The 115,343-nt window shown below is 65.7% G+C and carries 101 protein-coding genes and 1 tRNA gene (2 of these 102 cut by a window edge); 29 read left to right on the forward strand and 73 right to left on the reverse strand.

Annotated features, from left to right (window positions below):
* A protein-coding gene (locus tag ACOGJC_RS01295; protein WP_419846703.1) for an ABC transporter substrate-binding protein crosses the window boundary here: on the reverse strand, positions 1 to 854 show its 5' portion. The gene continues 613 nt to the left of window position 1, outside the view; the window shows 854 of its 1,467 coding nt (coding positions 1–854); its start codon is at positions 852 to 854; its stop codon lies beyond the left edge, outside the window.
* 59 nt (positions 855 to 913) lie between these two features.
* On the reverse strand, positions 914 to 3,910 hold the full coding sequence (locus tag ACOGJC_RS01300; RefSeq protein WP_419846704.1) for an ABC transporter permease subunit: 2,997 nt from the start codon (positions 3,908 to 3,910) through the stop codon (positions 914 to 916).
* Between the two features lie 95 nt (positions 3,911 to 4,005).
* On the opposite strand from ACOGJC_RS01300, the gene ACOGJC_RS01305 reads away from it, so the two are divergent.
* Both ACOGJC_RS01305 and ACOGJC_RS01310 read left to right on the forward strand, forming a co-directional pair.
* Positions 4,006 to 4,743, forward strand: a complete 738-nt coding sequence (locus tag ACOGJC_RS01305) for a maleylpyruvate isomerase family mycothiol-dependent enzyme (protein WP_419846705.1) — start codon at positions 4,006 to 4,008, stop codon at positions 4,741 to 4,743.
* A 43-nt stretch (positions 4,744 to 4,786) separates the two neighbouring features.
* The gene (locus tag ACOGJC_RS01310; protein ID WP_419846706.1) at positions 4,787 to 5,953 is read left to right on the forward strand and encodes an amidohydrolase family protein; all 1,167 of its coding nucleotides are present in this window, start codon (positions 4,787 to 4,789) and stop codon (positions 5,951 to 5,953) included.
* A 15-nt stretch (positions 5,954 to 5,968) separates the two neighbouring features.
* Here ACOGJC_RS01310 and ACOGJC_RS01315 read toward each other — a convergent pair whose 3' ends face one another.
* Positions 5,969 to 6,709, reverse strand: a complete 741-nt coding sequence (locus ACOGJC_RS01315; RefSeq protein WP_419846707.1) for an NIPSNAP family containing protein — start codon at positions 6,707 to 6,709, stop codon at positions 5,969 to 5,971.
* A 2-nt stretch (positions 6,710 to 6,711) separates the two neighbouring features.
* The gene (locus ACOGJC_RS01320; RefSeq protein ID WP_419846708.1) at positions 6,712 to 7,527 is read right to left on the reverse strand and encodes an enoyl-CoA hydratase/isomerase family protein; all 816 of its coding nucleotides are present in this window, start codon (positions 7,525 to 7,527) and stop codon (positions 6,712 to 6,714) included.
* Here ACOGJC_RS01320 and ACOGJC_RS01325 point away from each other — a divergent pair.
* From ACOGJC_RS01325 to ACOGJC_RS01335, 3 genes are read left to right on the forward strand one after another with little or no spacing between them, the layout of a single operon-like run.
* On the forward strand, positions 7,526 to 8,563 hold the full coding sequence (locus tag ACOGJC_RS01325; protein WP_419846709.1) for an NADPH:quinone oxidoreductase family protein: 1,038 nt from the start codon (positions 7,526 to 7,528) through the stop codon (positions 8,561 to 8,563). The genes ACOGJC_RS01320 and ACOGJC_RS01325 overlap by 2 nt on opposite strands.
* A gap of 56 nt (positions 8,564 to 8,619) precedes the next feature.
* A complete protein-coding gene (locus ACOGJC_RS01330; protein WP_419846710.1) occupies positions 8,620 to 9,813 on the forward strand; it encodes an LLM class flavin-dependent oxidoreductase in 1,194 nt (397 codons plus the stop codon).
* 7 nt (positions 9,814 to 9,820) lie between these two features.
* Positions 9,821 to 10,924, forward strand: a complete 1,104-nt coding sequence (locus ACOGJC_RS01335; RefSeq protein WP_419846711.1) for a phosphotransferase family protein — start codon at positions 9,821 to 9,823, stop codon at positions 10,922 to 10,924.
* A 17-nt stretch (positions 10,925 to 10,941) separates the two neighbouring features.
* Here ACOGJC_RS01335 and ACOGJC_RS01340 read toward each other — a convergent pair whose 3' ends face one another.
* From ACOGJC_RS01340 to ACOGJC_RS01390, 11 genes are all read right to left on the reverse strand, one after another.
* Positions 10,942 to 11,322 (reverse strand): hypothetical protein, encoded by a 381-nt coding sequence (locus tag ACOGJC_RS01340; RefSeq protein ID WP_419846712.1) that lies wholly within the window; start codon positions 11,320 to 11,322, stop codon positions 10,942 to 10,944.
* A 9-nt stretch (positions 11,323 to 11,331) separates the two neighbouring features.
* Positions 11,332 to 12,048, reverse strand: coding sequence for an ABC transporter ATP-binding protein (locus tag ACOGJC_RS01345; RefSeq protein ID WP_419846713.1), 717 nt, complete (start codon positions 12,046 to 12,048; stop codon positions 11,332 to 11,334).
* The gene (locus ACOGJC_RS01350) at positions 12,045 to 12,809 is read right to left on the reverse strand and encodes an ABC transporter ATP-binding protein (RefSeq protein WP_419846714.1); all 765 of its coding nucleotides are present in this window, start codon (positions 12,807 to 12,809) and stop codon (positions 12,045 to 12,047) included. The genes ACOGJC_RS01345 and ACOGJC_RS01350 overlap by 4 nt, the downstream gene beginning before the upstream one ends.
* Positions 12,790 to 14,988: an ABC transporter permease gene (locus ACOGJC_RS01355; protein ID WP_419846715.1), complete on the reverse strand. Its 2,199-nt coding sequence runs from the start codon at positions 14,986 to 14,988 to the stop codon at positions 12,790 to 12,792. The genes ACOGJC_RS01350 and ACOGJC_RS01355 overlap by 20 nt, the downstream gene beginning before the upstream one ends.
* Positions 14,989 to 15,088: 100 nt before the next feature.
* Positions 15,089 to 16,714, reverse strand: a complete 1,626-nt coding sequence (locus ACOGJC_RS01360; RefSeq protein WP_419846716.1) for an ABC transporter substrate-binding protein — start codon at positions 16,712 to 16,714, stop codon at positions 15,089 to 15,091.
* Positions 16,715 to 16,825: 111 nt separating this feature from the next.
* Positions 16,826 to 16,897, reverse strand: a tRNA-Gln gene (locus tag ACOGJC_RS01365).
* Between the two features lie 58 nt (positions 16,898 to 16,955).
* The gene (locus ACOGJC_RS01370; RefSeq protein ID WP_419846717.1) at positions 16,956 to 18,308 is read right to left on the reverse strand and encodes a glutamate--tRNA ligase; all 1,353 of its coding nucleotides are present in this window, start codon (positions 18,306 to 18,308) and stop codon (positions 16,956 to 16,958) included.
* Complete coding sequence (locus ACOGJC_RS01375) at positions 18,295 to 18,828, reverse strand: hypothetical protein (RefSeq protein ID WP_419846718.1); 534 nt, start codon at positions 18,826 to 18,828, stop codon at positions 18,295 to 18,297. The genes ACOGJC_RS01370 and ACOGJC_RS01375 overlap by 14 nt, the downstream gene beginning before the upstream one ends.
* A gap of 8 nt (positions 18,829 to 18,836) precedes the next feature.
* Positions 18,837 to 20,483 (reverse strand): citramalate synthase, encoded by a 1,647-nt coding sequence (cimA, locus tag ACOGJC_RS01380; RefSeq protein WP_419846719.1) that lies wholly within the window; start codon positions 20,481 to 20,483, stop codon positions 18,837 to 18,839.
* A complete protein-coding gene (locus ACOGJC_RS01385) occupies positions 20,470 to 21,390 on the reverse strand; it encodes a branched-chain amino acid transaminase (RefSeq protein ID WP_419846720.1) in 921 nt (306 codons plus the stop codon). Before ACOGJC_RS01385 ends, cimA begins: the two co-directional genes overlap by 14 nt.
* Before the next feature lie 46 nt (positions 21,391 to 21,436).
* Complete coding sequence (locus ACOGJC_RS01390) at positions 21,437 to 22,417, reverse strand: 3-isopropylmalate dehydrogenase (RefSeq protein WP_419846721.1); 981 nt, start codon at positions 22,415 to 22,417, stop codon at positions 21,437 to 21,439.
* A 56-nt stretch (positions 22,418 to 22,473) separates the two neighbouring features.
* Here ACOGJC_RS01390 and ACOGJC_RS01395 point away from each other — a divergent pair, with 56 nt between their 5' ends.
* From ACOGJC_RS01395 to leuD, 4 genes are read left to right on the forward strand one after another with little or no spacing between them, the layout of a single operon-like run.
* Positions 22,474 to 22,947, forward strand: a complete 474-nt coding sequence (locus ACOGJC_RS01395) for a GreA/GreB family elongation factor (protein ID WP_419846722.1) — start codon at positions 22,474 to 22,476, stop codon at positions 22,945 to 22,947.
* 56 nt (positions 22,948 to 23,003) lie between these two features.
* On the forward strand, positions 23,004 to 23,912 hold the full coding sequence (locus tag ACOGJC_RS01400) for an alpha/beta fold hydrolase (RefSeq protein ID WP_419846723.1): 909 nt from the start codon (positions 23,004 to 23,006) through the stop codon (positions 23,910 to 23,912).
* Between the two features lie 32 nt (positions 23,913 to 23,944).
* The gene (gene leuC, locus ACOGJC_RS01405) at positions 23,945 to 25,345 is read left to right on the forward strand and encodes a 3-isopropylmalate dehydratase large subunit (protein ID WP_419846724.1); all 1,401 of its coding nucleotides are present in this window, start codon (positions 23,945 to 23,947) and stop codon (positions 25,343 to 25,345) included.
* Positions 25,342 to 25,935 carry a 3-isopropylmalate dehydratase small subunit gene (gene leuD, locus ACOGJC_RS01410; protein WP_419846725.1) on the forward strand — a complete coding sequence of 198 codons (594 nt, stop codon included), beginning with the start codon at positions 25,342 to 25,344 and terminating at the stop codon, positions 25,933 to 25,935. The genes leuC and leuD overlap by 4 nt, the downstream gene beginning before the upstream one ends.
* Before the next feature lie 16 nt (positions 25,936 to 25,951).
* On the opposite strand, the gene ACOGJC_RS01415 is transcribed toward leuD, so the two are convergent.
* Positions 25,952 to 26,326 (reverse strand): hypothetical protein, encoded by a 375-nt coding sequence (locus tag ACOGJC_RS01415; protein ID WP_419846726.1) that lies wholly within the window; start codon positions 26,324 to 26,326, stop codon positions 25,952 to 25,954.
* 207 nt (positions 26,327 to 26,533) lie between these two features.
* Between ACOGJC_RS01415 and ACOGJC_RS01420 the strand changes: the two genes are divergently transcribed.
* Positions 26,534 to 28,837, forward strand: coding sequence for a beta-propeller domain-containing protein (locus ACOGJC_RS01420; RefSeq protein WP_419846727.1), 2,304 nt, complete (start codon positions 26,534 to 26,536; stop codon positions 28,835 to 28,837).
* 163 nt (positions 28,838 to 29,000) lie between these two features.
* Here ACOGJC_RS01420 and leuA read toward each other — a convergent pair whose 3' ends face one another.
* From leuA to ACOGJC_RS01440, 4 genes are all read right to left on the reverse strand, one after another.
* On the reverse strand, positions 29,001 to 30,704 hold the full coding sequence (gene leuA, locus ACOGJC_RS01425; RefSeq protein ID WP_419846728.1) for a 2-isopropylmalate synthase: 1,704 nt from the start codon (positions 30,702 to 30,704) through the stop codon (positions 29,001 to 29,003).
* 176 nt (positions 30,705 to 30,880) lie between these two features.
* Positions 30,881 to 32,458, reverse strand: coding sequence for a phosphoglycerate dehydrogenase (gene serA / locus ACOGJC_RS01430; protein WP_419846729.1), 1,578 nt, complete (start codon positions 32,456 to 32,458; stop codon positions 30,881 to 30,883).
* 71 nt (positions 32,459 to 32,529) lie between these two features.
* The gene (locus ACOGJC_RS01435) at positions 32,530 to 34,383 is read right to left on the reverse strand and encodes a S9 family peptidase (RefSeq protein ID WP_419846730.1); all 1,854 of its coding nucleotides are present in this window, start codon (positions 34,381 to 34,383) and stop codon (positions 32,530 to 32,532) included.
* A gap of 56 nt (positions 34,384 to 34,439) precedes the next feature.
* A complete protein-coding gene (locus tag ACOGJC_RS01440; protein ID WP_419846731.1) occupies positions 34,440 to 35,621 on the reverse strand; it encodes a pyridoxal phosphate-dependent aminotransferase in 1,182 nt (393 codons plus the stop codon).
* A 98-nt stretch (positions 35,622 to 35,719) separates the two neighbouring features.
* On the opposite strand from ACOGJC_RS01440, the gene serC reads away from it, so the two are divergent.
* Positions 35,720 to 36,844, forward strand: coding sequence for a phosphoserine transaminase (gene serC / locus ACOGJC_RS01445; protein ID WP_419846732.1), 1,125 nt, complete (start codon positions 35,720 to 35,722; stop codon positions 36,842 to 36,844).
* Between the two features lie 2 nt (positions 36,845 to 36,846).
* The gene (locus tag ACOGJC_RS01450; protein WP_419846733.1) at positions 36,847 to 37,407 is read left to right on the forward strand and encodes a YqgE/AlgH family protein; all 561 of its coding nucleotides are present in this window, start codon (positions 36,847 to 36,849) and stop codon (positions 37,405 to 37,407) included.
* Positions 37,408 to 37,413: 6 nt separating this feature from the next.
* Here the strand turns inward: ACOGJC_RS01450 and ACOGJC_RS01455 are convergent, their stop codons facing one another.
* From ACOGJC_RS01455 to ccmA, 9 genes are read right to left on the reverse strand one after another with little or no spacing between them, the layout of a single operon-like run.
* Positions 37,414 to 38,508, reverse strand: coding sequence for a tetratricopeptide repeat protein (locus ACOGJC_RS01455; RefSeq protein ID WP_419846734.1), 1,095 nt, complete (start codon positions 38,506 to 38,508; stop codon positions 37,414 to 37,416).
* Positions 38,501 to 38,992 carry a cytochrome c-type biogenesis protein gene (locus ACOGJC_RS01460; RefSeq protein ID WP_419846735.1) on the reverse strand — a complete coding sequence of 164 codons (492 nt, stop codon included), beginning with the start codon at positions 38,990 to 38,992 and terminating at the stop codon, positions 38,501 to 38,503. The genes ACOGJC_RS01455 and ACOGJC_RS01460 overlap by 8 nt, the downstream gene beginning before the upstream one ends.
* Positions 38,989 to 39,576, reverse strand: a complete 588-nt coding sequence (locus ACOGJC_RS01465; protein ID WP_419846736.1) for a TlpA family protein disulfide reductase — start codon at positions 39,574 to 39,576, stop codon at positions 38,989 to 38,991. Before ACOGJC_RS01465 ends, ACOGJC_RS01460 begins: the two co-directional genes overlap by 4 nt.
* Complete coding sequence (locus ACOGJC_RS01470) at positions 39,569 to 41,530, reverse strand: heme lyase CcmF/NrfE family subunit (RefSeq protein ID WP_419846737.1); 1,962 nt, start codon at positions 41,528 to 41,530, stop codon at positions 39,569 to 39,571. The genes ACOGJC_RS01465 and ACOGJC_RS01470 overlap by 8 nt, the downstream gene beginning before the upstream one ends.
* A 9-nt stretch (positions 41,531 to 41,539) precedes the next feature.
* The gene (locus tag ACOGJC_RS01475; protein ID WP_419846738.1) at positions 41,540 to 42,094 is read right to left on the reverse strand and encodes a cytochrome c maturation protein CcmE; all 555 of its coding nucleotides are present in this window, start codon (positions 42,092 to 42,094) and stop codon (positions 41,540 to 41,542) included.
* Positions 42,087 to 42,233 (reverse strand): hypothetical protein, encoded by a 147-nt coding sequence (locus ACOGJC_RS01480; protein WP_419846739.1) that lies wholly within the window; start codon positions 42,231 to 42,233, stop codon positions 42,087 to 42,089. The genes ACOGJC_RS01475 and ACOGJC_RS01480 overlap by 8 nt, the downstream gene beginning before the upstream one ends.
* Positions 42,230 to 43,042, reverse strand: coding sequence for a cytochrome c biogenesis protein CcsA (gene ccsA / locus ACOGJC_RS01485; protein ID WP_419846740.1), 813 nt, complete (start codon positions 43,040 to 43,042; stop codon positions 42,230 to 42,232). The genes ACOGJC_RS01480 and ccsA overlap by 4 nt, the downstream gene beginning before the upstream one ends.
* Positions 43,039 to 43,707, reverse strand: a complete 669-nt coding sequence (locus ACOGJC_RS01490; protein WP_419846741.1) for a heme exporter protein CcmB — start codon at positions 43,705 to 43,707, stop codon at positions 43,039 to 43,041. The genes ccsA and ACOGJC_RS01490 overlap by 4 nt, the downstream gene beginning before the upstream one ends.
* Complete coding sequence (ccmA, locus tag ACOGJC_RS01495) at positions 43,697 to 44,401, reverse strand: heme ABC exporter ATP-binding protein CcmA (protein WP_419846742.1); 705 nt, start codon at positions 44,399 to 44,401, stop codon at positions 43,697 to 43,699. Before ccmA ends, ACOGJC_RS01490 begins: the two co-directional genes overlap by 11 nt.
* A gap of 100 nt (positions 44,402 to 44,501) precedes the next feature.
* Here ccmA and ACOGJC_RS01500 point away from each other — a divergent pair, with 100 nt between their 5' ends.
* The 3 genes from ACOGJC_RS01500 to ACOGJC_RS01510 are packed head-to-tail and all read left to right on the forward strand — an operon-like array spanning position 44,502 to position 47,490.
* Entirely contained in the window at positions 44,502 to 45,497 is a 996-nt protein-coding gene (locus ACOGJC_RS01500; RefSeq protein ID WP_419846743.1) for a D-2-hydroxyacid dehydrogenase, read from the forward strand.
* Positions 45,494 to 46,699, forward strand: coding sequence for a CaiB/BaiF CoA transferase family protein (locus ACOGJC_RS01505; RefSeq protein ID WP_419846744.1), 1,206 nt, complete (start codon positions 45,494 to 45,496; stop codon positions 46,697 to 46,699). The genes ACOGJC_RS01500 and ACOGJC_RS01505 overlap by 4 nt, the downstream gene beginning before the upstream one ends.
* Positions 46,700 to 46,758: 59 nt before the next feature.
* Complete coding sequence (locus ACOGJC_RS01510; protein WP_419846745.1) at positions 46,759 to 47,490, forward strand: SCO6745 family protein; 732 nt, start codon at positions 46,759 to 46,761, stop codon at positions 47,488 to 47,490.
* A 29-nt stretch (positions 47,491 to 47,519) separates the two neighbouring features.
* Here ACOGJC_RS01510 and ACOGJC_RS01515 read toward each other — a convergent pair whose 3' ends face one another.
* Genes ACOGJC_RS01515 through ACOGJC_RS01530 form a run of 4 tightly spaced genes read right to left on the reverse strand, consistent with a single transcriptional unit; the run spans position 47,520 to position 54,030 of the window.
* Entirely contained in the window at positions 47,520 to 49,181 is a 1,662-nt protein-coding gene (locus ACOGJC_RS01515) for an AMP-binding protein (protein ID WP_419846746.1), read from the reverse strand.
* Positions 49,182 to 49,211: 30 nt separating this feature from the next.
* Positions 49,212 to 50,765 carry a DUF5719 family protein gene (locus tag ACOGJC_RS01520; RefSeq protein WP_419846747.1) on the reverse strand — a complete coding sequence of 518 codons (1,554 nt, stop codon included), beginning with the start codon at positions 50,763 to 50,765 and terminating at the stop codon, positions 49,212 to 49,214.
* Positions 50,762 to 53,695, reverse strand: coding sequence for a glycosyltransferase (locus ACOGJC_RS01525; RefSeq protein ID WP_419846748.1), 2,934 nt, complete (start codon positions 53,693 to 53,695; stop codon positions 50,762 to 50,764). Before ACOGJC_RS01525 ends, ACOGJC_RS01520 begins: the two co-directional genes overlap by 4 nt.
* A complete protein-coding gene (locus tag ACOGJC_RS01530; RefSeq protein ID WP_419846749.1) occupies positions 53,695 to 54,030 on the reverse strand; it encodes a hypothetical protein in 336 nt (111 codons plus the stop codon). Before ACOGJC_RS01530 ends, ACOGJC_RS01525 begins: the two co-directional genes overlap by 1 nt.
* Before the next feature lie 109 nt (positions 54,031 to 54,139).
* On the opposite strand from ACOGJC_RS01530, the gene ACOGJC_RS01535 reads away from it, so the two are divergent.
* Genes ACOGJC_RS01535 through cofE form a run of 4 tightly spaced genes read left to right on the forward strand, consistent with a single transcriptional unit; the run spans position 54,140 to position 57,736 of the window.
* Positions 54,140 to 55,066, forward strand: a complete 927-nt coding sequence (locus ACOGJC_RS01535) for a GDP-mannose 4,6-dehydratase (RefSeq protein WP_419848179.1) — start codon at positions 54,140 to 54,142, stop codon at positions 55,064 to 55,066.
* A 38-nt stretch (positions 55,067 to 55,104) separates the two neighbouring features.
* A complete protein-coding gene (gene gmd / locus ACOGJC_RS01540; protein ID WP_419846750.1) occupies positions 55,105 to 56,097 on the forward strand; it encodes a GDP-mannose 4,6-dehydratase in 993 nt (330 codons plus the stop codon).
* Positions 56,094 to 57,044: a 2-phospho-L-lactate transferase gene (gene cofD, locus ACOGJC_RS01545; protein ID WP_419846751.1), complete on the forward strand. Its 951-nt coding sequence runs from the start codon at positions 56,094 to 56,096 to the stop codon at positions 57,042 to 57,044. The genes gmd and cofD overlap by 4 nt, the downstream gene beginning before the upstream one ends.
* Positions 57,041 to 57,736: a coenzyme F420-0:L-glutamate ligase gene (gene cofE / locus ACOGJC_RS01550; RefSeq protein ID WP_419846752.1), complete on the forward strand. Its 696-nt coding sequence runs from the start codon at positions 57,041 to 57,043 to the stop codon at positions 57,734 to 57,736. The genes cofD and cofE overlap by 4 nt, the downstream gene beginning before the upstream one ends.
* A 33-nt stretch (positions 57,737 to 57,769) precedes the next feature.
* On the opposite strand, the gene ACOGJC_RS01555 is transcribed toward cofE, so the two are convergent.
* The 5 genes from ACOGJC_RS01555 to ACOGJC_RS01575 form a co-directional block, all read right to left on the reverse strand.
* On the reverse strand, positions 57,770 to 58,663 hold the full coding sequence (locus ACOGJC_RS01555) for a sugar phosphate nucleotidyltransferase (protein WP_419846753.1): 894 nt from the start codon (positions 58,661 to 58,663) through the stop codon (positions 57,770 to 57,772).
* Between the two features lie 6 nt (positions 58,664 to 58,669).
* Positions 58,670 to 59,410, reverse strand: a complete 741-nt coding sequence (locus ACOGJC_RS01560) for a hypothetical protein (protein WP_419846754.1) — start codon at positions 59,408 to 59,410, stop codon at positions 58,670 to 58,672.
* A gap of 109 nt (positions 59,411 to 59,519) precedes the next feature.
* Positions 59,520 to 60,776, reverse strand: coding sequence for a glycosyltransferase family 4 protein (locus ACOGJC_RS01565; protein WP_419846755.1), 1,257 nt, complete (start codon positions 60,774 to 60,776; stop codon positions 59,520 to 59,522).
* Complete coding sequence (locus ACOGJC_RS01570) at positions 60,773 to 61,957, reverse strand: glycosyltransferase family 4 protein (RefSeq protein ID WP_419846756.1); 1,185 nt, start codon at positions 61,955 to 61,957, stop codon at positions 60,773 to 60,775. Before ACOGJC_RS01570 ends, ACOGJC_RS01565 begins: the two co-directional genes overlap by 4 nt.
* Positions 61,957 to 63,054 carry a glycosyltransferase family 4 protein gene (locus ACOGJC_RS01575; RefSeq protein WP_419846757.1) on the reverse strand — a complete coding sequence of 366 codons (1,098 nt, stop codon included), beginning with the start codon at positions 63,052 to 63,054 and terminating at the stop codon, positions 61,957 to 61,959. The genes ACOGJC_RS01570 and ACOGJC_RS01575 overlap by 1 nt, the downstream gene beginning before the upstream one ends.
* Before the next feature lie 61 nt (positions 63,055 to 63,115).
* Here ACOGJC_RS01575 and ACOGJC_RS01580 point away from each other — a divergent pair, with 61 nt between their 5' ends.
* Entirely contained in the window at positions 63,116 to 64,093 is a 978-nt protein-coding gene (locus ACOGJC_RS01580; RefSeq protein ID WP_419846758.1) for a GDP-L-fucose synthase family protein, read from the forward strand.
* Here ACOGJC_RS01580 and ACOGJC_RS01585 read toward each other — a convergent pair.
* A complete protein-coding gene (locus tag ACOGJC_RS01585; RefSeq protein WP_419846759.1) occupies positions 64,051 to 65,373 on the reverse strand; it encodes an LCP family protein in 1,323 nt (440 codons plus the stop codon). The genes ACOGJC_RS01580 and ACOGJC_RS01585 overlap by 43 nt on opposite strands.
* A 143-nt stretch (positions 65,374 to 65,516) precedes the next feature.
* On the opposite strand from ACOGJC_RS01585, the gene ACOGJC_RS01590 reads away from it, so the two are divergent.
* Positions 65,517 to 66,533, forward strand: a complete 1,017-nt coding sequence (locus tag ACOGJC_RS01590) for a chorismate-binding protein (RefSeq protein WP_419846760.1) — start codon at positions 65,517 to 65,519, stop codon at positions 66,531 to 66,533.
* Positions 66,530 to 67,369: an aminotransferase class IV gene (locus ACOGJC_RS01595; RefSeq protein ID WP_419846761.1), complete on the forward strand. Its 840-nt coding sequence runs from the start codon at positions 66,530 to 66,532 to the stop codon at positions 67,367 to 67,369. The genes ACOGJC_RS01590 and ACOGJC_RS01595 overlap by 4 nt, the downstream gene beginning before the upstream one ends.
* Here the strand turns inward: ACOGJC_RS01595 and ACOGJC_RS01600 are convergent.
* Positions 67,344 to 68,093, reverse strand: a complete 750-nt coding sequence (locus ACOGJC_RS01600; protein WP_419846762.1) for a biotin--[acetyl-CoA-carboxylase] ligase — start codon at positions 68,091 to 68,093, stop codon at positions 67,344 to 67,346. The genes ACOGJC_RS01595 and ACOGJC_RS01600 overlap by 26 nt on opposite strands.
* Positions 68,094 to 68,160: 67 nt before the next feature.
* Here ACOGJC_RS01600 and ACOGJC_RS01605 point away from each other — a divergent pair, with 67 nt between their 5' ends.
* From ACOGJC_RS01605 to ACOGJC_RS01620, 4 genes are all read left to right on the forward strand, one after another.
* Positions 68,161 to 69,921, forward strand: a complete 1,761-nt coding sequence (locus ACOGJC_RS01605; protein ID WP_419846763.1) for an acetyl-CoA carboxylase biotin carboxylase subunit — start codon at positions 68,161 to 68,163, stop codon at positions 69,919 to 69,921.
* A 192-nt stretch (positions 69,922 to 70,113) separates the two neighbouring features.
* Entirely contained in the window at positions 70,114 to 71,229 is a 1,116-nt protein-coding gene (locus tag ACOGJC_RS01610) for a glycosyltransferase (RefSeq protein WP_419846764.1), read from the forward strand.
* Entirely contained in the window at positions 71,222 to 72,205 is a 984-nt protein-coding gene (locus ACOGJC_RS01615; protein ID WP_419846765.1) for a class I SAM-dependent methyltransferase, read from the forward strand. The genes ACOGJC_RS01610 and ACOGJC_RS01615 overlap by 8 nt, the downstream gene beginning before the upstream one ends.
* Positions 72,202 to 73,263, forward strand: coding sequence for a glycosyltransferase (locus ACOGJC_RS01620; protein ID WP_419846766.1), 1,062 nt, complete (start codon positions 72,202 to 72,204; stop codon positions 73,261 to 73,263). The genes ACOGJC_RS01615 and ACOGJC_RS01620 overlap by 4 nt, the downstream gene beginning before the upstream one ends.
* Before the next feature lie 14 nt (positions 73,264 to 73,277).
* Here ACOGJC_RS01620 and ACOGJC_RS01625 read toward each other — a convergent pair whose 3' ends face one another.
* The 4 genes from ACOGJC_RS01625 to ACOGJC_RS01640 are packed head-to-tail and all read right to left on the reverse strand — an operon-like array spanning position 73,278 to position 80,241.
* Complete coding sequence (locus tag ACOGJC_RS01625; RefSeq protein ID WP_419846767.1) at positions 73,278 to 75,200, reverse strand: methyltransferase domain-containing protein; 1,923 nt, start codon at positions 75,198 to 75,200, stop codon at positions 73,278 to 73,280.
* 15 nt (positions 75,201 to 75,215) lie between these two features.
* On the reverse strand, positions 75,216 to 76,442 hold the full coding sequence (locus tag ACOGJC_RS01630) for an ABC transporter ATP-binding protein (RefSeq protein ID WP_419846768.1): 1,227 nt from the start codon (positions 76,440 to 76,442) through the stop codon (positions 75,216 to 75,218).
* A gap of 3 nt (positions 76,443 to 76,445) precedes the next feature.
* Entirely contained in the window at positions 76,446 to 77,273 is an 828-nt protein-coding gene (locus ACOGJC_RS01635) for an ABC transporter permease (RefSeq protein ID WP_419846769.1), read from the reverse strand.
* Entirely contained in the window at positions 77,266 to 80,241 is a 2,976-nt protein-coding gene (locus ACOGJC_RS01640) for a glycosyltransferase (RefSeq protein WP_419846770.1), read from the reverse strand. Before ACOGJC_RS01640 ends, ACOGJC_RS01635 begins: the two co-directional genes overlap by 8 nt.
* 298 nt (positions 80,242 to 80,539) lie before the next feature.
* On the opposite strand from ACOGJC_RS01640, the gene ACOGJC_RS01645 reads away from it, so the two are divergent.
* Positions 80,540 to 83,500: a SpoIID/LytB domain-containing protein gene (locus ACOGJC_RS01645; protein WP_419846771.1), complete on the forward strand. Its 2,961-nt coding sequence runs from the start codon at positions 80,540 to 80,542 to the stop codon at positions 83,498 to 83,500.
* Between the two features lie 9 nt (positions 83,501 to 83,509).
* Here the strand turns inward: ACOGJC_RS01645 and rfbD are convergent, their stop codons facing one another.
* From rfbD to ACOGJC_RS01720, 15 genes are all read right to left on the reverse strand, one after another.
* A complete protein-coding gene (rfbD, locus tag ACOGJC_RS01650) occupies positions 83,510 to 84,355 on the reverse strand; it encodes a dTDP-4-dehydrorhamnose reductase (RefSeq protein ID WP_419846772.1) in 846 nt (281 codons plus the stop codon).
* Between the two features lie 13 nt (positions 84,356 to 84,368).
* Positions 84,369 to 85,331 (reverse strand): dTDP-glucose 4,6-dehydratase, encoded by a 963-nt coding sequence (gene rfbB, locus ACOGJC_RS01655; protein WP_419846773.1) that lies wholly within the window; start codon positions 85,329 to 85,331, stop codon positions 84,369 to 84,371.
* 1 nt (position 85,332) lies between these two features.
* Positions 85,333 to 85,899: a dTDP-4-dehydrorhamnose 3,5-epimerase family protein gene (locus ACOGJC_RS01660; protein ID WP_419846774.1), complete on the reverse strand. Its 567-nt coding sequence runs from the start codon at positions 85,897 to 85,899 to the stop codon at positions 85,333 to 85,335.
* Between the two features lie 40 nt (positions 85,900 to 85,939).
* Positions 85,940 to 87,022, reverse strand: coding sequence for a glucose-1-phosphate thymidylyltransferase (locus ACOGJC_RS01665; protein ID WP_419846775.1), 1,083 nt, complete (start codon positions 87,020 to 87,022; stop codon positions 85,940 to 85,942).
* A gap of 54 nt (positions 87,023 to 87,076) precedes the next feature.
* A complete protein-coding gene (locus tag ACOGJC_RS01670) occupies positions 87,077 to 87,334 on the reverse strand; it encodes a NifU family protein (RefSeq protein ID WP_419846776.1) in 258 nt (85 codons plus the stop codon).
* A complete protein-coding gene (locus tag ACOGJC_RS01675; RefSeq protein ID WP_419846777.1) occupies positions 87,334 to 88,149 on the reverse strand; it encodes an SDR family NAD(P)-dependent oxidoreductase in 816 nt (271 codons plus the stop codon). Before ACOGJC_RS01675 ends, ACOGJC_RS01670 begins: the two co-directional genes overlap by 1 nt.
* A 13-nt stretch (positions 88,150 to 88,162) precedes the next feature.
* Positions 88,163 to 89,230 carry a zinc-dependent alcohol dehydrogenase gene (locus ACOGJC_RS01680; protein WP_419846778.1) on the reverse strand — a complete coding sequence of 356 codons (1,068 nt, stop codon included), beginning with the start codon at positions 89,228 to 89,230 and terminating at the stop codon, positions 88,163 to 88,165.
* A 32-nt stretch (positions 89,231 to 89,262) separates the two neighbouring features.
* The gene (locus ACOGJC_RS01685) at positions 89,263 to 90,462 is read right to left on the reverse strand and encodes a thiolase C-terminal domain-containing protein (RefSeq protein WP_419846779.1); all 1,200 of its coding nucleotides are present in this window, start codon (positions 90,460 to 90,462) and stop codon (positions 89,263 to 89,265) included.
* 24 nt (positions 90,463 to 90,486) lie between these two features.
* Positions 90,487 to 90,876 carry a Zn-ribbon domain-containing OB-fold protein gene (locus ACOGJC_RS01690; protein ID WP_419846780.1) on the reverse strand — a complete coding sequence of 130 codons (390 nt, stop codon included), beginning with the start codon at positions 90,874 to 90,876 and terminating at the stop codon, positions 90,487 to 90,489.
* A 68-nt stretch (positions 90,877 to 90,944) separates the two neighbouring features.
* Positions 90,945 to 91,433, reverse strand: coding sequence for a nuclear transport factor 2 family protein (locus ACOGJC_RS01695; RefSeq protein WP_419846781.1), 489 nt, complete (start codon positions 91,431 to 91,433; stop codon positions 90,945 to 90,947).
* Positions 91,430 to 91,990, reverse strand: coding sequence for a nitroreductase family protein (locus ACOGJC_RS01700; protein ID WP_419846782.1), 561 nt, complete (start codon positions 91,988 to 91,990; stop codon positions 91,430 to 91,432). Before ACOGJC_RS01700 ends, ACOGJC_RS01695 begins: the two co-directional genes overlap by 4 nt.
* Positions 91,991 to 92,016: 26 nt before the next feature.
* Positions 92,017 to 92,685: a hypothetical protein gene (locus ACOGJC_RS01705; protein WP_419846783.1), complete on the reverse strand. Its 669-nt coding sequence runs from the start codon at positions 92,683 to 92,685 to the stop codon at positions 92,017 to 92,019.
* Positions 92,686 to 92,838: 153 nt separating this feature from the next.
* Positions 92,839 to 96,366, reverse strand: a complete 3,528-nt coding sequence (gene dnaE / locus ACOGJC_RS01710) for a DNA polymerase III subunit alpha (RefSeq protein ID WP_419846784.1) — start codon at positions 96,364 to 96,366, stop codon at positions 92,839 to 92,841.
* Positions 96,367 to 96,516: 150 nt separating this feature from the next.
* Complete coding sequence (locus tag ACOGJC_RS01715) at positions 96,517 to 97,020, reverse strand: proteasome activator (protein ID WP_419846785.1); 504 nt, start codon at positions 97,018 to 97,020, stop codon at positions 96,517 to 96,519.
* Positions 97,021 to 97,064: 44 nt separating this feature from the next.
* A complete protein-coding gene (locus ACOGJC_RS01720) occupies positions 97,065 to 98,252 on the reverse strand; it encodes an alkaline phosphatase family protein (RefSeq protein ID WP_419846786.1) in 1,188 nt (395 codons plus the stop codon).
* Positions 98,253 to 98,292: 40 nt separating this feature from the next.
* Here ACOGJC_RS01720 and ACOGJC_RS01725 point away from each other — a divergent pair, with 40 nt between their 5' ends.
* Entirely contained in the window at positions 98,293 to 98,748 is a 456-nt protein-coding gene (locus tag ACOGJC_RS01725) for an RrF2 family transcriptional regulator (protein ID WP_419846787.1), read from the forward strand.
* Here ACOGJC_RS01725 and ACOGJC_RS01730 read toward each other — a convergent pair.
* Genes ACOGJC_RS01730 through ACOGJC_RS01740 form a run of 3 tightly spaced genes read right to left on the reverse strand, consistent with a single transcriptional unit; the run spans position 98,745 to position 100,699 of the window.
* A complete protein-coding gene (locus tag ACOGJC_RS01730) occupies positions 98,745 to 99,689 on the reverse strand; it encodes an RluA family pseudouridine synthase (protein WP_419846788.1) in 945 nt (314 codons plus the stop codon). The genes ACOGJC_RS01725 and ACOGJC_RS01730 overlap by 4 nt on opposite strands.
* Entirely contained in the window at positions 99,679 to 100,221 is a 543-nt protein-coding gene (lspA, locus tag ACOGJC_RS01735; RefSeq protein ID WP_419846789.1) for a signal peptidase II, read from the reverse strand. Before lspA ends, ACOGJC_RS01730 begins: the two co-directional genes overlap by 11 nt.
* Positions 100,211 to 100,699 carry a TraR/DksA family transcriptional regulator gene (locus ACOGJC_RS01740; protein ID WP_419846790.1) on the reverse strand — a complete coding sequence of 163 codons (489 nt, stop codon included), beginning with the start codon at positions 100,697 to 100,699 and terminating at the stop codon, positions 100,211 to 100,213. The genes lspA and ACOGJC_RS01740 overlap by 11 nt, the downstream gene beginning before the upstream one ends.
* A gap of 109 nt (positions 100,700 to 100,808) precedes the next feature.
* Here ACOGJC_RS01740 and ileS point away from each other — a divergent pair, with 109 nt between their 5' ends.
* The gene (gene ileS / locus ACOGJC_RS01745) at positions 100,809 to 103,994 is read left to right on the forward strand and encodes an isoleucine--tRNA ligase (protein ID WP_419846791.1); all 3,186 of its coding nucleotides are present in this window, start codon (positions 100,809 to 100,811) and stop codon (positions 103,992 to 103,994) included.
* A gap of 12 nt (positions 103,995 to 104,006) precedes the next feature.
* Here the strand turns inward: ileS and ACOGJC_RS01750 are convergent, their stop codons facing one another.
* The 11 genes from ACOGJC_RS01750 to ACOGJC_RS01800 form a co-directional block, all read right to left on the reverse strand.
* Positions 104,007 to 104,525: a cell division protein SepF gene (locus tag ACOGJC_RS01750; RefSeq protein ID WP_419846792.1), complete on the reverse strand. Its 519-nt coding sequence runs from the start codon at positions 104,523 to 104,525 to the stop codon at positions 104,007 to 104,009.
* A gap of 115 nt (positions 104,526 to 104,640) precedes the next feature.
* Complete coding sequence (locus tag ACOGJC_RS01755; protein WP_419846793.1) at positions 104,641 to 105,312, reverse strand: YggS family pyridoxal phosphate enzyme; 672 nt, start codon at positions 105,310 to 105,312, stop codon at positions 104,641 to 104,643.
* Positions 105,313 to 105,330: 18 nt separating this feature from the next.
* A complete protein-coding gene (gene ftsZ, locus ACOGJC_RS01760; RefSeq protein ID WP_419846794.1) occupies positions 105,331 to 106,416 on the reverse strand; it encodes a cell division protein FtsZ in 1,086 nt (361 codons plus the stop codon).
* Positions 106,417 to 106,522: 106 nt separating this feature from the next.
* The gene (locus tag ACOGJC_RS01765) at positions 106,523 to 107,326 is read right to left on the reverse strand and encodes a cell division protein FtsQ/DivIB (RefSeq protein ID WP_419846795.1); all 804 of its coding nucleotides are present in this window, start codon (positions 107,324 to 107,326) and stop codon (positions 106,523 to 106,525) included.
* Between the two features lies 1 nt (position 107,327).
* Positions 107,328 to 108,275 carry a UDP-N-acetylmuramate dehydrogenase gene (murB, locus tag ACOGJC_RS01770; RefSeq protein WP_419846796.1) on the reverse strand — a complete coding sequence of 316 codons (948 nt, stop codon included), beginning with the start codon at positions 108,273 to 108,275 and terminating at the stop codon, positions 107,328 to 107,330.
* Complete coding sequence (gene murC, locus ACOGJC_RS01775; protein WP_419846797.1) at positions 108,272 to 109,645, reverse strand: UDP-N-acetylmuramate--L-alanine ligase; 1,374 nt, start codon at positions 109,643 to 109,645, stop codon at positions 108,272 to 108,274. Before murC ends, murB begins: the two co-directional genes overlap by 4 nt.
* 4 nt (positions 109,646 to 109,649) lie before the next feature.
* Positions 109,650 to 110,846 carry an undecaprenyldiphospho-muramoylpentapeptide beta-N-acetylglucosaminyltransferase gene (murG, locus tag ACOGJC_RS01780; protein ID WP_419846798.1) on the reverse strand — a complete coding sequence of 399 codons (1,197 nt, stop codon included), beginning with the start codon at positions 110,844 to 110,846 and terminating at the stop codon, positions 109,650 to 109,652.
* Positions 110,843 to 112,009 (reverse strand): putative lipid II flippase FtsW, encoded by a 1,167-nt coding sequence (ftsW, locus tag ACOGJC_RS01785; RefSeq protein ID WP_419846799.1) that lies wholly within the window; start codon positions 112,007 to 112,009, stop codon positions 110,843 to 110,845. The genes murG and ftsW overlap by 4 nt, the downstream gene beginning before the upstream one ends.
* Positions 112,006 to 113,328, reverse strand: a complete 1,323-nt coding sequence (gene murD, locus ACOGJC_RS01790; protein ID WP_419846800.1) for a UDP-N-acetylmuramoyl-L-alanine--D-glutamate ligase — start codon at positions 113,326 to 113,328, stop codon at positions 112,006 to 112,008. The genes ftsW and murD overlap by 4 nt, the downstream gene beginning before the upstream one ends.
* Positions 113,325 to 114,356 carry a phospho-N-acetylmuramoyl-pentapeptide-transferase gene (mraY, locus tag ACOGJC_RS01795; RefSeq protein ID WP_419846801.1) on the reverse strand — a complete coding sequence of 344 codons (1,032 nt, stop codon included), beginning with the start codon at positions 114,354 to 114,356 and terminating at the stop codon, positions 113,325 to 113,327. Before mraY ends, murD begins: the two co-directional genes overlap by 4 nt.
* A protein-coding gene (locus tag ACOGJC_RS01800; RefSeq protein WP_419846802.1) for a UDP-N-acetylmuramoyl-L-alanyl-D-glutamate--2,6-diaminopimelate ligase crosses the window boundary here: on the reverse strand, positions 114,353 to 115,343 show its 3' portion. It continues 428 nt past the right edge of the window; only the last 991 of its 1,419 coding nucleotides appear in the window; its start codon lies beyond the right edge, outside the window — the gene reads right to left on this strand; its stop codon occupies positions 114,353 to 114,355. The genes mraY and ACOGJC_RS01800 overlap by 4 nt, the downstream gene beginning before the upstream one ends.

The following is a 115,343-nucleotide window of genomic DNA, read 5'->3' on the forward strand; positions in this document are numbered from 1 at the left end:
CACAGATTCTCGTACAGCGCATGGCCGGCGCGACCGGCGTCGTCATCGCTGTTGAAGATGCCGACCACGATGTCCTCGGTGCCGAAGAAGTCGTACCAGATGTTCTGGACCGACACGAGGGGATCAGCGCCCTCCACTCCGAAGGCAAAGCCGCTGAGGCAGCCGTTGAAGCCGAAGCCCCAGTCGTTGGGAGCGCAGAAGCCGGGCATGAACCCCCAGCCGGTGAACGGCACCTGGTTCTCGTCCAGGTAGTCGGTGGTCTGGGGAAGCGAAACCGCAGAGGTGACCATGATGCCGAAGACCTCGTCGTTCTCCACCATGCTCCGGGCACCCTCAAAGTTGGCCTGCGGATCACTGCCGTCGTCCACGTACTGGACCAGCTCGACCGACCGCCCGCCGGGCAGTTCGCCGTCGCGGTTGGCCCGCCCGAGGCGGGCGTTGATGCCGTCGGTAAATCCGCCGTACAGCGCATCCTGGGTCATTGCACCAAGGCGCACGGTGTCGTCGCTCACACCCCGGGTGGAGGGCTCGAAGTCAATCTCGTAGGTGTAGGCGCCCCATGTGCGGGAGGTTGCCATCTCCTCGTCGTCCATGGGCTCGTCGTCGTCCATGGGCTCCTCGTCATCCATAGGCTCGTCATCGTCCATGGGCTCCTCGTCATCCATGGGCTCGGCGTCGTCCATGGGCTCCTCGTCATCCATAGGCTCGTCATCGTCCATAGGTGCTTCGGTGGCCTCAGGCGCAGGCGCGGGCGCGGCTGCGCCGTCGTCATCGTCGTCGTTGCCGCACGCAGCGACTACCAATGTCAACGCGGCCAAGAGCGCGAGAAGCTTGTACAACAATGATTTCTTCATGTCCCCCTCCGGGATCTGGGCTGCCGACATAGTAGGACAGCGACCATCGACTGTCATCCTCAAGATGGTCGGTCTGAATTTGCCGTGACCTCGCCCAGATAGGCGGCGTCAAGCTGGTCGTGGTCCACTTCGGAACGGGGGCCGTGCCAGGTGATGTGTCCCAGGCTGATGAACGCTACCGAGTCGGCGATCTCCAGCACGTCGCGGGCCTTCTCCTCCACCAGCAGCAGCGCCACACCCCGCTCTTTAAATTCAATAAACAATTCGAGGATCTGACTCACGATAAGGGGGGCCAAACCTAGCGACGGCTCGTCGGCAATCAGCACTTCGGGGGGATGGGCCAACAGCGGGGCCAAGGTAAGGATCTGCTGCTCCCCCCCGGACAGGTTGCCGGCCAACTGGTTCTGGCGCTCCCCCAGGATCGGGAACCGCTCGCAGCACAGATCGCGGTCATCGGGGTCGGGCAACCAGAGCTGCATGTTCTCTCGAACGGTCAGTCCGCTGAAGATGCCCCGGGCCTCAGGGGCCAACACAATGCCCCGGCGAGCTCGGCGATGGCTGCGCAGCGCCGTAATGTCCTCCCCGTCGAGCCGGACCACACCGTGAGTGGCGGGCAGCAGGCCCGAAGCCACCGCACAAGTGGTGGACTTGCCAGCGCCGTTGGGACCCAGCAGCGCAGTTATCTCACCCCGGGGCACCGACAAGTCGATCCCATGTAGCGCCTCCACCAGGCCATAGCTGGCCCGCACTCCCACTAGTTCCAGGGCGGGCGGGTGATCGCCGACGTATTGGTCGCCCGACGATTCGGCTGGCTCTGGAGTGTCGGCAAACTCCGAGGCGGCGATGGCTGGGGCCGGAGTTCTGACCTCGGCTGGAACCGGCGCGTCAACTACTGCGCCCTCGCGCCATGCCGCGAGACGCCGACGCCAGGCATCACGGCGGACCCGGTTCTGAGCGGCGGTGAACGCGAGGATTCCATCGGGTTCGCGGGCGAGCTGCATGGCGCCGAGGCCGAACATGAAGGCGGTGATGTTTCGGGCCTCGTCGTATTGGTCGAACCCGTCCCAGTCGATGGGGTACCAGGAGTACACCCGGGCCAGGCAGATAAAGGCCAGTACCGCCAACAGGCCAAGTATGGGCGGCGAAAACGGCAGTCCGACTTGGCGATCTCGGATGACCGTGACAACCGCCGCGGCCCCGACAACCGATGCCACCAGCACCACGTGCCACGACTCCATCCAATCCCAGTGCCAACCAGTTCCGAAGGTGTGGCCACTGGCCGCCACCATGATGCCGGCCATCACCGCGGCGCCAGGCCGGCGGATGCCGACCAAGATCACCACCGCCAGCCAGAACAGCCCGGCCTGGGTGGTGGCCGTGAACGGGGTTACGTTGCCGATGAACGTGGCGAAGAACACCCCGCCGAACCCGGCCAACAGTGCCGACAGGGCAAACACTGCCAGCTTGGTGCGAACTACCGAGTGTCCCGAGGTGGCCGCGGCGGGCTCGGAGTTGCGCACCGCGATGATGGCCCGGCCCGTGACCGAGCGCTGGAGGTTGCGTACCAGCCAGGCCGCAGCCAGCACCAGAATCACCAGCAGCACCGCTAGTGACTTCTCGTCTTCAAAGTCGAATGGCCCCAGCTCGGGGCGGGGGATGTCCCACCCCTTGGTTCCTTGGCCGTTTTTGAACCAGCTCCACTCGAACAGCACTCGCTCGCTCATGAACGCCAGTGCCAGAGTGGCTAGCGCCAATGGCAATCCGCCCAGCCGCAGGGCGGGCAGGGCCACGATGACGCCCAGGACTCCTGCGATTATCACGCCCACAATCAGGGCGGGAATGAAGGGCAGCCCGGTCTTGTCCAAGATCAATCCGGCGGTCATGGCGGCCATGGTCACGAACGCGGCTTGGGCCAAGCTGACCATGCCACCGAGGCCGGTGAGCAGCACCCAGGACATGAAGACCAAACCGAAGGCCAAACCGGTGACCCACAGCCCCAGCCAGAACTGATCGGCGAAAATGAATACCTGAAGCACGATGAACACCCCGCCCAGCATCCAGGGAAGGCGCACTCGCCATGCGGGGAGGTCGTTGGTGTAATCGGTTGCCGGTGGAGCATCGGCCACCACTCCGCTGCGGCGGGTGCGCTCCCGGGCCATAAACAGCAGCCCCACCAACAGCACCACGAACGGCACCGAGCTTTCGAAACCCCGAATGTCCTGGGCAAACGTGGCATACCGGCCCACCCAGCTGGTGACCACGCCCAAGGCCACGCCTCCCGCAAACGCCAACGGTATGGAGCGAAGTCCGCCCACCACCGCGGCAGCGGTGGCGATGAACATGAACACGTTGTACTGATTGGACTCAAGCGAGTTGAACACCGGGGCTCCGATTACCCCGGCGAGCCCCGCCAACATGGTGCCGATGATCCAAGCCGCCGACGAGGTGAACGATTCGCTGACCCCTCGCAGTCCGGCCAAATCAGGGCGGTCCACCACCGCCCTCATCTGGAGGCCGATTCGGGTGTGGCGCATAAGTGCCCACAGCGCCACCGCGACAACCACCGCTACCACCAGCACGGCCCACTGGTTGCTGCTTATCCGCAGGTCGAAGCTGCCGAGATCGTAGGTCCAGGTCTCGCTGGGCACCTTCCACACTCCGGGAGTGAGGAACACATAGTCGGTGGATTGGAGGCCCCAATCCCACGTCTTGGTGCCCAAGTCGACGAGCAAGTCGGTGAGGGCGGGCAGAGCCACCAGAATCCCTATGGTGGCCATGACTTTGGCCGCGTCGTTGGCCCGGGCCAGGGGCCGGAATACCGCCACGTTCAAGAGTTGGCCCAGCAGCGGGCAGAACACCACCACCACGAGGAAGAACGACAGCAGTCGCATGCCTAGGCTCTCGATGCCCAGGGCATTGATCAGCTGGAAGTACAGCATGGCCGAGGTGTAGGCAATGCCCCCGTAGGCCAGGTTGAAGATGCCGGTGGAGGTGTAGCTCAGCGTGAGCCCGGCGGCGATCAGCGAGTAGATGGCGCCGGCGATTGCTCCGCTCACGAGTAATTGGATGAACTCGCCCACCCGATTATTTCCCCCTGGACTATTCGACCTGCGCCACTCTAGTGGCCCGCCCCGATCAGTACATTCGTGGGATGGACGACATGCTATTGGGCGACCTCGCCGCCGAGCATCAGGTGCTGGACGATCTGGTGGCCCCGCTGCCTGCGGAGGTGTGGGCCAGACCGTCGCCGTCGCCGGGGTGGACGCTGGCCGACCAGATTCACCACCTGGATGTGAGCGAGGGCGCCGCGCTGCTGGCCCTGACCGGCCACAGCGACCAGATATTTTCTTCCGGGTACTGGCCCGGCCCTCCCCTGCCCGCCGACCCGGCCGAAGTACTGGAGAACTGGCGGGCGTCTCGGGCCGCCAGCCTGGAGGCCATGTTCGCCCTGGACGCCAAAGACCCGGTGATCTGGGGCGACGGCCCCATGACCTGCCGATCGTTTGCCACCGCCCGGCTGATGGAGACCTGGGCCCACGGGCTGGACTGCTTCACCACCGCCGGGGTCGAGCCGGTGGACACCGACCGCCTCCGCCACGTGGCCCACATCGGCTACCGGGCTCTCCCCTACGCCTTCCGGAGCCAAGAAGTGGAACAGCCGGCTCCGCTGTCAGAGCTCCGACTGGAGCTGGTGGCACCGTCAGGCCAGGCCTGGACCTACGGGGAGGATGGCGCCCCTCAGAGCATCACCGGCTCCGCATCACACTGGTGCCGGGTCGCCACCCGCCGCATGGCCGCCGCCGACTCCGACCTCGTCGCCCAGGGCCCTCTCGCCGACGCGGTTCTGAGGGTCGCCCGCGCCTACCTCTCCGACGGGGCGCCCATCTGAGCCCGACAAAGAAGCAGTCGAGAAAAACGTGTCAAACTTGGGCATGACCGCAACGCGAGATCAGATCCGGGTAATCGACGTCGATACGCATTTGACCGAACCCCACGACCTTTGGAGCAGCCGGGCGCCGGCGGACTATGCCGACCGCCTTCCGAGGGTGGCCGATGTGGATGGGAGGCCTCACTGGGTCCTCGACGGGGAACCCCTGGGCTTCGCCACCGCCAGCGGCGTGGTGCGCCCCGATGGCAGCAAGGCCTTGGGCACCGACTTCATGGGCTGGACCATCGAAGACGTCCATCCCGGCGCCTATGACATGGACGCCCGGGTGGAGGTCATGGACCAGATCGGCATCCACGCCCAGATCCTCTACCCCAACCTGGCCGGCTTCGGCAGCCAGAAGTTCGGTCAGATCGAAGACGTGGAGCTCAAGCGGCTGTGCGTATCGGTGTACAACGACGCCATGGCCGAGATCCAGGAGAACTCCGGCGAGCGGCTGTTCCCGATGGGGCTGATCCCGTGGTGGGATATCGAGGGCTCGCTGGCCGAGGCCGAGCGCATCGTGGGTTTGGGCTTGCGGGGCATCGTGATGTGCAGCGATCCCCAGTTGCGAGGGCTGCCCGACCTGGGCGAGGAGGCATGGCGGCCGCTGTGGGAGTTCTGCTGCGAGCACGAGCTGCCGGTGAACTTCCACATCGGAGCCAGCGAGAGCTCCATGGGCTGGTTCGGCACCTCGCCTTGGCCCTCGCAGGGCGACGACGAAAAGCTGGCCATCGGCTCGGCCATGATGTATTTGACCAATGCCCGGGTGCTGGCCAACCTGATCTTCTCCGGTGTGTTGGAACGCCATCCGACGCTCAAGATCGTGTCGGTGGAGTCGGGAGTGGGCTGGATCCCGTTTGTGCTGGAGTCGCTGGACTACCAAATGGAGCAGCTCCGCACCGACGTACAGGCCCAATTCAGCCTGAGTCCAACCGAGTACTTCCGCCGCCAGATGTACGGCTGCTACTGGTTCGAGGACCTGTCCCCCGACAAGCTCATCAACCAAGTCGGACCCGACAACGTGCTCTTCGAGACCGACTTCCCCCACCCCACCTGCCTGTACCCCTTCGGCCTAGAAGAAGCCACCGATGCACTAAGCGATGTGGGCGACGACGTGGCCCGCAAGGTGCTCCAGGACAACGCCGCCGAGCTCTACAAGATCACGGTCTAGCGGGGATCTTCCCGGCTAAAGATCTTCGTAGTCGATCCGGTCGCTTCGGGCCGGTTGGCGGCCGGTGCGGAAGGGGGATAGGGGGGCGTCTACCAGCAGGAAGCGGTGCCAGCCCTCCACTATTTCGTCCACCGAGGCCTGCCATCGGGCCAGGCCTGGGCCGGTGTGCTGGGCCTTCTCGAAATCGGCCCAGGCTTCCCAGGTGGGGATGGCCCACAGCAGGAAGGCCTCGTTATCGGCCACCATGGCCGTTTCCCACGCCCCGACCAGCTCCCAGCCAAAGGGCTCGTAGGCGGCCATGGCGTTGGTGCGGACACGCTCCAGGAACTCGGCTGAGGTTCCCCGCTTGAGGGTGATTTGCTCGTGGGCGTAGCACTCCCCGGTGACGCCGTCGGCGCACAACTCCTCGATCGTGCGGGTCCAGGGGGCGGGCACCAGCAGCCGATCGGTCCCCCCGCTGCGGTAGTTGGCCGCCTGGGCCCACCACTTGGCAAGCTTGGGGTCTTGGGCACCGGCGCCTTGGCACTCGAGGCGGAATGAGGTGGCCATGCCGTCCCAGCCGTCTTCCTCCCACAGGTTCAGCACTTGCGGCCAACCCCTGGTAGTGCCGACGATGGCCCATACCCCGTAGCAGAGCTGGTCGCGTTCGTCCTGAGCGATGGGTGACCAGTTGGCCGTCATGTGGTGCATGTAGTTGGCCCGGTTGTGGCCGATGATGTCGATGAACTCGTGGATGTAGATCTTGTTGTTGGCCACGATCAGCCTTCCTCACCCTGGCCGAAGTTGGGCGTGCGCTTGTTCAAGAAGGCGTCCACCGCCTCCCGGTGGTCGTCGGTGTCGAAGGTGATGGCTTCCAGCGCGAAGGCCAGGTCGTAGAGGCGGTTGACCCGGTCTTCCAACTCCTTATTGCACAGCCGCTTGTTGAACTCGATGGCGTGGCGGGGACCTGCGGCCAGCCGCTGGGCCATAACGACCGCCGATGACAGGACCTCCTCCGCGGGCACCACGTGGTTGACCAGGCCGAAGCGCTCGGCTTGGGCGGCGTCGAGGAGGTCGCCGGTCATGAGCAGTTCCTTGGCCCGGTTGAGCCCGACCAGTAGCGGCCACAGCACTGCTCCCCCGTCGCCAGCCACCAGCCCGGCGTTCACGTGGGGGTCGCCGATGCGGGCGGCGTCGCTCAGATAGACGATGTCGCAGAACAGGGCCAGCGAGGCGCCCAGCCCAATGGCGTGGCCGTTAACCGCGGCCACCATGGGCTGGCGGACCCGCAGCGCGCCCCGGGCGATGTCGATGCCGTCGTCGAGCAGGTCGGGGCGCCCTTCGGGATACCCGGTTTCCAGGTTCTCCTCCATCACCGCGAAGTCGGCCCCCACGCAGAACGAACGGCCCGCGCCGGTGAGCACCACCGCCCGCACCTCGGCGTCCTCGGCAATGCGGCGGTACAGGTCCCGCAGGTCGAGGTGCATCTGCTTGTTGAGGCCGTTGCCCCGGTCGGGCCGGTTCAGCGTGGCGGTGAGCACTCCAGAGGAGTCGAGTTCGGTGGCGATGGTTTCCAATCCGTACCGGTCAGCCATGGGGTTAGCTTCGCACCTGGTGGTCCAGGTGGGCGAAGCTAGGTGGATGCGAGCTTGGGTGGTCGAAGGGTCGGGGGCGCCGGGTGAGGTGCTGCGGTTGGCAGACAGGGACGCCCCTGATCCTCGGGAGGGGACGTTCCAGATGAAGGTGGGCGCGGTGGGCGTCGGCCTGCCCGATGTGTTCATGTGCCGGGGGATCTATCCGCTGGGGCCGTCGGAGGGGTCGTTCACCCCAGGCCAGGAGGTGTGCGGGACGGTGGTGGAGGCCGGCCAGGGCGTGGACTTGGTGCCAGGCCAGCGAGTGATGGCCGTCACCTCGTTTCAGACCGGCGACGGCGGATTCGCCGAGCTGTGCCTGGGGCTGGGGGGTTCGGCGTTCACCGTGCCCGACTCCATGGACGACGCCGCGGCGGCCGGATTCCTGATCCCCTACCACACCGCCTGGATAGGCCTGGTGCGCCGGGGCGGGCTGAAAGCGGCCGAAACCCTGTTGGTGCTGGGGGCGGCCGGGGGCACCGGGGCGGCGGCCTGCTCGCTGGGCGCCGCGCTGGGGGCCCGGGTGATCGGGGTGGCCGGCGGACCGGAGCGCTGTGAGACGGCCGCAGGCTTCGGGGCCCATCAGACAGTGGACCACCGGGAGGGCGATATCGCCGCCGCAGTCATGGAGCTGACCGACGGGCGGGGGGTGGACGTGGTGTACGACCCCGTGGGAGGCGACGCCTATACCGCAGCGTCGCGGTGCGCGGCCCGCGACGCCCGGCTGGTGATCATCGGATTCGCCAGCGGCGAGTGGGCGCCGGTGAACGTCCGCCACATGGTGCAGCGCAACTACTCGGTGGTAGGGGCCATCCCCTCCCGCTACAGCCGGGAGGAGCGGCTGGATGATCACCGCGAGCTGAGCGCGCTGTGGGACGCGGGCAGCATCCGCTCAGTGGTCACCGCCACTTACCCGTTCGAAGAACTTCCTGAGGCGATGGACGCCCTGGAATGCCGCGAGGTGATCGGCCGGGTGGTTTTAGACCTCTCGTCGGGCTGAGCCTGCCAAGAAACCGGCGAGTAGTCTGCGGACGCAGCGACAGAGGGAGGAGCGTCGTGGAGTTCGCCATTTTCTTGCAGGGATCGCCTCGCCGGGGCGGGGCCCGCAGCCCCTACTGGGAGCATCAGGCCTTTGAGAACGAGCTGGAGATGGTGCGGGTCGCCGACCAGCACAACTGGAAGTACATCTGGGTGAGCGAGCACCACTTCTTGGAGGACTACTCCCACACCTCGGCCAGCGAGGTGTTCATGGCCTACTCCTTCGCCCAGACCTCTCAGATCCACATGGGTTCGGGCATCTTCAACCTCAATCCCATCGTGAACCATCCCCTCAAGCTGGCCGAGCGGGTGGCCATGCTCGACCACATGAGCAAGGGCCGGTTCGAGTTCGGCACCGGCCGGGGGGCGGGCAGCCACGAGATCGGCGGCTTCGGAATCGACCCGTCGGAGACCAAGGCCAACTGGGACGAGGTGATTTGGGAGTTCAAGAAGATCTGGGGCAGCACCGCCTACTCCCACCCCGACGGCGCCGCCTTCCAGACTCCCGAGACCGGTACCTGGGGCACCTTCAACGTGCTGCCCAAGCCCTACTGCCACTCGCATCCGCCCATGTGGGTGGCCGCGGGCAACACCCCCACCTATGAGAAGGCCGCCCGCCACGGGCTCGGCGTGCTGGGGTTCAACGTGTCGGCCATCTACGACATGGCCCCCCATGTGGAGGCCTACAAGAACGCCATCCCCCATGCTGAGCCCGCCGGCGAGTACGTGAACGACAACGTGATGATCGCCAACGGCCTGGTGTGCCTGGAGGACGGCCAAGAGGCCCGCCGCGTGGTGTGCGAGCAAATGCAGCTCAGCTACCTCCAGTCGCTGGTGTTCAAGTACCACGACACCTTCCCCAAGCCCGAGGGCCTGCCGGTGTACCCCGAGCTAGTCCCCGAGCCCACTATCGAGGACGTAGAGGAGCGCATTGCCGCCGGGTTCCTGCTGTGCGGCGACCCCGACGAAGTGCTGGAGCAGGTGAAGCGCTACGACGAGATCGGCTGCGACCAGGTGTCATTCGGCCTTCCCATCCAGCTCGACCATGAGGTTTGCCTGGAGACCATCCGGTTGTTCGGGACCCACGTGATCCCCAAACTGGACAAAGACCCGCTGCACCGCAGCACTCGCCAGCGGATCGAGCACGGCGGCCCGCTCGAAATGACGCCCGACCCGCTGTACGAGGTTCCCCGGGCTGAGGAATACAAGTAACGGATCCATGAGCGACCAGGGGCCCGACATCCTGGGGGCGAGAAGCGACCGATCTGAACTGAGGGAACCACTGGCCGGATGGCTGACTGAGCGGCTCGGCGCTCGGAACGTGGACATAGGCCCATTCGAGGTGCCGTCAGGGGGCTACTCGGCGGAGACCCTGCTGTTCGACGCCGACGTGGACCGGGGCAGTGGCCTGGAGACCGAGCGCTATGTGCTCCGCCGGGAGCTGCCCGAACCCCCCGTCTACCCTCAGCAGGCGCCGGGCGAGCTGGACGTCGAGGTCGACATCCAGTACCGGGTCATGTCGGCGGTGGCCGCCCACAGCGATGCCCCCATCGCCCCGCTGGTGGGTTATGAGGCCGACGAATCAGTACTGGGCGGGCCGTTTTTCGCCATGGGGTACGTGGGCGGTGACATTCCGCGAGAAGATCCCATCTACACCAGCGCCGGCTTCTTCTTCGACGCCCGGCCCGACCAGCGTCGCCAACTGGTGGACCGGGGATTGCGAACCATGGCCCAGATCCACGGCATCGATTGGCAGGCTGCCGGGCTCAGTTGGCTGGTGGCCGCCAACGACCAACCGGGCACCGCCACCCAGGTGCGGATCTGGCGGGACTACTCCGACCGGGAGCTCGACGGCCGAGACCACCCGGTGCTGGAGGCCGGATTCGACTATCTCTACGAGAGCATGCCCGCCGACGACGGACTATGTCTGAACTGGGGCGACGGGCGGCCCGGCAACATCATCTGGCAGGACTTCGAGCCCGCCTGCGTCACCGACTTCGAGGCCGCCTGCATCGCCTCCCCGCTGGTGGACTTGGGGTGGTGGCTGATGTTCGACCGGTGGTCGCACGAGCACATGGGCAACCAGCCCCGCCTCGCAGGCGAGCCCACCCGGGCCGAACAGCGGGCTATGTACGCCGCTCACGCCGGGAGTGATCCGGGCGACACCACCTGGTATGAGGTGTTCGCCGCGGCCCGTTACACCGCCATCGTAGTCCGGGTGATGAACCGCACCGTGCTGCGGGGCGACATGCCCGCCGACAACCCGTTCTGGCTGGAGAACCCCTCTAGCGACTGTCTCCGGGCCCTGCTCGACGAGCTCTGAGCCCGGCGCCCTTTGCGCTAGCTGCCCACCACCCGGTCGGTCTGCTCGCGGTATTCGTAGACGAGCCGGACCAGCCAATAGCGCATGAACCGCTTGAAGGAGCTGATTGCGATCATCACCAGGCCGATGAACGTGATGCTGAAGCCGAATATGGCCGAGACAATCAAGTCAAGGTGGTTGGACTGATGGAGGGTGGTGCCCTCGGTGTCGTAGGCCTTGCCCGTCAAGACGAAGGAGACCACCGTGAAGACCAGGCCAACCAAGGTAAGGATCAAGCCGATGCGAAACACCCACCGGTCGGGGTTGGCCCGGCCGCCGGAAGCGCGGAGCTTGGATACCTCGTCGTGGAACTCCTCCAGCCGGCTGCTGTCGCCAGTGGCGTCGGTTGTGTCACTCATGGTGTCTCCTCAGGACATGCCTAGATAGGCGGCGGTCAATTCTTCAGCGATCTCTTCGGGCGGCCCGGTGCGCTGGATTCGGCCGTGAAGCATGATGGCGGCCTCATTGGCCACACCCAGAACCGCTTGGGCGAACTGCTCCACAATCAGGATGGACAGTCCGGCTTCAGCCAGGGTGGCCACCTGCTCGTACAGCTCCTCCACGATGATGGGCGCCAGCCCCATGGAAAGCTCGTCGAGCATCAGCAGGGCCGGGTCGGTGGACAGTGCCCGGGACATGGCCAGCATCTGTTGCTCGCCGCCCGACAGAGTGCCCGCCACCTGGTTGCGGCGCTCCTGCAAACGGGGGAACTGGGCGAAGGCCCGCTCCTGTACGTCTTTGTAGGAAACACCGGCATAGGTGCACATCCGCAGGTTTTCGGCCACGGTCAGGTTGGGGAAGATGCCCCGGCCCTCGGGGATCAGGCACACCCCGGCCCGGGCCAAGCTGTCGGGGGAGACCCCGTTCACCTCGTGACCGTCGAGCAGCACTGAGCCGGCGTGGGGCTGTATCTGACCGCTGGCCACACTCAAGGTGGTGGTTTTACCCGCACCGTTTGGCCCCAAGAGGGCATATACCTGACCGGGCATGACCCGCAGATCTACGCCGTGCAGCACGTCGATGGTGCCGTAGCCGGCCCGGATACCGACCAGCTCCAACAGCGGGGTTGCCGACTTGGTGCTCATTCGTCGATCTCCGCATAGGCCCCGCGAAATTCGTCGCCGCCCAGATAGGCCGCCCGAACAGCAGAGTCAGCCTGTACCTCCATGGCGGTGCCCACCGCGATGATCTTGCCGAAGTCCAGCACGTGGATGCGGGCGCACACCCCCATCACAAAACTCATGTCGTGCTCTACCAGAAGCACCGCGAGATCGTTGTCTTTGTCGGCCACTAACTCAAGCAGGAGTTGGCCAATGGAGGAGGTCTCCTCTTCATTCAAGCCCGACGACGGCTCGTCCAACAGCAGCACCCGGGGCCGACAGGCCAAGGCCCGGGCGAGCTCCACCAGTCGGGCACTGCCGGTGGGAAGGGTACCCACGGTCACATCGGCCACGTCGTCGAGGCCCACCTTGCCCAACATCTCATGGGCCACGTCGTTGACCCGCTGGTGCTTCCACTTGGTGCGATGGTTCTTCTCCACCGCCACCCTCACGTTGTCGAACGCGCTCAGCGTGTTGAAAGCCTCCAGCTTCTGGAAGGTGCGGGCGATGCCCATTTGCGACCGCTTGGCCACCCCGGACCTGGTGATGTCTACGCCGTCGAATCTCACCCGGCCACTGGTGGGTGGAAGCAAGCCGGTGACCACGTTGAACAAGGTGGTCTTGCCCGCGCCGTTGGGGCCGATCAGCCCGGTGACTAGACCGGGGTCGACGTCCACCGAGGCGTTGTCGAGGGCCACCACGCCGCCGAAGCGCATGACCACATTCTCAGCTTCGAGAAGCGCCATAGCCCTCCTTCGGTACCACGTCGTCCAAGATCCCCAAACGCCGGTCGATGGCGATCACCTCTTCGGGGGTGAACGGCCGCTCCAGGCCCAACTCGCCGATCTCCGGCTCACGTTTCTGGGCGTTCTCCGCGGCGATCTCGGCTCGGGCATCACTGCGCCACGGGAGAATGGGCGAGAATCCCCGGCCCATCTCGAAGATGGCCCCCCGGGGGTTGAACACCATGCCGAGCACCAGCAGCCCCGGTCCATAAGTAGTCATGATGTCGAGCAGCGTGACCAGAAAATCCACGTTCCCAGCATCTTCCAGCCGGTGTCCCAGCCCGGTGAACAGCGGAATGAAGATCAAGAAGATGCCAGCCACCGGTATGGACACTCCGGCAGCCGCCACCAACAGCACGATATTGAAACCGATCAGCAAGTCGAATCCCTGCACGCTGTCGACGTTGCCCGAAACAGTGGCCCAGAACACCCCGGCAATGCCGGCTATCACCGCTGAAAGGGCATACACCACAACCTTGGTCCACACCACTGGTACCCCGAGGGTGGCTGCCGCGGCCTGCGAGTCATTGATGGCCATCCATCTTCGCCCATACCGAGACCGGCGCAGCAATACCAGCGCGTAGACAACGACAGCGAATACGCACATCAGCAGCAGGAAGAAGCCCCGGCGGTCGTCGAAGGTAACGCCAAACAGCTCAATGTGGGGAAACTGCCGACCAGTCCCGATGATGGGCATAACCCACGGGTTGGGGAAGAAGATAAGCGACATCGCCTGGGCGAAGGCCATAGTCATGAGAGCCAGATACAAGCCCCTGAGACGGGCGGCGGGAAGGGCTACCAAGGCACCCAAGGGCGCGCATAGCAGCCCTACCAGGAGGATCCAGTAGCCGTTGTCGATATCTCTGATGTCCTGGGGATCCAGGCCGAGGCGATCCAAACCCAAGAACGTGACCCACCCTCCTCCTATCACCTTCAGGTACACAAAGGCGCCGAATCCGGCAAAGGCCAACGGCGCGAAGTTGATCTGACCGGCCCAGCCGATCAAGGGAACCAGCGACAAGCCGATGAGAGCCAGGGCCATGGCTTCATTGGCCGAGTTCAGCTCTCGGCTGCCCCAAGCACCAGGATCCCAGATTCCGAAGTCCAACCAGCCGCCGGAAAATGCCACCGCCAGCAAAATGATCACCCCGCAGCCGATGAGTCCCTCCCACCACTTGGTGAAGCGCTCGTGGCGACGGAGATGATGGACCAGCCGTCCTACCTCCAGGCGGGCCTGGGGCAAGGCTATGACCACGAACAGCAGCAACAGCGGGGCAATAGAGAGGTGGGCGAAGCGGAAATCGGATCCGAAGTCCAGCCAGGCCACTGTGTGGGCTCGCAGCAGTCCGATCAACATCGCCCCAATCACCGCCATGGGCAGGTTCTTCAGGGCGCCGAAGGCCGCCGCCGCGAAGGCGATGATAACCACATTGTTCAGGGTTGCGGGATCAAGCCCGAGTTCGGGGGCGATGAGGATGCCCCCCAGCGCACCCAGCATGGAGCCCAGTGCCCAGGAGGTAGACGACACCACGTTGGGGCGAGCCCCGTTCAGGGCGGCCAATTCCCTGTTGTCCACCACCGCCCGCATGGCCGTGCCGATGCGGGTGCGGCGAAGCAAATATCGCATGGCCACGGCAATGGCGATAGCCACCACAAACACGATGAGCCGGTGCCAGGGAAGCTGAGACGGTCCCAAGTCGATGCCGTTGTTGATGCCGAACAAATACGGCACCCGGCGAGCAGTATCGGCCTCCCAGATGTCGCCCACCACCGATAACAGCAGCACCATGATTGCCACGGTGACCATGAGCTGCACTACCAGCGACGCGGTACGCAGGCGCCTCATGATCACGATGTCCAGCACCACGCCCAGCGCGGGCGCGAACAGGCCCACCACCACGAACAGGGCGAGGATAGAGTGCCAGCCCCGATTTACATGGAGTTCCCAATAGAAGAATGCCGCGAACACGCCGATGGCTCCCTGGGCGAAGTTGAAAACCCCGGTGGTGGTGTACACCACCACCAAACCGGTGGCGTACATGGCCCAAAGGGCACCGAGGAAGAGCCCGATGTAAGTGGTGACCAGGAAGGTCTCGCTGGTGACAGGGGCGCCCTTCCAGGTGAAAACAGCGATGATCACTGCCGCCAACGTCCCCAGTGCGGTGGCAACCGCAACCGAATGACGTACCCCGAAGATCACAAGAGCTCAGACCTTCCTGGCCTCCTCACATCTGTCCTGGCTAGCCGCCGAACTCAGCGCCCCAATCCCTGGTCAGGCCGACCACGTTGTCGGGGTTGCAGTCCAGTTCGCCCCGCTCTGCGGGATGCACCCGGACGAACTCGTTGTTCTGCACCTGCATCAGCATGAAGCAAGGCATGATGTTCTCGGTGGTGGAGTAGTCAGCCGGGCTCCACCAGCCGTTCACGTCGAACGACGTCAGGTTGCGGGCACCGTCCAGCACTGCCTGGCGGGTGAGGCCATTGGGGCCGTCTTCAGCCACGATGGCGTTGACGACGTTCTCGAAGAGCACCCCATCGGCCCATGAGCCCGCGGCCCATGCCGGCGGGAATGGGTCATCAATGGCCTCCATGAAGTCGGCCAGCTCTTGGTTGGTGTCGGCCTCATCGAACGGCAGGAACCAGATCCACATGTAGGTGTTCTCCACCACATCGCCGGCCTCAAGGAAGCTGGGGGTGTAGCAGGCCAACTGGCACATCCAGATCACGCTGTCGGTATCCAAGCCCTGGGCTTCGGCCTCACTGCGCCACTTGATCATCGACTGATCGTCGGAGCCGGAGTAGGCGAAGTTGGAGTCGTTGTCCCGCATGATCTGGATATATGCGCCGTACTCCGACTGGGTGGTGAACCCGCTCACGCCAGGCTCGCCGTCGATGACAATGCCGATCTCCTGGAAGGATCGCACCTGGGGCATCGACGTGGCGATGGTGGACGGCAGGTCGGATGGGATCAGGTACACACCGTTGATATCCGGAGTCACGTTCTCCAGGAGCCACTGAACGTGGCCCACCTGGCTTTGCACGGCCCGGTCGCCGGTACCGGCGTAGGGGCACTCACTGTTGGGCCGACTGGTGGCAAACGTCACGACCGAGCACTGGTGAGGCGGCTCAGTGGTGATGTAGGCGAAGTCAGGCACCCCGATGTCGTTCCCATGAGCATCAGAGCAGGTCTGGAGATCAGTGGTATCAAGAGCGAACAGCGCTGTGGTGCCGACCAGGGCAAAAGCCTCCTCGCAGGCCACCAAGAATCCGTTGGTGGTCTCGGTGGGGTTGATGGCCGAGTCGTGCTCGATTACCTCGACCTGGCGGCAAGCCAACCCGCCCTCGGCGTTCACGTGGTTGGCCCAAGCCTTGACACCGTCGATGGAGCCCTGGAACAGGCCGGGGGCCAGCGGGGAGCCGACGTCGGCCATGACCAGCACGGTGATGGTGTCTTCGGTGACCCCGATGTCGGTGGCCTCGAGGTCAACAGCTTCGCACGGGTCGACTTCGGGTTCTTCGGTGGCAACTGGCTCGGCATCGCCCTCGTCCATGTCGTCGTCGCCCATGGAGTCATCACCCATGTCGTCATCCATGGAGCCATCACCCATGTCGTCATCCATGGAGTCATCACCCATGTCGTCGCCCATGGAGTCATCACCCATGTCGTCGCCCATGGAGTCATCACCCATGTCGTCGCCCATGGAGTCATCACCCATGTCGTCGCCCATGTCGTCCATGGAATCGTCGGGGGCTTCGGTCGGTGCCGCAGCAGGGGCGGAATCGCCCGAATCGTCGTTGCCGCCGCACGACACTGCGACCAATGCGAATATGGCCAAGAGGCCGATGATCCAACGGAGATGCTTCACGTTTCCCCCTTAAACGGACCGGCGCGCTCCTCTGGCGGCGTACCGGCTATACAACGCGGCAGACAGTCTTACCCATGCCACGATCCCTGCGCCACCTGCGGAGGCATCAAGCTCGGGAGGGAGGACTCGAACCCCCAATATCGGGACCAGAACCCGGTGTGTTGCCAATTACACCACTCCCGAGAGCAGCGGCCAGTGTACTCCCCTGCTCCCACGGGGGAACAACGCTTAAGGCAGGGGTTCAGAGCTGAGAGCGGGCCGCTTGCAGGCGGCGGAGGACTTCGTCGCGTGTCAGGTGGTGCACCATGGGCTCAAAGAGTGGGGGGCCTACTGATCGACCGGTGACGGCGACTCGGACGGGGGCTTGGGACTTGGAGCGGTTGACGCCGTGGGTCTCGCCAGCGGCGAACACGGCGTCTTTGACGGTTTCGGGGTCCCAGGGGCAGTCGGTGAGGGCGGCGATGGTGGCGTCGAGGATTTCGGCAGCGGCTTTGCCGCGAACTACTGCCTTGTCCCACGACTGACTGTCGATGATGGGCTCTGCGAGAAAGAGCCAGTCCACTTGGGCCACGATGCCGTCGAGGGTGCGGAGCTTCTCCTGCACCAGCGGGGCCATGGCAGCGACTACTTCGGGGCGGTAGCGCTCGGGAGGCCAGGGCACGTCCTCGCCGGCCAGGTGGGGTTCGAGGGCGGCTAGGAACGTTTCTGCATCGAGCTCGCGGATGTAGACGCCGTTGAAGTGCTCCAGCTTGGCTATGTCGAAGAACGCCGGCGCCTTGTTCACGTCTTCCAGCCGGAACTGCTCGATGATCTCGGCCACGGGCCTGATCTCCACCCCGTCACGCGGCCCCCAGCCCAAAAGGGCCAGGTAGTTGGCCATCGCCTCGGCCAAGAATCCCCGTTGCCGGTAGCTCTCCAACGACACGTCGTCGCGGCGCTTGGACAACTTCTTGCGCTGCTCGTTCACCAGCAGCGGCAGGTGGGCATAGACAGGCGGGGTCGCCCCCAGCGCTTCGGCCACCAGCACGGCCCGGGGGGTGCTCGAGAGCAGGTCCTCGCCCCGGATGGCGTGGGTGATGGCCATGTCGGCGTCGTCCACTGCGTTGGCCAGTACGAAGGTGGGCGAACCATCGGAGCGCCAGATCACAAAGTCGCCAAGCTGCTGGTGGTCCACGGCCACCTCGCCCCGGACAACATCGTCGATCACCGTGGTCCCCTCCGGGGTCCGGAACCGCACCGCCCGGCCGTCGGCCATCTCGGTACCGGCCAGCTCGTTGTCGTCGGCGTCGCACAAATAGGCCCGGCCATCGTCCAGCAGTTGCTGGACGGCTTGTTGGTGACGCTCCCGCCGCTCGGACTGGTAGTACGGCCCCTCGTCGTAGTCGATGCCCAGCCACGCCAGGTATTCGAAGATGGCGTCGGTCAACTCGGGGCGGTTGCGGCTCTCATCGGTGTCTTCGATCCGCAGCACCATGGTGCCGCCGGTGGAGCGGGCGTAGAGCCAGTTGAACAGGGCCGTTCTCGCCGAGCCGACATGGAGGTAACCGGTGGGCGACGGCGCGAACCGTACCCGAGGCTTGTCAGCGGGGCTCACTGGCTGTTGCTGCCAAATGGGCTCCACCTCCGAGAGCTATCTCGGTGTCAGGGGGCGGATCCCGCAAATTATCTTCCGACACCAAGTCCACCAGACGCCGAGCCTCGGCATAGTGGTGAGGATGGCTTATGCCAGCGAACAACTCCTTGCGCCAAGCAACTAGCGATGAGGTGGGACTCGGGGTCAGGTACCCAAACAACCGGAAGGCGACCTCCAGGTCGGTAGCAACCGGGGCCCGTCCGAAGATGGCCGCTCGCTTCAACGCCACGCCCACGCAGCCGACAATCGCATCCTCCAATTTCTCGCCGGGCTGCAATTGCAACTGATCCTCGAAACGGCGGGCCAGCCACAGGGCGTAGCCCTGGTCGGGTCCGGGTATTCCCAGTCCAGCGCCGGTGGGCTGCCCATTGGTCAGCTCGGCCGGCCGGTCGGCCACCCATGGTTGGGGCCGCCGCGGCGGCGAGACATAGTGGCGGTCGGCCGCCGCGGTGTCGTTGGGCACATAATCAGGCGCGGCCATCGCTACCCTCAGCTTTCTTTGGTGTCGGCGTCGTCGCTGTGGAGCAGTCCGTAGACCAGGCTGTCCACCAAAGCCTGCCAACTCGCTTCCACGATGTTGGTAGACACCCCGATAGTGGTCCAAACCCGGTCGCCGTTGGTGGAGTCGATGATCACCCGGGTCACCGCCGCGGTGCCCGCCGCGGTGTCCAGCACCCGCACCTTGTAGTCGATGAGGGAGATCGACCGGAATGCCGGATACCGGTCGCCCATTGCCAGCATCAACGCGGCGTGCAGGGCGTTCACTGGGCCGTTGCCCTCCCCAGTGGCCACCATGCGCTCGCCCCCCACGTGGAGCTTCACCGTGGCCTCGGTTTCCATCTCTACCGCCACTTCGTTCCAGGCCCTCGCCCCGGTGCCCGAACGGTGCTCGGTGCCCACCTTGAACGACTCCAGCTCGAAATACGGCTGCTTCCATCCCGATGCCCCCCGCATCAGTAGTTCCAGGGAGGCGTCGGCCACCTCGAAGTGGTATCCCGCGTGCTCCAGCTTCTTGAGGGTGTCCACGATCTCGCCGATTGCCTTGCCGTCGAGGTCGAGACCCAGTTCCTCGGCCTTGAGCTCTACCGTCGAGCGCCCGGCCATCTCCGACACGACGAACCGGGTGCCGTTGCCCACCGCGGCGGGGTTGATGTGCTCGTAGGCGTCGGGGCGGCGGGCGATGGCGCTGGTGTGGAGGCCGGCTTTGTGAGCGAAGGCCGACGATCCCACGTAGGCCTGCTGCGGGTCGGGCGTGAAGTTAACTAACTCGGCCACATGGTGCGAAACCGCAGTGAGCCGCTCCAGCCGATCGGGAGGAACGGTCTCCACGCCCATCTTCAGGCTGAGGTTGGCGATGATGGGCACCAGATTGCAGTTGCCGGTTCGCTCGCCGTACCCATTGATAGTTCCCTGCACCTGGATGGCCCCGGCCCTTACTCCGGCCAGGGCATTGGCCACTCCGCACCCGGTGTCGTCGTGGAGGTGGACCCCTACCGGCGTGTCCAGGTAGTCGACCACCGCACCCACAACGTCTTCCACCCGGGTCGGCAGCGATCCCCCGTTGGTGTCGCACAACACCAGCCGCTCGGCTCCGGCCATCGCGGCCGCTTCGAGCACCGCCAAACTGTATTCCCGGTTGTCCTGGTAGCCGTCGAAGAAATGCTCGGCGTCGAAGAACACCCGCATACCGTTGTCCTTCAAGAACCGCACCGAGTCGGCCACCATGGCCACTCCCTCGTCCAGAGTGGTCCGCAGGGCTTCCAGAACGTGGTAGTCCCAGCACTTCCCCACAATGCAGGCCACCTCGGTACCAGAAGCCGCCAAGTTGGCCAAGGTGAGATCCTCATCGGTGCGACCCTTCACCTTTCGGGTTGAGCCGAAGGCCACCAGGGTGCTGGTCTTCAGGGCCAACTCGTCGCGGGCCCGGGCGAAGAACTCGTCGTCTTTGGGGTTGGAGCCTGGCCAGCCCCCCTCGATGTAGTGGACGCCGAGGGAGTCGAGCTGGCGGGCGATGCGGAGCTTGTCCTCCACGGTGAGGGAGATCCCCTCGAGCTGGCTCCCGTCGCGAAGGGTGGTGTCGTAGATCTCTACGGAGGCAGGCAGGGACCGGGGACCGGCCGCGTCAACGGTCGACATGCTCGTTCCAGTGCCGATACTGGGCCTGCCGGCCCCGCACCGCGTCTTGGAACACCTCTTGGATCTTGCGGGTGATCGGACCGGGGTCGCCGATCTCTCGGTCGTCCACCGAGCGGATGGGCACCACCTCGGCCGCGGTCCCCGACAAAAAGGCCTCGTCGGCCAGATAGAGATCGCTGCGCAGCAGGTTGTCGGCCACGTAGGGGATGCCCAGATCGCTGGCCATCGTTCGGATGGCATCCTGGGTGATCCCCTCCAACGCCCCCACCGAGGTGGGCGGGGTGATGATGGTGCCGTCGCGCACCACGAACAGGTTCTCGCCGGTGCACTCGCTGACGTAGCCCTGGGGCGATAACAAGATGGCCTCGTCGTAGCCGGCCTTCACCGCCTGAACCTTGGCCAGCTGGCTGTTGATGTAGTTCCCGCAGCCCTTGGCCGCGGTGGGCATGGAGTTGGGGTCGTGGCGCTGCCAGGAGCTGACCATCAGCCGAACCCCGTTTCTGATCCCCTCATCGCCCAGATATGCGCCCCAAGGCCACACCGCGATGGCCACGTTCACCTCGCACGACAGCGGGTTCAGACCCATCTCGCCGTAGCCCAGGTAGGCCAGCGGACGGATGTAGCCGCTCATCACGTTGTTGACCCGCACGGTCTCTTTGGTGGCGGCCACCAGCTCCTCCACCGTGTAGGGAATGTCGATCTGGAGGACTTTGGCGCTGGCGAACAAACGGCGGATGTGAGGGGTGAGCCGGAACACCGCGACTCCTTCGTCGGTCTCATAGGCCCGAATGCCTTCGAACACGCCGTTGCCGTAGTGGAGCGTGTGGGTGAGCACATGCACGGTGGCGTCCGCCCAGTCCACCAGCTCGCCATCCATCCACACCTTCTCCGTGGTCTCGATAGGCATCGTGCTCAGGTCCTTTCTGGAATCACTGCTTTGCTATTCGATGGGCCTACACCCGCTCGGCGATGGCATCGCCGATCTCGGTGGTGGTCCCATATTGAGTTGTCGGGTCGGCACAGGCAGCCCGAATCCGGCTGGCGGCGTGGGTCTCGCCCAGGAACTCAACCATCATCGCGGCCGACAAGATCGCGGCGGTGGGGTTGGCCCGGCCGGTCCCCACGATATCGGGCGCGGAGCCGTGAACCGGCTCAAACATCGACGGCCCTGTGCGATCGGGGTTCAGGTTGGCTGAGGCGGCCAGCCCAATTCCACCGGAGACCGCTCCGCCAAGATCGGTGAGGATGTCGCCGAACAGGTTGTCGGTCACGATCACGTCGTAGCTCTTGGGGTCTTCCACAAAGTAGATGCAGGCGGCGTCCACGTGGTTGTAGGCGGTGGCCACATCGGGATAGTCCTCGGCCACCTCGTTGAACGTCCGCTCCCAGAGGTCGCCAGCAAAGGTCAACACGTTGGTCTTGTGCACCAGGGTGAGGTGGCGGCCTGGACGGCTGCGGGCCAACTCGAAGGCGTAGCGCACGCAGCGCTCCACCCCGAAGCGGGTGTTGACCGATCCCTGGGTGGCCACTTCGTGAGGGGTGAATCGGCGCAGGAACCCGCCCTCGCCGGCGTAGGTGCCCTCGGTGTTCTCCCGGATCACCTCGAACTCGAAGGAGCCGTCGGGATCCCGGAACGGACGGCGGTTCACGTACAGGTCGAGCTCGAAGCGCATCCGCAGCAACAGGCCTCGCTCGATAACACCGGGGGGAACGTCGGGAGTGCCCACCGCCCCCACGTAGAGGGCGTCCAGTCCCCGCCACTCCTCCATGATCTCGTCGGTCAGCACGGTGCCGTCCCGCAAATAACGAGCACCGCCTAAGTCGTAGTTCACCGTGTCGAGCTCCACGCCGGCCGCGGACAGCACCTTCAGGCCCTCGGCGACGACCTCCGGACCTATTCCATCGCCGCCAACAACTCCAATAACGTGGGCCATGGCCCATCAGAATACGAATACGGCGACTCCTAAAGCGAACACTAAACTGGTTGGCTATGCCGGAAACCCATGAACTGTCGCAGACGGCATACGACCGTTTGAACGCCGAGTTCGAGCAGCTCACCACAGTGGGGCGGGTGGACATCGCCCGCAAGATCGAAGCGGCCCGCGAGCTGGGCGATTTGAGTGAGAACGGCGACTACCACGCGGCCAAAGACGAGCAGGGGAAGATGGAGACCCGCATCGCCCAGCTCGGCGCGCTGCTGAGGAATTGCCAGATCGTTGAGGCGGGCGACGGGACCACCGTTGCAGTGGGGTCGGTGGTTACCGTGGCCCACGACGGCGACCCCGACGACGTTGAGACCTATCTGGTGGGATCAATCGAGGAGCGCCACGACGGCCTCGACGTGATCTCCCCCGCCTCTCCGATGGGGGCGGCCATCATCGGGGCCAGCGTCGGCGACACCGTGTCGTTCGATAGCCCCGCAGGCGGGACCCTGGCCGTTCACATCGTGTCCCTTGAGCAGTAGCGGCGCCTTGAATAGCAGAAGCGACCTCTTCCGGAGAGCAGGTCGGACGGTCCCCCTTGAGCAGTAGCGGCGCACCAGTCGGTCCCAGCCTGCCGCCGGGAGAGTTCATCAATCTGCCCGAGCGGGGGCAAGTGTTCGTCCGCCAGGCTTCCGGGCCGCCGGGATCGCCCACCGTGGTGCTGCTGCACGGCTGGACGGTGACCGCCGATCTGAACTGGTATCCGGCCTTTGAGCCGCTGTCGCAGCGGGCCTCGGTAGTGGCGTTTGACCATCGGGGCCACGGCCAGGGCCTTCCCACCAAGCGATTCCAGTTCTCCGATTGCGCGGCCGACGTCTTGGCGGTGGTCGACGCCTTGGGCATCGAGGAGTTCGTTTGCGTGGGCTACTCAATGGGCGGCGCCATCGCCCAACTAGTGGCCCGGGCCGCACCCGATCGGATAACCGGGCTGGTTCTGGGCGCCACCGCCACCAGCTTCCGAGGCCGGGGATGGCGGGCAATCCGATTCGCGCTGCTCCCGGTGGTGGCCGCCGCCTCCCGGTTGGCCCCCGTGAAGCTGCGGTACTGGGGCTGGGAGCAGACGGTGTTCAACGTCATCGGAACCAATATCGGCAGGTGGGCCCAGGCGGAGATTCTCAAGGGCGATCCGCAAGCGCTGTTGGACGCGGGCACCGAGCTGTTCAACTTCGACTCGGCTCCGTGGATCGCAGAGCTGCCCATGCCGATCGCCCAGGTCCGCACCCTTGGCGACGAGGTGGTGCCCGACGACCTCCAACAGGGGCTGACCGAGGCACTCGACGACATCAGCGCCTTCTCCTATCGGGGTGGCCACGCCTCGGTGGTCACCGACTTTGACAGCTTTTGGGGTTGTCTGAGCAAGGCTCTCGACTCCGTGGGGGTACCCGATCGGACCCCTACCGAAAGCAGTTCACTGTCTGACCCATCCACTTCTGAGGCCAGCCGATAGCCTCAGCCATAACGCAAGAAATCGGAGCGAAAATGGGCCGAACCCTCAGCGAGAAGATCTGGGACCGCCATGTGGTACACCAAGCCGACGGCGAGCCCGACCTGCTGTATATCGACTTGCACCTCATCCACGAGGTGACCTCGCCCCAAGCCTTTGACGGACTCCGCATGAACGGCCGTGCCGTGAGGCGGCCCGACCTCACGGTGGCCACCGAAGATCACAACGTCCCCACCGACAACATCGCTTGGCCCATCGCCGATCCCATCTCCCGCCAGCAAGTAGAGACGCTGCGGGCCAACTGCGAGGAATTCGGCATCACCCTGTACCCGATGGGAAGCCCCGGTCAGGGAATCGTCCATGTGATCGGACCGGAGATGGGCCTCACCCAGCCGGGCATGACCATCGTGTGCGGCGACAGCCACACCTCCACCCATGGGGCGTTCGGCGCCCTGGCCTTCGGGATCGGCACCAGCGAGGTGGAGCATGTGCTGGCCACCCAGACCCTCCCCCAGCAGCGGCCCGGCACCATGTCGGTGACCGTGGACGGCACTCTTCCGGTGACCTGCACCGCCAAAGACGTGATATTGGCCATCATCGGGCGCATCGGTACCGGCGGGGGTATCGGCTCAGTGATCGAGTATCGGGGACCGGTCATCCGGGCGCTGTCGATGGAAGGGCGCATGACGGTGTGCAACATGTCCATCGAAGCCGGCGCCCGAGCCGGGTTGATCGCCCCCGACGACACCACCTTCGAATACCTGCACGGTCGACCAAGCGCTCCAACCGGCGCGGCCTGGGAAGCCGCCTTGGACGACTGGCGCAGCCTGTCTACCGACGACGACGCGGCCTTCGACAAAGAGGTGGTGATCGACGGATCTGAGTTGGTGCCCCATGTGTCGTGGGGCACCAACCCGGCTCAGGTGGCCCCCATCAACGGCACGGTGCCCGACCCCGACAGCTTCGCCGAGAGCAGCGGGCGAGAGGCGGCCGCCCGAGCCCTCGACTACATGAACCTGACGCCGGGTACTCCGCTGAAGGAGATTCCGGTGGACACTGTGTTCATAGGCTCCTGCACCAACAGCCGCATCGAAGACCTCCGGGTGGCCGCCGCGGTGGTGGAGGGCCGACGAGTGCACTCTGGCGTGCGCACCTTCGTGGTCCCCGGCTCCGGGGCCGTCAAGGCCCAGGCTGAGTCTGAGGGGCTCCACGAGGTGTTCAAAGCCGCCGGATTCGACTGGCGTGAGCCGGGCTGTTCGATGTGCTTGGCTATGAACCCCGACAAGCTGACCCCCGGCGAGCGCTGCGCCAGCACCTCCAACCGCAACTTCGAAGGCCGCCAGGGCAAGGGCGGCCGCACCCATCTGGTGTCGCCCGCAGTGGCCGCCGCCACCGCGGTGGCCGGCACCTTCGCCACCCCGGGAGACCTGTCATGAAGCCGGTTCGCACTATCACCGCCACCGCGCTGCCATTGGACCGCAGCGATGTGGACACCGATCAGATCATCCCCAGCGACTGGCTCAAGCGGGTGGAGCGCACCGGCTTCGAACAGGGCCTGTTCTCGGAGTGGCGCGAAGACCCCGACTTCGTGCTCAACGACCCCCGCTACGCCGACGCCCGCATCCTGGTGGCCGGCCCCAACTTCGGCACCGGCTCCTCCCGAGAGCACGCCGTGTGGGCCATCCAGCAATACGGCTTCGAGGCGGTCATCTCCCCCCGCTTCGGCGACATCTTCCGCAACAACGCCACCAAGAACGGCCTGGTCCCCGTGGAAGTGAGCGAGGAGACAGCCCGCTCCCTGCTCTTCTGGGCAACCTCCGCTCCCACCGTTGAGATCACCATCGACGTCCTGGAACTCACCGTTTTGAGCCTCCAGGCCGGCGTCAAAGCCGACTTCCACCTGGACACCGCCGTTCAACTCCGCCTACTGGCCGGCCTCGACGACATCGGCCTCACCCTTGACCACACCGAGGCCATCGACACCTTTGAGGCCGGCCGCCCGGCCTGGATGCCGTCGCTGGCCTGACTTCCTTCCGGAAGGCTCAGGAAATGCCAAAGGCCAGGATCGAGCCCCAGGTCGGCACTGCGAAGGCCAGCATCGTGAACACCATCGTCCGGGTCTGCTTGGCGAACTGAAGCGCCATCTCTCCCCGAAGCTCCTTGTTCTCAGCCCGCAGCGTCTTGAACTCGGCATAGACGTTCGCAAACTCTCCCCGCACTTCCGCGGCAAAAACTGCGAACTTGCCGTTCATCTCGGTGCGAAGTCGGTCTTCGCTGGCGACGAGGTCGTCTTTGGTGGCGAGGTCGTGCCAGTAGACGGGGGGAAGGCTATCCATCAGAACTCCTGCCTCCTCCTCCCCCAGGATCTCGATCAGACGGTTGCGCAGCACCTGGCGCTGCTGTTCACTCACAGGCACTGGTGGCCTCCTCCGTAGTGTTTTTCATTAGAGGAGGACCGCATCCACTGTCCTCGAGTGGTTTCGAGCAGGGTACCGTTCAGCTCTTGTAGCCACAACAATTTTCTGTCAGGACTAGCTGTCACTTCCCTTGAGTAGGGTGCTCAGCATGGATTTCTCCGCAAGCTGGGAACCCGGCGTCACCCGGGCATCGTCCTAGAGGACATGATGAAGTTCCTGAGGCTTGTCCATGTTCTGCTTGCGCTGACGTTGCTGGCTGCGGCGTGCTCGTCTGACTCTGTTGATACGCCGGGGATCACCGGCGGTGTCTCGGGCCGGACCTCGGATGAGGCGACAGCGGGGCCCGATGGCGCATCTGTGCCCGATGGGACGTCGGAGCCGACGGTGGTGCTGGACGACATCGAGTTGTTGTCGGCGCTGCGGAGCTTTAGGGATTGCGCCGCGCTGTTGGACTATCTGCGGACCGAGACGGTCAGCCGGGTGGGGCCTTATGGATTGGACGACGGGCCTCGCTTCGGCATCCCGGAACTGATGATGGTTGAAGAAGCTGAGATGATGGCCGACGACTCTGCGGCCCAGACGGCCCCCGCCTCCGATGCCGCGCCAACCGGTGGTGACGGCGACTTCTCTTCGACCAACGTGCAGGTAGCCGGAGTGGACGAGCCCGACATCATAAAGACCGATGGCAATCGAATCCTGGCTGTGGCCCAAGGCCGGCTGCACTACGTGGACGTTTCCGGCGACCAGCCCCGGTACTTGGGCAGCGTCGATTTGGTGGGCGAATCAGCCGAGGGCTGGGGCCAGGAGATCTTCATTCGGGGCGACCGGGCCATGGTGTTTTCCACCAGCTACGCCTATTGGCTGGAGCCGGTGGCGGCCAGCGACCTGGAAGGCGACCACGCTGTCGCTGAAGACATCAGCTTTGGGGGCAGCCCGGTATCGCTGATCCAAGAGGTGGATCTGTCGAACCCGGCCTCTATGGAGGTGGTGTCGGAACTGCGGGTGGAAGGCAATTACCTCAGTGCCCGGGCGGTGGGCGACGTGGTGTGGATGTCGATGTCCAGCTACCCGGCGCAGTTCCAGTTCGTGTACCCCAGCGGCCCAGACGCGGAGGAAGCCGCCGAAGCGGCCAACAAGCAGATCGCGGCCACCGCCGACTTGGGCGCCTGGCTGCCGGCCTACCGCTTCGACGGACCCGACGGCACCCGAGCCGGCCTGCTGCCTGAGTGCGACCAGCTTTACACCCCCGCTGAGTTCGACGGATTCACCGTGCTGTCGGTGTTGAGCTTCAACCTGGCCGAGCCGCTGGGAACCGGCGACGCCGCCTCGGTGCTGGCCGACGGCCACACCCTCTATGGCTCGGGCCAGTCGATCTATTTGGCCTCCAGCGAACCGGTTTGGGCCGAGCCCGCCGTTGACGACGGCGACTCAGTCAGCATGTCGACCCCGACGGAGTGGAGCACCGTTGTACACAAGTTCTCAGTGTCGCTCGACGGCCCCGCCCGCTACGAGGCCACCGGCACGGTGGAGGGCCACCTGCTCAACCAATTCTCCATGGACGAGCACGACGGTTACTTCCGGGTGGCCACCACCATCGGTGAGCCGTGGAATACCGAGACTTCCGAGAGCCAGGTGGTGGTGCTCGAACAGCAGGGCCGACGGCTCACCGAGGTGGGCAAGGTCGACAACCTGGGCCGGGGCGAGCGCATCTTCTCAGTCCGCTTCGCTGGCGACATCGGCTACGTGGTGACCTTCCGCCAGGTCGACCCCCTCTACGTGATCGACCTGGCCGATCCCACCGCCCCCTCGGTGGCCGGCGAGCTGAAGATCCCGGGCTTCTCCACCTATCTGCATCCCATAGGCGATGGCCTCCTCATCGGCGTGGGCCAAGACGCCGACGACACCGGCCGCACCCGCGGCACCAAGGTGTCGCTGTTCGACGTGAGCAATCCGGCCGATCCCCGCGAGCTCGACGTGATCGTGTTCCCCGACGCCAACAGCGAAGCCGAGTGGGACCACCGGGCCTTCCTCTACTGGGCCCCCGAGGAAATGGTGGCCATCCCGCTCTCTCGCTATGACCATGAGGGCGACGACGATTTCTTCGGCGCAGTGGCTCTGCGGGTGAACCGCGACGGCGTGGCCGAACTCGGTCGGGTGTCGCACCGAGAGCAGCAGTTCGTGGTCGAGGGCTGCCGCCCAGTGGACAATGGGGAACCCAGTCGCTATCCCACAGCCAGGAACGAGACCCGCATCTGCCCCTTCGAAGCCCCCGACAGTTACGGCGACCAGGACTGTCAGATCTTCTATCCCGGGTGGGTTCGAACAGAGTGGCCCTCGATCGACATCGCCGACGACGAGAAACTCCTCATCTGCTGGATATGGGCTCCACCCATCCAGCGCCTTCTCGTGATCGGCGACACCTTATGGACCATGTCCGAACAAGCCCTCCAAGCCAACAACCTCAACACGTTCGAAGTCGAGAATCACCTCCCCCTATCTTCCTCAAACTAAAGAGTGTGGGGCCCAACCTAGGCGGGGCGGCGGGCACCAAAATGGGCCGGGGCGGGGGGTGGCGCCGGAGGCGGACCTGGCCGCTCCGACGGCCAGGCCGCCGTAGAGCGACAGGACCCGCCGCCACGGCCCCGCTAATACAGCCCGCCGCCCCGCCGGAGGATCACCCCAACCCAGCACAAGCCCGGTTCAGCGCACTAACAATGGCCCGCATCGACGCGGTGGTGATGTCGGTGTGGATGCCGCAGCCCCATAGCTCGCGGCCATCCACCAGCAGTTCGATATAGGCCACCGCCTCGGCGTCGGTCCCGCCCCCCCGGGCGTGCTCGTGGTAGTCCACCACCTTGACCGGGGTGTCAATGATCTCATTCAGCCCGGTCACGAAGGCATCCAGCGACCCGGCCCCTTCGCCGTGCACCACCACTTGGTCTTCCCCGGCGGTCAGCCGGGCAGTTACCACGGTACGGTCGGCCCCACGGGCGTTCTGGGCCGACTCATAGCCGTTCAGCCGGTAGGGCTCGTCCAAGTCGAGGTACTCGGTGGCGAACTCGCTGTGGATCTGGTCTGCGGTGATCTCCTCGCCGGTTTCGTCGGCGATCTGCTGGATGACCCGGCTGAACTCGATCTGCATCCGCCGGGGCAGGTCGAGCTGCACTTCGGCCTGGAGCAGGTACGACACCCCGCCCTTGCCCGACTGGCTGTTCACCCGCACCACGTCTTGATAAGTGCGGCCCACGTCTTTGGGGTCGATGGGGATGTAGGGCACCTCGAACAAACTCTGGCCGGTCTCCTCCATGGCCTCGAACCCCTTCTTGATGGCGTCTTGGTGCGATCCCGAGAAAGCGGTGTACACCAAATCGCCGACATAGGGGTGGCGGGGATGGATGGGGAGCTGGTTGCAGTCCTCGGCCACCCGGCGCAGCCCGTTGATGTCGGAGATGTCCAGTTCCGGGTCCACCCCCTGGCTGAACAGGTTCATGGCCAGGTTCACCACATCCACGTTGCCGGTGCGCTCGCCATTGCCGAACAGGGTTCCCTCTACCCGGTCGGCACCGGCCATGAGCCCGAACTCGGCCGCGGCCACCGCGGTCCCCCGGTCGTTGTGGGGGTGCAGGCTGAGCACAATCCGGTCGCGGCGGGCCAGGTTGCGGTGCATCCACTCGATCATGTCGCCGTAGATGTTGGCGGTGGACATCTCCACGGTGGCTGGCAGATTGATGATCACCGGCTTGTCGTGGCCGTCGGCCAGGATGCCGGTTACCTCGTCGCACACCCGCTTGGCGAACGGCAGTTCGGTGCCGGTGAACGACTCTGGCGAGTACTCGTAGAACACGTCGGTGTCGGGCACTTGCGACTCCAGCGAGCGGCACCACTCCGATGCCTGGGTGGCGATCTTGGTAATGCCGTCCATGTCGAGCCCGAACACCACCCGGCGTTGGACGGTGGAGGTGGAGTTGTACAGGTGGACGATGGCGTCAGCCGCGCCGTCGATGGCCTCATAAGTGCGCTCGATCAGCTCTTGGCGGGCCTGGGTGAGCACCTGGATGCGGACATCGGAAGGGATGGCCTTCTGCTCGATGATCTCCCGCACGAACCGGAAGTCGGTTTCGGATGCCGAGGGAAAGCCCACCTCGATCTCCTTGAACCCAGCCTCCACCAGGGCGGTGAACATCTTCCACTTCCGCTCGGGGTTCATGGGCTCGATGAGGGCCTGGTTGCCGTCGCGCAAGTCCACTGAGCACCACCGGGGCGCGCCGGTGAGAACAGCGTCGGGCCAGGTCCGGTCGATCAGCTTGACCGGCTCGAATGCCTGGTATTTGTGAATCGGCATTCCCGACGGCTGTTGGGGGTGTAATCCGGTTTTCATGGCATGGCCTCGATTGGAGTTGACCCACGAAAAAACCCCCTGCCCTTGCGGGTTCAGGGGGTCGGGGCGAGCACCTCTGGGTGCTCGCCCTACAAGAGCAGCAGGTGGGTGTGGATGCGGCTCATCGGGTTAATTCTAGGCCGAAGCATGGGTGTTTACCAAACATGCCGGGGCTTCTAATCGGCTGGCGCTAGGCCCAGGTAGCGGGCCGCCTGTACTCCGTCGATGGCCACCAGCGCGTCGGCCACGGCCTTGGGCACCGGCTGGGAGGTGGCGATCACCATGGAGGCCCCTTCCCCAGTGGGCGACTGACCCACGTCCATGTCGTCGATGTTGATGCCCGCGTCGCCCAGCAGGGTGCCCACCGCGCCGATAATGCCGGGTCGGTCTTCGTTGGCGATCAAGATCATGTGCTGGGCAGGCGGCATGTGCAGGCTGTGATTGTCGGCGAGCACCAGCACCGGCTCTTGGCGGGCCCCGGTCAGTCGGCCGCCCAGGCTGTGCCCCGCGCCCCGCACGGTGAGCAGGTTCACGTGCTCTTTGGAGGTGGGTGTGCTGATGGCCCGAACCTCCATGCCTTTCTCCTTAGCCACGTCCATTGCGTTCACGTAGCTGACCTGCATGTCCGACACTGCGCTCAACAGTCCCTTGACCACCGACATCACCGCCACCGTGTTATCGGGCTTGCCAATCTCGCCGATGAGCTCCACCTCCAGCACCTCGGGCAGCCGCTCGCATAGGTTTCCGAACAGGCGTCCGAGCTGCTCGGCCAGCGGCAGATAGGGCCGCAGCACATCGGGAACGTTCTTGGCCGGCACGTTCACCGCGGCGGGCACAAACTCCCCGGCCAGCGCCAGCATCACCTGTTCGGCAATGGCGTCGCCCGCCTTGCTCTGGGCCTCCTCGGTGCTGGCCCCCAAATGGGGGGTGACCACCACTGAGTCGAGGTCGAACAGCGGTGATTCGGTGATGGGCTCGCCGTCGAACACGTCCAAGGCCGCACCGGCGATACGGCCCGAGTCCACTGCTTCGGCCAAGTCGGCCTCGTCCACGATGCCGCCGCGCGACACGTTGACGATCCGCAGGTTGGGCTTGGCCAGCTTCAGCAGCTCAGAGTTGATCAGCCCGACGGTCTCGGGAGTGCGGGCCACATGGATGGTGATGAAGTCGGACTGGGCCACCAGATCCTCCAACGACACCAGGGCCATCACACTGTGGAGGGCCGACTCCTCCGACACATAGGGGTCGCTGGCGATGACCCGCATGGCGAAGCCCAACGCCCGCTCGGCCACCAGCCGGCCGATGCGGCCCAGCCCGATGATGCCCAGCGTTTTGTCGCTCAGCTCGATCCCTTCCCAGCGGCCCCGCTCCCACCGCCCGTCGGTGAGCGCAGCGTGGGCCTGGGGGATGTTCCGGGCCTGGGACAAGATCAATGCCATGGTGTGCTCGGCGGCCGAGATGATGTTGGACAAGGTGTCGTTCACCACCAGAACCCCGTGCTCGGTGGCGGCGTCGACGTCCACATTGTCCAATCCCACCCCGGCCCGGCCCACGATCACCAGATCGCGGCCCGCGTCGAGCACCTCGGCAGTCACCTGAGTGGCCGACCGGATAATCAGCGCCTGCACTCCCGCCACTGCCTCCAGCAGCTCGTCGTCACTCATCCCGGTACGCACGTCAACCTCATGGCCGGCGTGGCGGAGCTTGGCCACCCCGATGTCAGCGATCTTCTCGGCTACCAGAACCTTGGCCATCGGCCCTCAGAATAAACCGCGCTCAGTGACTGGCCGGGGACCAATATGCAACGCCCGAGTGAATGTGCCCGCTAGCGGCGTATCTCCACCGGCGGGATGTCGTCGGCTAGGTCGAATCCCAACATCTGGGCAAAGAACGAGAGTTCGGCTTCGAGAGCAGTCACGATGTTCTCGGCTTTGCGGAATCCGTGCTGTTCTCCCTCGAACAGCAGATAGGCCACCGGTATCGACCGCTGCTCGAGGGCGGCCACAATCATCTCAGCTTGGTTGGGGGGCACCACCACGTCTTCGGAGCCCTGAAGCACGATCATGGGAGCCTCGAAATCGTCCACGAAGTGGATGGGTGAACGGGCCTCGTACACCTCTTCGTCCTCGGGGTACAGCCCCACCAGGCTGTCCATGTAGCGGGCCTCGAACTTGTGGGTGTCGATGGCCAGCGCGGCCAGATTGGCTATCCCGTAGCGACTGGCCCCGGCGGCGAACACCTTGTGGAAAGCCAACGCGCACAGGGTGGTGTAGCCGCCGGCGCTGGAGCCCCGGATGATGAGCCGATCGCCATCCACCTCGCCGGTGCGCACCAGGTGGCGGGCTGCGGCCACGCAGTCGTCTACGTCTCGAACGCCCCATTGGCATTTGAGGGCCTCCCGGTAGGCGGTGCCGTAGCCGGTGCTGCCCCGGTAGTTGACGTCCACCACCGCGATCCCTCGACTGGTCCAGTACTGGATGCCGAGCTGGAGCTGGCTGCGGGCTGCACCGGTTGGCCCGCCATGACCCAGGACCAAAAGCGGCGGCTTCTCCTCCTCCGGTCCCCTCGCGCTGGGGTTGCTTGGCGGATAGAACAGCCCGTGAGCCTCCGCGTTGTCGGTGGTGGGAAAGGAAATCGGCCGAGGGGAGGACAGGTAGGCCGGATCGACCGCGGACCGGGCCGGCGGACGGATGACCTCGTGGGTTCCGTCGGCCACGTCGATGCGCACAGCGGTGGGTTCCTGAGTCGGAGAGGCGACAACGGCGCATACGGCATGGGGTCCGACGGGACGGACGCTGGCGTACGACGTCCAGGGCAGATCCACCAGTTGCGGCTCGGATCCCTCGGGGGGTATGGCCCACAGCTCAGCCAGCGATCCCCGCATGGCCGCCACCACCACCGTGTTGTCGTCGCACACCGCATAGCTGGGATCGTCGAACACCCAAGCCGGGCGGTGCACCTCGGCGTCGAGTTCGAACACTGGCACCAGATCGCTGTCGTCGAGCCAATACAGGTTCCACCAGCCATTGTGGTCGCTTACTACATAGAGGCGGCCGTCGGGGCCCCACTGGGGTTCAACTACCGAGCCGACGCCCGAGACCGCGCACCGGCCGTCCACCCACAGCTCGGTTTGATCCCAGGGCATGTTCGGGTGGTTCCACTGCACCCACGCCAACCGCTCGCCGTCGGGGCTGGGGCGGGGCCAGGCGTAGAAATCAGCTCCGCTGGCCACGATCTCGGCCTCGTCCGATCCATCCCCGCTCAGCCGCACGATCTGGTTGACCTCTTCCAGAGTGCGCCCCTCTTGTTGGGCGGCCCGGGCTGCGTGGTGGTCCTCTCGAACGCACACTGTGGCATCACCGAGGGCCCGACCGTCGGCGTAACGCCATCCGTGGGCGAATGCGGGCTCGGGGGTTACCGGGCGGGTCGTACCGTCAGCCGACACATGCCACAAGCGGCCGTCGGCGTCGTCGCAGGCATACGCCCCGTCGGCATCGTCGGGCCACCAGGCGCCCCCGCCGTAGCTGTGCACCCGGGTCCGAACCGAAACCGAGCTCCACAGGTCGCGACCGTCGCACACCAGTGCGTTGCGACCCGACTCGGCCGGGCGCGACTCGGTCCACCACATCCGGCCCTGCTGGCTCCACAAGCTCACTGGCAGTGCCGCGTCGGCCACCATAGATTGAGCCGAAATGGGCGACGGCCAGCTGCCGTAAGGCAGGGTTGTCGCCTGATTCACTGCAACAGGTCGGCGATGCGGCCGATGCCCTCGCCCAAGTCGTCATCTCCGAGGGCAAACGAAAGCCGGGCATAGCCGGGGCCGGCAAAGGCCTCGCCGGGCACGATGGCCACCTGGGCCTCGTCCAGGATCCATCCGGCCAAGTCGGCGGTATTGTCGGGCACCCCCGGACGCCCCAGCACGCCCTCGAACGACGGGAATGCGTAGAACGCCCCCTGAGGCTCCAAGCAGGTCACCCCGTCGATCCCGTTCAACATCTTGTGCATAGCTCGTCGCCGCCGGTCGAAGGCGGCCCGCATCTCGGCCACCGCGTCCAACGGCCCGCTGACCGCGGCCAAGGCGGCTCGCTGGGCCACGTTGGCAACGTTCGACGTCTGGTGTGACTGAAGGCTCACCGCGGCAGAAGCCGCGTCGGGAGGGCCGATCAGCCAGCCCACCCGCCAACCAGTCATGGCGTAGGTCTTGGCCACGCCGTTGAGCACCAGGCACCGGTCGGCCAACTCAGGGACCACCACCGGCATAGAGCTGAACTCGTGGTCGTCGTAGGTCAGATGCTCGTAGATCTCATCGGTGATCACCCACACGTCGTTGTCGGCGGCCCACCGGCCGATGGCCTCCACCCGGTCGCGGGGGTACACCGCCCCGGTGGGGTTGGACGGCGACACGAACACCAGCGCCTTGGTGCGGTCGGTGCGAGCCGCCTCAAGCTGCTCGACGGTAACCATGAAGCCATCATCGGCAGTGGTGGGCACCTCCACGCTCGCCCCGCCAGCTAGGGCGATGGCCTCGGGGTAGGTGGTCCAGTAGGGCGCGGGCAGCAACACCTCATCGCCGGGGTCCAACAGCACGGCGAAGCCGTTGTACACCGCGTGCTTGCCCCCGTTGGTCACCACCACCTGCGACGGCTCCACCTGATAGCCCGAGTCCCGCATGGTCTTGGCCGCGATGGCCTCTCTCAGCTCGGGCAAGCCCCCGGCTGGGGAGTAGCGGTGGTTCTTCGGGTCGTCCACCGCGGCTCGTGCCGCATCCAAGATGGCCGCCGGGGTAGGAAAGTCGGGCTCACCTGCCCCAAAGCTGATCACCGGCGCCCCCTGGGCTTTGAGTGCCTTCGCCTTGGCATCCACCGCCAGAGTGGCCGAGGGGGCAATCGCGGAAATGCGCTGGGATATACGAGCCATGAGCGCAGCTTTTCACACCGCTGCCGGGAAGCGGATGTCAATTCGCACCAGGGCGAACAACGCCGAATGAGCCCGCGGCGTCGGTATCGTGGGGCCTCGTGAGCAGTGTTGCCCAAACCCCCGCAGTCACCATCCCCTCCGACCTGCTGCCCGAAGACGGCCGCTTCGGCAGCGGGCCTTCGCGGGTACGGCCGGAGGCCGCCACCGCCCTCGCTGAGGCAGCCGACAATTTCCTCGGCACCAGCCACCGCAAGGCCACCGTCAAAGACGTGGTCCATCGGCTCCGGGACGGGGTGGCCGAGCTGTTCTCCCTGCCCGACGGCTACGAGGTGGTGCTGGGCAACGGAGGTACCACCGGGTTTTGGGACGCGGCCATTTTCAACTTGATCGAAGCCCGCAGCCAGCATCTGAGCTTCGGGGCGTTCTCGTCCAAGTTTGCCACCGGTGTGGCCGCTGCCCCCCACCTTCAAGAGCCGGTGATCATCAGCTCGGAGCCCGGCACCCACCCCGAGGCGGTGGCCGACTCCTCAGTGGACGCCTATGCCCTCACCCAAAACGAAACCTCTACTGGGGTTTCGATGGAGCTGCGCCGTCCAGCCGACAACGGCCTCGTGCTGGTCGACGCCACCTCGGGCGCCGGCGGGCTGCGCTTCGACCCCGCCGAGACCGACGTGTACTACTTCGCCCCCCAGAAATGCCTGGCCGCCGACGGCGGGCTGTGGCTGGCCTGCTGTTCGCCAGCCGCAGTGGAGCGCATCGAACGGATCGCGGTGTCCGACCGCTGGATCCCGCCCTTCCTGGACTTGGCCATTGCCCTGGGAAGCTCCCGCAAAGACGAGACCTACAACACCCCGGCGCTGGCCACCGTTTTCTTGGCAGTGCACCAGGTGGAGTGGATCAACGACAACGGCGGGCTGGAGTGGGCCGCCACCCGCTGCGACCAGTCGGCCGACGTCATCTACACCTGGGCCGAGAACCGCAGCTTCACCACCCCGTTTGTGTCTGACACCGCTATCCGCAGCCACGTGGTGGCCACCATCGACTTCGAAGGGGTGTCGGCCGACGAGGTGGCCGCCGTGCTGCGAACTAATGGCATCGTCGATGTGGAGTCGTATCGGGCTTTGGGCCGAAACCAGCTCCGGGTGGCCCTGTTCCCGGCCATTCCCCCCTCGGACATCGCCGCGCTATGCGGCTGCATCGACTACGTGGTGGAGAATCTGTAGCAGTGGATGCTGGGGCTGACACCACCGGGAAGCTGTTGGTGGCCACCCCGCTCATCGGCGACGGGAACTTCGATCGTACCGTAGTGCTGATGCTGGCCCATCAGGAGGAGGGCGCCGCCGGTGTTGTGCTGAATCGTCCGTCGGGCCTGCTGGTCAGCGACGCCCTGCCCCAGTGGGCTCCGCATCTGGCCCCGCCGCCCACCATGTTCATCGGTGGGCCGGTGTCCAACGAGTCGGTGGTGGCCTTAGCCCGAGTGCGACAAGACCCCGACCAAGGGTGGTGGACCCCCGTGCTCGGCCTGGTGGGCACCCTCGATTTGGAAGCCGACGCCGACGAGGTGGCCACCGCGGTAGACGGAGTCCGCCTGTTCGCCGGCTACGCCGGCTGGTCCCCCGGCCAGCTCGAAGGTGAGATCGAATCCGGCGCCTGGTTCGTGGTCGACGCCGACCCCGCCGACCCCCTCACCGAAGAACCCGGCGACCTCTGGCCCGCCGTCCTCGCCCGCCAGCCCTCCCCCATCTCCTGGTTCACCCACTACCCCACCCACCCCAGCCACAACTGACCGGGACTACCCCAAACGGAAGCGCAGGTCGGCGGCGAGTCGCGCTATCTCGGGAGAGGGGTTGAGGGTGTCGAGGTGGTCGAGGTCGGCTTCGGCTTGGTCGGTTTGACCGAGGCCGATGGCCAGCCAGGCTCGCCAGAGACGGGCCTCGGGATCGTCGGGGGCGGCGTCCACCGCCTGGAAAATCCGGCGGGCGCCTTCGGCGATCTGATCGTCGAGGCCGGTCTGGGTGAGCATTACCCCGCTGTAGATCAATGCCCCGGGGTGGTCGGGTTGGTCGGCCAACACCGCCTCATACACTCGCAATGCCAGCGCCGGGTCGCCTTGGTCCGGGGTGGTGGGATCCCACAGAGCGCGGGCCGCGGCCACCGCGTCGTCGGCGGCAAGGCCGAGGTCAGACAGGGTCCGGAATCGCTCCGGAGCCTGCAACGCGATCTGACAAAGCGCGATGTTGGTTCGCAGGCCCTGGGACTCCACTAGCTGGTTGATGAACTCAGGCGGGTTAGCGGCATCAAAGGCCACCAGTTCGTCCGCAGCACCGGAGCAGTCGCCGGTGCGATAGAGCAGGATGGCATGAAACGCCCGGGCATCGGGATAGTCGGGGGCGGCCACCACCGCATCGGCCAGCACATCGGCGGCCTCGGCCTCCCGACCCTCCAACGCTAGGAACCACCCCTTGTAGGCCAGGGCGGTCGGATTCGACGGCGACCGCTCCAACACTCGGTCGTAGATGGCAATGGCCTCCGCCAAGTCCCCAGCCGCGGCCGACTCCTCGGCGTTTCTCAGCAGGGTGGGCACACTGGAAACCGCGTCGTTCCCAGTGATGGTGTCCCCCGAGTGTCGCGATCCCACCGCTCGAGCCAAAAAGAACCCGGCCACCACACCTACCACCACCAGCGCGGCCACCACCGCGATCAACCTTCCCCGCCCCCCGCCCTCTGACACATCGGACGGCCCTTGATCGCCCCGAAGTGCCTCAGCCGCCTTGCGGGTATAGCTCCGGCTTAGAACCTCATGATCCTCCGGCTCCAAGTCACCCGCGTCCAACTCCTCGTCCAAGTCGTTCAGCGACTCCAGCCAAAACTCCCGTTCATCATCCATCGCGCCGCTCTCTCATTCCGGCGCGGGCAGATTCGACAAGGGAGCGGTCCTGATCCGTGACTTCTTCACCGGTCATGCTCGCTCGACGCCAGCGGCTCAGCGTTACTCCCAGCAATCCCACACCAACGACTAGTCCCACCACCGGAATGATCCAAACCAAACCGCTCACCCCCGACGTCGAGGGCGTGAGGATCACCCAGTCTCCGTACTGCTCCGCGAACCGGGCCCGGATGTGGTCGTCGCTGTGCCCGGCCACCACCAGCCGCCCGATCTCCGCTCGGATCTCCCGGGCAATGGCCACGTCCGACTCCGCCACCGACTGCCCTACGCACTGGGGACAGGCGATAGTGGCCCCGATGTCGTGGGCCCGCTCGGCGTTGGTGCGGTCGTCGCGGCCGTCCACCACCCCGAACGCCAGCATGGTGGCCACCGCCACCGCCACCAGGAGCCACGACAAGATCACCTTTCGGCGACGGGAGATCATATCGGCGCCCCGGCCCGCGCAAGCTGGTCTTCAAGCCCGGCCAGCGTGACACCACCGGTGAACTTGGACACCACCCGGCCGAGGGGGTCCACCAGATAGGTCTCCGGCACCGCGGTCACTCCGAAGTCAATTGCTGTTCGGCCGGTGTTGGTGATCACCACCGGCCACTCACCGCCCCGTTTGGCGAAGAACTGGGCAATGACGTCCACTTCGTCCTGGAAGACCACGCTCACCAGCCGAACATCGGGGTCGTTGCGATAGCGGTCGTAGAAGGCCACCAGCTCGGGATGCTCCACCACGCACTGCACGCACCAGGTGGAGAAGAAGTTGACCACTACCCAGCGGCCTCTCTGGGCGGCCATGTCGAAGCTGCCCCCGTCGAGGGTCTCACCGGAGAACTCGGGGGCGAAGTCGGGCACTGGCGGCCCCCTCCGGTCGCGCTCCGACACCGCGAACACCACAACCAGGGCTGACGCCAGCACGCCGACGGCCAGCACCACCCACCGAACCGTTCGCAGCCGCGGCGGCTGGTCGGGCTGATCGGAATCGACCGGCTGGTCGGCGGACTGCGACGGCTCAGGCAACTGGCACCTCGCGGTCTCGAAGGGGAACTCCCGGCACCGGGGCCGACACCGGCTGGGTGGGCGAGCGGCGGCGGCCGGGGAAGGCGGAGAACACCGCGCCCAGCAGCATGACTGCGCCTCCGATCCACAGCCACAGGGTCAGGGGTTGAACGGTCACCCGCAAACCGGCTGGTCCTCCGGGGCCGTCCGGCAGATCCAGTACCGCCACTTGAATGTCCCGCACCGGCGACGACTTGGTGCCGGGGGTGCGAACCACACCGCCGTTGGCAAACCGGCTCACCCCGGGCCGCACCACCGAGCCGTCCACCAGCACGACCGCCTCGATCTTGGTCTTGTTGTCGAACACCTTTTCCTGGGTGCCCACATACACGATCTCATGGCCGCTGACGTAGGCCACCTCCCCGGGCGCGACGGTCAACTCGCTCTGGTGCAGATAGCTGTTGCTGGCAGCCAGCGCCACCGCTACTACCACCACGCCGATGTGTACCACCATGCCACCATTGGCCCGGCCCACCAGTCCTCGCCATCCCTGGCGCCGGGAGGCCAATACCAACTGGCGCACCGCTGCGCCGCCTGCGAACCCGGCCAGTCCGAACGCCAACAGCGGGGCCAGTCCCCGCGCTCCCACCAAAAGGGCGATCAGCAGGCCAGCCACCGCCGCCCAGCCCGGCCACATCAGTCGCTCAGACAGCCGCTCGGCGGTGGTCTTGCGCCAGGGCAGGACCGGGGCCACCGCCATTAGGAACAACAGCAATAGACCCACTGGCATGGTCATCCGGTCGAAGAACGGAGTGCCCACGCTGATCCGGTCGCCGTTGAGCGCCTCCACAATGAGGGGAAACACCGTGCCCAAGAGCACCACAAAGGCGAAGACCCCGAACAGCAGGTTGTTGGCCAAAAACGAGGCCTCCCGCGACAGGGCCGAGTCGATCTGGCCCGGCGAGCGCAGCCGGTCGCCCCGCCAGGCGATGAGCCCCACCGTGACCACCACAATCAGAGCGAAAAACACCAGCAGCGCGGGCCCCACGGCATCGGCCGAGAAAGCGTGTACCGAGTCCACCAGCCCCGAACGGGTCAAGAACGTGCCCAAGATGGTCAAGGCGAACGTGGCACACACCAGCGACAGGTTCCACACCCGGAGCATCCCCCGGCGCTCCTGCACCATCACCGAGTGCAGATACGCAGTGCCGGTGAGCCACGGCAACAGCGAGGCGTTCTCCACCGGGTCCCATCCCCAATAGCCGCCCCAGCCCAACACGTCCCACGACCACCACGCCCCCAAGATGATTCCCGCGGTGAGAAAGGCCCAGGCGAACAGGGTCCACCGCCGAGTCTCGATTAGCCACCCCTCCCCCAGTCGCCCGGTGGCCAGCGCGGCTACCGCGAAGGCGAACGGCACGGTGAAGCCCACATAGCCCAGGTACAGCATCGGGGGGTGTACGGCCATCAGCCAGTGGTTTTGCAACAGTGGATTGGGGCCAGGGCCGTCGTAGCCCGGCGGCACGTCCACTCGTCGGAAGGGCTGGGCCAAATCGAGGTTGGGCCAGTTGAACATCAGCACGAAGAAAAAGAGGCAAACGATGAACAACACAGCCATGGCCCATCCCACCAGCGGATCGTTCAGGCGGTGGCGGAACTTGGTGGCCACCAACACCAGATATCCGGCCAGTATGAGGGCCCACAGCAGGATGGAGCCCTCCAGTGCAGCCCACAGGGTGGCCACGTTGAACAGCGCCGGGGTGGCGTGGCTGCCGTTTTCGGCCACATACGACACCGAGAAGTCCCGGGTGATGAGGGCCCGCTCCATGGCGAACACCGAAAGCGCGGCCCCGCCCAGCACCAGCCAGGCGCACAACCGCACCCGGTCGAGCCGACGGGCGGCCACCATGAACACCCCGATGGCCGACGAAGCCATCGCCACCGCGATGCCCAAAACCCCAAGGGTTATGTTCATCGCCTCAGATCACCCGTACTGCCCGCGCTGTTCGGCGTCGTCGATGCGGTCTTGGTTCTCCACCCGGTAGTCGTTGTCGTGTTTGACCAGCATCCGGTCGCTGGCGAAGTACCAGCCGTCGTCGGCCACTCCGGCATAGGCGCTGCTTCGCACCCAATGGCCGTCGATGACCACCGGCACCTCGGGCTGGAATTGGTCGGACGTCGCACCGGTGTGGACCACATCGGCCACCACCCCGTCGAGGGTCACCGAGAAGGCCACCGCCGGGCGACCGTCATCCAAAGTGATGTTCTTCGGCGACCCGCTCACCGGGGAGCCGATCATCCGGAACCGGTCGTCGCCCAGTTCCTCTCGCCGCTCCACCGCATCGTCCACCTCGCGGAACACCAGGGTGGCGTCGGCCAACACTCGCCACAGAACGATCCCGATCACCAGCACGACCAAGGCGATCACCAGCACCGGGCCCCACCGCCGAAGGCCCCGACGGGCGGGCCGGGCCGGTCGAGGACTGAGGTCCATATCCTCTTCGAGGTCGACTGGCCCTCCAACCCCAGAATCAGTCATCGGGCATCATCCAACGGCGGCGGTTCTCGGGCACTCGCCGGCTCAGCGAACGGCCCCGCATTAGCACCCATCCGGCATAGGCCAGCACCGCGGCCACCGTGATACTCCAGCCGGCAACCAGATAGCTCACGTGGGTCATGACTGCTCGCTTCCATACTCAGGATGGCCCGCTTCCGCCCGCCGCTCTTCTAGCGCTTCGTCCACTTCTCGTTGTTCGAGCTGGCTCTCGAGGTAGGCCAGGCGGAATCGGTGCAGCAATAGCCAGGCGAACAGCACTAGGCCCACCGCGAACGAGAACGACAGGGTGAACAGGGTCTCGTCGCGGATTTTGCGGGCGATGAGGGTGGACTGCTGGTGCAGGGTCCGGTTCTCCCACCAGTCCACCGACCGGTTCACGATCACGATGTTCACCGCCCCCACCAGGGCGATCACCACCGAGCGACGGGCCCTCACCGCGATCTCCGCGGGGATGCGGCGCACGGCCAGATAGCCGATGAACACCAACACCATCACCAAGGTGGTAACCAGCCGGACGTCGCCCCACTCCCACCAGGTTTGCCATGTAGGACGGCCCCAAATAGAGCCGGTCACCAGGGTCAACACGCCGAACACCACGCCGATCTCGGCGGAGGCATGGGCCATCATGTCCCACCAGTCGGTGCGCCAGCGTAGATAGGCCAAGCTGGCCAGGAACGTAAACCCGAAACCGGTGTAGGCCAAGATGGCCGACGGCACATGGACGAACATCAGGCGCACCGCGTCAAACTGGCCCACCACGTCGCCCTGCTCGGTAATGCGGGTATCCTCGGGGACCCAGGCGAAGGCCAGCGCCACCAGCACCGCGAATCCACCAAGCGCCAACCATCCCAGGACTTTCGTCGCCCGTGACGAGGTGGTCGCCGGGATGTGGTCGGTAGTTCCCGTCAACGAGGTGGTTGCCGTGGTCACGCTTCCTCCAAGAGAGCGCCGTAACTCAGCGCTCCGAATACCCCATAGATTGCGGCGAAACCGGCCAGAAGGCCCAACCAGGCCCATCCTTCGGCACCGGCCACGCCGAACGCATCCTGAAACGCCCGGGTAGCCCCAATGAGCACCGGGGCCACCACCGGCAACAACAGCACCGGCAACAGGGTTTCCCGCACCCCAAGCCCGGCCACCAGCGCCCCGTACAGCGTGCCCGCGGTGGCCACCCCGGCAGCGGCGGCCAGTCCGGCGCACACCAACAGGCCGTAGCGGTGCACGGTCACGTCGAAAAGCAGAACGACGCCAGCCCCCAAGAGAACTTGCAGCACCACCAGCTGAATGGCGATGGCCGCCGCCTTGCCCCCGAACACCGCGATGGGGTCGATTCCCGACAAAAGGAGCCGGTCGGAGGCCCCGTCGGCCAAATCCACCGCAAACGATCGGCCGATGGCCAACAGCGAGGCCAACAGCACCGTCACCCAGAACAACCCGGGCGCATAGGTACGTAGAGCCTCTTGATCGGTGTCCAGGGCGAAGGCGAACAGCACCAATACCGTCACCGCGAACGGGACGATCTGGTTGAGCCCCACCCGAGAGCGCATCTCGATCCGAAGGTCTTTGCCCGCGATCAGCCACGCATCACGAACCACGGCGGTCTCCCTCTGCGTCTGACGGGGAGTTCGGGCTATGCGACTCAGTCGGATTGTCGCCGCGCACCACGCCTCCGACGACGCTCACCACTCGGGGCTCCAGCGCCGCGATGCGCTCCAGCTCGTGGGTGGCCAACACCACGGTGGCCCCCGCCGCGGCCGCTCCGCGCACCAGCGTGTCCACGGTGTCGCGCGTTTGTTGGTCGAGGCCGGCGTGGGGCTCGTCCAACAGCCAAAGCTCGGGCCGCCTCACTACAAGCGAGGCGATGGAAGCCCTCCTGCGCTGACCGGCCGACAGTCGCGCTACCCGGGTGTCGGCCAGCCGCCCGGTGAGCGAAAGGCGTTCAAGTGCCTCATCGACATCTTGGGGACCGGCCCCCGCAGCCCGAGCCCAAAAGGCCACGTTCTCAGCCACCGTCAGATCGTCATAGAGCCCGGTGCGATGGCCCAGCAGCGCCACCCGGCGGCGCACCATTCGCCGCTCTGAACTCAGATCGTGGCCCAGCACCCAGCCCTGTCCTGTAGACAGCGTGCACAGCCCGGCACAAAGGCGCAGCAAGGTGGTCTTGCCCGCCCCGTTGGGCCCTTTGAGCAGGACGATCTCTCCCGGCGTGATGTCGAGATCAACTCCGGCCAAGGCGGGAAACCGCCCCAACAACGTCACAGCGGCCCGGAGCCGGACAGCAGATTCCACAACTCCACTCAGGCTACAGGGGTGCTCTCACTACGCAGAAACCAAGCAACTCGCGGCAGCCACCATTGGCGGGCTTATGATCGGCGTGATGTATGGCCTGGTGACTGAGAAGGCGTATGAGCAGCACCGGTCCCATTTCGACGCGCTGGACAAGGAAGGCCACGGCCTCCAGTGGTTGCGTCTGGCTGACGACGGCGTACTCCACGGGCCCTCCGAAGCCCACCCCGAGGTGGGGTGGCTGTCGAGCGATGTGTTCTTCGGTGGGCTTATCGAACGGTTCTTCGAGATTGTGGAGGCCGCGCCCGATTTTCGCTGGCTGCAGTCGGCCGCCGCCGGCGTGGACCTCGAGGAGTACCAGCGGCTAATGAGCAGGGGTGGCCGCATGTGCAACGCCCACCTCACCGCCATCCCCATCGCCGAATTTGTGCTGCGGGCTGTGCTCGACGTGTTCCAAGACGCTGGGCGCTGGCGGGGTGCCCAAGCCGATGGCCGCTGGGAGCACCACAATTTCCGGGAGCTTTGGCGATCCCGCTGGCTGATCATCGGCCTCGGGGCCATCGGCGCGGAAACTGCTCGTCGGGCCCGAGCGTTCGGGGCCCACGTGACCGGGGTGCGCCGCCACCCCCAAAGCGACGAGCCGGTGGATGCCATGATCTCCCCAGCCGAGGTGCCCGCGGCCCTGCCCGAGGCCGACGTGGTGGTGCTGGCCGCCCCCGCCACCCCTGAAACCGAGAACCTGGTGGATGACGACTTCCTCTCTGCCATGAAGCCGGGATCGGTGCTGGTGAACATCGCCCGAGGAAAGCTGGTGGACGACGAGGCCCTGCTGCGAGCCTTGGACGGCGACCGCTTGGCAACCGCCGTCCTCGATGTGTTCAACACCGAGCCTCTGGAACCCGGCCACCCCTACTGGACCCACCCCAAGGTGGTGCTAACCCCCCACTCCTCCGGCGGGGGCATCGGGCGCTGGGATCGAGGCGCGGAGCTGTTCTGCGACAACCTCCGGCGCCTGCTGGCCGGTGAGCCGCTCGTCAACGAGGTGTCGTCTATGCAATTGCTCACCACCGACCTCCCCTTCGCCTTGGGTAGCCAATGACGCAATCCGGAGGAGCGCTCGCCGGCCTTCGGGTGCTGGACATCTCGTCGTTTCTGGCCGCGCCCCAAGTGGCCACCTTCCTCGGCGACTTCGGCGCCGATGTCATCAAGATCGAACCACCGTCCGGCGAGGCCTTGCGCCGCATCGGGGCGAGCCGCAATGGGGAGTCGCTGGTGTGGGCCATGGTGTCGCGCAACAAGCGGGTCATCACCTGCGACCTGAACCAACCCGAGGGCCGCGACATCCTCCGACAGCTCGTAGCCCAAGTGAACGTGTTGGTCCACAACTACTCCCCTGCCATGCTCGAGCGCTGGGACTGCACCTGGGAGCAGATGCAGGCCATCAATCCCGATCTGGTCATGGTGTCGGTCAGCCCCTACGGACACACCGGCCCGCTGGCGGACCGGCCCGGTGCGGGCACTATGGCCGAATCCTTCGCCGGGCTCACCTACATGACCGGGGAGGCCGACGGCCCGCCCATGCTCACTTCCATCCCGCTGGGCGACACCCTCACCGGGATCTTCGGCCTCATCGGCGCGCTGGTGGCCTGCTACGGCCGGGATGTGAACGGCCTGGGAGGCCAGCACGTGGACGTCTCGATGTACGAGCCCATCCTGACCCTGATGGGCAGCACCCTGGCCGCCTGGGACCCCGACGGTGACGACCCTCCCCCAGCACGATTCGGATCACGCTTGGAGACCGGGGTCCCCCGCAACATCTACCGCACGTCCGACGACCGCTACCTGTGCCTGTCGGGCACCACCGACCGCCAGGTAGAGCGCATCTTGGCCCTGACCGGGCGAGACGGCCCCGAAGACCAGGCCAAGTTCGCCCGCATGGCCGACCGGCTGGCCCACAACGACGAGCTCGACACCCTGGTGGCCGACTGGATCGCCCAGCGCCCCCTAGACGAGGCCATCGCCATCTTCGTCGAGGCTCGCATCCCAGTGGCCCCCGTCCACGACCTGCCCGGCCTGCTGGCCGACGCCCAAGTGCAGGCCCGAAACAGCGTCACCCTGGTGTCCCACGAAGTGCTGGGATCGGTACCCATGCCCTCCCCCGCCCCCATCCTCAGCGAGACCCCCGGCACCATCGCCCACCCCGGCCCCCCCATCGGCGCCCACAACGCCGAGGTCTACGCCGAATTACTCGGCTGGGACGCCAACCGCCTAACCCAAGCCAAATCCGACGGCCTCGTCTGACTATTCTTCATCCACTTCATGAGGCGCTCGCCGCGCCAGTCCCAAGAAAGGCCCTAGCAATGACACCAGAGGAAGTGGCGGCTGCCACTGCGCTCCCTATCGCCATGCTCGGGAGCAAGTACTACTTCAGCGAGACCACCAATGCGGCTCTGGCGGAAGCCGGTTTTTCCGGGTTGTCCGGCTATGTGGGAGGCCGAGGCGGGGTCTTGGGTGATGTGGCTACCGACGTGGTGGTGTCGGCGTTCGCCCTGTTCAGCCCGTCCTTTATCGAGATGGGCTGGACCCAGACCAAGGAGCAGGGGACGCCTACGGATGCGGCGGCGGCTTTTGCCGAAGGCTTGGGCCGGTGGGCCGCTGAGACGTTCGGCCATCTCGACGGATTAGCCGACTTCGCCGCCGCGGCCCGCGCGGTGTTCGATGCCACCAATCCGATGAGCCAGCCGCTGTATGCCGGCTGGCGGGCCATGCCCGTGCCCGATGATCCAGCCGCGGCTACCGGCCTCGCACTGAAGATTTTGCGCGAGCTGCGATTCGGATTCCACGTGCATGGGTTGAGCGCGGTGGGCATGACCCCGGTCGAGGCCGTGGTCGCCCAGCTCGGCCCCGAGCAGGCTCAGATGTTCGGCTGGGCCGGGCCGTTCCCCGACCCCGAGCCCCTCAAGGCGATTCACCAGCAGGCTGAGGAGATCACCACAGCCCGGATGAACGAGGTCTACGAGGCCATTGACGCTGACCAGCGGGCCCACATGGCGGCCACTGTGACGGCCATCGCCGCAGTCGTTCTGGGCTAGGCGCCCTCGGCTAGCGAGGCCGCCCAGGCTTAGACGTCCAGCACCGACAGTCGGCCCCGGGCTTCGAACTCGGCTCTGATGGCCTCAGCATCCCCCGGCGCCAGCCGGCGGTATCGGTTGCCGTCCAACACCCAGGTCTCGTCCTCCGATTCCCAGCCCTCACGGCGCAGCGTGCGCTTGAGGATCTTGTTGGTCTCGGTTTGGGGCAGGGTGTCGGCCCAGCGAACATAGCGGGGAGTCCACTTGGTGCCCAGATCGTCCTGGCCGGACAAGAACCCCGTAAACCCCTCCGGGTCGAAGACCGCTCCCGGCCGGCGCACCACCGCGGCCATCACGTCGTCGCCCACTGTCGGGCTGGGCACGGCGAACACCGCGGCCAAGTCGATGTCGGGGTGGCGCACCAAGATCCGCTCGACTGGGGCGGCCGCAAAGTTCTCTCCGTCCACCCGCAGCCAGTCGAAGTTCCGACCGGCGAAATATACGAACCCCTCGGCGTCCCGGTAGGCCAGATCGCCCGACCAGTAGACGCCCCCGTGGGTCCGCTCTTCGTCGGCCTCGGGGTTGTTCCAGTAGCCCTCGAACATCGGCGCGGAGGCCATCGACACCAGCTCGCCGATAGCCTCATCGGCGTTGAGCAGCTTGCCGGTGTCGTCGAACACGGCCAGCGGCGCCTCTTCGCCCGTGTCGGGATCGAGAATTTTCACGCTGTCGTCGGCCCGGCCCAAGGCATTGGACGGTGTGTCGGGGGTGCGGCTCACCGCCACTCCCCCTTCGGTAGAGCCATAGGAGTCCTCCACTGGCACCCCGAAGCGTTGGGAGAACCGCTCCAGATCATGAACCGCGCCCTCGTTGCCGAACACGATCCGCAGAGTGTTGTCGGCGTCGTCGGGCTGCTCGGGAGTGGCCAAGATGTAGGTGAGGGGCTTGCCCACGTAGTTGAAGTAAGTGACACCAAACCGGCGCACGTCGGGTAGAAAGCCCGACGCCGAGAAGCGGCGCCGGAAGCCGGCGACGCCCCCCGCAGTCAGACACGGAACCCAACCGGCCATCAGCGCGTTGGAGTGGAACATGGGCATGGCCTGGTAGAACACGTCGTCGGGCGTTAGCTTCCGCATCTCGGTGATGACCTGACCGATCCGAGCCAGCCGAGCCTGCGAGCAGATGGCCGCCTTGGGGTCGCCGGTGGTGCCCGACGTGAACAGCAAGAGGTAGGGAGCCAGCGGATCGATGTCGGCCTCCGGCGGCTGGGCATCGGCGTAGGGGGCCAGGGCTGCGGCCCAATCCGGTGAGTCCACGTCGAGCACTCGGCCGTTGGCTGCGCCGAGGTCCAGCCCCTCGAGCAAACCCCGGTGGCGGCTCTCGGTGACGATTAAGCCGCAGTCGGCATGGGTGATGTCGCGGGCCAACTCCGCGCCCTGTCGAGTGGGGTTGATGCCCACCATCGCCGCTCCGGCCACGGCGGCCCCGCCCAGCAGCATGGAATACTCCGGCCCGTTGTCCAGCAGCGCGCCCACGTGGAACGGCCCCTGCCTCCGACGGTCCAGCAGCAAGTGGGCCCGGGCGATGCATCCGGCGGTGAACTCTCGGTAGGTGTGCTGCTCGTCCTCGAACAGCATGGCCAGGCTGTCGTCATCGGCCCGGCTCAAGACCAGGTCTCGCACAGTGGGCAGGGCGTCGGCGGGGGCGTCCATGACTTGATGGTAGGCAGGCAGCGAGAAGAGCTAGAAAGCTGAGGGGTCGAGGGCGACAGGATCGAAGGGGACAGCGCTTCCCGAGGCTGATCCGGTCCCAACCCGAGCTAGCAGCGAGCGGCTCACCGCCACCGGCTGGCTGGCCTCTACCAGCAAGGCGTAGGCGTCGCCCTCGGCCAACCGGTCCACGGGCACCACCAAACGGCCGTGCGGCGCCACCTCCAGGGGATCGAGCTGGGCGATCGGGGCCAGCCGGCCGTCGGCGATTTTCGACACGGTGACCAGCGCAATGGAGTCGGGCGAGGGATTGACCACGGCCAACGCTATTTCGGTCCCATCGGCCCGATTGCCCGCGATCAGATGCCGGACTGCGGTGACCGGAACCCCCGGCGCGGTGGCCACCCCCGCCCCTAACGACAACGCCGACGCGGCAGCCACCCGCTCAGCCACGATGGGGACTCCGTTGTAAACCTGCACCGCCGTCCAGAACCCGATCCCGTCGGGCAGCAAGCTCGCGGCGTTGTAGGAGAAGGGGGCCGGGGGAAGCGGGTACGCCCCCATATCTCCGAACACCAGGGCAATCTGCTGCCGGGGTGGCACGGACACCTCAAACGGCGTCGGCGCGCCACCGGTGTCGGTGGCGTCCAGCCGGATGCCGACATGGGCGGACGCCTCATTCTCCGAAGGGTTGTACAAGACGATGTGCTCAACCATGCCGGAGTCAGCCGGTCCAGCCGGGAATACCCACTGCATCTGCGGTTCCGGGATCCCCGGGCCCGCGGTCAGGCCCTCCAGGCCGTCGGCGCCGTCAAAGAGCTGGAGCCTCCCGGCGACGATCCGCCCGACCTGCGACTCGATGGTGGTGGAGACCGACAAGAACCGGGGCACCACCTCGGAGGCATCGACCACCACTAGAGACCGAGCTGGCACCAAGACCCCTCGAAGCGACTGAGGCTTACGGATTCCCTCATCGGTGGAGAAGGTGAACTGCACCACGGCGCGGTCGGGAAACGGGTTGAACAGGGTGAACACCAACCGGGTATCTCGCCGAGTCGATCCGGCGGCAAAATGCCAGACAGCCGACGAGCGGGTCGCGCAAGGCATGACGTCGAGGCCTGTGGGACCCTGCACTCGCTGCTCGACAATTGCCTGGCCTGAATCGATCTCGACCAGCGCCGCGGTGTACTGAGACTCCACCACCTCGGCCAACCGCAGGGTCGCCTCTGACTTGGCGGCCACCGCCAGCGTCACCTCTCGGGGTACCGCCGACGGCGACACCGAGCCCACCGGCGTCTCCGGGAACACCGACACTTCGGCGGTCATCGGAGTGTCGGTGGGATTGGCCACGATTACCGAGTGATCGGCGAACTCCCCCGGCATCGACGTTCCCTCCCCGCAGTACCAAACCCCTCCCTCCGCGTCAGGACCGAGTGCAGCGCTGGTGACCCCTAGGCCCACCAGAGGGGCACCAGGTGTTGAATCGTCACCACCTCGGTCCGCCACCGCCAGCCCGACCACCGTCACCATGGCCAGCACCACCAATGGCCAACGCACTACCCTGCCGCGCCCATCTCCGACGCTCACCGCGTCTCACCCCGGGAGGATCTTCGGCGGCTTTCCTCATCGGTGCTGAGACGGGCCAGCCCGATCAGAGCCACCACCCATAATGCAAGCTGCATCGCCAACAGCAGCCGGGTCGGTCCAGAGGCGCGGTCGTCGGGTGGCACGGCCACCGAGAGTTCAGCCGATAGCGGTATTGGGGTGGTGTTGTGATACGTGGCGATGCCTGCGGTCAGACTGCCAGGGGCCAAATCGAGCTGGCCGTCAAGCATGTCGAACAGCCACTCAGGAGCGGGCTGCGACAAGTCGCCATAGGGAGCAGGGGCAAGGCGCTCAGCCACCAGAATCGTGTCAATCCCCCACTGGGAGAGCTCGGCACCCAACCGCTTCGTGCCCGCCGTCGGCGCTCCGACGACCGCTTGCCCCACTTGGCGGGTGCGGTCGTCCACTTCACCGACCCAGCGCTGAGCCACCGTGGGAAAAGCGCCGCTGTCCGACACGGCAAACGACAAGCCATCGTCCAGCTTCCAACTGCCCAGCGGCAGGACGTCAGGATGGCCGATCCACAAGACCCGGCCCTCGCCGCCGCCACCTCCCGCAGGATTGTCGGAGAACGGAACGACGTCGGTGTAGTCGTCGTCGGTGGCGTTCCAGTGGCCGCCGGCGACAATGGCCAGCAGTGGGAGCATGGCCGCCACCAGGGCGACCAGCGCAGTGAGCGGCACGAACTGTCGCCAGCCAAATCGATAGCGCCGCACATCCACTTGAAATGCGGCCACTCCCATGGCTGCGGCGATCGCCAGGCCCACGGCGCCGGGCACCTGAATGACCTCGGGCCGCGGCAGTGGCACCGGGGACCAATCTTGCTCAGCGGCCAGGGCGACCGCCGCGGTCCCCATGTACAGCGTCCACCCCCGCACCGCCCAAGCCAGGCGATAGTCGTCAGCCAAAGCCAGAGGGAGCACCGCGGCAACCGGCAGGGCCCAGCCGAGGCGGTCGTCGCCGAAAGGCCCGGTGTCAAACCTGAGGAGCTCCGCCCAGGAGTTTCCGTGGCCACCTCCCGGCCGGTCGCCGAACAACGGCGACAAGCCGTCCAACAGCCAGGGCAGATTCAGCACCGCGGCAACGGCCGCACCGGCCACCACCACCAGTACTATCCGCGCCGCCCCTGCGGCGGTCCCAGCCAGAAACGATCCCAGAAGCAGACCAGCCAGCAGCAGGACCACCACCACCAATGCCTCCGTCACCATGGCAACGGTCAAACCAAGCAGCAGGCCGACCCCAAGGATTTCCCGTACGACCAACGGCCGTTGTTTTGACGACCACGAGCCGGGTAGCCAAGTACGGGTCCCTTTCAGGAATGCTGGTCGACGCGCCTCCGAGCCGGGGATGCCCTCTGACGAGCCGAAGGGTGTGAGCCTCCCCCCGGCGAGCACAGCCCCCATCAGCCAGGGAACCGCGCCGTATAGCAGCAGTGCGTCCCAAACGCCGTTGGCCAACGCGTTGTACGGAACCGGATTGGCCAGATACACCGCGAGGGCCACCACCTGGATCCAAAGGGCGCCGAACGGGCGCATGAGCCGCCATACCCCCAACCCTCCCAGCGGAACCATCCCCACGATCAGCACCGTGCGAAGGAGGCCGGTCTCCCCCAAGAACAGCCAGCTCAGCAGGGTCAAGACTCCCAACCCGGTGGGAGCGAACCCAACTTGGCCCAACCCGACAGGGCGGAATTCGCTCCACCAGCCGCTCAAGAGGTCGGAACTGGATCCAAGCCGGGTCAACCCGCCCGCCACGGGAATACCCCCGGTGATGAGGCCGCGGGCCCCCAGCAAGACCAGGACCAATGCGGCAAGCCACACCACCACCGAAACCCGTGAGCGGCTCAACCGGGATAGAAGGGCGCTTCGAGCCGAGGGCCCGCGTCCAAACCCAGAACTGCCCGCCCCTCCCCCGCGGTCGGTCAAAAACGAGTTCAGCTGGGCGTAGCCCCGTGCCTGGGATAGCCGAATATGGGCATCTCCGACATGGCGGACGCGGGTGATCTCCCGCCGCCGCTCCCTGATGGATCCCAGGCGCACCAGGTTGTAGCCCCACGATCCCGCGATCTGGCGGGCCCGGCTCACATGCCCGGTGAGCACCGCCGCCAGCAGCCCGAACGCCGCCAGTATCATCGCTTGAGGAACCACCCGCAGCGTGTGCCACAACCCGTAGACCGAAAGCAGGGTTCTCACTCGGTGGCGGCGGTAGAGCCGGCCGACCAGCGCAGGGGTGAGGCGCTCGTGCAGCCGCTGTCGATGGCGGACTACCGCCGAGGGCACCACCATGACCCGCGCTCCCACGGTGCGGGCTCGCCAGCACAGGTCGACGTGCTCGTAGCAAAACGACATCTTCGGATCGAAGCCGCCAACTGCCCGAAACAGGTCCTCGCGCACCAGCACGCACCCTCCCGGCACCGCGAACATGTCCTGAACGGCATCGTGCTGCTGTTGGTCCAGCTCTCCCGGCTCCACCGTGGAGACCGGAGTCCCCGTCTTGTCCACCAGGAGGCCCACCTGTCGGATGACCGACGAATCATCCCAGTCCACGTATTTTGGACCGACAATCCCAGCGTTGGAGCGAATCGCCTCCTCGGCCAGCAGCCGCAGCGCATTGGGCGCCAGCACCACATCGTCGTGGCACACCGCGATGAAACCGGGGGCAGGATCGGCCTCCAGCACACGGTTGGCCGCCGAAGCGAATCCGGAATCGGGCTCCAGCCGATGGACGGTGGCCTGGGGCAGGAAGCGGTGAACCCGAGCTGTCGGGTCGGCCTCGCTGCCGGTGTCCACCACGGTCACATTCACCAACTGAAGGTCTTGGGCGGCAACCGACTCCAACATTTCGTCGAACCACAAACCCGGATCGTGGCTCACGATCACAATTTGGATTCTGATGTCGGATTTGGCTGTCATCAGGATTCGGTGCGACTGAGGAATTCTCGGAGGGCGGCCGCAAGGGCGGGGGCTTGGTCGACGGCATCGGACAACACGGTGCGGACGGAATCGGGAAGCTGTCGGGCCAGGTCGGCCACGGCGTACCGGACGTCGTCGGGGATCTGCTCGGCTAGATCGGCGAACGCGTCTCGCAAGTCGTCAGGCATCTGCCCGGTCAGGTCCCGCCGAGCGGCCTGTAAGCGGTTGATGGCCAGCAGCCCAAGGCCCACTGCGGTGTAGATGGCGTTTTGGATGCACTCGACCAGCGGGTCGTCCTCGGTTCCTGATTCCTGATCCGACCGCGCTTCTCCCACCTCACCACCGTACCGGCCCGCCCGACGGCAAAAGAGGCACGGCTGTGACATCTTGATGACTCGTCACCGAGTAGGGCACACACGCGCCCGAAGTGGCACACTCGTGGCGATGCGAGCCCTGGTCACCGGGTCGCGGGGTTTTGTGGGAACTCACCTCGTCGCTCATCTGAATGCCTGCGCCGATGACGTGATCGAGGTGGACCGCGTCATCGGCAGTCCCCCCATCGAAGACGCCGGCGCGGTATCCGAGTTGATCGCAGAGGCAAAGCCGGACGCGGTGTACCACTTGGCCGGCCAAAGCGACGTGGCCGGCTCGTGGGACGACCCGTTGGGCACATTCCAGACCAACGCCGACGGCACCCTGCACGTGGTTCGGGCTTGCATCGACGCTGGCGTCGAGCGCCTGCTGTCGGTGACCAGCAGCGACATCTACGGACTGGTCGGTCCCGAAGAGCTGCCGATCGACGAGGACGCGCCACTCCGGCCGGTTAATCCCTACGCGGCCAGCAAGGCCGCCGCTGAGATGGTGTGCATCCAGGGTTTCTTGGGCCACGGCCTCGGGGTGATCCGGGCTCGGGCTTTCAACCACCTGGGTCCTGGCCAGAGCGAACGCTTCCTGGCCCCCGCGCTGGCCGCACGGATCGTAGGCAACGAGCAAACCGGCAAGACGGGAGTGCCCGTGGGCAACCTGTCAGCCCGACGCGACTTCACCGACGTCCGCGACGTGGTGCGGGCCTATCGCCTGCTGATGGCGGACGGGGTACCCGGCGAGGCCTACAACGTGTGCTCCGGCCAAGATGTGGCTGTGTCTGAGATCGCCGAGACCCTTTTGGGCCTGGCCGAGGCGCCGCTTACCCTTGAGCAGGACCCGCGCCTGTTCCGCCCCGTTGATGTGCCCGTTATGCGGGGCGACAACACCAAGCTCCGGGCGGCCACCGGGTGGGCCCCCGAGATCGCCCTGGCCGACACCCTGGCCGACCTGCTGGCCGACATGCGTCTGCGCTATTCCCGCCAGACTGGAGCAGTCCATGGTTGAACACAGTGTCCGCCATCCCCGCCAGACTGGAGAGATCCATGGCTGAGCACCATTCCCGCCGAGCTCTGATCACCGGAATCACCGGCCAGGACGGCTCCTACCTGACCGAGCTTCTGCTCGACCAGGGGTACGAGGTAGTGGGCCTAGTGCGGCGGTCCAGCACGGTCAGCTTCGAGCGCATCGCCCATCTCCAAGATCGGATCACCATCGTCAGCGGCGACCTCCTCGACGAAGCCTCCCTCATCGAGGCTCTCCGGCTGCACCGGCCCCACGAGGTGTACAACCTGGCGGCCCAGTCGTTTGTGCAAACCTCCTTCGGCCAGCCGGTGCTCACGGGCGAGACCACCGCCTTGGGAGTGACCCGCCTGCTCGACGCCATCCGTATTGTGGATCCGAGCATCCGCTTCTACCAGGCCTCCAGCAGCGAGATGTTTGGCAAAGTGCGAGAGGTGCCCCAAACCGAGACCACGCCGTTCCATCCCCGGAGCCCCTACGGCGTGGCCAAGGTGTACGGCCATTGGATCACGGTCAACTACCGGGAGAGCTACGGCCTCCACGCCAGCTCCGGCATCTTGTTCAACCACGAGTCCCCCCGCCGAGGCCTGGAGTTCGTATCCCGCAAGATCTCTCACGCCGCGGCCGCCATCTCGATGGGACGCCAGCACGAGCTGCGCCTTGGGAATCTGGACGCCAAGCGCGACTGGGGTTTCGCGGGCGACTACGTGAAGGCCATGTGGCTGATGCTCCAGCAGGACGAGCCCGGCGATTACGTGGTGTGCACCGGGGAGACCCACTCGGTACGGGAGTTCTGCGAACTGGCATTCGCCCACCTGGGTATGGACTACCGGGACTATGTGGTGATCGACGAAGCGTTTATGCGCCCCGCCGAGGTGGACCTGTTGGTGGGCGACGCTGGCCGGGCCGCCTCCGAACTCGGTTGGCGCCGGGAAGTGGGGTTCCAACAACTGGTGGCCATGATGGTGGACGCCGATTTGGACCTGCTTCAAGGCAAGCTCAAAGGGATCTCGTGACCCCCAGCGTCATCACGCTGGCTGGAGGAGTGGGAGCGGCCAAGCTGCTCACCGGCCTGATGCGAGCCCACCCACCCGACGACCAGCTCGCGGTGGTCAACACCGCCGACGACACGGTGCTGCACGGTCTTCACGTGAGCCCCGACCTGGACACCGTGGTCTACACGCTGGCCAATGCGGTTAACCCCGAGACCGGCTGGGGTCTGGCTGGCGAGACCTGGCAGGCCATGGACGCCTTGGACCGCTACGGCGGGATCACCTGGTTCAGGCTGGGCGACCGCGACCTGGCCACCCATCTGTACCGCACGCACCGACTCAGCCAAGGGGCCGATCTGGCCACCATCACCGCAGAGATCGCGGCGGCGTGGGGTTTGGAGTTGGCCGTTATGCCCGTTACCAATGACCGGATCGAGACCAGAGTCACCACCATCGACGAGGGCGAGATCGGCTTCCAAGACTATTTCGTGCGCCGCCGCCACGATGTGGCCGTGTCCGCTGTCTGGGTAACCGGATCGGAGAATGCCCAGCCTGCGCCCGGTCTCATCGAGGCCTTGGCCGCAGCCCAGCAGATCGTCATCGCGCCCTCTAATCCCATCGTGTCCATCGGACCAGTGCTGGAGGTGCCCGGCGTGCGGGAGGCAGTGGCCGCCCGCCGGGACGCGGTGGTGGCGGTGTCGCCCATCGTGGGCGGTGCTGCACTGAAGGGCCCCGCCGACCGGCTCATGCGGGAACTGGGCCACGAGTGCTCGGTGGTCGGAGTGGCCCGGCTCTACCGGGATGTGGCATCCACGCTGGTGATCGACGAGGCCGATGCCCACCTGGCCGACGGCGTGGAATCCGCCGGTATGGCCTGTGTGGTGGCGCCCACCATCATGGACGGAGTCGAGTCGTCCGTTGCGCTGGCCCGCGTGGTATTGGGCTGCGCCTCTGACAGAGTCCACCGATGAGACTTGAGATCCTCGGCGTGGAGGGAATGCCCGAGATCAAAGCGGGCGACGACCTGGCCGGCCTCATCGCCGAAGCAGCCGATCTGGCCGACGGCGATGTCGTGGTGGTCACTCAGAAGATCGTGTCCAAGGCCGAAGGCGCCATGGTCACCGTCGACCCCGATGACCCCCTATCGCACAAGCCGGTGGTAGAGCGGGAATCGGTTCGGGTGCTTCGGCGGCGGGGCGATCTAGTCATCAGCGAGACCAAGCACGGATTCGTATGCGCCAACGCCGGGGTAGACCGGTCCAACGTGGACGCCGATCAGGCCGCTCTGCTGCCCGACGATCCCGACCGCTCGGCCCGGCGCATCCGCGACGGGATCAGAGCCAAGGCGGGGGTGGAGACAGGCGTGATCGTGTCCGACACCTTTGGGCGTCCCTGGCGACGAGGAGTAGCCGACGTGGCCATTGGCTCGGCCGGTGTCCGTCCTATCCTCGATCTGCGGGGGACCCAAGACACCACAGGCCGGGAACTCCAAGTGACCGAGGTGGCCATCGTCGACGAGTTGGCTGCCGCCGCGGAGTTGGTCATGGGCAAGGCGGAAAACATCCCGGTGGCCGTCATCCGGGGCATTGACCCAGCCTGGCTCGGCCCCGGCAACATTCAAGCCGACCTGATCCGCTCCCCCCCTGAGGATCTGTTCCGCTAGATGGTTCCGCTCCCCCGCTGAGGATCTGTTTCGCTAGATGGTGATGTGGTGTTCGGGGGTGATGATGGCCCGGTTGATTTCCACATTCGCCTTGACCGTGCTGTAGGGAAGCAAGACGGACTCGGCGATTCGGGCACCGGCGGCAACCGTGACGTGCTCCATAATCACCGAGTTGGCGATGCGGGCACTGGGCGCGATGTTGGCGGTGGAATGAATGTGCGAGCCGCCAGCGAGGGCCAGCTGGACCTCCAGATAGGCGGCGGGAGTGCCGGCATCGATCCAAAAGCCGTCTTGGGCCACGGCGTACAGCAACCCTTTCTGAACGAGGGACGGGAAGGTCTCTCTTTCGATTGACGAGGGGCGGCTTTCGGGCATCAAGTCGAGCACCGAGGGCTCAAGAACATACATCCCGGCGTTTATCCACCGACTGGGTGCCTCATCAGCGGGCGGCTTCTCGACGAAGGCCTGCACCCGACCATCGGGGTCGCACACCACCACCCCATAGCGGGAGGGGTCGTCCACCGGGGTGAGGGCGATGGTTGCTGACGCACCTTTTTCGCGGTGGGCGTCGAGCAGGTCTGCCAACGGGAAGTCGCTGATCACATCGCCGTTGACCGCAATGAACGTGTCCTTCACGTCGGCCATTCGGGCGGCGAAGCCAATGGCCCCCGCGGTGTCCAATGGCTCGGGCTCCACGGCGTAGAACAGCTCCACCCCGGCACAGCGGTGCTGGGGATAGGCAGCTTCGAAGGCATCCGGCCGATATCCCAGCGACAGCACCGCCCGGGTGACTCCCTGCTGGCCCAGCCTCCCAACCACGTGCTCGATCATGGGGCGGTCAACCACCGGCAGCATCTGCTTGGGACGGGTCAGGGTCAGGGGCCGAAGCCGGGTTCCGAAGCCGCCGACCAGTACAACTGCGTCCACTATGGGCTAACCGTCGTCTTCCACCCTGACGCCGGGAACGTCCTCGTCGATGCTGTCGTCGAACTCAACCGGCCCCTCGGGTTGGGTGAGGTCGGCAACCAGTGACGGCGACACCCCGAGAAGATCATTGACGGTGAGAGGCAGCGGCACCACGGCATCACGGGGCGCCAATGCGATGGTGAAGGCCTCGCCATCCCTCTTGAAGCGGACAGCGCCGAAGTCCTCATAGATCCGCTCGTCAGGTTCGGCAGCGACCGCGGTGAGCGCTCTAGACCACCGCACGATCTGCATCACCGCCGGCTGCCCGTCGCACTCCGCGCCCACTGCGCTGATCACCCCGAACTCGGACGCGGTGATGCCGTTCACATCCATTTTCACGAACATCGACTCGAAGAACTTGGCCATGACGGCGTCCTCGCCCGCCGCGTTGGCGGTGAACGGGTGGATGTGGATCAGCCCGTCGGAGTGGGAGTGGATCCCCTCAGGGTCATAGGGATAGCCCTGGGGGTTCAGCCGACCCTCGAAGATCGGTTGGAACGCCCCTTCGCCATTGTTGTCGGTGCAGTCCCATACTGCGTACGCCGAGTGCCAGTGATCGCTGAGCCCGGGGCGAGACTCGGCCTCCCGCAAACTCCAGGCAATGGCCACCACGCCGCAGCCGACCAGGATGATGAGCACCACCAAAGCGGGAAATCCGATGATGCGGCGCCGTTGGCCGACATCGCCCATCGACGCAGCCCGCGCCACTTTTCGAGAACCAGAGGCTCTTGCCACGGCTTTACAGGGTACTGGCCTGACGGCCCGATCAGCGCATCAATCGCCGGAACAGATCGAGATACCGGTCGGCCACTTGTGATCAGCGCATCAATCGTTGGAACAGATCGAGATACCGGTCAGCAATTTGCTGGGGACCGGCGGCCTGTTCGGCGTAGGCCCTCCCCCGCCGACCCATCTCGGCCAGGCCGTCGGGATCGTCGGCCATCTCGGCCACCGCCGCACAGAAGGAATCGACGTCGTCGGGCCCAACCGTTCGCCCCGCCTTGGATTCGTCGAGCAACCGCTCCACTTCGCTGTCCCGGTCGACGCTGGCCAGCACCGGGCGACCCGCGGCCAGCACTGAGTACACCTTGGAAGGCACGCTGGACGCGCCGAGTCCGGCCCGCAGCAGCACCACGTGTAGATCGGCGGCGGCCAGCACCTCTCCCAAACGCTCCGGCGGCTGCCAGCCCACCAGATGCAGATTGTCCAGCCGCCCGGCCGCCGCGGCCACCGATGAACGGGCTACCCCGTCGCCGTTGACCACAAACTGGACATCGGTCCGCCCTTGATCAGCGAATTTCTCGGCGGCGGCAACTACCAAGTCCAAGGGCTGGGAATGCCCCAGGTTTCCGGCGTACATCACCACCGTCTTGTCTGAGTCGCCGCCCGGTCCAAGGTCGGCCCGATAGGAGTTGTACCGATCAGACGGGACGATGCGATCAGCGTCGGCCGTATTGGGAATCACCACCACCTTTTGCGGGTCATCACCGGAATCCAGCTTGGCTCTGACGTTCTCGGCCATGCCTTCCGAAAGCACAGTCACCGCATCGGCCCGCCGATACACCCAACGCTCAAGCCTGCCGGCCGCGGCTATCGCCCGAGGGCTGCGCAGAACACCCGTCTCTACCGCGGCATCCGGGAACACATCCTGCACGTTGAACACCAGCGGCACCCGTCCCCGCCGGGCAGCGGCCCACCCCGCTGCCCCCAGGGTTAGCGGGGGTGACATAGCGATCACCACATCGCAGCGACCCACTGCGGCCACGGCATCGACCCCCGCCAACACGGTAAACCCGGCAAATGCCGCCGCCCGGGCCGCCAAACGCCCCTTGTCGGCCGGGAACGGATGCCAGCGCCGGATCCGACCCCACGATTCGCGCTGAGTGCGGATGAGGCGCCCCGACCATCCCTCGGCCACTGCGTGGTCGCGGTACCACGGAAGGCTGGTGATGACCTCCACCCGATGGCCGCGGGTCGTCCATTGCTCGCAGATACCGGTCATTACCTCCCCGGTGGGAGCGGTATCCGGCTCATAGTGCGGACATAGCACCAAGATGCGAAGTGGGTCCATCATCGAGCCACCTTGGAGTACAGGCCGCACAGCTTCGCTCCCGGGTCGAGCTCGGCCAGCTCGCCAATCCTGGAGACTCCCGCTTCGCTCAGCTCTCGTCGAGCATCGGGATCGCCCACCAGCTCGCCGATCGACCCGGCCCACAAATCAACGTCGTCGGGATCCACCAAGCGCCCGCCCGACCCCACCACTTCTGGCAGGCTCCCGGCATTGGCGGCCACCACCGGACAGCCCCGAACCATGGCCTCCACCACCGGAAGGCCATAGCCCTCATATTTCGAAGGGAACACCAGGGCCACTGCCTGCCGATACAGGCCGTCTAGCACGGCTCGGGGGATGCGGCCCAGCCGGTGCCACCGGCTTCCCACTCCAAGCTCATCGGCCAAATGGTCCAGCTTGGCGTCCAGTGGGCCGGGGCCTCCTGAGACCACCAACGCCACGTCTATCCCGTGCGAGGCTAAGCGAGCCAAGGCTCGCAGCAACACCTCATGGTTCTTGTGGGAGTAGGTCACCGCCGGATACAGCACGAACGGGCTGGCCAAGTCGGGCACCGCCGCGGCCAGGGGCATGTCCGAGGCAGTCGAGGAAGCATCGACCGGTGCGGGAACAACGGCGACTCGCTGGGGATCCACCTTCAGGCGCTCCACCAGGCGACTACGGCAGAAATCGCTCACGGTGACGATCATCTCGGCCCGGCGCACCGACCATGGCAGCATCACCCGCAAGTACAGCCGCTTGAACACGCTGAAGCGCTTGGGATGATCCAAGGGCTGCAAGTCGTGGATAGTCACGATTGCGGGCCGCATGCCCGCCCAGGGCACGGTCCCCCCCAGGTGGTGGATCACGGCGAGATCGCGGCGGCGACATTGGCGGGCCAGCCAAGTGTTCTCTATGAGCACTCGCAGCGGTCGACCTCTCGCCGGTGGAGACACGACTACTTCGTGGCGCTCAGCCAACGACGGGTGAGCCTTGGCCAACCCACGCGACACGAACAACGTCAGCCGCACCGGAGCGGCCGGCGGGATAGCCGAAAGCAGTCTGACCGCATAGTTCTCGGAGCCCCCCACCTTGCCTGTCCGCAGCCACAACAAATTGACCCCTACCGAGACCACCGGATCAGACGAGCCTGCCGGATCAGACGAGCCTGCCGGATCAGACAGGCCGGCCGGATCAGACGAGCCCATCAGCCGGCCAGTTCTCGGTACACATCGAAAAGCCCATTGGCCGTTCGCTGCCAGGTGAACTCGGCCAAGGCCCGCTCTCGGCCCTGCTTGCCCAAGCGTGCGGCATCGTCGGGGGTGTCGAGCAAACCAGCCAGCGCGTCGGCGATCTCCTGAGACCTTGTGGGATCCACCAGTACCCCGGTCGAGCCGGCCACCTCCGCGGTAGCACCCGTCGCCGACGTCACGACCGGCACCTCCTGCACCATCGCCTCCAGCACTGGCAGACCAAATCCCTCGGTCAGGCTCGGATAGCACACCACCGCGGCGGCCCGCATCAGCGCCCGCTTGTCAGCCTCGGCCACGAACCCCAACCGGCGGATCGACTGACCAGACGAGGCCATTGTCCTGCTTAGGTTTGACTTCCACCCTTCCGGGCCCACCAAGACCAATTCCTCCGCAGTCCGACCCAGCATCCGCCACGCCTCCAGCAGCCCGGCCAGGTTCTTGCGAGGTTCCGCGGTGCCCACCCACAGGACAAACCGATCACCCAGCCCGTACCGCCGCCGCACCTCGTCGACCTCCTCAGGCGGCACGAGGCGGTCATTGACCCAGTACGGCACCAACCGCACCCGATCACCGTCGATCCCCGCCCGAGCGCAATCGTCGGCCGTGTGCTGCGACGGGCACACCACGACATCGGCGTCGATGCGCGTCAGCTCAAGCGATCGAATGAAGAACCGCACGCCCCGGGGGGTGAAGTGGTCTGGATGGCGCAGAAACGCCAGGTCGTTGACCGTCACCGCCAGTGGCGCGGTTCGGGGAGGCACCGCCATGCCAGTAGCGTGGATCGCGTCCACCGGCCCTGCCGCCCGCTCCACCGCCGGCCATCGCATCTGGTGCCACGCCCAGTACAGGCCGGCTCGGGGTAACCGCACCGCCTCCACCGCGATGCCCGGTGCGAACGGCTCTTGGGGAGGATTTCGATGCCAAGCCGACACGCCAACGATCTCTGGCGGCACCGACAGCCGCCCCAAGGCCTCCACGCACCCCAGTGCGGCCGTGGCCGTCCCCCCCGGCACGGGATGCCAGCACTGTTCCAGCGTAATGGCCACTCTCACTTCTCTGAGTCTGCCAGCCCCAACTCAATGTGTACGCGGCGGACCACTAGTGTGAAGTCCGATGAGTGACTTTTGGGTTGGCAAACGAGTCCTGATCACCGGCGGCACCGGATTCTTGGGCCAAGCGGTCTGCCGACTGCTCAACCGGCAAGAACCCTCCTTGCTGGCCGCCCCGTCCAGCGCCGACTACGACCTGCGCACCGCCGAAGACGCCCACAGGCTGCTGGCTGAGACCCAGCCCGACGTGGTCATCCACCTGGCCGCCCGGGTGGGGGGCATCGGCGCCAACCTCCAGCGGCCCGCCGAATTGTACCTCGACAACCTTCTCATGGGCACCAACGTCATCGAGCAGTGCCGGCTGGCGGGAACCGATCGGCTGGTGGTGGTGGGCACCATCTGCTCCTACCCCAAGCACACCAAGGTTCCGTTCACCGAGGACCTTCTTTGGACCGGGTACCCCGAGGAGACCAACGCCCCCTACGGAGTGGCCAAGCTGGCCCAGCTTGTGCAACTCCAGGCCAACCGGGACCAGTACGGCCAGCGAGGCATCTATCTGATGCCCACCAACCTGTACGGCCCAGGCGACAAGTTCCACCCTTCGGTGTCCCACGTCATCCCCGCGCTCATCAAGAAGTGCGTGGACGCGGTGGAAGCCGGCCATGACAGCATCGAGGTGTGGGGCACCGGCACAGCCAGCCGGGAGTTCCTCTATGTGGACGACGCCGCCCAGGGTATTCTGCTCGCCGCCGAGCACTATCGGGGAGCCGAGCCGGTCAACCTGGGGGCCAACCATGAGGTCGCCATCAAGGAGTTGGTGCATGACGTGGCCGAGATCACCGGATTCGCCGGCCGCATCGAATGGGATTCCACCAAACCCGACGGCCAGCCCCGCCGCTGCGTGGACCCCACCCGGGCGAAGGAGCTGTTCGGCTTCGAGGCCTCCACGCCGTTCGCCGAGGGGTTGCGCCGCACCTATCAGTGGTATCTGGCCAACCGCTACGAAGCCGAGTCGCGAGGCGTGCCGGAAACCGAGGCATAGTCAGCCCCCACCACCAGCTCCACATCGGCACCGTCGATTTCGACCACCAGCTCGAGCCTCGGCGCAGGCTCCACATGGCGGGCCAGCATTTGCGCCTCGTCCTCGAATGCCGCGGTATGGCGAACCACTGTTCTGCCCACGTCGAACCGGTCGGCGTTGCCCCTGGCCACCACGGAGAACCCAGCCCGCTCCAAGGCATCCTCCACCCCGGCCACGGTGCCCGACGGAGTGCCGTTCAGCACTCTCACCCGCACGCCAGCCAGACTCCCAGCCCGGAAGAACTCCAGCGCCGGCTGGGCCGCCTCCTCAGCCAAAAGAAGCACTTGTTTGCCGTCGATGGTGGCATCGGTCACCGGCAGTTTGTAGCGCTCAATCTGATCTACCCGGAACGACCGGAATTCATCGCCCAAATCCACCAGCTGACCCACGGTGATGCGATCGTCCAGGGTGATACTGGGGCTGTCGTCGTCCAATAGCTCGTTGGCCACCCGCCGCAAGGTCAGCGGATTGCGAATTCCCTTCTCCACCGCCCGCTTGAGGGTGGCCACCATGAAATCCTGCTGGCGCTGGTTGCGCTCCAGGTCGTTCCACACGCCGAGACGCACCCAGTCGTTGTCGTTGGCCGGATTCCCCCCTTCGACCAGCGTCAGCGGCCGACGGGTCCGCACATAGGCCAACGCCGCGTCGGGGTCGAGGGTCACCACCCCGGCCTGCTCGATCCTCAACCCCACCGAGTCATCCCGAATGGGCTGGGCGATCTCCACCGGCACACCGTCGACCGCCTCCACGATCCGGAGGAATCCGGCGAAATTGATCTCCACGTAGTGGTGGATGGGCACCCCGAGGTAATCCGACACGGTTTCGATCAGGGTGCTGGCCCCGCCGATGCCCCGCGCTGCGTTCACCCGCTCACTCCACCCTTTTCCGGCGATCGGCACCCAAAGGTCGCGGGGAATCGAGAGCATCGCCACCCGGTCGGCATCAGGATCGATGCGAACCAGGATCACCGAGTCGGTCAGCAGGGTGTTGACGTCTCGGTCGATGTGAATCGGGCTGTCGGGGTCGACCCCGGCAGCACTGTCGATCCCCACCAACAGGAAGTTCTGGGCCTCCGAATCGCCCTGCTTCTCGGAGGAGAGCGACAGCCCGACCGAGATTCGGGGAATCTTGTTTATCTGCGACTTCACCACGGCCAGACCCGCAGCCCCGCCCACCGCGGCGGCGAACACCAACAGCCCGAACAGCACCACCATGAGCTGCCACCAGGTTCTCCTGCGCACTCGCCGCCTGCCGCGCCTCATCGCCTGCCAGTGTAAGAGGCCCCCTAACCAGTTGGAGTTCAGCCCGCGCAATCCGATGCGAGTTCAGCGCCCCGAAAAACGGGGGTGCACCATTGGCGCGCGCCATAAGTACACTGCACCCGATGGAGGTGGCGGCTGTTGCCGTGGTGGGACACCATCTGTGTTCCAGGCTGGCCGACGTCACCGACGATTTAACCGCCTTGGAGTCGAGCGGGTTCTGGGCGGTGGCCATCGACTTTCACGGCAGAGCAGTGTGCGCCCGCTTCGATTCGGTGCGCCCCGCCCGCCCCTGGAAGGGCCGCCCCTGGAAGGGCCTCCCGGCCGACACCTGGACCAGTTCTCTTGACCAATCCGGTTTCACCGGCGGAGTGTCAGCCATCCGGGAGATGATCGGCGCCGGGGACGTCTACCAGGTGAACCTCACCCGCCGGCTCAGCGCGCCGCTTATCCACCCCGACACCGACATAGCCGCGTTGGGGGCGGCATTGGCCGAGGGCAACCCCGCTCCCTACGCCGCCGTACTGCGCCTGCCAAAGCACGGTGTGCACATCGCCTCGGCATCGCCCGAGCGGTTTGTGGTCCGCGACGGCCCGTGGGTGAAGTCGTCCCCCATAAAGGGAACCGCGGCTGAGCCGTCCGAGCTGACTCCAAAAGACCAGGCCGAGAATCTGATGATCGTTGATCTCGTGCGCAACGATCTGGGCCGGGTCTGCGACTACGGGACGATCAGCGTGCCTTCGCTGTTTTCCCTGGAGCACCATCCGGGACTGGTGCACCTGGTGAGCACTGTTCAAGGGCGTCTGCGCCCCGACTGCGGGTGGCCCGAGCTGATCGAGGCAACATTCCCCCCCGGCTCGGTTACCGGCGCCCCCAAGCTGGCTGCGCTCGATGCCATCGCGGCCTTGGAGCCGCAGGCCCGAGGGGTGTACTGCGGTGCGGTGGGTTGGGTGGACGCCGACCGCCAGCAGGGCGATTTGAACGTGGCCATCCGCACACTCTGGCTAGAGGACGGGCACCTCCACCTCGGCACTGGCGGCGGTATCACCTACGACAGCAATCCCGAAGACGAGTGGCGGGAGACCGAGCTGAAGGCCAAAAGGCTGCTCGCGGTGGCCACCGGTGAGTACATACCCCTATGACATTTGCTGACCCCCGAATCGTGTGGATCAATGGGGCGCTGGTTCCCGAGGACGAGGCCCGGATCTCCCCCTTCGACCACGGCTGGCTGGTGGGAGACGCGGTGTTCGAAACCCTGGTCATCGTGCGGGGCATGCCGTTCGCCGCCCGCCGTCATCTGGAGCGGCTGGCCTACTCAGCCGAGCACTTGGGCGTCACGGTGCCTGATGCCGACGTGCTCCGGGAAGCCATGATCGCGGTGGCCGCGGCCAATGGGCTCGAAGAGGGGCGGTTGCGGGTGACCGTCAGCAGCGGCACCGGCCCGCTGGGCAGCAGCCGGGGCGACAGCCCGCCCACCGCCACCGTGGCCGCCACCCCTCAGCCTCCGTGGCCAGCCACCACCGCGGTGGCCACCATGCACTGGACCATCAACGAGCACGGCCCCCTGACCGGCCTCAAGACCGTCTCCTATGGCGCCAACGTGCGGGCCCTGGCATCGGCCAAAGCAACTGGGGCCAGCGAGGCCGTCTTCGCCAACACTCAGGGCGATTTGTGCGAGGGCACCGGCAGCAACGTGTTCTTGGCTCACCAAGGCCGGCTCATTACGCCCTCGCTGGCCTCAGGATGCCTGGCCGGCATCACCCGCCAGCTGGTGATAGACCTGACTGGCGCCGTCGAACAAGACGTGCCTCTCCGTGCCCTCGCCGCCGCCGACGAGGCGTTTCTCACCTCCACCACCCGCGACGTTCACCCCATCCACGCCGTCGACGGCCATCAGCTGCCCGCCGCCCCCGGCCCCCTCACCCAGGCCGCGATTCAAGCCTTCGCCCGCCTCAAGGCGACCCAGATCGACCCCTAAGGTGCACAACATCTCCAACCACCACCCTTCGCCCACCCGCCAGCAGTAACGCACCTCGCTCGTCCAAGTCCTGGGCCAAGCCCTCCAACACCGTGCCGTCGCCCAGTTCCACCGATACCTGGCAGCCCAGGGTGGCCGACTCGCGGCGCGCCGCAGCCACCAATGCGGCCTGGCCGCCGGCTCCCTCGACCCTCTCCATCCATTGGGCAAAACCGATCAGAATCTCCCCCAGCAGCTCTCGGCGGTCGATCACCGCACCACACACATCTTCAAGGGCCACGGCGGTGTCAGCAGTTTCGGTGGGGGCCGCACCGGTTCTCACGTTGAGACCCATGCCCACCACCACAGCCTCCAGCCGTTCGCCGGCCACCACCGATTCGGCCAGCACGCCAGCCAGTTTGCGATCACCGACAACCAGGTCGTTGGGCCACTTCAACCCGGGTCGCACTCCGGCCAGCGAATCGCAGGCCTTCAGCGCTCCCAACGCCAGCGCAGTGGTCACCAGATGGGCCCGCTCCACATCGATCTGAGGCCTGACCACCACCGAGAACAACAAACTCGATCCCGGCGCGGCTCCCCAAGCACGTCCCCTTCTCCCCCGCCCCGCACTCTGGTAGTCGGCCACCAAAACCGTGTTCGCCTCAGCCCCTTGTCGGGCGGCAGTCAGCAAGTCGGCGTTCGTCGAACCGGTTTCGTTCACCCACTCAATCTCGTAGTCGGCCACTTCGCTCCGTCCTATCTCGCCCTGCCATTATTCGCGTGCTTGAGAGCCTGTCTGCCACCATATTGCCGTGTTGTCCAAGGTATTGGTGGCGAACCGGGGTGAGATCGCGGTACGAGTAATCCGGGCCTGCCAAGAGATGGGCATCGCCACTGTGGCGGTGTACTCCGAACTCGATCGCAGCGCCCTCCACGTTCGAATGGCCGACGAAGCCCACGCCTTGGGCGGCCAGACTGCGGCCGAGAGCTATCTGAACACCGAGGCCATCCTCGACATCATCGAGCGCACCGGGGCTGATGGCGTCCACCCCGGCTATGGGTTCTTTTCCGAGAACGCCGACTTTGCCCGGGCCATCACCGCCCGGGGGGTGGCGTTCATCGGCCCCAATCCCGAGGCGATAGAGGTCATGGGCGACAAGATCTCCGCCCGCCAGGCCGCCGAGCGGGTCGGGGTAAGCGGCGTTCCCGGCACGACCGACCTCATCACCGACCCTGAGCAGGTGCGAGCCTTCGGCGCCGAGCACGGCTATCCCGTGGCCATCAAGGCGGCCTATGGCGGCGGCGGCCGGGGCATGAAGGTGGTGGCCGACGAGAGCGTGGTCGAGGAGGCCATAGAGTCGGCTCAGCGAGAGGCCCTCAGCTATTTCGGCCGCGACGAAATCTACATGGAGCGCTATCTGGAGAAGCCCCGCCACGTGGAGGTTCAGGTGCTGGCCGACAGCCACGGCAACTGCGTGTACCTCGGAACCCGCGACTGCTCCGCCCAGCGCCGCCACCAGAAATTGATCGAAGAGGCCCCCGCGGCGGGCATCGACCCCGACGTGCTGACGGCCATGGGCGAGGCCGCCGTGAAGGTGGCCCGAGGCTGCGACTACGTGAACGCCGGCACGGTGGAGTTCCTCTACGAAGACGGCGACTTCTACTACCTGGAGATGAACACCCGGCTCCAGGTGGAGCATCCGGCTACCGAGCTGATCACCGGGATCGACTTGGTGGAACAGCAAATCAGGGTGGCGTCCGGCGAGCCGCTGCCGTTCACCCAGGACGACATCGAGATCTCCGGACATGCCATCGAGGTGCGCATCAATGCCGAAGATCCCGCCGAGGGCGCCTTTCTGCCGTCGCCGGGGCCGATCACCGGCCTGCGCCTGCCCAGCGGCTATGGCACCCGCTGGGACGGGGGCTACGAGGCCGGCGACGAGATCAGCCAGTTCTACGACAATCTGGTGGGCAAGCTCATCTGCTGGGGGCGGGACCGGCCCACCGCCATCGCCCGAACCCTGCGAGCCCTCGACGAGCTGGAAGTGAGCGGCGTGGCCACCACCATTAGCGCCGACAAGGCCATTTTGGCCCACCCCGATTTCGCCGCCCTGACCCACTCCACCAAGTGGGTGGAGGAGACGCTGGACCTCACCGGGATCGGAGGGGCCGCCACTGCGCCCCCAGAGGTTGACGACGACGAACCCCGGGTGCAGCGGGACATCGACGTGGAGGTCAACGGCCAGCGCTACTCGGTGCGGATGTGGGTGCCAGAGACCGCTTCAACCGCGGCCTCCGCGACTGGAACCGCCAAGCGCCCCAAGCGGGCGGCTGCCGGCAAGAGCGGGGGCAGCGCGGGCAGCGGTGACGTGGTCGTTCCCATGCAGGGAACCATCGTGAAGGTGATGGTGGCCGAAGGCGACACGGTAGAGGCGGGCGATCCCATCGTGGTACTGGAAGCAATGAAGATGGAGAACAACGTCTGCGCCGAGAAGTCCGGCACCGTGACAGAGGTCCGGGTGGCCGAGGGCGACGCGGTGGGCGGCGGCGACGTAGTCGCGGTCATCGACTAGCGAGCACTCCTCGTCGGCTGTCAGCCCGGCCTGCCCCCCGGTAGCATCGTTCAGCCCCCATGGCTGTCAGCCCGGCCTGCCCCCCGGTAGCATCGTTCAAGCTTCATGGACAATGCCCAACTGCTGTCGACGACTGGCATTTCGATAGTTATTCCCAGCGCTGGCCATGCCCAACCAAGCGCCGAGAGTTCCATGCTCGAACGCTGCTTGGAAACGCTCGCTCTGCTTGAGCCGAAACCCGCAGAAGTGCCAAATCCCCTAGAAGTGATTGTGGTTGTGGGCGACGAATTCCAGGGTGAGCCTCCCCAACAGGTGAACGGCCTGCCGATGCGGGTCACATACCGAGGCGCCGGACCCTTCGATTTCTCCCTGGCGGTGAACTGCGGTGTGCTGGCCAGCCGCGGCGACCTGGTTCTCATCCTCAACGACGACATCGAAGCAGAAGACTCCCACTGGCTCGGGAGGATGGCCGCCCACCTCGATGATCCGACCATCGGAGCCGTCGGGGCGACCTTGCTGTATCCCGACCGGTCGATACAGCACATCGGCATTGAATTCGAAGATGCCCAGCCCATCCACTCGTTTCGGGGGTGCCAGCTGTCCGAAGCCGCCGCGGCTGGGGCCGACACAGCCCATGATGTGGGCAGCGTCACCGGTGCCTGCCTGCTTGCCCGGCGCAAGGACCTCCTCGCCGTGGGCGGCATGTCGCTGGAGTTCCCGGCTTCCTACGGCGACATCGACCTGTGCCTGCGACTTATGCGGTCGGGCTTGCGGGTAGTGGTGGAGCCCGCCGCCGTCCTCATCCACCACGAGAGCGCCAGTCGGCCGCCGGTTATCGAGCCGTGGGAATGGGAACGGTTCATCACTCGCTGGGGCGAAGGGGCCAACCCGGGGCACCCCCCCGTCAATTCCGAGACGGACCACCGCTACGATTCATCCATGACCGCCGATCTCGTCGATGGCGATGACCGCGAACAACTTCGCCACGAAATCCTCAACTTGCGCGATCGTGCTTTGGGCGCTGAGGCGCGCAGCCAGTTTCTTGCCGACCGGGTAGCCAACCGAGACGAGCGGATCGCCGAGCTGGAAGACCGGGTTGTCGAGCAGGACACTCTCATCGAAGAGTGGAAAGACCGCGTTCTAGAGCGAGACACTCGGATCGCCGAGCGGGACATCCGCATTGCCGAGCGGGACACTCGCATTGCCGAGCGGGATGCCGAGATCGTCCGCCTGCGCGATGAACTGGACCGCTCGGCCATCATTCGGCTCGCTCGGCGGATCGCCCGGGGATCGCGCAAAGATGCCTAGTCCCGACCTGGTCGACACCGAACGGGTCAGCGCCACAATCGAGGCTGAGGCCGAGAAGGAGCGCCGCCAAGACGGCAAGATCGCCCAGCTCGAACTCACGATCGAGCAGACATGGGCCGACATCACCCCACCAGAAGCGGTGGCCGGCGGGGACGACGGCCATCTCTTGGACCAGGCCGCCAGCCTGGCTGCACTCGACCCCCATGTGCCCATCGAATCGCGTCGCGGACTACGCGGCGTCAAATGGCTGATCCGCAAGCTGACCTACTGGTACATCCGCTTCTTGACCGACCAGTTCAACGTGTTCGCCGGACTGCTGATCCGGCACCTGCGCAGCCTCGAAGCCCGCCTCGGGCACTTGGAAGCGGCCGCCAGTCAACCCGACGACCATTCTGATTCGACGACCCTGGTCTGCTTGGACGACCCTCCTGAGCCATCGCCCACGGTGGCGTCCCGCGTGGCGGAATCGGCGGGTTCGGGGCCGTGCTTGGTGCTGTCGGGAGGTGAAGGCGCCATCGTCCAGGCCATCGGCGAACGAGGCATCCGTGTCCGCGGCGTCGAGCAGGATCCCGACCGCGTTCTCGCGGGCCTGCGCCGCGGGATCGACATCCGACCCGGTGATGCGCTCGCCCATTTGGCCGATGCCGATACCGAGGGGTTTGGCACGATCGTATTGACCGGATTCGTGGAGAAGCTGTCGCTCGTTGACCTGCAAGGAGTGATCGACCAGGCCAGCCGCACGCTCATGAACCCGGGGCGGATCATCGTGGTGGTGGCCGATCCCGCGAATCGGAGCCGGGTTGATGCAGATCTCGGATCAGGGCTGGGCATCTCGCCGATAACCTGGCGACACCTGTTGGAACGGGCCGGATTCGACGCCCGCCTGGAGTCCTGTCCCGACTCTCGCATCGCAGAGATCGTCGTGGCCCACCGCACGGCAATCCCGTCGGTCGACTCCAACCCGAGCCAATCATGAGCTCCGCGGTCGATATTTTGATTCCGCAGATGGCCACGGGTGACGCCACCAGCAACCACACTCGGCTGATTCAAGAGCTCCTCGAGGAGAGGGGCATCGAAGTTCGCATCGTGGTAGAGCGCAAGACCCGGTCAGGCAGTGCCGCTATCCCCATAGACAAATGGAGGGCTGATGGCCAGGTGTCGATACTCCAGCACTCCATCGGCTCAGAGGTCGCCCAACAGGTGATCCGGCGCAAGACCCCAGTCGTGTTGAACTACCACAACATCACTCCTTCGAGTTTCTTCGATGCCTGGCAGCCGGAATTGGCCAAGAGCGTGGCGCGGGGGCGCATGCAACTCGGCCAATTGGCCGCCCTCACGGTCCGAGGCATTGCCGACTCTGAGTTCAACGCCCAAGAACTCAGAGAATTGGGCATCGAAGACGTCGTGGTATCCCCCGTGCTGTGGCAAATATCGAGCAGCGCAGTTCAAGCAGGACTGAGCAGCGATATGGCATCTGAAGACGGTGGGACCGTGTTATTCGTGGGTCGGCTGGCACCCAACAAGTGCCAGCACGATCTCATCGCCGCATTCGCCGTTTTATCCCGATTCCGCCCCCAGGCGCGGCTCGTGCTGGTGGGCGACGCTTCCCCGCCCCAATACCTGCAATCCCTGAAGAGCTTGGCTCGAGAGCTTGGCGTTTATGACCAGGTGGTCTTCACCGGCAAGGTCTCCGACAAGAGCCTGCTCCAGTGGTATCGGAAGTCGGACGTGTTCGCCTGCGCATCGGAGCACGAGGGCTTCGGCGTGCCCCTGGTGGAGGCCATGGCCCACGGCCTGCCGGTGGTGGCCTATGACGCGGCCGCGGTAGCCGAAACAGTCGGCGATTCCGGCATCGTGCTCAGAGACAAGCGGCCATTGACAATGGCTATGGCCCTGCACCGGGTGTTGCGCGACGGCCAGCTCAATCAGTGCCTGCGCGACCGCGGTATCAGATCAGCCCAGCGGTTCGATATCTCGGTCACCCGCGAGCAGATGTGGATCGCCCTAAAGGACCTGCTCGACACGGCGGCTTGATCCCGCCGACAGCCTCAGCGCGGGCCAAATCGCCGAAACAGCCCGCCGATCTTGTTGTGAATCCGCTCCCGCCAAGCCACCCGGGCCAGGCGCGCCCGAGCCACAGCCAGCTCTGCCCGTTCTTGGGCCAGCTCCGCCTCGACTTGGGCCAGGCGGGTTTGCGCCTGCTCCAAGTCCGCGGCCATGTGACGGGGGCCAGCGAGCTCGGTGATCAGCTCCTGTTGCCGATGAACCAAGTGCTCCATGCGCCGGTATGGGGCCAGCGGCGACTCGAGTAGATCCATCCGCGAGCGGCTTCCGGCATCGTGCAGTTCGGCCAGCCGGACTGCGGGCTGGCGGTAGACCCGGCGAATCAGGTCCTCCTCGGCCTGACGCCACTGTTCCAGCAAATCGTCATCGATGTCCTCGCCGATCAACCCGCCCAGGTGGGCCACCAAGCGATCGTTGCTCCAGGTGACCGGCCAAGGCAGATGGCAACGAGCGCTCAACATGGCCGACACTGCCTTCCAAATCCCTCTGACCACGGCTAACCGGACATCCACTCCCCCGGCGGCCACCCATTCCCGGTCCACGAACTTGAGGCCGTCAGCAGTCACCACGAAGTTGTCAGGCCCGGAATCCAGCCACACCGGGGGCAGCGCCCGGTCGGTGTCGGCTGGCAGATAGGGGTGGGGGGCGGTAACCGACTCGATCGAGGTCTCCCGAGCGGACAACGCTGCTCGCCATTCCCGCAACAGCTCGGCGAACCCGTCCGCATCCCCTTCCCGGACGCAGTCCACCAGACACTGCTCGAGATTCCGGCCCGCGTAATAGGGCTCTTCGGAGACCTCCACTTGCCCGAGCCATTCTTCAAAATCCTCGGCTCTGTCCTCGGCCATGAGACGCCTTCTCATCCTCAAGCCCTGATTCGAGTCGACCACCATCGCTTGCTGCCTCCACCGCTGGCGGCGGTCAGGCGCCACCCGCCACGCCAGCACCCGCCGGTCAACCCGCTCCGCCACTGCATGGGGATCCCGGCCAGCCACAATCAAGAACGAATTGGCCACATCGGGCCCCAGGCCCGCGGTCAAAAGCGCACGGTGGGCGGCCCGATCATCGGCGACCAGCACCGGACGGGCGTACTCGTTGCTGGTGGGGCGACCCACAATCTGGTCGACCAAATCAACCCCGCCGGGCCGGTCGTAGATCTCCTCGGCCAGCACCGCAGTGGGCAGCTTGTAGTCGGGAAACGGGTACAGCCACTTCTGGGCCGCCAGCCCAGCGTCGGCCAGCATCCGGGCCAGCTCTCGTCGAGACCACGTGGTCGGCTCGCCGTCGCGGTAGCCCTCCCAACCCACCCAGGGCAGGCCCAAGTGGTCTTCGGGAAAACCCAGCAGATACTTGAGCCCCAGGCGGTTCTCGATGGCCAGCACCACCACCCCGCCGGGAGCCAACCATTTCTCTACCAGGCTGAGTAACGCGGCAGGCCCTTCGCTTCCGCCGTGGCTGGTCCCGGCGTATTCCAGCACCCCTACCAACAAGACAGCGTCGTAGGCCTCCCGACCTTCGGTCCCGAGTTTGTCGAGTGGGCCGCACAAGACATCGACGCCCTCAAGTCCGGCGCACCGGTGGGCGATCAACTCCGCTCGGGCCGCGCTGCCTTCCACCGCGGTCACCGCCGCCCCGCGGTCGGCACATATCCGGGTGTTGACCCCCGATCCTGCCCCTACGTCCAGCACTCGGTCATCAGGGCCGATGTTCACCGGGGCCAAGAGGACGGCCCGCTCTGGGGCCAGGTGATAGGCAGTGGGCCAATCTCGAATCTCGGCAGCCAGTTCATCCGACCCCACTCGGCGGTCCTCGGCGGCGCGGAACATGGCCAATAGCTCAGCCTCGGCCCCGTCGGCATAGGGCAGTGAGTCGCCGATTGAGATAACCGGGCGGGGCTCAAGACTCACCGGCACACCCCGCGCTCAGCACCCAGCACGCCAGTCGCCGTCCAGGTTCAACAGCCCGTTGGCACCGGGGTCGGGTTCGCCGGAGACCTGCAACCAGAATTCCCGGGCTCGGCGGTCGTAGAGGAAGGAGGCATCAGAGTCCTGCACGGCGGCGTTGACATGGAACGCACCCGAGCGGAACGGGATGCGAGGCAATCGGAACTCCACCCATCCCTTTCCGTCCAACTTGCCGGGACGGAACCCGCCCACATGGGAACGGGGGCCAGCCAGATGGAGATTGTTGTGGTCGTAGAAGCCAAGCGAGAACACCGGGTCATCGATGGGCTCGGAGGCCCGGTAGTGGATGCGAACGATCAGCGGGTCGCCGGAGGCAAAGGTCTTAGGCCGGTGTCCCGCTCCGTCATAGAACTCCAAATCGGTGATGCGCAGCGGGGTTTCTCCCTCGTCATCGGGACGGGGACGATGGCCCACCGAAGCCGCCCCCTCGGTATCGACGGTATCGAGGTAGGCATTGATGACATCTTGGGGCTCCCCCACCGCGGCCACCAGGCCCCGATTCAGCCACGCCATCTGATCGCAGTTGGCCCGCAGCATCCCCAAGTCATGGCTGACCAGCACGATGGTCACCCCTTGGGCTCGCAGCGCCTCTAGATGGCTGAAGCAGCGAAGCTGGAACTCCTCGTCGCCCACGGCCACCACCTCATCGACAATGAGGACTTCGGGATCGACGTGGACGGCCACCGCGAATCCCAGCCGCACATACATGCCGCTGGAGTAGATCTTCACCGGGCTGTCGATGAACTCCTCCAGGCCCGCAAACTCGACGATCTGATCCACCCGGTCGTCGATCTGGGATTTGGGCACCCCCAGCACCGAGGCGTTGAGGTAGATGTTCTCGCGCCCGCTCAACGCGGGGTGGAACCCAGCCCCCAGCTCCAATAGGGCCGATGTCCGGCCTTGGACCTCGACCCGGCCCTCAGTAGGGCGGTAGATGCCGGCCATGACCCGCAGCAAGGTGGACTTGCCCGACCCATTGCGTCCGACCAGTCCATAAAGCGAACCCTGGGGCACCTCCAAGCTGACGTCACGAAGCGCCCAGAATGGCTCACTGCGCACTCGGCGGAACGGTTGGCCTGATCCGGGCCGCAACCCCGTCCACGCTTCCTTCAAGCTGAGGGGCCGGTCCAAAGTCAACTGGAAGCGCTTGGATACACCATCGACGACCACCGCGTTCTTGCCCATCGGCTATAGCTCCTCGGCGATGTCGCGGGTTCGAACCTTGAACATCAGCCAGCCGCCGGCGCCCACCGCCAACGAGATCAGAGCCATAAGGCCCAATCGAAGCAGACCAGGCCAGTCCAGCCCGTACAGCAGCTCGCGGGAGGCCTCGGTGAACTGAGACAGCGGATTCAACCGGATGATGTCTCGGGCCGGCAGCCCCATGGCTCGTTCGGGAATCAACGACAGCGGATAGACGATCGGGGTCACGTAGAAGAGAAACTGCAAGACAATCGTGGACAGATAGCCCACGTCGCGGTAGCGCACGTTCCAGACACTGAGCACCAGGCCGATCCCGAGGGCGAAGATCGAGAAGAACAGCAGCAGAACCGGCCACAGCAGAAAAGTCCAACTCACGTTGACCAGGCAGATGAGGATGAGCATCAGAATGGAACCCTCGATGGCTGCTTGAAACAGCACCGTGACGAGGGCGGCCACGGCCGGCGCCTCCGGGGGAAAATACACCTTCCCCAATAGCGAACCGAGGTCCAGCAGCGCGCTCATGGCCCCGGTGATCACCCCGTAGAAGGCGTTCCACATGACCAGCGCACAGAACAAGTAGAGGGCGAAGTTGTCGAAGCGCCCGTTGCCTGCCCGAGGGGGGTCGAATTTCAACAGCACCCCGAAGACCAGTGCGTAGATGGCCAATGTGGCCGCCGGATTGAGCATCGACCACAGCCAGCCCAGTATCGAGCGCTTGTAGCGCGCCCCCAACTCCCGCTGCACCAGGCGACCGATCAGCTCGCGGTAGCCCCAGATTTCGAGAACACCGCCTCTGCTGGTCATTTCAGTCATGGCCGGACTCGGGATCGCATAGGTAGTCGTACACGCCAGCCAAGTTCTGATCCCAGCGAGCGTGGCGGGCGGCGATGTCGGCCAGGCCCTGCTCGGCCAACCGACGGCGGCGATCCGGATCCCGGGCCAAGGCGACGATTTCCGCGGCCAACCCGTCGGCGGTCTGGGGCGATTGCATGCAGTTGTGGTCATGGCGTAGTAGCCAGTCGCCGGCCGGGTTCTCGAACGACACCACCGCAGCGCCGCAGGCCATCAACTCCAGCGGCAGATAAGAGGGGTGCTCGGAGGTGGTTAGGGCCACTCCGATGTCGCACGTGCGGTACAGCGGGCCGGTCTCTGTGTAGTCGAGCTGTCCCATATGGGTGATGAGGGCGTCCATGTGCTCGGGAAAGGCCCACGATCCGGCGGTCACGATGCGCACGTCGTCGGCCAGCTCATCTTTCACCAGGCGCACAGCGCGAGCGGCCAGCTCCCAGCAGTTGCGCAGATGGCCAGGGCGGGCGTAGATGAACACGGTCACCGGGCGATCGGGATCCGACTCGATGCGGTCTCGGGCGTGAAAGACCGAACTGTCCACTGCGGGCCAGAAATGGCGGGCAACGCCGCCGTAGCGATCTCGGTAGACATCGGCCAGATGCCCGGTGTTGCACAGCCCGTAGAGCCCCAGGCGGTAGCTGTGCTCAGCCAGGGCGTAGAGAGTGCCCGCCGGATAGAACATGGGCTCGAAGTCCTGGATGAGATAGAAGCGGCGGTCCTGGCCGGGAGTGCGGGCCGCGAAGTAGGCAGTGGTCCACATGGTGGCGATGGCCGCGTCGGCTGGAGGAACATCGTCGGGGTCGAAAGCGAATGAGTCGTGGTAGACGATGGGGCAGTCGGCCAGCGACCGGAAGGCGGCGGTGATCCCCGACCGGTACCACCGCTCGTCATGGTCGACGGGACCGGTCATCACCATGAACCGGTTCTCCACCCCATGGTTGATGGCCAAATGGTCGGCCAGGCGGAACACGGTGTGGATGCCCCCGTAGAACGGGTTCTGGAACTCGGGCACGTACCAGTTGACCGTTTTCACCTCCCGGCGGCTCCCAACTGCCCGGTGGCCATCGCGCACCGATTGTGCGAGGTCCCGGTCGGCTTTAGAGGCGAGCGCCAGGGCGTGGGCCTCTCCCGTTTCGTTGCGCTGGTAGAAGACCTCCATGGGCCGCCCCAGCATCTCGGTTAGCTGTTTGAGCACGCCCGGCTTCTCCTCGCAGTGCAACGTCGGCTCAGGATGGTGTGCGCTGAGGTTCGGGGAAAAGTAAGGGTCGCCTCCCATCAGCCACCGCTGGTAGGCCCAATAGCTGGCGAACACATCGTTCTCGGGCACATGCGGGCCTCGGGTGGCCGACTCCCTGTGGGTGATCGGGGTGGTTGCGGAGACCACATTGCGATACCCGGCCTGCCGGACCCGCAGACCGAGCACCACATCGCTGCCGCACAACTCCAATCGCTCGTCGAATCCGCCGACCTCCTCGAACACGGAGCGGCGGATGGCCAGACAGGCGCCGGTGACTGCCACGGTGTTGCGGGTCCAATCGGTGGGTCCCAACAGGGTGTCGGACTGCGGCGCCATGCCCTGGAACAGATGACCGGCCAGGCCGGTCATCCCCATGATCACTCCGCCGAACTGGATGAGGCCGTGGTCGTCGATGAGCTGGAGGCCGGCCACCCCGATCTCCGGGCGCTGGGCCCAACCAACGAGGTGGCGGAGCCATTGGGGGTGGCCAGGCGAGGTGTCGTCGTTCAAAAACACCAGCACATCGCCGGTGGCCTTCTCAACAGCCCGATTGTTGACCGCGGAGTAGTTGAAGGGCTCATCCCACCAGATGATCCGAGGGCTGAGGTCGCCAACCCGATTCTGATACCAGGCCTCGTTGTCGGGACTTTGGCCGCCGTTGTCGACAATGATGAGCTCAAGGGCGGGATAGTCGGCCGAACGGACCAGTTCGAACGCCCCCTCCAACAGCTCTCGGTTGTGACGAGTGGCGATGATGATGGTGACGGGCACTTCTCGATCCGTCGTCCACGCCAGTTTGACGCCGCGTTCTCCGGCTTCGGCCCGAGCCGGCCAATCCCGACTCAACAACCAGCGGTTGACCAGCTCAAGGTGGTGGGGTTCGATGCGATGGTCGCGTCCGCTGAGCGTTTGCAGCACCGCCGGCAAGCGGCTCACCTGCTGATCGTTGAGGTTGAGGCTCAGCAAAAGATCCCACCACAGCGAGTCATCACTGATCCCGGCCGACTGATAGCGGCGGGCGGCCTCCGGTTGCAGATTGCGAGCCCGCACGGCGAAGGCTCGCCCGATGTAGTTGGCGCATACCAGGAGATCGGGAGACCAGTCCGGCTTGAGGCGAGGCTGGCTCAAGCAGTCGAGATCGCCGGCGAGGTAAACCCCGCCGGGCATCCCGTCTTGGTGCCACTCCCACACCTCGGCCAAGCCGCCGAGATCGTCGTCCCAATACACCAATTCGAGCCAAGGGTCGCGCCAGGCGGCCTGAGCAATCTGATATGCCGCATCGAGCCGCAGGCGATCACCGGCCCTCAGCAGCACCACCAAGTCTCTCGGGCATTCCTGCGACAACCGATGGAATTCATCGGCCAGACCGCTGGGTTCCACCTTGACCACCTCGACCAGCCCCCACGACTGGTTGGTCAACGACGCCTCGGTGGCCGCCACATCGCCGCCGTCGTCCACCACCAGCCCCCACACTCGCCGGGGCCGCGGCCACTCCTCGAACCACTGGCGTTGAACCGCCAAGATGCTGGGATCGGGCGGAAGTCGGCAGAACCAGTCTTGATAGGAAATCCCGGCGGGTTCGGCCGACGATTCGGAGAGCGGTCCCGCCCCAAGCTGAGGCTCGGAACCGCTCCGACGCCGCTGCCACTCGAGTCGAGCGCGCACCGCGGCGTTGCGGGCCTCTCGAACAATCATCATTGCCCCGCTAATCAGCCTTCGGCGACGGGTCCCCGGAGGCAGAACTCGCTCGAGAAGGCGCCGGACCACTACGACACCCTATCCCGATACCAATTGCTGGCTTTCACCCACCGAACCATTCTGCAAACCGCTGACAGCCCTGACAACACCACTGCTCGGCGGGGTGTACTTGATGGAAGGGGTCGAAACTGGGAGCATGGCAGGGCGGGCGGCCAACCGTTTTGGACGTTCTATGCATTGGCAGCGGTCGGCGTCGATGAGACGCCTTCGCCTATCCCCGCTATTCGCCGTCTCATTGACTCTCGCGGTCGCGGCATCGGTGCTGGGCGCCGCGCCGTCATCTGCCCAAGACAGCGCTGATCCCGAGCCGGCGCTCATCGTCGACCCCGACGCGACGATCACCTTCACCGGAAGCGGCTGGGGTCACGGTGTGGGCATGGGCCAGTGGGGAGCCTACTCCCGGGCTATTGCCGGCCACTCCGTGGCCGACATCCTGGCCTTTTACTACGAGGGCACCGAGCTAGTCGAGAATTATGGTCGACCTGCCGCCGACCCCGAACCCACCCCGGCACCGACGCCCTCGCCGCAGCCAACTTCGATATCGACTTCGCCCGAGGATCAGGTGTTCGTTCTGCTGGCCACCGCGGACACAACCACCCTGGTCCCCGAGGGGCTCAACCGCATCACCATCGACAACGCCGACATCGCCCATAGCGGCCAGGACGCCACCCGGGCCCCACCGGGCGCCCCCATCACCGTCACCCGAGCCAGCAACAACTGGCACATCTCCTACAACGGCATCAACGTCTGCCCCACCGGCTGCGCCGGCCAGGCCGCCCAACTCCACTTCGCCACCAACACCTCAGTGGCCATCTCCAACACCGGACGCTCCTACTCCCACGGACGCATCAACCTCATCGCCACCGACCAAAACCCAACCCGGTTCCACATCACCCTCGACTCCCTCACCATCGACAAATACCTCACCGACCCCCACAACGATCCGGGCTCAGAACAAGAGCAGCCGGAGGAGTCAATTCGGGCGCTGCTGGCCACCTCGGTGACGACCACGCTGGTCCCCGAGGGGCTCAACCGCATCACCATCGACAACGCCGACATCGCCCATAGCGGCCAGGACGCCACCCGGGCCCCACCGGGCGCCCCCATCACCGTCACCCGAGCCGGCAACAACTGGCACATCTCCTACAACGGCATCAACGTCTGCCCCACCGGCTGCGCCGGCCAGACCGCCCAACTCCACTTCGCCACCAACACCTCAGTGGCCATCTCCAACACCGGACGCTCCTACTCCCACGGACGCATCAACCTCATCGCCACCGACCAAAACCCAACCCGGTTCCACATCACCCTCGACTCCCTCACCATCGACAAATACCTCACCGACCCCCACAACTCCTTCCCGGGGTCACCGGAGCCAGAAGCCGTTGTAACGTCCGAACCACAGCTCGACCCGCCGCCTGAGCCCAGGTATCCCACTGACGCCATCCGCGTCATGTTGGCCACCGCCACCGGCACCACGCTGACTCCAGAGGGCCTCAACCGCATCACCATCGATGGCCAAGGCGATATCCGGGTGCCCGCAGGGACTCCCGTCGCCGTCACCCGGCACGCCGACCATTGGCACATCGTCTATAGCGGCACCGACGTCTGCGGCACGGGCTGTACCGGAACCACTGCGCAACTCCATTTCGCCACCGGTACCTCCGTGTCCGTCTCCAACACCGGACGCTCCTATTCCCATGGACGCATCAACCTGGTCTCCACCGGCGGGACGTCCAGCGAGTTCTACATCATCCTCGACTCCCTCTCCATCGAGAACTATCTGCGGGGCGTGGCCGAATCCCCGATGAATTGGCCTCTGATCGCGCACGAGGCCCAGGCCATCGCCGCCCGCAGCTACGCCGCCGCCACGCTCCGAGAGCGGCGGGCGTCTGACACGTGGACCAGGCCCTTCGACCTGTACTCCACCGTCTGGGACCAAGCGTTTGTGGGCGACACCCGGGAGAAGCACGCCGACGCGGGAACATGGCTCCAAGCGGTCGCCAACACGGCCGGCCAGGTTCTGTTCCATGGGGGGGTACCGATCCGGGCGTTCTACTCCGCGTCCAACGGCGGCCACACCGAGCGCAGCGGCTATGTGTTCTACGCCGACCTCCCCTACCTGCCGGCCAAGCCCGACCCGTTCGACCCCCAGCACAGCCCCTATGCCTCCTGGGAGCGGGTCTACACGGTGCGCGAGTTCAACCAGTGGTTGAACAACCACCCCGATACCGCGGTGGGCCGGCTCCAGGGCATGGAGATCACCGGCGGAACGGGAGCGTCGGGCCGTGTGGACAACGCCGACATACGGATCACCGGCACCAGCCGCTCTGTTACCGTCTCCGGTAGCCGGCTCCAGAGCCGGATCAACACCGCGGCCCGGGAACGCGGGCAGGGACAATTGCTGTCGACCAAGTTCGTGTTCAGCTTCTCGGAGGAGACACTCGTCCCCGACACCGATCAGCCCACCTCGCCAGAGGAGGCATCGCGCGATGACGCTCTCTTCTACTCGGGGATCATCGACGGCCCCGACTTCTGCCTCAACCGCAGCTTCGGCGGACCCACCACCTACGCCCACGACAGCAACGGCGACGGGGTGGCCGACGTCTGCTCCCTGCCCCGAACCCGCCGAGAAGCCGCCGCCCGCCAACAAGCCCTAGAAGACATTGCTCTTCTCCCCAGGTTCAGAGAGAGCTTCAACGCCTATCTGGCTGAGGAATGCCTCTCGGTGCCTGAGACCCTGGGCGAGCCCGACAAAGAACCCGCAGACGAATGCCAGCAGCACCGAGAGCGCTCGGCCAACGCGCCGGCCGACACCGGTTCGCCACCGCCCGTATCTACCACCCCAGAACCGCCCGACGGCAATGGCCGATCGCCGGATGAAGCTGGAGATGATCTGTTCTACTCGGGGGTCATCAACGGCCCTAACTTCTGCTTCAACCACAGCCTGGGCGGACCCACCACCTACGCCCACGACAGCAACGGCGACGGGGTGGCCGACGTCTGCTCCCTGCCCCGAACCCGGCGAGAAGCCGCCGCCCGCCAACAAGCCCTGGAGCGCCTCGCGGTCGAACACCCCGACGCGTTCGCCCTTTTCTTTGAGTTGGCCTGCATAGAGGGCCCGAAGACGTTGGGCGAACCCGACAAAGAATCCGTCGACGAGTGCCAACCCCACATCGGAGCCCAAGCGGCCTGACGCCGACCGTCAGCCCAACAAGTCGGCCACCAGACGACTCAGCGGCGCCCGGTAATCAGGCGGGCGGTCCAGGCCAGCGAGGGCCAGCGCTCGGTTCTCCAACACCGAATTGGCCGGGCGTGCCGCGGCGCGGGGCGGTTGTAGATCGGCGGTGGTGATGGGCGCCACCCGGTCGGGATCGTGGCCGGCGGCCGCCATGATGTCCCGGGCGAACTCATACCAAGACGCCTCCCCCTGGTTGGTCACGTGATACAGCCCCGGACGGCGGTCGGTGCACAGCCGCTCGATCACCGCGGCCACATCGGCAGTGAACGACGGAGACCCCCTTTGGTCGTCCACAAACCGCATCGACCCGTCCTCTGAGGCCAGCCGCAACACCGTGGTCACCATGTTGGAACCGTGACGGCCGCACAGCCACGAGGTCCGCACCACAGTGGCCTCCTCGCCAGCTTCCTGTTCGCCAGCCAGCTTGGTGGCCCCATAGACCGACTGGGGATCGGGCTGGTCCCACTCGTGATAGGGCCCTCCCTTGTCGCCGGCAAAGACGTAGTCGGTGGAGACGTGGCACAAGTGAGCGCCGAACCGGCGGGCGGCCTCGGCCACATGGCGCACCGCCAGGGCGTTGACCTGATACGCCCGGTCGACTTCGGCCTCGCAGGCGTCCACCGCGGTAAAGGCCGCGCAGTTGACCACCACATCGGGGCTCACACTGCCGACGATGCCCAGCACCTGGTCGCGATGGGCAACATCCAACTCCCGACGGCCCGCGGCAACAACCTCGTGACCCGAGGCGGCGAACCGCTCGGCTGTGTCTCGACCAAGCTGCCCGGTAGCGCCGGTGACCAAGACCCTCACGGCCCCACGGCCCTCATGTTGCAGCCCTCTTGAGCGGTTCCCACCACCAGCGGTTGTCCCGATACCAGACCACCGTGGCGGCCAGAGCCTCTTCCATCTCCCGGGCCGGCCGCCAACCCAGCCTGTGAATCTTGGCGGAGTCCACCGAATACCGCCGGTCATGGCCCAGCCGATCTGCCACCGGCTGGATGAACGACTCGTCCCGACCGCACAGCGCCAACAGGCGGGCCGCCAGATCGAGGTTGGCCAGCTCGTTGCCCCCGCCGATGTTGTAGATCTCCCCCGGCAGCCCTTGGCGCAGCACCAAGTCAATAGCCGTGCAGTTGTCCTCCACATGGCACCAGTCCCGCACGTTCTTGCCATCGCCGTAGAGGGGTGCCGCCAAACCGTCCAGCAGGTTGGTCGTGAACAAGGGGATGACCTTTTCGGGGTGCTGGTAGGGACCGAAGTTGTTGGATGGCCGGGCAATGGTCACCGGCAGCCCGTGGGTCTCCCGATAGGCCAGCGCGATCAGATCGGCCCCGGCTTTGGATGCCGAGTAGGGCGATCGGGGCGCCAGCCGGTCGGTCTCGGTGAACGACCCCACATCAATCGACCCATACACCTCGTCGGTCGAGATGCAGACCACCTTGTGCACTTCCAACCGCCGGGCGATGTCACACACCACGTTGGTGCCGCCGCAGTTGGTGCGAACGAAGGCGTCGGGGTTGACAATAGAGCGATCCACATGGCTCTCGGCCGCGAAGTGGACCACGGCATCGCAGCCGGCCATGGCCTCGGCCACCCCGTCGCGGTCGCACACGTCGCCCTTCACGAACGCTAAACGGCGGTCGTCTTCGAGGTCTCGCAGGTTGTCCCGGTTGCCGGCGTAGGTAAGGGCGTCGTACACCAACACGGCGTCGTCGGAGTGGGCCAGCACATGGCGGACGTAGTTGGAGCCGATAAACCCAGCGCCCCCAGTCACAAAGAGCTTCATGTCACCCTTGGGCTTCGAAACGGGGAATCAGGTGGTCGGGAATTGCCGAGCGGCGGGGGTTGGACTGGTCTCGAGCCGACAAAACGGGGTTGTCCACCCCCCAGTCGGCCCCAATCTCGGGGTCGTTCCAGGCCACCCCCAACTCGTCGGCTGGGTTGTAGTAACCGTCCACGAGGTAGCTGATGGTCATGTCCGACAACGCGGCAAACCCGTGGGCCACCCCCGGCGGGATGTACACCCCCCGATGGTGGTTCACACCGTCGGGCTCGGTGCCCAGAGGCAGCGTCATTGTGCGCCCGTCGGTGGGCGAGCCTGACCGCAGATCATGGAGCACTACCCGGGCCTGGCCAACGGGCACATACCAGTAGTCGGCCTGATGGAGGTGGTAGTGCAAGCCCACCACCGAGCCGGCCCGCCGGTCGCCCCGGTTGGCCTGGATCATCTCCCGGACCCCGGGAATCCACTCCCGCCGGTAGGTCTCCACAAACACGCCCCGCTCGTCGCCATGGATGTCGGGAGACACGATGAACACGCCCGAAATCGCCTCACAAGGGCTTACTTCAGCCACTGCTCTACCCCGGTTCCAAGTGAGGATGATCGGCCAACATCTACCCCAGTTCCAGATGGGAATGGTCGCCCAGCATGAGCCGGGACACCGGGCGGCGCTCGGGCGACTGAGTCACCTGCACGTGCTGGCCGATCAGGGAGTCGGTGATCCGGCTGATGCCGTCGATGCGGCAGCCTTCCAGCACAACTGAGTGATCCAGTTCGGCGTCGTTGATCACACACTCGTCGCCGATGGAGGTGTAGGGACCGATAAAGGTATTTTCTATGCGGGTGTTCGCGCCGATCATCGCCGGGCCCCGCACGGTGGAGTTGACGATCTTGGCCCCCTCCGACACCACCACCCGCCCCTCGACCTTGGAGGCGTCGTCCACCGCTCCGTCCACCCGGCGCACCAGGGTGTCGAGCACCAGGCGATTGCACTCCAGCAGAGGATCCTTCTTACCAGTGTCGATCCACCAGCCGCCCAGCATCCGATGGCTCACCTGGTGGCCGTTCTGGATGAGCCAGTCGATGGCGTCGGTGATCTCCAACTCGCCCCGGGCCGATGGCTCGACGGCGGCCACCGCCTCATGGATGGCGGAGTCGAAGATGTACACCCCCACCAAGGCCAGGTTGGAGGGCGGGTCGGCGGGCTTCTCCACCAGGTTGACCACATTGCCATTGGGGTCGAGCTCAGCCACCCCGAACGACGAGGGGTTGTCCACCGGGGTCAGCAGGATCTGCGCCCGACTCTGGCCGGGACCCTGCTCTCGCTCCCCTTCGAACTGCGCGACGAACTCGGCCAGCCCCTGCTCCAACATGTTGTCGCCCAGATACATGACAAAGCAGTCGTCACCCAGGAAGTCCCGGGCCACAAGCACGCAGTGGGCCAGCCCCAAGGGTGCTTCCTGGTGGATGTAGGTGACGCTCACCCCGAATCGCGACCCATCGCCCACCGCATCTTGGATCTCTTCTCGGGTGTCACCCACGACGATGGCGATGTCGATTATCCCTGCGTCGGCCATGTCCTCGATGCCGTAGAACAGCACCGGCTTGTTGGCGATGGGCACCAACTGCTTGGCCCGAGTGTGGGTCAGCGGGCGCAGCCTCGTCCCCGCACCCCCCGACAAGATGAGTCCCTTCATCGACCGCCCAGTTTACGACCACCCTGCCGGTGCCGCGACACCGGTAGGTGGGCACTAAGGCCCAGTGGGGCCATCTCGGGGATCTTCAATGGTGACGGCACTCACATCAGAAAGGCGAGTGCTGACCAGGTCGAGGGCGATCTGCTCGAGGAATTCCCTGGGCATGACGCACTCCCGGCATTCGGCACCTTCCAGGATCAGGCGCAGGGCTACCGTGCCCGCACCAGCCGAAACCAACTCCACGTCACCGCCGTCGAGGGCCACCATGGCTCGCAATTCGCCGACCGCTTCGTCTAACAGGGCTTGATCCATCACAGTGCCTCCTCGCTGGCGTCTTGTCCGAGATTCGGGGGTCGGGTTCGAGACAGGAAGGCCCCGGCGTCGGCCAAGATGAGCTGGCCGGTGGTGCAGCGGGCCAGATCGGAGGCCAGGTACACCGACAATCGGCCCAACTCCTCGGGCAGGGTCTCCCGGCGCAACGGGGTGGCGGCCACGATGGCGTCATAGTGGTCAGGGGGGAAGGCCTCTTTGACCAGCTCAGTGAGCGTGGTGCCGGGGGCGATGGCGTTGACTCGGATGTTGTGGGGGCCGAGTTCCACCGCCATCGACCAGGTGAGGTGGTTGATGGCCGCCTTGGCCGCGGCGTAGCTCGACATCATGGGAGAGGGCCGGGTGGTCTCGCCGGAGCTGACGTTGATGATGACGCCATCGCCCTGCGTCATCATGACCAAGGCTTCAGCCCGGCCACACAACGCGGTCAGCACCAGATTCTGATCGACAAGATCCCGCCAGAATTCTCCGTCCATGTCCACAAACCGAGTTGGGGATCGTCCCGCCATCATGCCGACGTTGTTGACGGCAATGTCCAGGCTCCCGCCCCAGGCAACCACATCGCCCACCAGGGCTTCGATGGCGGCGTCGTCCCGCAGATCGGCGGGGAACGCGGCGGCGCTGCCCCCCTCCTCGGCAATGAGAGCCACGGTCTCCTCGGCGTTAGCGGCTCGGATGTCGTTCACCCCCACCGATGCGCCAGCCCGACCCATCCACCGGGCGATCTCCCGGCCAATGCCCGCTCCCGCCCCGGTGACCAGCGCCACCTTGCCGGAGTGGTCGATCTCGACGCTCATCCCCTCGCTACCGCTAGCCGTGTCGGAGGCCGACCCGAACCGCGTCTTGATCGGCGGTTCGCTGGAGCAGGGCCATGGCCTCTTCGATCTGGTCGAGGCCGAACACCTCGCCCAGCAGCGGTCCGGTGGGGAATTCCCCACTGTTCAAGATGGCCACCGCCTCCCTCATGGAGCTGGGGGTGGAACCGCTGCCCCCCTGGACCGTTAGCCCCTTGAGCACGATCAGGTCGGTGATCATCTCCACCGGCGCCAAGTTCTTCAATCCGGCCAGCTGCACCCTGCCCCCTTGGCGAACCAGGCTCAGACACAGGGGCACGGTCGCGGTGGTATCCGCCAGATCCACGGCCATGTCGGCCATGGCCCCACCGGTGAGATCGGCCACGAATTCCACCAGGTTTGTAGCGGTGACATCGACAGTCACATCGGCGCCCACCTCGCGGGCCACCTCCAGGCGCAGGGCATCGGCATCAGTGCCGGTGACGATCACCGTCTCTGCGCCCCGGCGCTTGGCCTCCGCGGCGTACACCAGCCCCATGTGGCCGGGACCCTGCACCACCACGGTCTCCCCCTCGCCCACCGGCATCGAGCTGAACCAGTTGCACACGTTGGCCAGCGGCTCGAACAGGGTCAGCTCGGCGGCATCAATGTCGTCGGTGAGCTTCACCAGATGGGTGTTGGGCAACACGCCCATGTACTCCCCGTAGCCGCCCCACAGCCCGTGGCCGTCTTCGAGGCCCATCGTGTAGCCGTACACCTCCCCCAAGCCGAATGGGTTGGTCTCCGAAACCGGCGCTCGCACAACCAGGTCAACCGCCACCCGGTCTCCCACCGCCACGCCCAGGTTGGCGTCGTCGGCTAGGGCGTGAACCCGGCCGACGATCTCATGGCCGGGCACTAGAGGCGACTTCTCTCCGGGGACGTGCTTGTGGCCGTGGAGCTGGGCCACGTCGCTGCCGCACATGCCCACGGCCTCCACCTTGAGGACGCCGCCGCCTGCCGGTGGGTCGGGCACCGGGAAGTCGTCCCGCATCAAGAAGGTACCGTCGCCGTTGAAGACCACGCCCCGACAAGTGCTGCTCATGTTTGCCGCCCCTCCTTCGGGGATTGGGGCTGCTAGATCCCGCTCTTCTCCAGAATGTGGACGCCGCAGCTTGAACCCAGGCCGATCACGTGGGCTAGGCCCACGTTGGCCCCTTCGATTTGGCGGTCGCCGGCCTCGCCCCGCAGATGGGTGGCCACCTCGTACACGTTGGCCACGCCGGTTGCGCCGATGGGATGGCCCTTGGAGATGAGGCCGCCGGACACGTTCACCGGGGTGTCGCCGTCGCGCCACGGGGCACCCCGGTCGATGAAGTCGCCGGCGCCGCCGGGCTCGCACAGCCCCAGATTGTCGTAGTGGATGAGCTCAGCGGTGGCGAAGCAGTCGTGCAGCTCCACCAGACTGAGGTCTTGGGGGCCCACCCCGGCCTGCTCATAGGCCGCGGTGGCGGCATTGCGGGTGAGGGTGTTCACATCGGGCTGCATGGCACCCGACTCCACGTAGGGATCGGTGGTCAGTACCGAGGCAGAGATCTTCACTGCCCGGGACTGCTGCTCGCGGCTCAATGAAGCGAACCGCTCCTCCCCCACCAACACGCAGGCGGCGGCCCCGTCGCCGGTGGGGCAGCACATGAGCAGGGTGTTGGGGTAGGACTGCATGGGCGAGCCCATGACCTCCTCCAGGGTGAATTCCTTCTGGTACTGGGCCAAAGGATTCAGAGTGGAATGGGCGTGGTTCTTCTGGGCCACCTTGGCGAACTGCGCAAAACCCACCCCGTCGTTGTCGTTGGCATACTCCATGCCGGCCTGGGCGAACACCCCGGGCATGGTGTCGGTGCCCAGAATGCCGTCGATGGGCATGACCGCGCCGAAGCGGCCCGACGGCTCATACACGTTTTTCTCCTTGCGGGCGCCGCCAGCCAACAGCCCCATCTTGCCCATCTGCTCCACGCCGATGGCCAGGCCCAAGTCGGCCTCGCCGGCTCGAATGGCCATGATCACCGTGCGCAAGGCGGTAGCCCCGGTGGCACAGGCGTTGGACACGTTGTATACCGGGATGCCGGTCTGGCCGATCTGCTTCTGCACCTGCTGGCCCATGCCGGCGTTGGCTTGGAACAGGGTCCCGCAGGCCAGCAGATCCATGTCGGAGATGGTCACCCCGCCGTCGTCCAGTGCCCCCAAAGCCGCCGCGGCGGCCAAGTCCACCGCGTCCTGGTCGGGGTAGCGGCCGAACGCCGTCATGTGCGTTCCCAGAACCCAGATGTCTTGTGCCATTGTCGGCCTCCTATTGATTGATTGTCACACCGGGGCGTACCCGAAGGCGACGGCCTCTAGGCCGTCGTCGTCGGTGCCCACGACATAGGTGTCGAGCTTGACTTTCATGCCGAGCGTGATCTTGGCGGGATCGGGCTCGATGTTGATGAGGTTGGAGCGCACCGAGGTGCCGTCGTCGGTCAGCACGATGGCCGAGACGTAAGGAGTGGGGATGGTGGGAGCCGCCCGGTAGACGATGCTGAAGGTGCGAAGGGTGCCGGTGTCACTCACTCGTACCGAATTGAACTCTCGGTGGCCGCAATGGGCGCAGGCGTTGCGCCGGCCGAAGAAGCGGGCGCCGCAATTGGCGCACTCATTGGCTTGCAGGTGGGGCTCATCGCCCAAGACGAGATAGTCCACAAGTGGGATTTGCACGACGGACAGACTATCCCAGCACCCGATGCAGCGGCCCAACTGCGACGGGCGGGCGGGCCGAGATCCGGCTATTGGGGGATGTCGAATCCCTCAGGGAAACCGCCGTCCATGTAGGCCGACGTCTCGACCTTCTTCTTGATGCGAAAACCCTCAGGAGTCCTGGTGACGGTGTCGTGGTACCAACCGCCCACAAAGAACAAGTGCAGCCCCGACCCGTTGGGGTCGAACTTTCCATCGTCGTTGATGGGCATACCCATCGGATTGTGGAAGATCGTTGTGCACTCGGCGGTGTCACCGTCCCAACTGCGGATGTAGGTCTTGCCCACCATGTGCTGGGTCATGGGGAAGATGGAAAGGGCCATTTGGAGCCAGCCCTTGACGGTGGGATAGTCGGCGTTAGCGTCATCCACGCCAGGAGCCGACGAGGAGTAGTCCAGATGGGCATCGGGGGTAAACACCGTGTCGAGTAGATCCCAGTCCTTGTCGTCAATGGCGATGGTGTACCGGACGATGGTGTCCTCAATGGCCAGGCGGTCAACGGGGTCAGGCATGCTCATGGCGGGTCACCGTAGTGGATGATCTCCCCCAATGGCCTACGGGGGCGGGTGGCCGATGAACTGGGACGCTGATCGGAGGGGTGGCCGAGGGCCACGGTTCCGACGACGCGGCGTCCCGCAGGGATGCCAAGACCCTCGATCACCGCAGCCTCGTGCTCGAAGGCGCCGAAAAAGCACGAACCCAGGCCGGCAGCGGTGGCCCCCAGCAGCAGGTTGTGTACCGCCATGCCGGCATCAACCCACCAGTAAGGGACGGGCCAGGAGTCCGTGCCCTCGCCGAAACCGGTGTGGGCCTTGTCGGCCTCGGCGTAGCGCCGCACATAGCGCTGGGGCTCGGTGAGCACCACCACGAGGACGGGAGCGACCAGCAGGCCGGGCCAGGGGAACTCGGCTCGCCGATCCGGGGTGAGGGTCAGTTGCCAGTAGCGCTCGGGTTGGGCGACCACGCAGAACTCCACCGCCTGGGCATTGCCAGCCGACGGTGACCGGCGCGCTTGGTCAAGCAATTCATCGACGACGCCATCGGGAAGAGGATCGGGGAGAAAGTTGCGGCACATTGGCCGCCGAAGAGGTGGCGTGTTGCTCAGGCGTACTTGAGCAGGTCTTCGGCCATGATCCAGCCGAAGGCAATCATGGTGTCGCCACCGCCGCGGTCCACTTTGTCGAACAGGGCAACTACGTCAGGGTCGATGCTGTCGGGCTTGGCCGTCTCGTAGTCGAGCAAACAGGCCTGGTTGTCGTCGCCCACCACCCGGAAGTCGCGGTCGAGATACCGAGAGGCGCTGATGTTGAACCGCTTGGCCAGCCGGCGTCCCCAGGCCCGCTCCTCGCCGGAGGCCTTGTGCCCGGGGCGGGGAACGATGTCCACCAGGGGCTTGAAGGTGTCGAATCCACCGGGGTTGTCGAACTGGGTGCCCATCAGCACGTCTTCGTCGGGGAAGGCCATCAGCGCCCGATGGAGCTGGGCCTCGGTCAATTGGCGGAGCACGGTGCTGCGCTTGGAGGTGCGGGCCACCGATGCCAGCCCCACCAGCACGCTCGGCGTTCCACCGATGCGCTCCAGGGTGGAGAAGGAGAATCCCCGAAGTTTCCCGTTCTCCCGAGCGGTGGAGATCAGCACCCACTCTTCGGTTTGCTTGGAGAGCAACCCCACCGAAAACGGGTTGGGGCCGTCAGCGCACATGTCTGCCATCTCGGCCAGTTCAGCGTCGGTGACCGCTGTGCAGTCCTTGGTTTCGACGTCGATAGCCATGTGCTGCTCGTCCTCCTCGCTCGCTGATTTCCCACAGATTCCCCCTGTGGGTACCCCTATAGTCCATCAATCACCCAGGCAGGCGTGCAAACCCGCAGGAATACAAGGGTTTTGCCGATAGCTTGGACGACGGCAAAATGCCAGCTTGTCGGGCTACACGGCGATGGCGTTCTCGCCCAGCATCTCCCGCAGCTCACCGATCAACCCGCTTCCCGCGTCCACCCCATAGGCCGGTGAAAGCTTGATCCCCTTGTCAACGCTGAGCATCAGGATCACCTCTGATTTGCCGGGATGAGCGGCGAGAGCCGACTTGAGGAAGTCGATACGATCAGGAGACAGTCCATAGGATCCGAGGTTCAGCTTCAGGGTGGGCGTTCCGTTGGCCAAAGCCGGATCGATCGGCTCCACTCCGAAGCAGATCAGGTTGGGCTCGTCATCGCGGCGGTCAAACCGGCCCTCGAACACCACCACCAGGTCGTCGGCCAGCTTGTGGCCGTGTTCCTCCATAGCCCGGGGAAACAGCGTCACCTCCATGTTCCCGTACATGTCCTCAAGGTCGCACGACGCCATCAGCTCGCCCTTGCGGGTCCATCGCTTGCGCAGGCCACTGACCACCCCGCCGACTTTCACCGATGTGCCCTCCTCCACTTCGGCCAGCTGGTCGATCCGATGGGTGGTCCTTCGAGCCAGCACCCCTTCCATGCCCATGATGGGGTGGTCGGACACGTAGAGCCCCAGCATCTCCTTTTCGGCCGCCAGCCTCCGGGCCTTGTCGAACTCGACATCGGGGATATCGATGCGCTCCTCGAAGCTCTCTTCGCTGCCTTCGCCGAACAGGCTCATAATTCCCTGGCTGCGCTCCCGCTGCTGTTGGATGCAGCGGCGGACGATCGTCTCGGACACGTTGAGCAGCCCCTGGCGGGGATGGTCGAACGAGTCGAAGCAGCCCGCCTTTATGAGGGCTTCGACAACGCCCTTGTTGAGCACGATCGGATCAACCCGCGAGCAGAAATCGTGGAAGTCGGCGAACGGTCCGTTCTCCCTCCTCTCGTCGAGGATCATCTGGGCGGTGCCCGTGCCCATGTGGCGGATGGCAGATAGACCAAACGAGATGGCCTTCTCGCCGTCAGGGGCGCCTATGGCGGCGAAATCCGACTCCGAGAGGTTCACATCTGGCAGCGCCACGGTGATCCCCATCTGGCGGCACTCGGCCAGGTACACGGCGGCCTTCTCCAGCTTGTTCTTGACGCTGGTCAACAAGGCGGCCATGTACTCCACCGAGTAGTTGGCCTTGAGGAAGGCGCACTGATAGGCGATGAGCCCATAGCCATAGGAGTGGCTCTTGCCGAAGGCGTAGTCGGCGAACTGCTCGATGATGTCGAAGAGCTGGGTGCCCAGTTCCTCGCCGTATCCCTCCTGCTCGCAACCCGCCACGAAGGAGTCCCGCTCCTTGGCCATCAACTCCCGGTCCTTCTTGCCACAGGCCTTGCGGAGGTTGTCGGCGTCGGCCAAGGAATAGCCCGCGAATCGCTGGGCCACCCGCATGACGCTCTCCTGGTAGATCATCAGCCCGTAGGTGTCGCCCAGGATGTCGGCGGCGTCGTCGTGGAACACCTGCACCGGTTTGCGGTCGTTCTTCCGGTCGGCATAGTCGTTGTGCATGTTGGCCGCCATCGGGCCGGGCCGGTAGAGGGCCACGAGGGCGGCCACGTCGTCGAAGCAGGTGGGCTTCAGCGATCGAATCAACGAGCGCATCGGACCGCTCTCCAGCTGGAATACGCCGATGGTCTCCCCCCGGGCCAGCATCTCGTAGGTGGCGGCATCGTCCAGCGGCACGTTGTCGATGTCGATGTCCACGCCGTGGGACTGCTTGATGAGCCCCACGGTGTCCTCGATCACATCGAGGTTGCGCAGGCCCAGAAAGTCCATTTTGAGCAGACCGAGATCCTCCACCGCGTGCATCTCGTACTGGGTGACGATGGGGGCCTCTTCGTAGGTCTGCCCCGTCGAGGCCTTGCGCTGAATGGGGAGGTGCTCGGTGAGCGGATCCTTGGTGATCACCACGGCGGCGGCGTGAATGCTGTCCTGGCGGCGCAAGCCCTCCAAGCCCCGGGCCACATCGACCACCTTGCGGGCATCCTCGTCGCTGTCATACATCGCCCGCAGCTCGGCGGCCGCGGTGTAGCCATCGGCGAATTCATCGGTCTTCTCCAAGCAGGCCCACAGCGGGGTGTCTCTTCCCAGCACAAGGGGGGGCATGGCCTTGGCCAGTTTGTCGCCCAGGGAATAGGGGAGGTTCAGCACCCGGGCGCTGTCGCGCACCGCAGCCCGGGCCTTGATGGTGGAGAAGGTGATGATCTGGGCCACATGGTCTTCGCCGTACTTGTGGGAGACGTAGCGGATGATCTCGTCGCGGTAGCGCGAGTCGAAGTCCATGTCGATGTCGGGCATGGATACCCGGGACGGATTGAGGAAGCGCTCGAACAGCAGGTCGTAGCGGATCGGATCCAGGTCGGTGATGCGCAGGGAGTAGGCCACGGCGCACCCAGCCGCGCTGCCTCGGCCTGGGCCCACCCGGATGCCCCGCTCTCGGGCGTAGCGGATCAGGTCCCAGGTGATCAGGAAGTAGGAGGAGAAGCCCATGTCGGAGATGACCTTGAGCTCGAAGGCCAGCCGGTCGGCCACCTCCTCAGTCAGGGGACTCCCCCATCGGGCTTCGGCGCCTTTCAAAGTCAGGGCCTGGAGGTAGTCGTCGGCGTTCTCGTATTCGTCGGGAATGGGGAAGTCGGGAAGCTGCGGTTTGCCGAACTCGATCTCCACGTTGGCCCGCTCGGCGATCAGCAGCGTGTTGTCGCAGGCCGGGACGAGGTCGGAGAACACATGGCGCATCTCCGCCGCCGTCTTGAGGTAGTGCTCGCTGCCATCGAACTTCAGGCGGTCGGTGTCGCTGACCAGCGAGCCGGTTTGCACGCACAAAAGGGCATCGTGGGACTCGGCATCGTGTCTATGGGTGTAGTGGCTGTCGTTGGTGGCCAATAGGGGGGCATTGATCTGGCGGGCCAGCCGGATCAGTTCGGGGTTGGTGCGAATCTGCGCGTCGATGCCGTGGTCCTGGATCTCTACGAACAGGTTCTCCTTGCCGAAGATGTCCTGGAGGCGGGCCGCCTTGGCCACCGCATCGTCGTAGTCGTTGCGCAGCAAGGCCTGGAGCACATGGCCGCCCAGACAGCCGGTGGAGCAGATCAGCCCCTCGCTGTGCTCGGCCAAAAGCTCCCAGTCGAGCCGGGGCTTGTAGTAGTAGCCCTCAAGGAACGCCCGGCTGGACAGCTGGATGAGGTTCTTGTAGCCGGTGTTGTTCTCGGCCAAAAGGGTGAGGTGGTAGTAGAGCTTATGGCCGCCCTCGGTGATGCCGCCGCTGTCGTCGACCTTGCCCCTCCGGGCGGGCCGCTCACTCCGGTTCTCGTGGGCCATGTAGGCCTCGGTGCCGATGACCGGCTTGATCCCCTCGGAAAGGCAGCTCTTGTAGAAGTCGACAACCCCGTACATGTTGCCGTGGTCGGTCATTCCCAGCGCGGGCTGCCCGTCGGCGGCGGCGGCCTGGACGAGCTCGCTCACCCGGGAGGCGCCGTCGAGGATGGAGTACTCGGTGTGTACGTGGAGGTGGGTGAAGGAACTGGACACGGCGCTCCTGTGGACGATCTGTGGCCTGCTTGTGGATAACTACAGGCTTGTGGTTTGGCCTACCCCGACCATACCAAGACCCGGCGACACGTGCTGATCGACGACTGATTCCCCGCGTTTCCCCTGATTATAGGGTACGAGAGGAATGAACTAGAGGTACGTGCCCGGGGCCCGGTCGGGTCCGGGGGCGGCGGCTCCGGGGGGAAGTTCGGCCCGGATATTGGCCAGCTGTTGCTGCGCGGAGACCTGCTGGGCGAACAGCGCCGCCTGGATGCCCTGAATGAGACCCTCCAGCCAGCCCACCAACTGGGCCTTGGCTACTTGTAGCTCGGCTTGGCTGGGGGGGTGATCCTCGGGAAACGGCAGGATCAGGCGATCCAGCTCCTCGCGCAGATCGGCGGACAGCGCCGAGCCCAGTTCCTCAATCGAGGTGGCGTAGATGTCCCGCAACCGGTCGCGGCTGGATTCGTCCAGCGAGGACTGGCGAACTTCGTCCAAGAGCTGCTTCATCATCGTGCCGACCCTCATCACCTTGGCCGGCTGTTCGATGGCCTCTCCGGCCGTCTCCGGCTCAGCTGGCCCGCTGACGGGATGGGGCCCATCGTGAACAACCTCGGCGGCCTCCGCGGGCATCGGCTGACGGGTGTCGGACATGGCTGGCAATCTACCCGCTGCTACCGAGACCCGGACAACGTTGTTCAGCCTCGGGTTCCATAGGCGGCCAGACAGGGGACCAGCATCTCGGCTGAGGTAAGCGAGCCGTGGCGGGCGATCAGCTGAAAAATCGGCTTGGACTCGTTGCCGGCAGGACTCCGATCCGGAGGCTTGGGCTCGGTGAACGCCACCGGGTCGCGGGGGACCAAGGCCACGTCACCCATCCGCGACCGGGCCTCCGGGCCTACGTAGGGACCAAGCCACCCCTCATCCAGCACCTGCTGCCTCCCGGCTACCAGGCCATATTGGCCGTAGCGCTCGGTGGCCACGCTCAGGAGCTCGCCAGCCCGGCCGGGTCGGGCGTGCAGCCAACGGAACCGGGCCTCCCCCGAGACCACCGACGACAGGGCCAACACGTCGCGGGCCAGCTCGACGGTGGCATCGCCCACCATGACCTGGCCGTGGTCAGATACCACCAGCAGCGCGGCCTCTGGTGGCAGCGCGGCGAGGAGTTGCCCCACCAAATGGTCCACTTCGGCATACTCCGCGTCCAGGTAAGGGCCGAATCCGTATTCGTGGGCCACCCGGTCGGGTCCGTCGTAGTAGGCGTACACCAGTGGCGCGCCGCCGTCCACCAGCATCTGCACCTCTACCGCAATGGAACTGGTCAGCTTGTAGCCCCGGTGGTCGACACCGTCGAGATGGGCCCGGGTGAAGCCGGTCCCGCGAAACTCGCTCCGGCCCACTGCTGGCACCCGCCGCCCGAAAAAGGCGGGCCGGGTTTGCACCTGCTCGGGCACGATGTTCTTGCGGGCATCGGCCTTCTTCGGCCCCGCCGTCCACCGCAGGGCGTTCAGAACCTGCCCCTGGATGTGAATCTGATAGCCGATCAAGCCGTGCTCGCCGGGAGCTGCGCCAGTAGTCAGCGAGGTCAGCGCCGTGGTCGTCGTGGTGGGGGCCACCGTGGTGATAGCGCCGCCCTCCATGCCCGACAGCACCGGAGCCAACCCGGTTCGCTCCTGAAGCTGCTCCCACCCCATGCCGTCCACCAGCAACAGCACCACTGCTTTGGCCTCGCGGGCCGGGGTGGGCAGCCAGCCCGAGGCATCCGGCGGGCCGAGCAGGGCGGGCACCACGTTGCTCAAACAGGCTGCCCGGTAGTCGGGCAGCACCGGAAAGCCCGTCGCCGGACTGCCAGCGGCCAAGCTGTCGTTGTCGGGGTGACGCTCCATCCGGCCTTCAACCTAATCGGCACCACTAGGGTGAGAGGCGGTGAGAGTATCGACCCGTGGGGACTACGCCAGCCGGGCGCTGCTGTCTCTGGCCCTGCACGCCGACGAGTCCGGTCCCACCTCGGCGCGGGACATCGCCGAGCGCACCGGACTCCCCCAGCCTTACCTGGAGCAGATCCTCCAAGCACTGAAGGGTGCCGGGCTGGTGCGCTCCAAGCGGGGAGCGGGGGGTGGCTACGCCCTGGCCCGACCGGCCTGCGATATCAGGCTGAGCGAGATAGTGAGCGCAGTGGACGGGCCCATCGTTCTGGGTGACTTCGGCGAGCCCCATGGTGACGGCGCCTGCGACCACGAGGGCCAGTGCGTGCTCTTGGCCATTTGGACCCATGTGGGCGACATCATGCACGACCTGCTCAGCAACTACACCCTGGCCGACATCGCCAAGACGGCCAACGGCCTGCTCCCCTGGCCCGGATCCGACAGATCTTCCAGTTAGCCGCGGAGTAGCCGGTAGAGCCGGGAGAGATCCACGGGGAGCTCGGCCTCGAAGGAGAGCTGCTCGCCGGTGCTGGGATGGTCGAAAGCCAGCCGACGGGCGTGCAGTGCGGGGCGGCTGATGCCAAGAACGGTCGGGCCGCCGTAGAGATCATCGCCCAGAACCGGGTGGCCGATGGCGGCCAAATGCACTCTGATCTGATGAGTTCGGCCTGTTTCCAACTCCAACTCCAAACAGGCGGTGTCATACGGGACCGCCTCTTCGGACGGCTCGGAGCTGACCGGCATTCGAGCCGTCACCCGATAGTGAGTTCGGGCCGGACGACCGTCGGCGGTCACAGCCATCTTGACGGGGTGCCGAGCTGAGCGACCCACGGGGGCGTCCACCACCCCCCGGTCATCGGCCGGCATCCCCGCCACGAGGGCGGTATAGCCCCGGTGCACCTCCCGGCCGCCCAACGCCGCGGTCAGCACCTCATAGCTATCCGGAGTACGGGCCACCATGAGCAGCCCCGAGGTGCCTCGGTCGAGCCGGTGGACGATGCCGGGGCGCTCCGGTGCACCGACCTCAGCGATTTCGGGGAATCGAGCGATCAGGCCGTTTACCAACGTCCCGGTTGCATGGCCCGGTCCAGGATGGACCACCAGATCAGCGGGCTTGTTCACCACGATCACCTGTTGGTCGGCATACACCACTTCGATCTCCACTGAGTGATCAGGCGTCAGCGCTGGTCGGCCCACCGCGGGAACCTCCGACAGCGTGATCCGATCGCCGGTGGCCATCCGCTGCGACCGTCCGGCCGCGGGGACACCGTTGACCGCCACCTTCTGGCCGTCAACCAGGCGGGCGGCCTCGGTTCGGCTGCATTCCCAAACCAGTGCGACCACCCGGTCGAGGCGCTCGCCGGCCAGCGCCTCGGGAACAACCTCCTCAGGCCTCATCAGCCTCGCCAGGATTGTCAGTCCCGTCGGCAGACTGGGGCTGGCGATAGCGGGGAGCGATCAGAACCAGGGCGATCCCGGCCACCACAATGGCGGAGTCAGCCGCATTGAACACCGGCCACCACTGGAGGTCGATGAAGTCGACCACTGCCCCACCCAGAAATCCGTCGCCGGACCGCACCGCCCTGTCGGCCAGATTGCCGATGGCGCCACCCAGCACCATGCCCAGAAGCACCGGCGGCAGCGCCAGTCGGCGGCCTCCCCAGCTGGCCCATGCCACCACGATCACGAACAACAGGGCCACCACCGCGATCACGGTCTCCAAACCCTGGCCCACGCCAAAGGCGGCTCCGGTGTTGTGGACCAGATGAAGTCGCAAGGTCCAGACCAAATCGATGTCCCGGTCGCTCAGCGCCTCAAGTGCCCACCATTTGGTCAGTTGATCTACAGCCACCACGAAGGCGGCCACCCCCAACAAGACCAGATTGTGGCGGCGAGATCGGAGATCTGTCTCGGGGGTCTTAGAACCCACCGGCTTTATGCTCAACCCGCTCCGCCGCCCACGGAATGGCATTGAGACGCTGCCGGGGAATCGGCTTGCCCGAAACCAGGCAGATGCCGTACGTGCCGTCGTCAATCCGAGCCAAGGCGGCGTCGATCTGATCGACCGCGGCGCGGGCATGGGCGCTGAGAGCCAGGTCCCGCTCCCGCTCCACCGCCAAGGTGTCGCCCTCGCCCGATTCCTCATCGAACTGGACATCTCCTGGTTCTCTCTCCTCTACCAGGGAATCGGCTTCGGCCTTTAGACGGGTGGCGGAATCGATGTAGCGGCTGCGCTCCTCCAAAAGGAGCCGCCGCTGCTTGTCAAGGTACTTCTTGTCGAACAGCGGCTTCTTCGCCGCGGGCTTCTTCGCCGCGGGCTTTTTGGCCGCGGGCTTCTTCGCCGCGGGCTTGCTGCCGCCGGCCTTGCTCTTGGCAGATGTCTTTGGTGCGGTCTTCTTCGCAGCCATTGCAGGCGGCAGTGTAGCCGCCGCTGCCGCCAATTACTTTCAAATGGTCCAGGGAGGCTTAACAATGTCTGAACCGGCCCTAGGACGGGTTATTTTGTGATTTCCTGCCATGCCTGGAGGCCCGTTGTCCGATCCGACCACCCCCTATTCCGAAGTGGACCCCAAACCCTCCTTCCCGGAGATCGAGCGGCGGGTGCTGGAATCGTGGAACCAGGACAAGACCTTCGCCCATTCGGTGCAGGTTCGGCCCGCGGGCGCCGACGGCGACAACGAGTACGTGTTCTACGACGGCCCCCCGTTCGCCAACGGACTCCCCCACCACGGGCACCTGCTTACCGGCTACGTGAAGGACGTGATCCCCCGCTACCACACCATGCGGGGCCGCCGGGTAGAGCGCCGTTTCGGATGGGACTGCCACGGCTTGCCCGCCGAGATGGAGGCCGAGAAGGAACTGGCGGTGTCGGGCCGGGCCGCCATCACTGCCTATGGCGTTGACCGCTTCAACGACTACTGCCGCCAATCGGTGCAGCGCTACACCCGGGAGTGGGAGACCACCGTGACCCGGCAGGCTCGCTGGGTGGACTTTGAGAACGACTACAAGACCATGGACCTGCCCTATATGGAATCGGTCATGTGGGCGTTCAAGACGCTGTGGGACAAGGGCCTCGTCTATGAGGCCTACCGGGTGATGCCCTATTCGTGGGCGGCCGAGACCCCGCTGTCCAACTTCGAGATCCGCCTGGACGACGCCACCCGACCCCGGCAGGACCCTGCCATCACCGTGGCCTTCGATCTGATGCCCGAGCCCGGCGACCCTGGGGCACTGCGCCTGCTGGCCTGGACCACCACCCCCTGGACCCTGCCATCCAATCTGATGCTGGTGGTGGGCCCGGAGGTGGAGTACGCCATCGTGGAGCACGACGACGGCCACGTCATTCTGGCTGCGGAAACGCTGGAGGCCTATGGGGCCGAGTTGGACCAGGGCCGGGTGGTGGGAACCGTGGCCGGGACCGAGTTGATCGGGCGGCGCTACCAGCCACTTTTCGACTACTTCGCTCCCCTCATCTCAGACGGCGCCTTCCGGGTGGTGGGGGCCGACTTCGTGGACACCGCCGAGGGCACCGGAGTTGTGCACGCGGCCCCTGGCTTCGGTGAAGAAGATCAGCTGGTAGCTGAGGCCAACGGCGTGCCCGTAGTGGTGCCGGTGGACGACCAGGGCTGCTTCACCGCCGACGTGTCCGACTGGTCAGGAACGAACGTTTTTGAGGCGAACAACGGCATCATCGCCCGGCTCAAGGAGCAAGGGCGTATCTTGCGCCACGCCACTTACGAGCACAACTATCCCCATTGCTGGCGCACCGACGAGCCGATCATCTACCGGGCGCTCAGCTCGTGGTACGTGCGGGTCACCGAGATCCGCGACCGGATGCTGGCGTTGAACCAGCAGATCAACTGGGTGCCAGGCCATGTGCGCGACGGCCGGTTCGGCACCTGGCTGGAAGGGGCTCGCGATTGGTCGATCAGCCGGAACCGGTTCTGGGGTTCGCCCATCCCGGTGTGGCGCAGCGACAATCCCGAGTACCCCCGAGTCGACGTCTACGGCAGCCTGGACGAGATCGAGCGGGATTTCGGGGTGCGACCAGTCGACTTGCACCGTCCGTTCATCGACGAGCTGACCCGGCCCAATCCCGACGACCCCACTGGCGCATCTGTCATGCGGCGGGTTCCCGAGGTGTTGGACTGCTGGTTTGAGTCGGGGTCGATGCCCTTCGCCCAGGTTCACTACCCGTTCGAAAACAAGGAGTGGTTTGAGCACCACTTCCCGGCCGACTTCATCGTGGAGTACATCAACCAGACTCGGGGCTGGTTCTACACCCTCCACGTCCTGGCCTCCGCCCTGTTCGACCGGCCGGCGTTCAACAACGTGATCTGCCATGGCATCCTGCTCGACGCCAAGGGCCGGAAGCTGTCCAAAAAGCTCAGGAACTACACCGAGCCCGAGGAGATCTTCGAGACCAAGGGGGCTGACGCCCTGCGCTGGTACCTGATGGGCTCGCCCATCGTCCGGGGCGGCGACCTCCGCCTGGACGACTCGGGGATCGACGACGTGCTCCGTCAGGTGATCATCCCAATCTGGAACGCCTATTACTTCTTCGCACTGTACGCCAATGCCGACGGCGTCCAGGCCAAGCCTCGAACCGGCTCCGAGGAACTCTTGGACCGCTACATCCTGGCCAAGACCCGTCAGTTGGTCGAGGCAGTCACCCAGCGCATGGACGCCTACGACCTGCCTGGCGCGGCCTCCGAGCTGGAGGGGTTCATCGACTCCCTCAACAACTGGTACATCCGCCGCAGCCGAGACCGTTTCTGGGCGCCAGCCCGCCCGTCGTCGGCCGACGACAAGCAAGACGCCTACGACACGCTGTACACCGTGCTCACCACCCTGACCCGACTGCTCGCCCCATTCCTGCCCCTGGTGTCCGAGGAGATCCACCGGGGACTCACGGGGGAGACGAGCGTCCACCTGTCCGATTGGCCCGACCCTGCCGAACTGCCAGCCGATCCTCAGTTGGCCGCGGCCATGGACCGGGCGCGTGACGTGTGCTCCACTGGGCTGCGTGTGCGGGAGGACGAGGGGATACGGGTCCGCCAGCCCCTGCTGTCGCTCACCGTGGCCGGCCGGGAAGTGGACACCTTGGCGCCGTTCACCTATCTGATCGCTGATGAGGTGAACGTGAAGGAGGTTCTTCTCAGCCGCGACCTGACGGCCTACGGACAGTTTGTGCTCCGTCCCAACGGCCAAGTGCTGGGCCCCCGTCTGGGCCAGGATGTGCAGGAGGTGTTCGCCGCCGCCAAATCCGGCCGCTGGGAGCAAAGCCCCGACGGCACTGTCACGGTTGCCGGGCACACGTTGTCAGACACCGAGTTCGAACTGGCTCTCAACCCGGTTGAGGGCACCACAGCCGCCGCATTGCGCACCAACGATGCCCTGGTGGTCCTCGACACGGCCGTCAGCCCCGAACTGGCCGCCGAGGGGATAGCCCGAGATGTGGTCCGGGCGATCCAGGCCGAGCGCAAGAATCAAGACCTGGACGTCACCGATCGGATCGCAGTGAAGCTGACTGCGGGAACGGAGATAGTTGAAGCCGTCAAGGTCCACCAGACTTACGTATGCGAACAAGTTCTGGCCGTCGGCGATCTAGAGCTCATTGCCGCAGAGGTTGAGGCAGTGTCAGCCGGCGAATCGGATATAGACGCGGGTCGTTTGCAAGTCCACTTGGAAAGAGCTGAGTAGCGATACAGAAAGTCAGCTGTTTTGGTAGTCGGTCTGCTCCATGCGGCGCCGTTCTTCGGCCGACACCTCCACGTTGGAAGGGGTCAGCAGATACACGTGGTCGGCGACACGCTCCATCCGGCCGTCCAGTCCATAGCAGAGACCGCTGGAGAAGTCGATAAGCCTCCGAGCCACCTCCCGGCTGCCGTGCTGCAGGTTCACGATGACCGCCTGACCACCTCGGAAGCAGTCTCCCACGTCTTTTGCATCGTCAAACGAGGTGGGAGTCACCACTGACGGTTTGGAAGAAACCGAGGGTATGGGACGGACAAAGCTGGTGTGGGGCTGGTCGCCCCTGGCCTCGCCCTCAGCCGGCTCGCTCGACGGTATCGGTCGAACCGAGCCGGTATCGCCTCCCGGCGAATACTGGTCCTCGGATGTCGGCGCCACGAGGCGCATGTCGGGCTCCTGCTCCATGTAGCCCCCGGAGGGAAACTCCTCCTCCGTCCCGAACCCGAGCCAAAACTTTGTTTTCTGCCACATGGATGACATAGGCGCATCCCCCTCTCGGCAGTCGCTCACTTGATCCTGTCGATGGTACAGGAAGCAGCCCCCGAATCGGGGACAGAGGGTTCTGACCCCTCTCCCCTGAGCAGCGTTGAAACCCTCAGCGAGGGCGAGGGCCGAACAGCGCGGTGCCCACCCTGACCATGGTGGCACCCTCCTCCACCGCGATTTCGATGTCGCCACTCATGCCCATAGACAGCTCAGAAAGGCCAAGATCAGCGGCTTGGGTCGCCAGCAGTCGGAAACCAGGACGAGCGCGCTCTGGAGGGCCGGGCTCTCCCACCGCCATCAGGCCCACGACTTCGAGACCGGCCCGCTGGCAGCCAGTGACCAGTTGAGCGGTGTCTGTTGGCGGGCATCCCCCGCGTTCTCCAATGCCGGCGACGTCCACTTGGACCAGGACGCGGGCACCCGGTGCCCGCCGGGCGATCTCGACCCCAGCCTCAATGCGGTCCACGCTTTGCCACAAGTCCACGAGGTGGGCGATCTTGCGGATCTTGTTGCGCTGGAGCCGGCCGATGAAGTGCCAGCGAGGTCGGATCTCGGCGTCCAACTCTTCACTGACACCGTCCGCTTTGGCCAGCAGTTCCTGGGCATAGTTCTCCCCCACATCCATAAGCCCGGCGCCCACCGCGGCGACCACCGTCTCGGGGCCGAAGCCCTTGGTCACAGCCACCACCTGCACTTGATCGCCCCCGACGCGAGCCAGCCGCTCTCGCAGGGCGCCCAAGTGCTGCGTGACTTCTGACGCGCTGGTCACGGGATCGGCCAACCGAGGCCGGCCATCGGGCTACCGAAGGAAGGAGGGGATGTCGAACTCGTCGTCGACATCGGAGGCCAACAGATCGTCGTCTGCTCCACCGAACACATCGGCCACGTCCGACGGACCCGCAGATTCGGAAACCGACATCCGAGTGGCTCGCTCGCCTTCCCACCGGTCGAATCCGGCGGCGATCACCGTCACTCGGATGTGGTCGCCCATCGAATCGTCCACCACCGTGCCGAAGATGATATTGGCGTCGGGATGGGCAACTCCCTGGACGATCTCCGCGGCCTCGTTCACTTCGAAGATGCCCAGATCTGGACCGCCTGAGATACTCAGCAGGATCCCGCGGGCACCCTCGATGGAGGCTTCGAGCAGCGGGCTGGCGATGGCCTTGCGGGCCGCGCTGGCCGCCCGCCCCTCGCCGGAGGAGATGCCGACGCCCATGAGCGCCGACCCGGCGTCCTGCATCACCATCCGCACATCGGCGAAGTCGGTGTTGATGAGCCCCGGGGTGGTGATCAGGTCAGTGATCCCCTGCACTCCGTGCAGCAGCACCTCGTCGGCCTTGCGGAACGCGTCCACAACCGAGGTGTGGTCGTCAGAGATGGAGAGCAGCCGGTCGTTGGGGATGACGATCTGGGTATCGACCTTGTCCCTGAGGGCCTGGATCCCGCCCTCGGCCTGCACCGAGCGGCGCCGGCCCTCAAAGCCGAATGGCCGAGTCACCACCGCGATGGTGAGCGCGCCGATGCTCTTGGAGATCTCTGCGATGACCGGGGCAGCCCCGGTTCCGGTGCCGCCTCCCTCGCCCGCGGTGATGAACACCATGTCGGCGCCGCTGAGCGCCTCTTCGATGTCCTTGCGGTGATCGGTCGCCGCCTGGGCGCCGACTTCGGGATCGCTGCCTGCGCCCAACCCTCGAGTCAACTCTCGACCAATGTCGAGCTTGACCTCGGCTGAACTCATGAGCAGAGCCTGAGCGTCGGTGTTGACAGCTACGAACTCGACGCCGCGCAAGCCAGCTTCAATCATGCGGTCAACCGCGTTGACACCGCCGCCGCCCACGCCAATGACCTTGATGACTGCCAAGTAGTTCTGGGGTTCAATCATGGGGATTCCTCACTCCAAAGCTCAAACCTTCACTCTCAACAAACGGTTTATCTGAATGAGAGATTGAGGCTTTAGAACCTATTCCTCTAGTTGAGGTATATCTAGCTTAAGGGCAGGCGTCCTTTGGGGTCAAGCTCGGAAGCTCAGGGACGCTCAGATCGATCTTCTGCAACCGCTCCAAACAGTCTTCGTCGACGACTCTGGCCAACATAGTGGCCAGCGCAACCGCCTTCCCGCGCGGGTCGTCTCGGCCTCCCCATAAGACCTCCCCTCCTCCGGGAAGATCCACAATCACCTGCCCGTTCACCAAAGAAATCGACCCGATGTCCTCCCCTTGAAGAGGTATCAAAGCCTCGCTGGCCTCCAAGAGGGGCAGGGCGGCACTTCGCAGCCACCCCCCTGGTTGGGGAACCGGGCTGATCAACACCACCGGCAGGTTGGCAGAAGTCGTGGTGACTTCGAGCACTCTTCCCTGGCCATCAGCCAGCGCCCATCCCTCATCCACAGGGATCTGGGCCACTGCTTCTCGCTCAGTGACATCGAAGGTGACCTTTCCCCCCCAGGTCCGGCTGGACCGAACTTGATCCACCCACGGCAGGGCGGCAATGGACTTTCGGGGACCCGACAAATCCAGCCCCAAGAGCGGGGTTCCCACCTCTACCCCCGCGGCCTCCAAGATCTGGTCAGCGCCCGTGCGCGGCCCGCCGATGACCTCGATCTCGTCCACATCCAGAAGAGGACTCTGGGAAATCCCGAAGCCCGCGGCCACCAAGACAAAGGCAACCCCCACGGTGATCCATACCCGAAGCCGGCGACGGGTCCGAACGTCATTGCGCCGAGCCTCGATCCGGGGATCAACCGGAGGGAGCTGATCTTTGTGCTTGTCTTCAGGTGTCTGATCCGAGGACATCTCAGCCTGCCTGATCACTCCACGGGCCTGAACCGAAACCGATGAGACGGGTCTCTGGCTGCAATGAGACTCCGGACCTCTCCTGGACTTGCGCGAAGACATCGCACATCAGCGCGAAGACATCGTCGGCCGAGCCATCCCGGTCGGCGACGAAGAAGTTGGCGTGCTTGTCTGAGACCGAGGCAGTGCCCACCCGGCGCCCTTTCAAGCCCGCGGCGTCGATGATCCGCCCGGCGTGGTCGCCGGGGGGGTTGGTGAACACGGAGCCTGCATTCTGTCCTCCGGGCTGATTCTCGCGCCTCCACGCCACTATGTCGGCAATGAGGGCCTGCGAGGCTGCCTCGTCCCCTGTGGCCAACCCCATTTCGGCCCACACAACCAAGTGGTGGTCGGCCAACGCGGAGCTCCGGTAACCCAGCTTGAGCCGCTCCACATCCCACTGCTCCACACCGCCGACTCCTAGATCGACCACTTCGGCCCGGATCAGGGATGCGGCCATGTCGGCACCGTGCCCACCAGCGTTCATGCGGACCCCGCCTCCCAATGAACCCGGCACCCCAACCGCCCACTCGAAGCCGGTCAACCCGGCAGCCGCGCTCCGGCGGGCCAACACCGGAAGCCCAGCCGCAGCCCCGGCCCTGAGCCGCTGGCCATCGACCTCTACCCAGTCGTGCCCGGCGCCCAGCCCCACGGCCACGCCGTCGAATCCGGCGTCAGCCACCAGCAAGTTGGAACCCTTGCCCACCACCAGCACAGCTGTGCGGTGGGCGGCCAGTGTCTCGGCCACCGCGGTCAAGTCGACGTCAACGGCGAGGGTCGCACCGACCCGAGCCGCGCCCCCCACCCGGTAGGTGGTGTCGGGACCGATCGGGTGTTCTCGGCTCACCGCTTCTGACCCCAGAACCTCAGCCAGATCCTCAGCCAGCTGGCCCCAGTCGCAGATGCTCATCGTCGCCCGGCGAGCATTGAGATCACCCGCTCTGGCACCTCGGTCAGATCACCGGCCCCCAGGGTCAAACACAGGTCGCCGGGGCGCAGCACACCAACCAGATGGTTGGCGGCGTCATCGAGGCCCGCCACATAGGACGCGTCCCACCCCGGGTGGGCGTCGGTCACCGCCTGCCAGATGAGCTTCCCGGAAACCCCGGGGATGGCCGGTTCTCCCGCGGAGTAGATGTCGGTGATGATCACCGCGTCGGCGGCCTCGAAGCAGTGGGCGAACTCCGTCCAAAGCTGCGAGGTCCGGGTGTAGCGGTGGGGCTGGAACACGCACACCACCCGATCCCAACCCCCTTCAGATGCGGTCTTCAACGCACAAGCCACTTCGGTGGGCAGGTGGGCATAGTCGTCGATGAAGTCGACTCCAGCGGCCGTGCCACGGTGCTCGAACCGCCGGGCCACCCCTTCGAACCCGGCCATGGCGTTGGCGGCATCAGACCAGTCCACCCCCAGCTCGCAGGCCATGGCCAGCGCCCCCAACGCGTTGAGGGCGTTGTGATCTCCGGGCATGGGCACGGTCACCGGTCCCAGCGACCCGTCGCTGCCGGTGACCTCGCCGACGATCATGTTCCGGTCGCGGCGCCGGGTTGTCCAGCGGTAGTCGGCCTCAGGCCCGGTGCCATAGAGAACCCGGTCGCAGTTCTCAGAGGCCTTGACTGCACCGGCGTCGTCGGCGCACACCACCAACCCATCGGCGGCACCGGCGCAAAACCGGGCGAATTCCGCCTCCAGCTCGGCCACCGGGCGGTCGCGGCGCAGATGATCGGGCTCGACGCTGGTCACCACCGCCCGGCTCACGATCAGCTCCCCGAACGTTCCGTCGCTCTCGTCGGCCTCCACCACGAGCCACGGCCCTTCCGACCAGCGGGCCCCGATGCTGCCGTCGGCCAAGACTGCACCCACGACGAATCCCGGATCAGCCCCCACCGCCATGAGCACGTGGGACAGCATGGCCGCGGTGGTGGTTTTTCCGTGGGTACCGGCCACCGCCACGGTGGACCTCAGCGCGGTAATTGCCGTCAGGATCTCGGCCCGGCGGTACACGGGAATGCCCTCCTGCCGGGCCGCGGCCACCTCGGGGTTGTCATCGCCCACGGCGGTGGATCGGGCCACCAAATCAGCACCGGAAATCTGGGCCGCGTGGTGGCCGACGAAAACGTCCACCCCGATCTCCCGCAGACGGTCGAGCACGGCTGAGTCGGCCGAATCGCTGCCGCTGACTCGACATCCCAACCCGTGCAACACCACGGCAATGGCCGACATCCCTGCCCCGCCCACCCCCAAGAGGTGAACCCGGGCTGTCGGGCACAAATCGACCATGGCTCTATTGTTGCTTCCCCCGGTTGCCTCGGTGGGAACTGCGGGCGTGCTGCTCCAAAAGATCGGCCACTCGATTGTCGGCGTCTCGGAGACCGACACCGGCCGCCTCTTGTCCCATGGCCCCCAAAAGACCGGGAACCTTCAGCAGGCTGTCCACTTCTTCGACCATGCGGGTGCCGCCCATCTCAGCGTCGGGAACCACAACGGCCCCTCCGACAGCAGCCAGATAGGCGGCGTTGGCCGTCTGGTGATCGCCGGGCGCTCCCGGCAGCGGAACCAGCACCGACGGCAACCCGAGAACTGCCAACTCGGCCACGCTCGACGCTCCGGCTCGTCCCACCACTAGATCGGCGGCGGCATACACCGTGGGCATGTCCATCTCGTACTCCACCGCCTTGTAGTCCAGCGCGGCGCGAGACAGGTCGGGTCGCAGGTGAGCCAGCTCCTGCCAATCTCTCCGACCGATCACATGGTGTACCGCCAGATCTTCCCGATCGGCCCAGTGGCCAACCGCTTCGAACGCGGCTCGGTTGATTCGGGCCGCGCCCAGCGACCCGCTGGCCACAACCACCAGACGGCGTTCCTCACCCACCTCGAGGGAGGCTCGGGCCGCAAGCCGGTCATTGTCCCGGTTGACCCTCTGGACCTCGTCGCGCACCGGATTGCCGGTGAGCACCGCCCGGGGCAATTTGGTGCTTGGGAATGACACCGCGGAAGCCCGAGCCCAACGCCCCGCCAAGCGATTGGCCACGCCAGGCACAGCGTTCTGCTCGCACACGACCAACGGAATCCTGAGCAGTCGAGCTGCCAGAGCGCAGGGCACGCTGGCGTAGCCTCCCAACCCCAGCACAACCGCCGGCCGCAGGCCCCGCAGCAGTCCTGTGGCCTGAACCACGGCCTGGGCCAGCCCCCAGGCTGACGACAGGTTCTGCCACGACAGCTGCCGCTTGATTCCCCGCCCGGGTAGCATGGTCAACTCGAATCCGGCAGCCGGCACCAGATCTCGCTCCACTCCCCGGGCCGAGCCCACAAAGTGGATTCTCTCGGGTTCATAGCCGCGCCGAACCAACGCCCGGGCCACTGCCAATCCGGGGTGGACATGGCCTGCGGTCCCGCCTCCGGCAATCACCGCCCACACCGGGGAACCGTCAGAAGGACGTTGCCCTTCTTCTGACCCGTCCGGCTGAGCTGGGAGGTTCACGGTTCGACTCGGATTTGTCGGGCAATGCTCAACAACAAACCGGCGGCTGCCATGTTCATCAACAGTGCAGAGCCGCCGACTGACAAGAACGGGAGGGGAACCCCGGTGATCGGCAGTACTCCTACCACCGCGGCAATGTTCACGAACGCCTGGCTGCCCACCCAAATGGTGATGCCTGCGGCCAATACTTGCCCGAATCGGTCGGGGCTGCGGAGGGCCACGCCGATCCCACAGAACACAAACCCAGCGAATAACCCGATCACGAATATCGCACCCAGCCAACCCATCTCCTCAGCCAGAACAGCGAAAATGAAGTCGGTGTGGGCCTCGGGCAGGAATCCCCACTTGATCCGGCTCTCCCCCAACCCGACGCCGGTGGGGCCGCCCGAGGCGATGCCCACCCGAGACTGGATCGACTGCCAGCCGGAGTCGAGCGGATCGGCCCACGGGTCGAGCAGCGACAGCACCCGGTTGCGGCGGTAGCCCGACCCCCAGGCGGCCAGCGCGGCCGCCCCTGCGCTGAACAGCGACCATCCGGTCAGCGGGAGAAGGGGCACTCCAGCCATGAATAGCGCGGCGAAGGCGATCAATCCGATGATCACCGCAGTGCCCAGATTCGGCTGGAGCAGGATGAACCCGGCCATAAGGCTGCACACCACTAGCACCGGCCGAATAGTGACCCGGGCATTGTCTTCTTGGCCCGCCTTGTCGGCCAGCCAGGCGGCGGCGAACAGGGCCATGGCCAGCTTGGCCAGCTCAGAGGGCTGGAAGCTGATCGGGCCGAAGTAGATCCATCGGGTAGCCCCTTTGGCCGTCGTGCCGATTCCCGGCACAAGCACGGCTATCAGCAGCAGCATGGTGAGCGCCACCACGGCATTGGCGTACTTCCGCCAGTACCGATAGTCCACCCGCATCATCAGGACCATGGCGACCAGCCCCCCGATGCTCCACACGAGCTGACGCTGAAAGGTGAACCAGGTGGACTGGCCCACATAGAGCCCGGTGACCGACGAGACCGAAAGCACCATGACAAGGCCGATGGCCGTGAGGGTTATGACCGATCCGAACAGCACGTAAAAGGGCGCGGTGGCTTGGCCCACGGGCGCCGACCGGAGTGCTGTCGCCCACGCTCGTCGTGGGACCCGGGGAGTAATGGCGGTCATGGCGACCCTCCGATCATCTCTCGAACGAGCTGGGCGAAGTGATCGCCCCGCTCGGCGTAGGAGCCGTACCAGTCGAAAGAGGCGCAACCCGGCGACAGCAGCACCGCGTCGCCGATTCGGGCCCGCTCGGCTGCCAATCTCACCGCTTCGTCCATCGACTCTGCCGGCGTCGCCGGGCACCGCCCGGCAAAGGCCTCTTCTACGTCGGATGCGGCCTCTCCGATGGCCACGACGGCGCGCACCCCGTCGGCAACCTCGCCCAGCGGTCGCAGGTCGAGGCCTTTGTTGCGCCCCCCGGCGATGAGTACCGCTGGCGCCGCCGACCGCACTGCGGCCCACACCGCGTGGGGGGTGGTGGCTTTGGAGTCGTCGTAGTAGCGAACGCCGCCGTGCTCGGCCACCAGCGTCATCCGATGGGGCAACCCGGTCCACTCCCTCATGGCTGCCCTCACTCCCTGCAAATGGGCCCCCCCGGTCATAGCCACCGCTGCCGCGGCCAGCTGGTTGGACAGCTCGTGGGGCTGCGACCGGCGCAACTCCGCGATATCGGCCAACTTCTCCGACTTTGCCCACAGCGCCCCGTCACTCACCCGATAGTCGCCCTCGCTGAGTCCGTACGTCACTACCCGGCCTTTGCCGGGAGTGTGGGAGACAACGACCGCATCGTCTCGGTTCACCACCGCAGTGGTGTGCTCATCGGCCTGGCGCCACAACGCGGCCTTGGCCTTCCGATAGCTGTCCAGCGACGCGTGAACGTCGAGATGGTCGGGGGCGAAGTTCAACCATGCCCCTACCGAGGGGCGAAAACACTGGCTGTGGCCCAGCCGGAAAGAAGATGCCTCCACCACGAACGCGGCCGGCTGAGGATCCCGGATGGCCTCCACCAGCGGGGTCTCCGTGTTTCCCGCCACGCTCGTCGCGATGCCGGAAGCCTCCAGCATGGCCGCGGCCAGAAGCGTCACCGTGGTCTTGCCGTTGGTACCAGTCACCGCCAGTGTCGGACGGGAATCCCATCGCTGGGCCAAATCGAACTCGGAGACCACCGGCGTGCCCGCGGCTGCCGCAGCACCGAGCGCGGGATGGGACTCGGGCAGCCCCGGGGTGGGAACCACTACTCGGGCATCGGCTACCAGGGCCATCCAGTCGTCAGGAGCGGGCCGCTCCAGCAGGTCGACGCCCATCGCCGCGGCTTGGCTGCGGAGCTGTTCATCGGCGGCATCGTCGGTGGCCATCACCGAATGGCCGCGCTCGGTCAACTGGGCGCAGACCGCCTGGTTGGTAACGGCGAAGCCAACCAGCAGAACAGGTGCCCGGCTCAATCTGCTCCTCCGATGGAAACGAAGTCGGCGTAGAAGAGTCCGAGCGCCACAGCAGTGGCGAACCCCGTCATGATCCAGAGCCGGATGATCACCGTGGTCTCCGGCCACCCGCCGAGCTCGAAGTGGTGGTGGATGGGAGCCATGCGGAACAACCGAGTGCCGAACACGCGGAAGCTGAACACCTGGATGATCACCGACAGGGTCTCCATCACAAACAGGCCGCCGATGATGGGCAACAGCAGGTGGGTGTTGGTGGCCAAGGCCAGGGCGGCCATGCCGGTACCCAGGGCCAGCGAACCGGTGTCGCCCATGAATATGCGGGCCGGAGCGGCATTCCACCACATGAACCCCGCACTGGCGCCCAACAGGGCCGCAGCGAGAATGGCCAAGTCCAAGGCGTGGGGGATGCCGTAGATGTCCTGGTTGCGGAAGGCCCAGAAGCCGATGATCACGAACGCGGCAAAGGCGAATATCGAGGCCCCCGCGGCCAGGCTGTCGAGACCGTCGGTCAGGTTCACCGCGTTGCTGGTGGCCAGGATCAGCAGTACCGCCCAGAGTCCCCATCCCCACGGCCCCAAGTCGATGTTCAGAGAGTCGTACCGAGTGAAGGAGAGTTCGGTGCGCACATCGGTGAGATGGATCATCAGCACTGCGAATCCCACGGCCACGATCAACAGGCCCAAGATCTTGGTCCGCTTGCCCAGTCCCAGGTTGCGCGCTCGGGAGACCTTGAGCCAATCGTCGACGAACCCGACGACACCTGAACCGATGATGGCAAGCATCACGATCAAACCGGTGCGGGTGAAGATGCCGTTGTAGAGGTCGCTGATGCCATATCCGGCCAGCGCGCCGACCACGATGGCCACTCCACCCATGGTGGGTGTCCCCGCCTTGCTGACATGGCCTTGAGGTCCGTCCAAGCGGATCGGCTGGCCGATGGAGTGCTTGCGCAGGAAGGTGATCAGAAAGCGGGTGCCGATAACCGAGGCCACCCCGGCGATGGCAACGGCGAACAAGAGGCGGATCATCGGCGTTCACCCCCGCCAGCCACCAGTTCTCGGACCACTTCTCGATCATCGAAGGGAATCACCTGGTCGCCAATCACCTGCGTGGTCTCATGGCCCTTCCCTGCTACCAGCACCACATCGCCTTCCGATGCATCGGCCAAGCAATGGGCTATGGCCTCCCGACGGTCGGGCTGAGCCGATATGGCACCCGTGTTCTTGGGCACACCGCTCAAGATGTCGGCGATTATGGCTTCGGGATCCTCTGAACGGGGGTTGTCGGAGGTGACGATGACCTGATCGGCTAGCTCGGCCGCCACCCGGCCCATCATCGGCCGCTTACTGGAATCCCGGTCGCCCCCGCATCCGAACACCACCCATAGGCGTCCAGAGCTGGCGACCAACTCCCGGGCAGCGGCCAGCACCTGAGCCAATCCGTCGGGTGTGTGGGCATAGTCCACGACCACCGTGAACGGGCGGCTGGACTCGATGGTCTCGAAACGGCCCGGCACGGGGACGGCCGACTCCAGACCGGCCACCACCTCGGGTACGCCCACTTCCAGCAACACGGCGACTTCCGCCGCGGCCAAGGCGTTGGCCGCATTGAATCGACCGATGAGCGACAGGGCGACATTGTGGCCCTGCCACCGCATGGTCAAGCCCCGCGGCCCCACTTCAACCGACAAATCTGAGGAGTCGTAGCCCAAAGTGGGAATACGGGGATCGGCCAGCAGCCGCCGACCGTATTCGTCGCCCCGGTTGACCACCGCGCGGTCGGCCATTTCGGGGGCGAAGAGGCGGGCCTTGGCCTCAAAGTACTCCTCGGCGGTGCCGTGGTAGTCGAGGTGGTCGATGGTGAGGTTGGTGAAGACCGCGACGGTGTAGCGAATCCCGTCCACCCGGTGTTGGTGCAAGGCGTGGCTGGAAACCTCCATGGCCACCGCCTCCACACCAGCCGACCGCCAGCAGGCCAGTTGACGCTGCAAGTCGAGGGACTCAGGAGTGGTTCTG

Source organism: Candidatus Poriferisocius sp. (assembly GCF_965204015.1).
Taxonomy (GTDB): domain Bacteria; phylum Actinomycetota; class Acidimicrobiia; order Acidimicrobiales; family Bin134; genus Poriferisocius.

Bases quoted from the DNA above. Each gene is read 5' to 3' on its own strand.
- ACOGJC_RS01305 (WP_419846705.1), top strand. From the start codon at position 4,006: ATGGACGACATGCTATTGGGCGACCTCGCCGCCGAGCATCAGGTGCTG.
- ACOGJC_RS01310 (WP_419846706.1), top strand. From the start codon at position 4,787: ATGACCGCAACGCGAGATCAGATCCGGGTAATCGACGTCGATACGCAT.
- ACOGJC_RS01325 (WP_419846709.1), top strand. From the start codon at position 7,526: ATGGGGTTAGCTTCGCACCTGGTGGTCCAGGTGGGCGAAGCTAGGTGG.
- ACOGJC_RS01320 (WP_419846708.1), bottom strand. From the start codon at position 7,527: ATGGCTGACCGGTACGGATTGGAAACCATCGCCACCGAACTCGACTCC.
- ACOGJC_RS01335 (WP_419846711.1), top strand. From the start codon at position 9,821: ATGAGCGACCAGGGGCCCGACATCCTGGGGGCGAGAAGCGACCGATCT.
- ACOGJC_RS01340 (WP_419846712.1), bottom strand. From the start codon at position 11,322: ATGAGTGACACAACCGACGCCACTGGCGACAGCAGCCGGCTGGAGGAG.
- ACOGJC_RS01345 (WP_419846713.1), bottom strand. From the start codon at position 12,048: ATGAGCACCAAGTCGGCAACCCCGCTGTTGGAGCTGGTCGGTATCCGG.
- ACOGJC_RS01350 (WP_419846714.1), bottom strand. From the start codon at position 12,809: ATGGCGCTTCTCGAAGCTGAGAATGTGGTCATGCGCTTCGGCGGCGTG.
- ACOGJC_RS01375 (WP_419846718.1), bottom strand. From the start codon at position 18,828: ATGGCCGCGCCTGATTATGTGCCCAACGACACCGCGGCGGCCGACCGC.
- cimA (WP_419846719.1), bottom strand. From the start codon at position 20,483: ATGTCGACCGTTGACGCGGCCGGTCCCCGGTCCCTGCCTGCCTCCGTA.
- ACOGJC_RS01385 (WP_419846720.1), bottom strand. From the start codon at position 21,390: ATGCCTATCGAGACCACGGAGAAGGTGTGGATGGATGGCGAGCTGGTG.
- ACOGJC_RS01390 (WP_419846721.1), bottom strand. From the start codon at position 22,417: ATGGCCCACGTTATTGGAGTTGTTGGCGGCGATGGAATAGGTCCGGAG.
- ACOGJC_RS01395 (WP_419846722.1), top strand. From the start codon at position 22,474: ATGCCGGAAACCCATGAACTGTCGCAGACGGCATACGACCGTTTGAAC.
- leuC (WP_419846724.1), top strand. From the start codon at position 23,945: ATGGGCCGAACCCTCAGCGAGAAGATCTGGGACCGCCATGTGGTACAC.
- leuD (WP_419846725.1), top strand. From the start codon at position 25,342: ATGAAGCCGGTTCGCACTATCACCGCCACCGCGCTGCCATTGGACCGC.
- ACOGJC_RS01420 (WP_419846727.1), top strand. From the start codon at position 26,534: ATGAAGTTCCTGAGGCTTGTCCATGTTCTGCTTGCGCTGACGTTGCTG.
- leuA (WP_419846728.1), bottom strand. From the start codon at position 30,704: ATGAAAACCGGATTACACCCCCAACAGCCGTCGGGAATGCCGATTCAC.
- serA (WP_419846729.1), bottom strand. From the start codon at position 32,458: ATGGCCAAGGTTCTGGTAGCCGAGAAGATCGCTGACATCGGGGTGGCC.
- ACOGJC_RS01435 (WP_419846730.1), bottom strand. From the start codon at position 34,383: ATGGTGGCCGACGCGGCACTGCCAGTGAGCTTGTGGAGCCAGCAGGGC.
- ACOGJC_RS01440 (WP_419846731.1), bottom strand. From the start codon at position 35,621: ATGGCTCGTATATCCCAGCGCATTTCCGCGATTGCCCCCTCGGCCACT.
- ACOGJC_RS01455 (WP_419846734.1), bottom strand. From the start codon at position 38,508: ATGGATGATGAACGGGAGTTTTGGCTGGAGTCGCTGAACGACTTGGAC.
- ACOGJC_RS01460 (WP_419846735.1), bottom strand. From the start codon at position 38,992: ATGATCTCCCGTCGCCGAAAGGTGATCTTGTCGTGGCTCCTGGTGGCG.
- ACOGJC_RS01470 (WP_419846737.1), bottom strand. From the start codon at position 41,530: ATGAACATAACCCTTGGGGTTTTGGGCATCGCGGTGGCGATGGCTTCG.
- ACOGJC_RS01475 (WP_419846738.1), bottom strand. From the start codon at position 42,094: ATGACTGATTCTGGGGTTGGAGGGCCAGTCGACCTCGAAGAGGATATG.
- ACOGJC_RS01480 (WP_419846739.1), bottom strand. From the start codon at position 42,233: ATGACCCACGTGAGCTATCTGGTTGCCGGCTGGAGTATCACGGTGGCC.
- ACOGJC_RS01505 (WP_419846744.1), top strand. From the start codon at position 45,494: ATGACGCAATCCGGAGGAGCGCTCGCCGGCCTTCGGGTGCTGGACATC.
- ACOGJC_RS01510 (WP_419846745.1), top strand. From the start codon at position 46,759: ATGACACCAGAGGAAGTGGCGGCTGCCACTGCGCTCCCTATCGCCATG.
- ACOGJC_RS01515 (WP_419846746.1), bottom strand. From the start codon at position 49,181: ATGGACGCCCCCGCCGACGCCCTGCCCACTGTGCGAGACCTGGTCTTG.
- ACOGJC_RS01525 (WP_419846748.1), bottom strand. From the start codon at position 53,695: ATGACAGCCAAATCCGACATCAGAATCCAAATTGTGATCGTGAGCCAC.
- ACOGJC_RS01535 (WP_419848179.1), top strand. From the start codon at position 54,140: ATGCGAGCCCTGGTCACCGGGTCGCGGGGTTTTGTGGGAACTCACCTC.
- gmd (WP_419846750.1), top strand. From the start codon at position 55,105: ATGGCTGAGCACCATTCCCGCCGAGCTCTGATCACCGGAATCACCGGC.
- cofE (WP_419846752.1), top strand. From the start codon at position 57,041: ATGAGACTTGAGATCCTCGGCGTGGAGGGAATGCCCGAGATCAAAGCG.
- ACOGJC_RS01565 (WP_419846755.1), bottom strand. From the start codon at position 60,776: ATGATGGACCCACTTCGCATCTTGGTGCTATGTCCGCACTATGAGCCG.
- ACOGJC_RS01570 (WP_419846756.1), bottom strand. From the start codon at position 61,957: ATGGGCTCGTCTGATCCGGCCGGCCTGTCTGATCCGGCAGGCTCGTCT.
- ACOGJC_RS01580 (WP_419846758.1), top strand. From the start codon at position 63,116: ATGAGTGACTTTTGGGTTGGCAAACGAGTCCTGATCACCGGCGGCACC.
- ACOGJC_RS01590 (WP_419846760.1), top strand. From the start codon at position 65,517: ATGGAGGTGGCGGCTGTTGCCGTGGTGGGACACCATCTGTGTTCCAGG.
- ACOGJC_RS01595 (WP_419846761.1), top strand. From the start codon at position 66,530: ATGACATTTGCTGACCCCCGAATCGTGTGGATCAATGGGGCGCTGGTT.
- ACOGJC_RS01610 (WP_419846764.1), top strand. From the start codon at position 70,114: ATGCTCGAACGCTGCTTGGAAACGCTCGCTCTGCTTGAGCCGAAACCC.
- ACOGJC_RS01615 (WP_419846765.1), top strand. From the start codon at position 71,222: ATGCCTAGTCCCGACCTGGTCGACACCGAACGGGTCAGCGCCACAATC.
- ACOGJC_RS01620 (WP_419846766.1), top strand. From the start codon at position 72,202: ATGAGCTCCGCGGTCGATATTTTGATTCCGCAGATGGCCACGGGTGAC.
- ACOGJC_RS01630 (WP_419846768.1), bottom strand. From the start codon at position 76,442: ATGGGCAAGAACGCGGTGGTCGTCGATGGTGTATCCAAGCGCTTCCAG.
- ACOGJC_RS01635 (WP_419846769.1), bottom strand. From the start codon at position 77,273: ATGACTGAAATGACCAGCAGAGGCGGTGTTCTCGAAATCTGGGGCTAC.
- ACOGJC_RS01640 (WP_419846770.1), bottom strand. From the start codon at position 80,241: ATGATTGTTCGAGAGGCCCGCAACGCCGCGGTGCGCGCTCGACTCGAG.
- rfbB (WP_419846773.1), bottom strand. From the start codon at position 85,331: ATGAAGCTCTTTGTGACTGGGGGCGCTGGGTTTATCGGCTCCAACTAC.
- ACOGJC_RS01665 (WP_419846775.1), bottom strand. From the start codon at position 87,022: ATGAAGGGACTCATCTTGTCGGGGGGTGCGGGGACGAGGCTGCGCCCG.
- ACOGJC_RS01670 (WP_419846776.1), bottom strand. From the start codon at position 87,334: ATGGATCAAGCCCTGTTAGACGAAGCGGTCGGCGAATTGCGAGCCATG.
- ACOGJC_RS01675 (WP_419846777.1), bottom strand. From the start codon at position 88,149: ATGAGCGTCGAGATCGACCACTCCGGCAAGGTGGCGCTGGTCACCGGG.
- ACOGJC_RS01680 (WP_419846778.1), bottom strand. From the start codon at position 89,230: ATGAGCAGCACTTGTCGGGGCGTGGTCTTCAACGGCGACGGTACCTTC.
- ACOGJC_RS01685 (WP_419846779.1), bottom strand. From the start codon at position 90,462: ATGGCACAAGACATCTGGGTTCTGGGAACGCACATGACGGCGTTCGGC.
- ACOGJC_RS01695 (WP_419846781.1), bottom strand. From the start codon at position 91,433: ATGAGCATGCCTGACCCCGTTGACCGCCTGGCCATTGAGGACACCATC.
- ACOGJC_RS01700 (WP_419846782.1), bottom strand. From the start codon at position 91,990: ATGTGCCGCAACTTTCTCCCCGATCCTCTTCCCGATGGCGTCGTCGAT.
- ACOGJC_RS01705 (WP_419846783.1), bottom strand. From the start codon at position 92,685: ATGGCTATCGACGTCGAAACCAAGGACTGCACAGCGGTCACCGACGCT.
- ACOGJC_RS01715 (WP_419846785.1), bottom strand. From the start codon at position 97,020: ATGTCCGACACCCGTCAGCCGATGCCCGCGGAGGCCGCCGAGGTTGTT.
- ACOGJC_RS01720 (WP_419846786.1), bottom strand. From the start codon at position 98,252: ATGGAGCGTCACCCCGACAACGACAGCTTGGCCGCTGGCAGTCCGGCG.
- ACOGJC_RS01730 (WP_419846788.1), bottom strand. From the start codon at position 99,689: ATGAGGCCTGAGGAGGTTGTTCCCGAGGCGCTGGCCGGCGAGCGCCTC.
- ACOGJC_RS01740 (WP_419846790.1), bottom strand. From the start codon at position 100,699: ATGGCTGCGAAGAAGACCGCACCAAAGACATCTGCCAAGAGCAAGGCC.
- ileS (WP_419846791.1), top strand. From the start codon at position 100,809: ATGCCTGGAGGCCCGTTGTCCGATCCGACCACCCCCTATTCCGAAGTG.
- ACOGJC_RS01750 (WP_419846792.1), bottom strand. From the start codon at position 104,525: ATGTCATCCATGTGGCAGAAAACAAAGTTTTGGCTCGGGTTCGGGACG.
- ftsZ (WP_419846794.1), bottom strand. From the start codon at position 106,416: ATGATTGAACCCCAGAACTACTTGGCAGTCATCAAGGTCATTGGCGTG.
- ACOGJC_RS01765 (WP_419846795.1), bottom strand. From the start codon at position 107,326: ATGTCCTCGGATCAGACACCTGAAGACAAGCACAAAGATCAGCTCCCT.
- murB (WP_419846796.1), bottom strand. From the start codon at position 108,275: ATGAGCATCTGCGACTGGGGCCAGCTGGCTGAGGATCTGGCTGAGGTT.
- murC (WP_419846797.1), bottom strand. From the start codon at position 109,645: ATGGTCGATTTGTGCCCGACAGCCCGGGTTCACCTCTTGGGGGTGGGC.
- ftsW (WP_419846799.1), bottom strand. From the start codon at position 112,009: ATGACCGCCATTACTCCCCGGGTCCCACGACGAGCGTGGGCGACAGCA.
- mraY (WP_419846801.1), bottom strand. From the start codon at position 114,356: ATGATCCGCCTCTTGTTCGCCGTTGCCATCGCCGGGGTGGCCTCGGTT.